General features: G+C 64.3%; 104 protein-coding genes and 2 pseudogenes (2 of these 106 running past the window's edge). 37 read left to right on the top strand and 69 right to left on the bottom strand.

What is annotated here, in order from left to right; all coding sequences use genetic code 11:
* From ACZ50Q_RS01615 to ACZ50Q_RS01585, 7 genes are all read left to right on the top strand, one after another.
* A protein-coding gene (locus ACZ50Q_RS01615) for a putative Ig domain-containing protein (RefSeq protein WP_464080330.1) crosses the window boundary here: on the top strand, positions 1-3,576 show its 3' portion. 6,579 nt of this gene lie to the left of the window's left edge; only the last 3,576 of its 10,155 coding nucleotides appear in the window; its start codon lies off the left edge, out of view; its stop codon occupies positions 3,574-3,576.
* A gap of 37 nt (positions 3,577-3,613) precedes the next feature.
* Positions 3,614-5,317 (top strand): TolC family protein, encoded by a 1,704-nt coding sequence (locus ACZ50Q_RS01610; protein WP_464080329.1) that lies wholly within the window; start codon positions 3,614-3,616, stop codon positions 5,315-5,317.
* A 10-nt stretch (positions 5,318-5,327) separates the two neighbouring features.
* Entirely contained in the window at positions 5,328-6,167 is an 840-nt protein-coding gene (locus tag ACZ50Q_RS01605; RefSeq protein ID WP_464080328.1) for an efflux RND transporter periplasmic adaptor subunit, read from the top strand.
* On the top strand, positions 6,164-7,531 hold the full coding sequence (locus ACZ50Q_RS01600; RefSeq protein WP_464080327.1) for an efflux RND transporter periplasmic adaptor subunit: 1,368 nt from the start codon (positions 6,164-6,166) through the stop codon (positions 7,529-7,531). Before ACZ50Q_RS01605 ends, ACZ50Q_RS01600 begins: the two co-directional genes overlap by 4 nt.
* A complete protein-coding gene (locus ACZ50Q_RS01595; protein ID WP_464080326.1) occupies positions 7,516-9,690 on the top strand; it encodes an efflux RND transporter periplasmic adaptor subunit in 2,175 nt (724 codons plus the stop codon). The genes ACZ50Q_RS01600 and ACZ50Q_RS01595 overlap by 16 nt, the downstream gene beginning before the upstream one ends.
* A gap of 128 nt (positions 9,691-9,818) precedes the next feature.
* Complete coding sequence (locus ACZ50Q_RS01590) at positions 9,819-10,412, top strand: biliverdin-producing heme oxygenase (protein WP_076517734.1); 594 nt, start codon at positions 9,819-9,821, stop codon at positions 10,410-10,412.
* A complete protein-coding gene (locus ACZ50Q_RS01585; RefSeq protein ID WP_464080325.1) occupies positions 10,409-10,843 on the top strand; it encodes a YbaN family protein in 435 nt (144 codons plus the stop codon). Before ACZ50Q_RS01590 ends, ACZ50Q_RS01585 begins: the two co-directional genes overlap by 4 nt.
* Before the next feature lie 136 nt (positions 10,844-10,979).
* Here ACZ50Q_RS01585 and ACZ50Q_RS01580 read toward each other — a convergent pair whose 3' ends face one another.
* Positions 10,980-11,435 (bottom strand): fasciclin domain-containing protein, encoded by a 456-nt coding sequence (locus ACZ50Q_RS01580; RefSeq protein WP_076517738.1) that lies wholly within the window; start codon positions 11,433-11,435, stop codon positions 10,980-10,982.
* Positions 11,436-11,626: 191 nt separating this feature from the next.
* On the opposite strand from ACZ50Q_RS01580, the gene ACZ50Q_RS01575 reads away from it, so the two are divergent.
* The gene (locus ACZ50Q_RS01575) at positions 11,627-12,616 is read left to right on the top strand and encodes a MerR family transcriptional regulator (protein WP_464080324.1); all 990 of its coding nucleotides are present in this window, start codon (positions 11,627-11,629) and stop codon (positions 12,614-12,616) included.
* A 117-nt stretch (positions 12,617-12,733) separates the two neighbouring features.
* Here ACZ50Q_RS01575 and ACZ50Q_RS01570 read toward each other — a convergent pair whose 3' ends face one another.
* From ACZ50Q_RS01570 to pdxR, 5 genes are all read right to left on the bottom strand, one after another.
* Positions 12,734-15,673, bottom strand: coding sequence for an autotransporter outer membrane beta-barrel domain-containing protein (locus ACZ50Q_RS01570; RefSeq protein ID WP_464080323.1), 2,940 nt, complete (start codon positions 15,671-15,673; stop codon positions 12,734-12,736).
* 468 nt (positions 15,674-16,141) lie between these two features.
* The gene (locus tag ACZ50Q_RS01565; protein WP_464080322.1) at positions 16,142-17,488 is read right to left on the bottom strand and encodes a sensor histidine kinase; all 1,347 of its coding nucleotides are present in this window, start codon (positions 17,486-17,488) and stop codon (positions 16,142-16,144) included.
* Positions 17,489-17,526: 38 nt separating this feature from the next.
* Positions 17,527-18,192 (bottom strand): response regulator transcription factor, encoded by a 666-nt coding sequence (locus ACZ50Q_RS01560; RefSeq protein WP_464080321.1) that lies wholly within the window; start codon positions 18,190-18,192, stop codon positions 17,527-17,529.
* 84 nt (positions 18,193-18,276) lie between these two features.
* The gene (locus ACZ50Q_RS01555) at positions 18,277-19,917 is read right to left on the bottom strand and encodes a methyl-accepting chemotaxis protein (protein WP_464080320.1); all 1,641 of its coding nucleotides are present in this window, start codon (positions 19,915-19,917) and stop codon (positions 18,277-18,279) included.
* Between the two features lie 121 nt (positions 19,918-20,038).
* Positions 20,039-21,544: a MocR-like pyridoxine biosynthesis transcription factor PdxR gene (gene pdxR / locus ACZ50Q_RS01550; protein ID WP_464080319.1), complete on the bottom strand. Its 1,506-nt coding sequence runs from the start codon at positions 21,542-21,544 to the stop codon at positions 20,039-20,041.
* Between the two features lie 157 nt (positions 21,545-21,701).
* Between pdxR and ACZ50Q_RS01545 the strand changes: the two genes are divergently transcribed.
* Positions 21,702-22,955 (top strand): benzoate/H(+) symporter BenE family transporter, encoded by a 1,254-nt coding sequence (locus ACZ50Q_RS01545; protein WP_464080318.1) that lies wholly within the window; start codon positions 21,702-21,704, stop codon positions 22,953-22,955.
* 3 nt (positions 22,956-22,958) lie between these two features.
* Here ACZ50Q_RS01545 and ACZ50Q_RS01540 read toward each other — a convergent pair whose 3' ends face one another.
* The 11 genes from ACZ50Q_RS01540 to ACZ50Q_RS01490 all read right to left on the bottom strand — a co-directional run bounded on the left by ACZ50Q_RS01540 (position 22,959) and on the right by ACZ50Q_RS01490 (position 35,397).
* Positions 22,959-23,783, bottom strand: coding sequence for an IclR family transcriptional regulator (locus ACZ50Q_RS01540; RefSeq protein ID WP_464080317.1), 825 nt, complete (start codon positions 23,781-23,783; stop codon positions 22,959-22,961).
* Entirely contained in the window at positions 23,764-25,425 is a 1,662-nt protein-coding gene (locus ACZ50Q_RS01535; RefSeq protein ID WP_464080316.1) for a fatty acid--CoA ligase, read from the bottom strand. Before ACZ50Q_RS01535 ends, ACZ50Q_RS01540 begins: the two co-directional genes overlap by 20 nt.
* A gap of 44 nt (positions 25,426-25,469) precedes the next feature.
* Positions 25,470-26,249: an alpha/beta fold hydrolase gene (locus ACZ50Q_RS01530; protein WP_464080315.1), complete on the bottom strand. Its 780-nt coding sequence runs from the start codon at positions 26,247-26,249 to the stop codon at positions 25,470-25,472.
* Positions 26,246-27,157: an alpha/beta hydrolase gene (locus tag ACZ50Q_RS01525; protein WP_464080314.1), complete on the bottom strand. Its 912-nt coding sequence runs from the start codon at positions 27,155-27,157 to the stop codon at positions 26,246-26,248. The genes ACZ50Q_RS01530 and ACZ50Q_RS01525 overlap by 4 nt, the downstream gene beginning before the upstream one ends.
* Before the next feature lie 30 nt (positions 27,158-27,187).
* Entirely contained in the window at positions 27,188-27,988 is an 801-nt protein-coding gene (locus ACZ50Q_RS01520) for an enoyl-CoA hydratase/isomerase family protein (protein ID WP_464080313.1), read from the bottom strand.
* A 16-nt stretch (positions 27,989-28,004) separates the two neighbouring features.
* Positions 28,005-28,427 carry a DUF6841 family protein gene (locus ACZ50Q_RS01515; RefSeq protein WP_231952229.1) on the bottom strand — a complete coding sequence of 141 codons (423 nt, stop codon included), beginning with the start codon at positions 28,425-28,427 and terminating at the stop codon, positions 28,005-28,007.
* Between the two features lie 77 nt (positions 28,428-28,504).
* Complete coding sequence (locus ACZ50Q_RS01510) at positions 28,505-29,494, bottom strand: Bug family tripartite tricarboxylate transporter substrate binding protein (RefSeq protein ID WP_464080312.1); 990 nt, start codon at positions 29,492-29,494, stop codon at positions 28,505-28,507.
* 47 nt (positions 29,495-29,541) lie between these two features.
* Positions 29,542-30,312 (bottom strand): SDR family NAD(P)-dependent oxidoreductase, encoded by a 771-nt coding sequence (locus ACZ50Q_RS01505; protein ID WP_464081939.1) that lies wholly within the window; start codon positions 30,310-30,312, stop codon positions 29,542-29,544.
* Positions 30,313-30,314: 2 nt separating this feature from the next.
* A complete protein-coding gene (locus ACZ50Q_RS01500; RefSeq protein ID WP_464080311.1) occupies positions 30,315-31,502 on the bottom strand; it encodes a thiolase family protein in 1,188 nt (395 codons plus the stop codon).
* Entirely contained in the window at positions 31,499-33,601 is a 2,103-nt protein-coding gene (locus tag ACZ50Q_RS01495) for a 3-hydroxyacyl-CoA dehydrogenase NAD-binding domain-containing protein (protein WP_464080310.1), read from the bottom strand. Before ACZ50Q_RS01495 ends, ACZ50Q_RS01500 begins: the two co-directional genes overlap by 4 nt.
* A complete protein-coding gene (locus ACZ50Q_RS01490) occupies positions 33,598-35,397 on the bottom strand; it encodes an acyl-CoA dehydrogenase (RefSeq protein WP_464080309.1) in 1,800 nt (599 codons plus the stop codon). Before ACZ50Q_RS01490 ends, ACZ50Q_RS01495 begins: the two co-directional genes overlap by 4 nt.
* Before the next feature lie 99 nt (positions 35,398-35,496).
* Between ACZ50Q_RS01490 and ACZ50Q_RS01485 the strand changes: the two genes are divergently transcribed.
* Entirely contained in the window at positions 35,497-36,213 is a 717-nt protein-coding gene (locus ACZ50Q_RS01485) for a TetR/AcrR family transcriptional regulator (protein ID WP_464080308.1), read from the top strand.
* 62 nt (positions 36,214-36,275) lie between these two features.
* Here the strand turns inward: ACZ50Q_RS01485 and ACZ50Q_RS01480 are convergent, their stop codons facing one another.
* Positions 36,276-37,262, bottom strand: coding sequence for a zinc-dependent alcohol dehydrogenase family protein (locus ACZ50Q_RS01480; RefSeq protein ID WP_464080307.1), 987 nt, complete (start codon positions 37,260-37,262; stop codon positions 36,276-36,278).
* Between the two features lie 111 nt (positions 37,263-37,373).
* On the opposite strand from ACZ50Q_RS01480, the gene ACZ50Q_RS01475 reads away from it, so the two are divergent.
* Entirely contained in the window at positions 37,374-38,243 is an 870-nt protein-coding gene (locus ACZ50Q_RS01475; protein ID WP_464080306.1) for a LysR family transcriptional regulator, read from the top strand.
* Between the two features lie 115 nt (positions 38,244-38,358).
* On the opposite strand, the gene ACZ50Q_RS01470 is transcribed toward ACZ50Q_RS01475, so the two are convergent.
* From ACZ50Q_RS01470 to urtA, 7 genes are all read right to left on the bottom strand, one after another.
* Positions 38,359-38,643: a zinc ribbon domain-containing protein gene (locus ACZ50Q_RS01470; RefSeq protein ID WP_464081938.1), complete on the bottom strand. Its 285-nt coding sequence runs from the start codon at positions 38,641-38,643 to the stop codon at positions 38,359-38,361.
* 63 nt (positions 38,644-38,706) lie between these two features.
* Complete coding sequence (gene fmdA, locus ACZ50Q_RS01465; protein ID WP_092576736.1) at positions 38,707-39,936, bottom strand: formamidase; 1,230 nt, start codon at positions 39,934-39,936, stop codon at positions 38,707-38,709.
* Positions 39,937-39,965: 29 nt separating this feature from the next.
* Entirely contained in the window at positions 39,966-40,658 is a 693-nt protein-coding gene (gene urtE, locus ACZ50Q_RS01460; protein ID WP_076517789.1) for an urea ABC transporter ATP-binding subunit UrtE, read from the bottom strand.
* Positions 40,659-40,672: 14 nt separating this feature from the next.
* Positions 40,673-41,416, bottom strand: coding sequence for an urea ABC transporter ATP-binding protein UrtD (urtD, locus tag ACZ50Q_RS01455; protein WP_076517791.1), 744 nt, complete (start codon positions 41,414-41,416; stop codon positions 40,673-40,675).
* Positions 41,413-42,534, bottom strand: a complete 1,122-nt coding sequence (gene urtC, locus ACZ50Q_RS01450) for an urea ABC transporter permease subunit UrtC (RefSeq protein ID WP_464080305.1) — start codon at positions 42,532-42,534, stop codon at positions 41,413-41,415. Before urtC ends, urtD begins: the two co-directional genes overlap by 4 nt.
* A 10-nt stretch (positions 42,535-42,544) precedes the next feature.
* Entirely contained in the window at positions 42,545-43,462 is a 918-nt protein-coding gene (gene urtB, locus ACZ50Q_RS01445; RefSeq protein ID WP_464080304.1) for an urea ABC transporter permease subunit UrtB, read from the bottom strand.
* 54 nt (positions 43,463-43,516) lie between these two features.
* Positions 43,517-44,779, bottom strand: a complete 1,263-nt coding sequence (gene urtA, locus ACZ50Q_RS01440; protein ID WP_092576746.1) for an urea ABC transporter substrate-binding protein — start codon at positions 44,777-44,779, stop codon at positions 43,517-43,519.
* A 196-nt stretch (positions 44,780-44,975) separates the two neighbouring features.
* On the opposite strand from urtA, the gene ACZ50Q_RS01435 reads away from it, so the two are divergent.
* On the top strand, positions 44,976-48,368 hold the full coding sequence (locus ACZ50Q_RS01435) for a hybrid sensor histidine kinase/response regulator (RefSeq protein WP_464080303.1): 3,393 nt from the start codon (positions 44,976-44,978) through the stop codon (positions 48,366-48,368).
* A complete protein-coding gene (locus ACZ50Q_RS01430) occupies positions 48,352-49,245 on the top strand; it encodes a response regulator (RefSeq protein WP_464080302.1) in 894 nt (297 codons plus the stop codon). The genes ACZ50Q_RS01435 and ACZ50Q_RS01430 overlap by 17 nt, the downstream gene beginning before the upstream one ends.
* Before the next feature lie 57 nt (positions 49,246-49,302).
* Here ACZ50Q_RS01430 and ACZ50Q_RS01425 read toward each other — a convergent pair whose 3' ends face one another.
* From ACZ50Q_RS01425 to ACZ50Q_RS01395, 7 genes are all read right to left on the bottom strand, one after another.
* Complete coding sequence (locus tag ACZ50Q_RS01425) at positions 49,303-50,712, bottom strand: aminotransferase-like domain-containing protein (protein WP_464080301.1); 1,410 nt, start codon at positions 50,710-50,712, stop codon at positions 49,303-49,305.
* A 626-nt stretch (positions 50,713-51,338) separates the two neighbouring features.
* On the bottom strand, positions 51,339-51,809 hold the full coding sequence (locus ACZ50Q_RS01420) for a hypothetical protein (RefSeq protein WP_175493086.1): 471 nt from the start codon (positions 51,807-51,809) through the stop codon (positions 51,339-51,341).
* A 279-nt stretch (positions 51,810-52,088) separates the two neighbouring features.
* Positions 52,089-53,045: a helix-turn-helix domain-containing protein gene (locus ACZ50Q_RS01415; protein WP_464080300.1), complete on the bottom strand. Its 957-nt coding sequence runs from the start codon at positions 53,043-53,045 to the stop codon at positions 52,089-52,091.
* A 75-nt stretch (positions 53,046-53,120) separates the two neighbouring features.
* Positions 53,121-53,540, bottom strand: a complete 420-nt coding sequence (locus ACZ50Q_RS01410; protein WP_092576762.1) for a putative quinol monooxygenase — start codon at positions 53,538-53,540, stop codon at positions 53,121-53,123.
* A gap of 37 nt (positions 53,541-53,577) precedes the next feature.
* Positions 53,578-54,165 carry a VOC family protein gene (locus tag ACZ50Q_RS01405; protein ID WP_464080299.1) on the bottom strand — a complete coding sequence of 196 codons (588 nt, stop codon included), beginning with the start codon at positions 54,163-54,165 and terminating at the stop codon, positions 53,578-53,580.
* A gap of 14 nt (positions 54,166-54,179) precedes the next feature.
* Complete coding sequence (locus tag ACZ50Q_RS01400; RefSeq protein WP_464080298.1) at positions 54,180-54,554, bottom strand: nuclear transport factor 2 family protein; 375 nt, start codon at positions 54,552-54,554, stop codon at positions 54,180-54,182.
* A 126-nt stretch (positions 54,555-54,680) separates the two neighbouring features.
* Positions 54,681-55,430: an SDR family NAD(P)-dependent oxidoreductase gene (locus ACZ50Q_RS01395; protein WP_092576770.1), complete on the bottom strand. Its 750-nt coding sequence runs from the start codon at positions 55,428-55,430 to the stop codon at positions 54,681-54,683.
* Between the two features lie 186 nt (positions 55,431-55,616).
* Here ACZ50Q_RS01395 and ACZ50Q_RS01390 point away from each other — a divergent pair, with 186 nt between their 5' ends.
* Complete coding sequence (locus ACZ50Q_RS01390; RefSeq protein ID WP_464080297.1) at positions 55,617-56,519, top strand: LysR family transcriptional regulator; 903 nt, start codon at positions 55,617-55,619, stop codon at positions 56,517-56,519.
* 182 nt (positions 56,520-56,701) lie between these two features.
* Here the strand turns inward: ACZ50Q_RS01390 and ACZ50Q_RS01385 are convergent, their stop codons facing one another.
* A complete protein-coding gene (locus tag ACZ50Q_RS01385) occupies positions 56,702-57,271 on the bottom strand; it encodes a TetR/AcrR family transcriptional regulator (protein WP_464080296.1) in 570 nt (189 codons plus the stop codon).
* Positions 57,272-57,388: 117 nt separating this feature from the next.
* Between ACZ50Q_RS01385 and ACZ50Q_RS01380 the strand changes: the two genes are divergently transcribed.
* Positions 57,389-57,856, top strand: a complete 468-nt coding sequence (locus ACZ50Q_RS01380) for a nuclear transport factor 2 family protein (RefSeq protein WP_092576776.1) — start codon at positions 57,389-57,391, stop codon at positions 57,854-57,856.
* A 301-nt stretch (positions 57,857-58,157) separates the two neighbouring features.
* Here the strand turns inward: ACZ50Q_RS01380 and ACZ50Q_RS01375 are convergent.
* The 8 genes and pseudogenes from ACZ50Q_RS01375 to ACZ50Q_RS01340 form a co-directional block, all read right to left on the bottom strand.
* Positions 58,158-58,286 (bottom strand): annotated as a pseudogene (locus ACZ50Q_RS01375) (helix-turn-helix domain-containing protein); the annotation flags it as partial.
* A 157-nt stretch (positions 58,287-58,443) separates the two neighbouring features.
* Entirely contained in the window at positions 58,444-59,277 is an 834-nt protein-coding gene (locus ACZ50Q_RS01370) for an amino acid ABC transporter ATP-binding protein (RefSeq protein ID WP_464080295.1), read from the bottom strand.
* Positions 59,270-59,917 (bottom strand): amino acid ABC transporter permease, encoded by a 648-nt coding sequence (locus tag ACZ50Q_RS01365; protein ID WP_464080294.1) that lies wholly within the window; start codon positions 59,915-59,917, stop codon positions 59,270-59,272. Before ACZ50Q_RS01365 ends, ACZ50Q_RS01370 begins: the two co-directional genes overlap by 8 nt.
* Positions 59,914-60,639, bottom strand: a complete 726-nt coding sequence (locus tag ACZ50Q_RS01360) for an amino acid ABC transporter permease (protein ID WP_464080293.1) — start codon at positions 60,637-60,639, stop codon at positions 59,914-59,916. Before ACZ50Q_RS01360 ends, ACZ50Q_RS01365 begins: the two co-directional genes overlap by 4 nt.
* Positions 60,640-60,651: 12 nt before the next feature.
* The gene (locus tag ACZ50Q_RS01355) at positions 60,652-61,503 is read right to left on the bottom strand and encodes a transporter substrate-binding domain-containing protein (RefSeq protein ID WP_464080292.1); all 852 of its coding nucleotides are present in this window, start codon (positions 61,501-61,503) and stop codon (positions 60,652-60,654) included.
* Positions 61,504-61,562: 59 nt separating this feature from the next.
* Positions 61,563-62,411 (bottom strand): enoyl-CoA hydratase/isomerase family protein, encoded by an 849-nt coding sequence (locus tag ACZ50Q_RS01350; RefSeq protein ID WP_464080291.1) that lies wholly within the window; start codon positions 62,409-62,411, stop codon positions 61,563-61,565.
* Positions 62,408-64,048, bottom strand: a complete 1,641-nt coding sequence (locus ACZ50Q_RS01345; protein ID WP_464080290.1) for a class I adenylate-forming enzyme family protein — start codon at positions 64,046-64,048, stop codon at positions 62,408-62,410. The genes ACZ50Q_RS01350 and ACZ50Q_RS01345 overlap by 4 nt, the downstream gene beginning before the upstream one ends.
* Positions 64,032-64,904, bottom strand: coding sequence for an enoyl-CoA hydratase/isomerase family protein (locus ACZ50Q_RS01340; RefSeq protein WP_464080289.1), 873 nt, complete (start codon positions 64,902-64,904; stop codon positions 64,032-64,034). The genes ACZ50Q_RS01345 and ACZ50Q_RS01340 overlap by 17 nt, the downstream gene beginning before the upstream one ends.
* Between ACZ50Q_RS01340 and ACZ50Q_RS01335 the strand changes: the two genes are divergently transcribed.
* Positions 64,876-65,871 (top strand): LysR substrate-binding domain-containing protein, encoded by a 996-nt coding sequence (locus ACZ50Q_RS01335; protein WP_464080288.1) that lies wholly within the window; start codon positions 64,876-64,878, stop codon positions 65,869-65,871. The genes ACZ50Q_RS01340 and ACZ50Q_RS01335 overlap by 29 nt on opposite strands.
* A gap of 112 nt (positions 65,872-65,983) precedes the next feature.
* Here the strand turns inward: ACZ50Q_RS01335 and ACZ50Q_RS01330 are convergent.
* From ACZ50Q_RS01330 to ACZ50Q_RS01315, 4 genes and pseudogenes are all read right to left on the bottom strand, one after another.
* Positions 65,984-66,435 (bottom strand): annotated as a pseudogene (locus tag ACZ50Q_RS01330) (MaoC family dehydratase).
* A 14-nt stretch (positions 66,436-66,449) separates the two neighbouring features.
* On the bottom strand, positions 66,450-67,454 hold the full coding sequence (locus ACZ50Q_RS01325; protein WP_464080287.1) for a Bug family tripartite tricarboxylate transporter substrate binding protein: 1,005 nt from the start codon (positions 67,452-67,454) through the stop codon (positions 66,450-66,452).
* Between the two features lie 121 nt (positions 67,455-67,575).
* Positions 67,576-67,977 carry a tautomerase family protein gene (locus ACZ50Q_RS01320; protein WP_464080286.1) on the bottom strand — a complete coding sequence of 134 codons (402 nt, stop codon included), beginning with the start codon at positions 67,975-67,977 and terminating at the stop codon, positions 67,576-67,578.
* Complete coding sequence (locus tag ACZ50Q_RS01315; protein ID WP_464080285.1) at positions 67,978-68,940, bottom strand: alpha/beta hydrolase; 963 nt, start codon at positions 68,938-68,940, stop codon at positions 67,978-67,980.
* 104 nt (positions 68,941-69,044) lie between these two features.
* Here ACZ50Q_RS01315 and ACZ50Q_RS01310 point away from each other — a divergent pair, with 104 nt between their 5' ends.
* The 3 genes from ACZ50Q_RS01310 to ACZ50Q_RS01300 all read left to right on the top strand — a co-directional run bounded on the left by ACZ50Q_RS01310 (position 69,045) and on the right by ACZ50Q_RS01300 (position 70,884).
* The gene (locus ACZ50Q_RS01310; RefSeq protein ID WP_464080284.1) at positions 69,045-69,794 is read left to right on the top strand and encodes an alpha/beta fold hydrolase; all 750 of its coding nucleotides are present in this window, start codon (positions 69,045-69,047) and stop codon (positions 69,792-69,794) included.
* 54 nt (positions 69,795-69,848) lie between these two features.
* Positions 69,849-70,325, top strand: coding sequence for a MarR family winged helix-turn-helix transcriptional regulator (locus ACZ50Q_RS01305; protein WP_464080283.1), 477 nt, complete (start codon positions 69,849-69,851; stop codon positions 70,323-70,325).
* Between the two features lie 130 nt (positions 70,326-70,455).
* Positions 70,456-70,884, top strand: a complete 429-nt coding sequence (locus ACZ50Q_RS01300) for a nuclear transport factor 2 family protein (RefSeq protein ID WP_464080282.1) — start codon at positions 70,456-70,458, stop codon at positions 70,882-70,884.
* 141 nt (positions 70,885-71,025) lie between these two features.
* Here the strand turns inward: ACZ50Q_RS01300 and ACZ50Q_RS01295 are convergent, their stop codons facing one another.
* Positions 71,026-71,934 (bottom strand): LysR family transcriptional regulator, encoded by a 909-nt coding sequence (locus tag ACZ50Q_RS01295; RefSeq protein ID WP_464080281.1) that lies wholly within the window; start codon positions 71,932-71,934, stop codon positions 71,026-71,028.
* Positions 71,935-72,062: 128 nt separating this feature from the next.
* On the opposite strand from ACZ50Q_RS01295, the gene ACZ50Q_RS01290 reads away from it, so the two are divergent.
* From ACZ50Q_RS01290 to ACZ50Q_RS01250, 9 genes are all read left to right on the top strand, one after another.
* Entirely contained in the window at positions 72,063-72,815 is a 753-nt protein-coding gene (locus ACZ50Q_RS01290) for an SDR family oxidoreductase (protein WP_464080280.1), read from the top strand.
* An 88-nt stretch (positions 72,816-72,903) separates the two neighbouring features.
* Entirely contained in the window at positions 72,904-73,566 is a 663-nt protein-coding gene (locus ACZ50Q_RS01285; RefSeq protein WP_464080279.1) for a glutathione S-transferase family protein, read from the top strand.
* Positions 73,567-73,783: 217 nt separating this feature from the next.
* Positions 73,784-74,716, top strand: a complete 933-nt coding sequence (locus ACZ50Q_RS01280; protein WP_464080278.1) for a LysR family transcriptional regulator — start codon at positions 73,784-73,786, stop codon at positions 74,714-74,716.
* Between the two features lie 243 nt (positions 74,717-74,959).
* The gene (locus ACZ50Q_RS01275; RefSeq protein WP_464081937.1) at positions 74,960-76,972 is read left to right on the top strand and encodes an FUSC family protein; all 2,013 of its coding nucleotides are present in this window, start codon (positions 74,960-74,962) and stop codon (positions 76,970-76,972) included.
* Complete coding sequence (locus tag ACZ50Q_RS01270; protein ID WP_464080277.1) at positions 76,962-77,156, top strand: DUF1656 domain-containing protein; 195 nt, start codon at positions 76,962-76,964, stop codon at positions 77,154-77,156. Before ACZ50Q_RS01275 ends, ACZ50Q_RS01270 begins: the two co-directional genes overlap by 11 nt.
* The gene (locus ACZ50Q_RS01265) at positions 77,149-78,078 is read left to right on the top strand and encodes an efflux RND transporter periplasmic adaptor subunit (protein ID WP_464080276.1); all 930 of its coding nucleotides are present in this window, start codon (positions 77,149-77,151) and stop codon (positions 78,076-78,078) included. The genes ACZ50Q_RS01270 and ACZ50Q_RS01265 overlap by 8 nt, the downstream gene beginning before the upstream one ends.
* 10 nt (positions 78,079-78,088) lie before the next feature.
* Complete coding sequence (locus ACZ50Q_RS01260; RefSeq protein WP_464080275.1) at positions 78,089-79,573, top strand: efflux transporter outer membrane subunit; 1,485 nt, start codon at positions 78,089-78,091, stop codon at positions 79,571-79,573.
* A 164-nt stretch (positions 79,574-79,737) separates the two neighbouring features.
* The gene (locus ACZ50Q_RS01255) at positions 79,738-79,872 is read left to right on the top strand and encodes a hypothetical protein (protein WP_464080274.1); all 135 of its coding nucleotides are present in this window, start codon (positions 79,738-79,740) and stop codon (positions 79,870-79,872) included.
* Positions 79,873-79,974: 102 nt separating this feature from the next.
* A complete protein-coding gene (locus tag ACZ50Q_RS01250; protein WP_464080273.1) occupies positions 79,975-80,310 on the top strand; it encodes a Rap1a/Tai family immunity protein in 336 nt (111 codons plus the stop codon).
* 101 nt (positions 80,311-80,411) lie between these two features.
* Here the strand turns inward: ACZ50Q_RS01250 and ACZ50Q_RS01245 are convergent, their stop codons facing one another.
* Positions 80,412-81,275 carry a class I SAM-dependent methyltransferase gene (locus tag ACZ50Q_RS01245; protein ID WP_464080272.1) on the bottom strand — a complete coding sequence of 288 codons (864 nt, stop codon included), beginning with the start codon at positions 81,273-81,275 and terminating at the stop codon, positions 80,412-80,414.
* Positions 81,276-81,370: 95 nt separating this feature from the next.
* Positions 81,371-82,264, bottom strand: a complete 894-nt coding sequence (locus tag ACZ50Q_RS01240) for an NAD(P)/FAD-dependent oxidoreductase (protein ID WP_464080271.1) — start codon at positions 82,262-82,264, stop codon at positions 81,371-81,373.
* Positions 82,265-82,465: 201 nt separating this feature from the next.
* On the opposite strand from ACZ50Q_RS01240, the gene ACZ50Q_RS01235 reads away from it, so the two are divergent.
* On the top strand, positions 82,466-83,131 hold the full coding sequence (locus ACZ50Q_RS01235) for a TetR/AcrR family transcriptional regulator (RefSeq protein WP_464081936.1): 666 nt from the start codon (positions 82,466-82,468) through the stop codon (positions 83,129-83,131).
* A gap of 1,102 nt (positions 83,132-84,233) precedes the next feature.
* Here ACZ50Q_RS01235 and glmS read toward each other — a convergent pair.
* On the bottom strand, positions 84,234-86,066 hold the full coding sequence (glmS, locus tag ACZ50Q_RS01230; RefSeq protein WP_464080270.1) for a glutamine--fructose-6-phosphate transaminase (isomerizing): 1,833 nt from the start codon (positions 86,064-86,066) through the stop codon (positions 84,234-84,236).
* A 150-nt stretch (positions 86,067-86,216) separates the two neighbouring features.
* Between glmS and ACZ50Q_RS01225 the strand changes: the two genes are divergently transcribed.
* Positions 86,217-86,705 (top strand): Lrp/AsnC family transcriptional regulator, encoded by a 489-nt coding sequence (locus ACZ50Q_RS01225; protein WP_076517851.1) that lies wholly within the window; start codon positions 86,217-86,219, stop codon positions 86,703-86,705.
* A gap of 104 nt (positions 86,706-86,809) precedes the next feature.
* Positions 86,810-87,124 carry a hypothetical protein gene (locus tag ACZ50Q_RS01220; protein ID WP_092576822.1) on the top strand — a complete coding sequence of 105 codons (315 nt, stop codon included), beginning with the start codon at positions 86,810-86,812 and terminating at the stop codon, positions 87,122-87,124.
* Positions 87,125-87,413: 289 nt separating this feature from the next.
* Here ACZ50Q_RS01220 and ACZ50Q_RS01215 read toward each other — a convergent pair whose 3' ends face one another.
* From ACZ50Q_RS01215 to ACZ50Q_RS01190, 6 genes are all read right to left on the bottom strand, one after another.
* Complete coding sequence (locus ACZ50Q_RS01215; RefSeq protein WP_464080269.1) at positions 87,414-88,478, bottom strand: glycosyltransferase family 4 protein; 1,065 nt, start codon at positions 88,476-88,478, stop codon at positions 87,414-87,416.
* Entirely contained in the window at positions 88,475-89,797 is a 1,323-nt protein-coding gene (locus ACZ50Q_RS01210) for a UDP-glucose dehydrogenase family protein (protein WP_464080268.1), read from the bottom strand. The genes ACZ50Q_RS01215 and ACZ50Q_RS01210 overlap by 4 nt, the downstream gene beginning before the upstream one ends.
* 101 nt (positions 89,798-89,898) lie before the next feature.
* Positions 89,899-91,311 carry an MFS transporter gene (locus ACZ50Q_RS01205; protein ID WP_464080267.1) on the bottom strand — a complete coding sequence of 471 codons (1,413 nt, stop codon included), beginning with the start codon at positions 91,309-91,311 and terminating at the stop codon, positions 89,899-89,901.
* Positions 91,284-92,657 (bottom strand): bifunctional UDP-N-acetylglucosamine diphosphorylase/glucosamine-1-phosphate N-acetyltransferase GlmU, encoded by a 1,374-nt coding sequence (gene glmU, locus ACZ50Q_RS01200; RefSeq protein ID WP_464080266.1) that lies wholly within the window; start codon positions 92,655-92,657, stop codon positions 91,284-91,286. The genes ACZ50Q_RS01205 and glmU overlap by 28 nt, the downstream gene beginning before the upstream one ends.
* 69 nt (positions 92,658-92,726) lie before the next feature.
* Positions 92,727-93,551 carry a PhaM family polyhydroxyalkanoate granule multifunctional regulatory protein gene (locus tag ACZ50Q_RS01195; RefSeq protein ID WP_464080265.1) on the bottom strand — a complete coding sequence of 275 codons (825 nt, stop codon included), beginning with the start codon at positions 93,549-93,551 and terminating at the stop codon, positions 92,727-92,729.
* Between the two features lie 43 nt (positions 93,552-93,594).
* Positions 93,595-94,266 (bottom strand): outer membrane lipoprotein, encoded by a 672-nt coding sequence (locus tag ACZ50Q_RS01190; RefSeq protein ID WP_092576842.1) that lies wholly within the window; start codon positions 94,264-94,266, stop codon positions 93,595-93,597.
* 132 nt (positions 94,267-94,398) lie between these two features.
* Between ACZ50Q_RS01190 and ACZ50Q_RS01185 the strand changes: the two genes are divergently transcribed.
* Positions 94,399-94,617, top strand: coding sequence for a DUF3717 domain-containing protein (locus tag ACZ50Q_RS01185; RefSeq protein WP_464080264.1), 219 nt, complete (start codon positions 94,399-94,401; stop codon positions 94,615-94,617).
* Positions 94,618-94,653: 36 nt separating this feature from the next.
* Here ACZ50Q_RS01185 and ACZ50Q_RS01180 read toward each other — a convergent pair whose 3' ends face one another.
* The 5 genes from ACZ50Q_RS01180 to ACZ50Q_RS01160 all read right to left on the bottom strand — a co-directional run bounded on the left by ACZ50Q_RS01180 (position 94,654) and on the right by ACZ50Q_RS01160 (position 98,754).
* Positions 94,654-95,259, bottom strand: coding sequence for an SCO family protein (locus ACZ50Q_RS01180; protein ID WP_464080263.1), 606 nt, complete (start codon positions 95,257-95,259; stop codon positions 94,654-94,656).
* 17 nt (positions 95,260-95,276) lie between these two features.
* Positions 95,277-96,170, bottom strand: a complete 894-nt coding sequence (gene cyoE, locus ACZ50Q_RS01175; protein WP_076517877.1) for a heme o synthase — start codon at positions 96,168-96,170, stop codon at positions 95,277-95,279.
* Positions 96,171-96,183: 13 nt separating this feature from the next.
* On the bottom strand, positions 96,184-97,221 hold the full coding sequence (locus tag ACZ50Q_RS01170; protein WP_092577325.1) for a COX15/CtaA family protein: 1,038 nt from the start codon (positions 97,219-97,221) through the stop codon (positions 96,184-96,186).
* Positions 97,222-97,288: 67 nt separating this feature from the next.
* Complete coding sequence (locus ACZ50Q_RS01165) at positions 97,289-97,870, bottom strand: SCO family protein (protein WP_464081935.1); 582 nt, start codon at positions 97,868-97,870, stop codon at positions 97,289-97,291.
* Between the two features lie 71 nt (positions 97,871-97,941).
* Positions 97,942-98,754, bottom strand: coding sequence for an SURF1 family protein (locus ACZ50Q_RS01160; protein WP_464080262.1), 813 nt, complete (start codon positions 98,752-98,754; stop codon positions 97,942-97,944).
* A 36-nt stretch (positions 98,755-98,790) separates the two neighbouring features.
* Here ACZ50Q_RS01160 and ACZ50Q_RS01155 point away from each other — a divergent pair, with 36 nt between their 5' ends.
* Positions 98,791-98,991, top strand: coding sequence for a twin transmembrane helix small protein (locus ACZ50Q_RS01155; protein WP_076517882.1), 201 nt, complete (start codon positions 98,791-98,793; stop codon positions 98,989-98,991).
* Positions 98,992-99,168: 177 nt separating this feature from the next.
* Here the strand turns inward: ACZ50Q_RS01155 and ACZ50Q_RS01150 are convergent, their stop codons facing one another.
* The 5 genes from ACZ50Q_RS01150 to coxB form a co-directional block, all read right to left on the bottom strand.
* Complete coding sequence (locus ACZ50Q_RS01150; RefSeq protein ID WP_464080261.1) at positions 99,169-100,044, bottom strand: cytochrome c oxidase subunit 3; 876 nt, start codon at positions 100,042-100,044, stop codon at positions 99,169-99,171.
* 36 nt (positions 100,045-100,080) lie between these two features.
* Positions 100,081-100,305: a DUF2970 domain-containing protein gene (locus tag ACZ50Q_RS01145; protein WP_092576853.1), complete on the bottom strand. Its 225-nt coding sequence runs from the start codon at positions 100,303-100,305 to the stop codon at positions 100,081-100,083.
* Positions 100,306-100,314: 9 nt separating this feature from the next.
* The gene (locus ACZ50Q_RS01140) at positions 100,315-100,440 is read right to left on the bottom strand and encodes a cytochrome oxidase small assembly protein (RefSeq protein WP_235515301.1); all 126 of its coding nucleotides are present in this window, start codon (positions 100,438-100,440) and stop codon (positions 100,315-100,317) included.
* A 31-nt stretch (positions 100,441-100,471) separates the two neighbouring features.
* Positions 100,472-102,079 carry a cytochrome c oxidase subunit I gene (gene ctaD / locus ACZ50Q_RS01135; protein ID WP_076517891.1) on the bottom strand — a complete coding sequence of 536 codons (1,608 nt, stop codon included), beginning with the start codon at positions 102,077-102,079 and terminating at the stop codon, positions 100,472-100,474.
* 103 nt (positions 102,080-102,182) lie between these two features.
* Entirely contained in the window at positions 102,183-103,340 is a 1,158-nt protein-coding gene (gene coxB / locus ACZ50Q_RS01130) for a cytochrome c oxidase subunit II (protein WP_092576855.1), read from the bottom strand.
* Between the two features lie 301 nt (positions 103,341-103,641).
* Here coxB and ACZ50Q_RS01125 point away from each other — a divergent pair, with 301 nt between their 5' ends.
* On the top strand, positions 103,642-104,454 hold the full coding sequence (locus tag ACZ50Q_RS01125; RefSeq protein ID WP_464080260.1) for an NUDIX hydrolase: 813 nt from the start codon (positions 103,642-103,644) through the stop codon (positions 104,452-104,454).
* A gap of 109 nt (positions 104,455-104,563) precedes the next feature.
* Here the strand turns inward: ACZ50Q_RS01125 and ACZ50Q_RS01120 are convergent, their stop codons facing one another.
* Positions 104,564-107,260 (bottom strand): cation:proton antiporter, encoded by a 2,697-nt coding sequence (locus tag ACZ50Q_RS01120; RefSeq protein ID WP_464080259.1) that lies wholly within the window; start codon positions 107,258-107,260, stop codon positions 104,564-104,566.
* Between the two features lie 196 nt (positions 107,261-107,456).
* Here ACZ50Q_RS01120 and ACZ50Q_RS01115 point away from each other — a divergent pair, with 196 nt between their 5' ends.
* Positions 107,457-108,296, top strand: coding sequence for a phosphodiesterase (locus tag ACZ50Q_RS01115; protein WP_092576865.1), 840 nt, complete (start codon positions 107,457-107,459; stop codon positions 108,294-108,296).
* Between the two features lie 359 nt (positions 108,297-108,655).
* Here ACZ50Q_RS01115 and rpoH read toward each other — a convergent pair whose 3' ends face one another.
* The 3 genes from rpoH to fghA form a co-directional block, all read right to left on the bottom strand.
* Complete coding sequence (gene rpoH, locus ACZ50Q_RS01110; RefSeq protein ID WP_076517903.1) at positions 108,656-109,540, bottom strand: RNA polymerase sigma factor RpoH; 885 nt, start codon at positions 109,538-109,540, stop codon at positions 108,656-108,658.
* A 141-nt stretch (positions 109,541-109,681) separates the two neighbouring features.
* The gene (locus ACZ50Q_RS01105; protein ID WP_076517905.1) at positions 109,682-110,371 is read right to left on the bottom strand and encodes a hypothetical protein; all 690 of its coding nucleotides are present in this window, start codon (positions 110,369-110,371) and stop codon (positions 109,682-109,684) included.
* Positions 110,372-110,467: 96 nt separating this feature from the next.
* Positions 110,468-111,334: an S-formylglutathione hydrolase gene (gene fghA, locus ACZ50Q_RS01100; RefSeq protein ID WP_464080258.1), complete on the bottom strand. Its 867-nt coding sequence runs from the start codon at positions 111,332-111,334 to the stop codon at positions 110,468-110,470.
* A 231-nt stretch (positions 111,335-111,565) separates the two neighbouring features.
* Here fghA and ACZ50Q_RS01095 point away from each other — a divergent pair, with 231 nt between their 5' ends.
* Both ACZ50Q_RS01095 and ACZ50Q_RS01090 read left to right on the top strand, forming a co-directional pair.
* On the top strand, positions 111,566-112,327 hold the full coding sequence (locus tag ACZ50Q_RS01095) for a hypothetical protein (protein ID WP_092576871.1): 762 nt from the start codon (positions 111,566-111,568) through the stop codon (positions 112,325-112,327).
* Positions 112,328-112,707: 380 nt separating this feature from the next.
* Positions 112,708-113,498, top strand: the start of a protein-coding gene (locus ACZ50Q_RS01090) for a glutamate synthase-related protein (protein ID WP_076517912.1). It continues 3,949 nt past the right edge of the window; only the first 791 of its 4,740 coding nucleotides appear in the window; the start codon lies at positions 112,708-112,710; its stop codon lies beyond the right edge, outside the window.

Raw genomic sequence — 113,498 nt, 5'->3', positions numbered from 1 at the left:
GGCTCGACGGATGCGGACAAGGTCGCCACCGTCACGCTGACCGGACCGGCCAGCCCCAACACCCCGCCCACGCTCACGGGCGGCGAAGACGTGCCCTACACCGAACGCGCCGACGCCGTCCTGATCGCGCCGGGCGGGGTGGTGGCGGACGCGCAGATGGACGCCTTCAACGGCGGCGCGGGCAACTACGACGGCAGCGTCCTGACCCTAACACTGGGCGCGGGCAAGAGCGCGGCCGACACATTGGGCTTTCAGCCGGACAACGGCCTGACGCTGGAAAACGGCGTCCTGAAAAAGGACGGCGTGGCGATCGGCGCCGTGTCGCAGGCCGACGGCGTGCTGACGATCCGTTTCAGCAGCGCGGCCGGGTCCATCCCCACGACGGCCGACGTGCAGAACACGCTGCGCCAGATCACCTACGCCAACGACAGTCACGCACCCGCGGCCAGCGTGGCCATCAGCGTGACGCTGGCGGACCAGCGCGGACTGCCATCGACGACGATGGACTTCTCCATCGACATCACGGCCATCAACGATGCGCCGGTGGTGGACGCCGATCCGGTGCTGTCGCTGGGCGACCTGACGCATGTGCAGGATCTGACGACGATCCCCGGGCTGGAGACGCCCACCGCCAGCGTCGTGTCCGCCGATGGAACGCGCGTCTACGTGGCCGACGGCAAGGGCGCCATTGCCGTGTTTGACCGGGACGGCGACACCGGCTCGCTGACCTATCTGCGCACGTTCGCCGCCGCGGACGATCTTGCGGGCGTCAAGGAACTGGTGACCTCCGCAGACGGCAAGAGCCTGTACGCCCTGCGCGCCGACGGCAATGCCATCGGCGTCTTTGGCGTGGCCGCCGACGGCACCCTGACGCACCAGGCCACCATCACCAGCAACTACGAGCTGGATGGCGGCAGCCTTTACGACTTGAAGAGCATTGCGCTGTCCGAGGACGGCCAGAACCTGTACCTGCTCAACAACTACGGGATCGTCTATTTCAACCGCGACGCGCAGACCGGCGCGCTGGCCTACGTGGGCGCCGTCAGCGGCGACATGTACGCGGAGCCGTTCCTGTGGCAGCCCACCGACATGGCGGTGCGCGGCGACCTGCTGTTCGTCGTGACCAACACCAGCGCAGGATCGACGCTGATCGTCTACCGCCGCGACGACAGCGGCGCCCTGTCCGTCCTGACGCATATCCAGGGCGGCGGCACGGACGCCGCCGGCCAGACGGTCTCGTTCTCCAACCTGCAGCACATCGCCGTCAGCGCCGATGGCAGCACCCTCTTCGTGTCCAACAGCCGCACCAGTTCCTACGACGGCTGGACGGGGCAGACCGTCGTGCAGGAAAACCCGCAAGCCATCTACGCCTTCCGCCTGAACGCGGCCACCGGCGCGCTCACCCACCTGGGCACCCTGAGCGGCGACCAGACGGTGGAAGGCATTGCGCTGTCCGACGACGGCAAGGCGCTCTTCGTCACGCTGGCCGATGGCACGCTCAACTACTACGCCACGGCCAGCCTCGGGCTGATCGCCTCGCACAGCCTGGACGGCGCGACCGGGATCGCCCTGTCGGCGGACGGCGCGGTGATCGTGGTGGGCAACGGACTGGACGTCCTGAACGCGCCGCCGGCGCCCCCGCCCGTCTATGTGACCGATGGCGAGCCGGTCCCGCTGGCGCCCACGTTGGCGCTGAGCGATGCCGAAATGGACGCGGCGGACAACTACCAGGACGCCAGCGTCACCTTCACCGGCCTGCCGGGCGACGTTTACGGCATCCTGGCGGGCGAGGGCTACACCCGCGACGGCGATGTCATCCTTTTCAACGGCCAGCCCATCGCCACGCTGACGCAGGCCGACGGCGTCGCCACGCTGCGCTTTACGGCGCAGATCAGCCGCGCGGACGCCAACGCGCTGCTGCACCGCGTGACCTACGCTGGCGCGGACGGCGCGCCGGGCACGCGCACCATCACGGTGGTCCTGAACGACGGCGAGGCCGCCAGCGCCGCCTATTCGGTGGACGTGACGCTCGCGCTGCCCAATCAGGCGCCCGAGCCGGGCAGCGACGCCTACACGCCCGACCCGGCGATGGCTGGCCGAGACTATTCGGTGACGTTGCCGGAAACCCTGTTCAACGATCCCGACGGCGACGCGCTGCAGTGGCGCGTCAGCGGCTTGCCGGCCGGACTGGTGTTCGATCCCGCCACCCGGACAATCTCCGGCACGATCGCGGACACCGGACGGTTCACCATCGTGATCACCGTGACGGATCCGCAGGGCGCCACGGCGTCGCGCGAGCTGGTCCTGGAAGCCGTCGAGCCGCCCAACACCGCGCCGGTGGACAGCGGCATCCCGCTGGCGCCCGACGCCGCGCGCATCGGCGAGCCCTACGCGTACACCTTGCCCGCCGGCCTCTTCACCGACGCTGACGGCGATGCGCTCGCCTGGCAGGTCACGGGCCTGCCGGACGGGCTGGTCTTTGACCCCGCGACCCTGACGATACGCGGCACGGCCACGTCCGCCGGCAGCGTCGCCGTGGTGGTCAGCGCAACCGACGCCTCGGGCGCCCGCGTGTCGCGCATCGTCACGCTGACGGTGACGGCGGCCGAAACGGCGCCGAATCCGGGCACGGATCCTGGAACGACCCCTGGCACGAATCCTGGCACCAGCCCCGGCACGGATCCTGGAACCAGCCCTGGAACCAACCCGGACCCCAACGCCAATCCCAACCCCGGCACGCCGGCCGATCCGCCGCCACCCGACCTCAGCACGCAACGCTTTTCCGTGTTTGCGCGCGATCCGTTGAACGACGGCGAAGACGCGTTGCAGCTATTGCGCCAGCGTCTCGGGCAACCGGCGCCCGCGCCCTCCGAGCCATTCGACGTTCCCGGCCACGACGGCTTGTCCAAGCCGGCGCCATGGACGTCGTCGGCGCTGCTCGACGCGCTGCTCGCGGACTCGCTGGACCGGCGCGACGCCGACGCGGCGCGCCCGTTCACGCTGGATGCGCCTGCCGGCATCAAATCCCCGCTGGTGGTGCTGGCCAGCCCCGACGCGCCCGGCCTGTCCATCGCGGCCGCGGCGCTCACCGGCCACTGGCGCGCCGACGCGGCGGGCAACCGCCACGTCTACGCGCTGCCCGCCGGCCTCGTGCGCAGCAGCACGCCCATCGCCTCGATGACCCTGCGCATGGCCGATGGCGCCGCGCTGCCGCCGGGCGTGCGGCTGGACGCCGCGCGCGGCCTCATCGTCGCGCCGGGCCTGGCGCAGGTCCAGACGCTGTCGCTGCAACTGGTGGTGCGCGCCGCCAGCGGCGAGTCCCGCGCCATCGCCATCACTGTCTCCGGCGACCGCCTGGGCCTGGGACGCGACGACAGCGCCGCGCTCGCCACGCGCGACGACGCCCCCGCCGCCGACAAGCCCGCGCTGACCCAGCAACTGCGCCACAGCGCCGCGCAGGACGTGCTGGCGCAGGCGCGGCAGTTCCTCGCGTCCCTGGACGATGACGCCGCGCCCGCCGCCTCCGATCCGGCCGCCGCCGCCCGTCAGGCCGCCCCTCTCCATGCAGCAAGCTGATTCAGACATGACTCCTTTCTTTGATTCCGAAACGCCCATGACACACCGCGCCCGCCGCTTCGCCCTGACGGTGCTCGCCACCGCCGTTCTCGCCGGCTGCGCCGTGACGCCGCCCGACACGCTGAGCACGCAGGACCTGCTCCAGCTCGACCAGGCCGACCGCGGCGCCATGTTTGCCCGCCAGGAGCCGGTGACGGGTCCCATCACGCTGGATGAGGCCATCGCCCGCGCCGTCAAGTACAACCTGGAGCAGCGGCTGGCCCTGATGGAGCGCGCGCTGGAAGACGACCTGGTGGACGTGCAGAAGCAGGGCATGCTGCCCAAGCTGACCGCCCGCGCGGGCATGCGCGCGCGCAACAACGATTACGGTTCGTCCAGCGAATCGCTGGCCACCGGCCAGCAGTCGCTCGTGCCCTCGACCAGCCAGGAGCGCGACACGCACACGGCCGACCTGCAACTGACGTGGAACGTGCTGGATTTCGGCCTGAGCTACTTCGGCGCCAAGGCGCAAGGCAACAAGGCGCTGGCCGCGGAAGAGCGGCGCCGCCGCGTGGTGGCCGACATCATCCGCCAGACGCGCACCGCCTACTGGAACGCCGTCACCGCCGAACGTCTGAAGGACCGCGTGGCCTCGACCCTGGCCGAAGCCCGCCAGACGCTGGAATACGCGCGCCAGACCGAGCAGAAACGGCTGGTGGCGCCCATCCTGGCGCTGCGCTATCAGCGCGACCTCCTGAACATGGTGCGCCAGACCGAAGCGCTGGACATCGAACTGGCGCAGGCCAAGGCCCGGCTCGCCACGCTGATGAACCTGCCGCCCTCGGCCGACTTCCAGCTGGCCGCGCCCGACGCGGCCACGCTCGCGCCGCCCGCCCTGGCCTACGAACTGCAGGACCTGGAGGCCCTGGCCATGGTCCGCCGTCCGGAACTGCGCGAAGAAAGCTACCTCGCGCGCAACGCCGTGCTGGAAACGCGCATGTCGCTGCTGCGCCTGTTGCCCAACGCCTCGCTTTTCGGCGGGCTGAACTACGACAGCAACAAATACCTCGTCAACAACAACTGGGCCGACGCCGGCATGCAGGTCAGCTGGAACCTCCTGAACGTGCTGTCGTGGTCGTCCATCAGCCGCGCCGGCGAGTCGCGCGAAAAGGTGGCCGAACTGCGGCGCCAGGCGCTGCGCATGACGGTGCTCAGCCAGGTCCACATCGCATGGCTGGAACGCCAGCGTGCCGAGACTGCCTTTCGCCGCGCCAGCGAGCTGAGCCGCCTGCAGGATGCGATCCAGGTGCAGACCGAAAACGCCGCGCGCAGCAGCGCGGAAACGCACCTGGAAGTCGTGCGCGCCAAGGTCGAAACGCTGCTCGCCACGCGGGCGCGCGACCTGAGCTACGCGGAGCTGGTCAATGCGCAGAACACGATCTACCAGGCGGCCGGCATCGACCCCTTGCCCGATCGCATCGCCGACGAGAGCCTGGCCAGCCTGGCGCGCGACATCGCCGACACCAACCGGCAGATCGAGAGCGGCCACGTCGACATCCCGCGCCTGGTCCCGCCGCCGCAGGCTGGCGCGCCGGAAGGGCTGGCCGTCGCCACCCCCGTGGCCGACGCGGCCGCGCCCGTCATCGAGCCGGCCATCCCGGCCGCGCTGCGCACGGTCACCGGCAATCTGTGGAGCAGCCTGGGCTCGGTCGCCGCCGCCGGCCCGGCGGACGCCTCGGCACTGCCAGCGGGCGCGCGCTGATATGCGGAACGTGATCCGATCCGCCACGCGCGCGGGCCTGCTGCTGAGCGTCTGCCTGGCCCTGCCGCCCGCGGCCCTCGCCCAGGCGCCGGGACCGACCCCGCTGGCCGCGCCGCTGCCCGCGGCGGGAACGCCTGCCATGCCCGCCGCGGCCGCCACTCCCGCCCCCGACAGCGCCCGCGCGCAACTGGTGGCCGCGCGCCGTGCCGTCATCTCAAGCAGCCTGTCCGGCAAGATCGACGCGCTGCCGTTTCGCGAGGGCGACCGCTTCAAGCAGGGCGATGTGCTGGTCGCCTACGACTGCGCCTTGAACCGCGCCCGCCTGGAACGCGCCGTGCTGGCCGAATCGGCCGCGCGCAAAAAGCAGGCGGTCGCCGAACAGCTCGAAGCGCTGCGCTCCATCAGCCGTTCCGACGTCGAACAGGCGCGCGCGGCCGTGGCCGTCGCGCGCGCGGAAAGCAGCGCCGAACGCGTCCTCGTGGACCGCTGCGCCATCAACGCGCCGTTCGCGGGCCGGGTCGGCGAAACCTACGCGCGCGCCGCCGAAAGCGTGGCCGAAGGCGAGAAGCTCCTCAGCATCTACGACGACTCGGCCTTCGAGCTGGAAGCGATCGTGCCGTCGCGCTGGCTCGCCTGGCTCAAGCCCGGCTCGGCGCTGCGCATCACGGTCGACGAGACGGGACGCACCTACGAGGCCGCGGTGTCGCACATCGCGGGCGCGGTGGACCCGGTCAGCCAGTCGGTCAAGATCATCGGACGCCTCGCGGATGCGCAGGACACCGCCGCGCAACTGCTGCCGGGCATGAGCGGCAGCGTCCGCGTGGACCTTCCCGCCACGGGCGCGCCGTGACAGACGCCGTTTCTAAAGAACAGCGGCTGGCCGCGCTGCTCCAGCTGGAAAAGCGCGCGCGGGCGTGCGCGGACACGGAGGGGCTGGGCTTCCTGATGGTCAACGACACGCATGCGCTGGCGCCGTACCGGCAGGCGGCGCTGTGGCTGCCGCGCGCCGGCGCGGACGGCCGGATCGCCGCGCTGTCGGGCCTGGCCGTGCCGGATGCGAACGCGCCCTACACGGCGTGGCTGGCCGGCCTGCTGTCGCGTCGCGCGGACGATGGCACGAGCGGGAGCTTTTCCGCCAGTCCCGATGAACAGGCGATGTGGGCAGAGCATCTGCCGGGCCATGGCCTGCTGCTGCGCTTGCCGCTGAATGCGGCGGACGGCGCGCGCCCCCGCGACGCCCTGCTGGCCTTGTGGCGCGACGCCCCGTGGACGGGCGCGGAGACCGCGATGCTGGGCCTGCTGGCCGACGCCTACGCCCACGCCTGGCGCGCCCTCGCGCCCGCGCGGACGCCGCGCGGCGCGGCCGCCTGGTGGTCCCGCCTGCGCCATGGCAGACGCCGCACGCGCATCTGGCTGGCGCTGGGCCTGGCCGCCGTCGCGCTCCTGTTCGTGCCGGTCCGCCAATCGGTGCTGGCGCCCGCCGAAATCGTGGCGCGCGCGCCGATGGCCGTGCGCGCGCCGCTGCAGGGCGTGGTCGACCAGATCGCCGTCACGCCGAACCAGGCCGTGGAGAAAGGCCAGTTGCTGGCCGCGCTGGACGTGCGCGACCTCGAAGGGCGGCTGGAAAGCGCCCGCCAGGCGCTTGCCGTCGCCGAAGCCGAACTGCGGCAGAACCAGCAGCAGGCGCTGGTCGACGACCGCAGCAAGGCCACGCTGGCGCTGGCGCAGGGCAAGCGCGCACAGGCCGCGAGCGACATGGACTTCTATGCCCGGGCCGTGGCGCGCGCCCAGTTGCGCGCCGAACGCGCCGGCATCGTGCTGTTCGACGACCCGGCCGACTGGATCGGCAAGCCCGTCGCGCTGGGCGAGCGCATCATGATGGTCGCCGACCCGGCGGACGTCGAACTGGACATCCACTTGCCGGTCGGCGACGCCATCGCGCTGCCGGACCAGGCCCCGGTCCGCCTCTTTCTGAACACCGCGCCGGCCGATCCCTTGCCCGCCACGCTGCTGCGCGTGGGCTATCGCGCCGCCCCCACCGCCGACGGCACCATGGCCTATCGCGTCCGGGCGCGCCTGGACGACGACGCGCTGGCCGCGCAGCCGCGCGTAGGTCTCAAGGGCACCGCAAAGCTGTACGGCGAGCGCACGCCGCTGGCCGGCTACCTGCTGCGCAAACCGCTGTCAACGCTGCGCGTATGGCTGGGCATGTGAGCGGCGCGCTGCCCGCGCTGCGCGAAGAGCTGCTGCTGCATCGCGCACCGCCCAACCACGACGGCTCGCCGGCCTGGACGCTGGAAGACCCGGGCCGGGGCCTGTTCTTCCAGATCGGCTGGGCGGAAGCGGAAATGCTGGCGCGCTGGGGCCTGGGCAGCGCCGATGCGGTGGCCAGCGCGGCGGCCCGCGACACCACGCTGGCGGTCAGCGAGGAAGACGTCGAGGACTTTGCCCAGTTCCTGCAGGCCAACAGCCTGGCGCAACTGCGCGGCCCCGACGCCATCGCGCGCTACGCCAAGGAAGCGCAGGCGCGGCGCAGCAGCCATTGGCTCAAGAGCCTGGTCCACCAGTACCTGTTCTTCCGCATCCCGCTGGTCCGTCCCGACGCGTTTCTCGAACGCACGCTGCCCGCGGTGCGGCGTGCGCTGCTGTCGGGCGTCTTCTTCCGGCTGACGCTGGCGGCCGGCGTACTGGGGCTGTTTCTCGCCGCGCGCCAGTGGGACCAGTTCCTGCACACCTTCCTGCACTTTTTCACGCTGGAAGGCGCGCTGGCCGCCGCCGTCACGCTGGGCGCGGCCAAGGTGCTGCACGAGCTGGGCCACGCGTACGCGGCCAAGCACCATGGCTGCCGCGTCGCCACCATGGGCGTGGCGTTCATGGTCATGTGGCCGGTGCTGTACACCGACACGTCGGGGGCCTGGCGCCTGGCCAGCCGGCGCCAGCGCATGTCGATCGGCGCTGCCGGCATGCTGGCCGAGACCGCACTGGCCGCCTGGGCCACGCTCGCGTGGAGCTTCCTGCCCGACGGCATGTTGCGCAGCGCCGCGTTCACCCTGGCGACGACGACCTGGCTGCTGACCCTGGCCGTCAACCTCAATCCGCTGATGCGCTTTGACGGCTACTTCCTGCTGACCGATGCGCTCAATGTCCCCAACCTGCAGAACCGGTCGTTCGCGCTGGCGCGGTGGCGGCTGCGCGAATGGCTCTTCGGACTGGGCGAGGACCGGCCCGAGGTGTTCGCGCCGTGGCGCGAGCGCACGCTGATCGCCTACGCGTTCTGCGTGTGGATCTACCGATTCTTCCTGTTCCTGGGCATTGCCCTGCTGGTCTATCACATGGCATTCAAACTGCTGGGCATCGTCCTGTTCGCCATCGAGATCGTGGCGTTCGTCCTGCGCCCCATCTACAACGAACTGCGCGCCTGGCGCGAACGCCTGACCCGCCATCGCGGCGGCGGCTGGAACCGCCGCAGCCGGATCACGGCCTGCGTCGCGCTGATCGCGGTGCTGGCCGTCATCGTGCCGTGGCGCACGCGCGTCGAGGCGCCCGCGCTGATGCGCGCGGCGCAGCAGGCCCGCATCGTCGCGCCCGCGGGCGCGCAGATCCAGCAGATCGCCATCGGCCCGGGCCAGCCGGTCCGCGCCGGCGAGACGCTGTTCGTGCTGGACGCGCCCGACATCGCGCACGAGATCGAATCGCTGGCGCGCCGCATCCGGCTGCTGCAATGGCAGCAATCCTTTCAGGCCATGACCCGCGACACCGCGGCCTCGGTGCCGGTCGCCGCCGGCGAACTGCAGGCGGCGCGCGAACGCCTCGATGTGCTGTCGCGCCAACGCCAGCAGCTCACCATCCGCGCGCCCTTCGACGGCGTCGCCGCGGAGCTGGCCGATCCGCTCGCGCCGGGCGAATGGGTCGGCGAAGGCGAATGGCTGGCCTCGCTGGCCGATCCGGCGCACATGATCGTCGAAGCCTACGCGTCCGAAGGCGACCTGCATCGCCTGCGCGCCGGGGCCCGCGCGCGGTTCTTGCCCGAGGACCCCGGACAGGACGCCATCGCCCTGATCGTGGCCGACATCGGCGCCACCGCCACCCGGCGCCTGAACGCCGCGCCCGAACTGAGCTCCACCCATGGCGGCGCGGTCGCCGCCGTGCAGGCGCCGCAGGGCGCGGGTCGTCCCGACCCCGAATCGCAAGGGCTCTTGCCCGAGAGCGCCGTCTATCGCGTGATGCTGCGCCCCGCCGACGCCTCGGGCGCCGCCATGCCGCGCCTGCAGGCCCTGCGCGGCACCGTGGTCATCGACGGACAGGCCGAAAGCCTGCTGCGGCGCGCGTGGCGGCGCGGCGCGGCGGTGCTGGTGCGCGAAGCCGGCTTCTGAAACCGGGGCATTGCATTGTTAAGCATCTTTAACGTGTCATCGGGCAGACGCTGCGAAATAATAAGACTCATCATCATCCATCTCCCCGATGGATCGTCTTTCCCCATGACCCTCATCCCTCATTGACGATGACCACCGACACCCTCGAACGTCCCTCGCTGTCGCACCGCCTCAAGCATGAAACCGCGGACCAGCACGAGCGCATGCATCGCCTCATGGAACGCGGCGCACCCTTCTCGAGCCGCATCGCCTACGCCCGCTTCGTCGCCGCGCAATATCTCTTCCAGCGCGACGTGGAATATCTGTTCCAGGACGACGCCGTCAAACGCGCCGTGCCGGACCTGCAGGCGCGCGGCCGCGAAGACGCCTCGCTGGCCGACCTGCGCGACCTGGACGCCGCGGTGCCCGAGGATGGCATCGCCAGCGTGGGGGTGACCATGCCCGAAGCCCTGGGTTGGCTGTACGTGTCGGAAGGCTCGACGCTGGGTGCCGCCTTCCTCTTCAAGCAGGCGCAGGCCGACCTGGGCCTGTCGGCCGACTTCGGCGCGCGCAACCTGGCCGCCTATCCGGAAGGCCGCGCCCTCGTCTGGCGCCGCTTCGTCGCCTCGCTGGACAGCGACACGCTCGACCCGGCCACGCACGACGCCGTGATCGCCGGCGCCAACGCGGCCTATGACCGCTTCGGCGAATTGCTTGAACGGCACTTCGAACTCGGCGCATGACGCCACGCAAGCCGTGGGTCCGCGCGCTGTACCTCGCGCTGGCCTTCATCAGCATCGCGCTCGCCGTCGCCGGCGTATTCCTGCCCGGCCTGCCCAGCACCGAATTCGTGCTGCTGGCCTCCTGGGCCGCGGCGCGCAGTTCGCCCCGGCTGCACCGCTGGCTGCACGAACATCGCTGGTTCGGACCCATGCTGCACAACTGGCACAACGGCCGCATGGTCGCGCGCCGCGCCAAATACATGGCCACGGTGTCGATGACGCTTTGCATGATCGTGATGACGCGCACCATTCCCCATCCCTGGGTCGTCTGGCCGCTGTGCCTGACGATGGCGGCGGTGCTGGTGTGGATCTGGCTGCGCCCTGAACCTGCGGGAGCGCCCGACCGTTCGACGGCGCCGCTGCCGGCGGGCCGGCACGTGCATCGAACCTAGGGAACCTCACGACGTCCAGGGCGACAGCGCCGCCGTGGACGCGCCCGACGCGTCGCAGAAACGCGCGGCGCAGGGCAAAAAGGATAGGCCACGCTCCTGCCGTGGCCTATCAAGGCCGGACATCTTTCCCGCCTGCTTACTTCGGCATGAGCACGGTATCGATGACGTGAATGACGCCGTTGTCGGCCACGACATCCGTCTTCACCACTTTCGCGTTATCCACCATGACCGTCCCGCCCTTGACGGTCACCGTCAGCGAGCTGCCCTCCACCGTTTTCACGGGGCCGGCCTTCACGTCCTTGGCCATGACCTTGCCGGGCACGACGTGATACGTCAGGACCTTGGTCAGGGCCGCCTTGTCCTTGAGCAGCGCGTCGAGCTTGTCCTTGGGCACCTTGGCGAAGGCCTCGTCGGTCGGCGCGAACACGGTGAACGGGCCCGGCCCCTTCAAGGTATCGACCAGCCCGGCCGCCTGCACGGCCGTGACCAGGGTATTGAAAGACCCCGCCGACTTGGCGGTGTCGACGATGTCGGCGGCATAGGCGCTGCCCAGCGCCAGGGAGAGCGAAATACCTGCCAGAAGACGTTTCATGGTTGACTCCTTTGTCCAATTGATCCGCACCGCAGCGGCGGGGGGTTTACAAGCGGCGAAAGCGGGAATCTGAACCGCTTAGGAAATGAATTTACGCGGCGAAAAGCTGTTCGTCCATGATTTGAACCGCTACAATTCAACATTATCGGTTCAATAACGGGTCAACACAGAGGAAAGCAATGGGGAACACCATGGAACCCGCGCATCCGGCTTCAGAGGACAGCCACATCACCTATCGCAGCGGCGTGGCGGCCCGCCTGGCGGGGTTGTCACCGGAAACCCTGCGCGTCTGGGAACGCCGCTACAACCTCACGCAGGTCGAGCGCTCGGCGCGCGGACAACGGCTGTACTCGGCCGAACAGGTCCGCCGGCTCAGTCTGCTCAAGCAGCTGGTCGATCAGGGGCATGCCATCGGCGTGCTGGCGCCCATGTCCATGGACCAGTTGCAGGAACTCGCCGGCGCGGCCGCCCGGCAACCCAAGCCGCAGGGACCGCTCAGGCTGGGCGTCATCGGCGCCAACCTGGCCCGGCGCATTGCCGGCAGCGGCCGCGACGGATTGGATCTGGTGGTGCAACAACACTGGCCGGCGCTGGATCAGGTCGCGCTCGCGCCGCCGGATGGCGACATCGAAGTGCTGGTGATCGAACTGTCCGAACTGCACGACAGCGCAATGCCGCTGATCGTCGCCGCCGCGCAAGCCTGCGGCGGGGCCGCCGTGGTCGTGCTGTACCGCTTCTGCGCCAGCGCGACGATCCGCGCCTTGCGCGCGCACGGCTGCCTGGCCGCGCGCGTGCCGGCGGACATCGGCGAACTGCTGTTGCTGTGCCGCTCGGCGCTGGCGGGCGAGCGGCTGCCCCCGGTCCAGGCGCCGAGCGCGCCGCCGGAATTGCGATTCGACGAGCACGCGCTCTTCACCATCATGGCGTCTGGCAGCGGACTCAAATGCGAGTGCCCGAGGCACCTGGCGGACCTGCTGCTGATGGTGGGAAGCTTCGAGCGCTACAGCGCCCAGTGCGCCTCGCGCAACGACGAAGACGCGCAGTTGCACAACGAACTGGGCCGCGCCGCAGGCCAGGCGCGCGCAATCCTCGAAGTCGCGATGGAAAGACTGGCAAGGACCGAAGGGCTGCCCTTGCCGGCAGGAATCGCCAAAGAGGACGCGGGCAAAAAAACGCGCTGAAGGCCAGGTCCCTGGACCCAGCCCGCAGCGCGTCGCGACGATGCGGATTCATGATCGGCATCGTGCCCGGATTCGTGCCCTGGCCCGGGCATTCCTCCGGTCACGTCCCATGCCGGCTTAGAAGCGCGTCATCAGCTTGAACATGCCCGCCTGCTGGCGGTTGCCGCCGCCGAACTGCGCGTCGTATGCCACGCCGGCCGTCGTGTTGCGCGTGAGCGCCACTTCGGCGCCCAGCCCCAGCACCGCGGCGTCGCGCGCGATGGGCACGCCCGACACCGTGAAGGTGCTGCCGCCCTCGAAGGCCAGCTTCTGCGTCGGCTTCACATCGCCCATCGCATGGCGCCAGCCCAGCGTGGCCGTCAGGCGGCCCGGCGCGCTGTCGGAGCCGATCAGCATGGCGCCGCGCAGGCCCAGCGTGGTGCTCGTCACATCGTCCGTGCTGCCCTCGCCGCGCAGCGCGGCGGTGCCGCCCGATTCCTGGAAACCGCGCGTGCGTACCTGGTTCCAGGCCACGCCGGCAAAGGGCTCGATCGCGTAGGCGTCGCCCAGCGGCAGCTTGTAGCCAAGCTCCGTGAACACTTGCGTCGACGAGGCGTCATACGACGATTCGAGCCGCTGGTTCAGGCCGCCGACCGCCACGTTGCGCTTGGCGTCGATCTCGTGCCACGTGTAGGCCGCGCCCGCCATGAACCGGAAATGTCCCGGTCCGGCCTCGATGTTCTTGCCGCCGAAGACCGTTGCCGTGTAGCTGTCGACGCTCATGCGCGACGACACATCGGCGACCGAGTTGTGGCTGCCGGTGTAGCCCACCGCGCCGCCCAGGCGCCAGCCGCCTCCCACCGCGCCGTCGCCGCCGACAAAGAGCCCGCCCGCCGACTGGTGCACGCTCGACGCGTTGCCGTCGCCCCCGAAGGTGCTCCAGTTGCCGAAGGCCTGCGCCCAGATGGGCGATGCGCCGCTTTGCGGCAGGGCATCGGAAGACGCCATGCCCAATTGGGCCGTGGGACGTCCCGCGACCATGGGAGCATCGAGGTTGCCGCGCAGGTGCGCCAGCGGCAGCGTCTGCACCGCGTCGCCCTGGCCTTGCAGCACGCTGCCGGTGCTGGCGTACGCCTCGCCGGAAAGCTGCTTCAGGGCCGCGCGCGCCTGGTCGGGCGTCATGGCAAGCACGGCCTGCGTCACCTGGCTGGCGCCCGTGGCCTGGCCTGCGCCATTGCCGCTGGCGACCAGCGACGAGCCGGCGCCCGGCGCGACGGGATTCGTGCCCGCGGGCGTGGATTCCGTACCGGTGGCGGCCGAACCGCTGCCGCTCGGGGCCGTCGTGCCGTTGCCCGTGGACGCCGAGCCATTGCCGCTCGGGGCCGAACCATTGCCCGTGGTCGTCGAGCCATTGCCGCTCGGGGCCGATCCGTTGCCCGTGGATGCCGAGCCATTGCCGCTCGACGGCGGCGCTTCCTGGTCCAGCGCATCGCCGACACTGGTCTGGTTGTCCGTGTCGCCCACGCTGCCGATCGGCACGTCATTGCGCGACAGCGTCATGAACGCATTCTTCGCGTCATAGCTGAGCGTCGGCGTCAGGAACGCATACGCGCTGGACACGCCGGTGAACTGGCCCTGGATGCCGCCGTCCGCCGTCAGGATGTTGTACGTCGTGCGCGGCGCATAGTTGCCGTTCGGACCGACGTGCGCCACCGTGCCATCGAGATACGCAACGCCCGTCACATGGATGCGGTCGCTGGTGCTGCTGGTGGGATCGGCATGCACGCGATAGATCGTGTCCTGGCCGAAGTTGAGATTGCCGTTGACCGTCAGCGTCCCCATCGGCGTGCCATCGTTACCCGGCGAAATGACGGCCGTGGGATACAGCGTCGTGCTGCCCACTTGCCCCACGCCCGCCAGCACCACCTCGCGGCCGATGTCCATCGGCCCATTCAGCTTGCCGTTGATCTCCAGCGCGCCGTCGGCAATGAAGATGGGACCGGTCAGGTTGCTGCTGTCGCCATTCAGGATGACGGAGCCGACGCCGGTCTTCACAAAGCCTTCCGAGCCTTGCAGCGGGTTGTCGATGATGTCGACGAACCTGCCCGCCGCATACGTGCCATCGCCCACGACGATCACGGGCGGGTTGCCGCCGGTGCCCACCAGCGTGATGGGCGCGCCTTGCAGGCGATACCGGTCCGTGGCGAACTGCAGGCCCGACACGCGCACGGGACCGGCGCCGCCATCGACCGTCACCGTTCCCGCCGCGCCCGTGAAGATCGCATAGCCGCCATCGGGCAGCGCGCCGGTGGCGTTGGTCGGGCTGCTCCAGTTGCCGCTCGCCGCGCTCCAGGTGCCGTCGCCGCCGCCCGCATTGGCCGCGGACGCGACGCCATTGCCGTTCCACAGGTTGGTCGTGCTGGGGCCCAGGACCAGGTTGATGTGCTTGTCGCCCGTCAGCGTCTGGATCGTCGCCGCCGGCGCCGAATCGCCAGACACCGTGCCCAGCGTCAGGCCCGAGCCGCTCAAGGTGCCGCCGTACGACAGGATGCGGTAGAACCCGGCGTTGACGCCGTGCGTGCTCACCTTCACATTCAACGTCGTGTTGTTCAGCGCAACATTGCCGCCCACGGTGATGTTGTCGCCCGTGCCCGGCTGCGTGATCGGCAGGCCCGCATAACCGGTCTCGAAATCGAACACGGCGTTATTCATCGACAGATTGCCGTTCACGACCAGATTGCCGTTGGACACGCCGGTCGGCGTGTCGACCCAATAGCCCGGCGCGACTCGCGCGTTGCCCGTCACATTCAGATCGCCATTGATCGAACCGAAACCCGCGACCGTGCCATTGGACATGGCGTTGACGTTGCCGCCGATCGCCACACCCGACCCGCCGCCATTCCCGCCGATCACCACCGTGCCGCCGTTGACGTCGATTCCGCCCGGAAAGTTGGCTGACCCGTCAAACACCTGCGTATTGCCCGACCCGATCGTCAGGTCCGCCGCGATGACGCTACCCCCATAGGACGCGCTCAAGGCGAGCGTCGCCGTCAGCCACTTCTTTGTGCCGTTTGCCAAAACTTCATTCCTCCGGATTAATCGAGCTTCCTTTCACACATTACCGATATGTTTAAAAAGTATCGGCAAGTAATAATGCAGCCGGCGTGAATTTAGGGTCAGCTCTCGAAAAAAGGAGGCAATGTATAACGATTTTTTTTGCGTCCCCAATAATAAAAGTGGATATATCTCATTAATTATTCAATTAGGTCTACGGGATATATCCCATATATGTACCTACGCCGGAAACATCTCTACAAGAACTAGATAACCTGCGGAAACAGATACCATCCTCGCTTCTGATATATGCGGTTCAGATACCATCCCGGCGTAACTCCGCGTTATTTAGTGTCACGCCAAATACGCGCAAAACAGACACAAAAAGACACGCTTAGGCCGCGGCGTGCTCCTCGTTTATTTAAAGGGGTTTCAATATGCCGCCCATTGAAAAGCGCAGCCGTGAAAGGCGTGCGCCTGAAACGCGCCCGATTATTCCCGCTTCCCGGCGGCGGCGCCGTCCAAGAGCGGTCGCGGAAACGTGACGTAAAAGCACACGCCGCGCCCGCCGGCACCTTCCTCCACCCTGACGCGCGCCTGGTGCGAACGGGCGATCCTGGCCACCAGGGCCAACCCCAGTCCGCTGCCATGGCTGGGCGCGCCCGGGCCACGGTAGAACGGGTCGAAGATCCGCTCGCGCAGCGATCGGGCAATGCCCGGACCGTCGTCCGCCACCGCCAGCGTGACGTGTGCGGCGCTCCACTGCAGCCCGACCGTGATCGAACTGTGCTCGCCGCTGTATCGCCCGGCGTTATCCAGCAGATTGCGCACCAGGATGCCCAGCGCATCGACCTGCCCCAGGATCTGGCCCGGCGCGGCGTCCACCGCGACCTGCTGGCCCCGGGGAACGAACGAGGCCTGCATATCCCGCAGGACAACCGCCACCACGGACGCAAGGTTCACCGGCTCGAGCCGGATATCGTTGCGATCCGTGCGCGCCAGGTCCAGCAACTGCTCGACGATGCGCGAACTGCGGCGCGTGGTTTGCGCAATCTTCTTCATCAGCATCTTTGCCTTCACGGGATCGTTGACCCGATACGCCGTGTCCGCATACACCGCCAGCACCGCCAGCGGCGTGCGCAGCTCATGCGCCGCATCGCCGATGAATCGCCGTTCGTTTTCGATCAGCGTCGCCACCCGCCGCTGCCGCTCGTTGATCGCTCGGATCAAGGGCTCCACCTCGGCGGGCACGGCCCGCTCATCGACCGTCACGCCGTCGGACACACTGGCCGCGGCAATGTCCTTGCCCACCAGGCCAAGCTGGCGCGTGGAGCGGCTGACGACCAGCATCGTGATGCCGCCGATGCCGACGAACATCAGCAGCGTGACGATCGATCCAAACTCGAAGCGGTCCGCAAGCCCTGCGTAGAACGCCCGCGTGGGCGTGCCGGCGACGATCTCGAACCGGGCCGACGGGTCCAGCCCGGCATACACGCGCCAGGTATCCCCGTCCATGCTGACGCACGAGAACCCCACCGTGTTCGCCTGCACCATCCGCGTCCTGGGCGCACCGGACGACGCCAGCACGAGGCGATCCTTGACGCGGTCCCAGACCTGGACCTCGGTCTTGCCGATGCCCTCGCGCAGCAGAAAGTCCGGCAGCGGCAGATCCCAGGCAATGTCATGCGTGACCGGCACCATCCCTAGAAAAAACGCCATGCTGTCGACGACCGCACTGAGCTCGTGATCGCGCACGCCTGACTCGGCCCGCGTCAGGCTGTTCCAGTACAGCCCGAACTGCACCAGCCACGACACCAGCAGCGCACTGAAGATTCCCAACAGGACCTGCGCCCGCAACGAGTTCGTGACCCGCCGCATCAGGCAAGATGTCGGGCCAGGCGATAGCCCTGGCCATGCACGTTTTCGATGGCGTCCCTGCCCAGCTTCTTCCGGAGGGCATGGATGAACACGGCGATGGTATTGCTCTCGCCGGGCCGTTCCGCGCCGTACAGATGCGCGCGCAGTTCCTCCGTCGAAACCAGCCGGTCGGGATTGCGCAACAGCATCTCCAACGTGCGGAACTCCTGCTCCGACAAGCGGGTGGGGACATCGCTGACGAACGCTTCGCGCCGGCCCAGGTCCAGCCTCACGTGGCGCCAGGCAAGCACCTTGTCGCCCGACACGCCGCTGCGCCTGAGCAAGGCGCGCATGCGGGCAAAGAGCTCGGCGGGCTCGAAGGGCTTGATGACGTAATCGTCCGCGCCAAGGTCCAGACCCTTGATGCGGTCGCTCAGCGCATCGCGCGCAGTGACCAGGATCACCGGCACCTCGTCGCCGCGCCTGCGCAGGAATCGCAGCACGTCCAGGCCCGATCCGCGATGCAGCCCGATGTCGAGCAACACGATCGAAAAGCCATGCTGCAGCAGCAGCACCTTGGCGGCCTCCACGTCCTGCACGAGCGTCACCGAGAAATCCAGTTCCTCGAGGGCCAGCGTCAACGCGTCGGCGAACATCGCATCGTCCTCGACCAACAGAACCTGCATGTCAGCTATTCCCCCGTGTGCTTGGCATACCCAAGAGCGGCACCCTCGCCGCTCCTGGCCGCATCATAAAGTCTGCGCCCCGGCTCAGGAATGCGCCGGCGCCGCCAGCACCAGGCGTTCGTAACGCGCTTCGGGCATAGGCGCAGCCACCCGCCGCTCCGTCTTGAACCGCGCCACCGCTTGCAGCAGCTCTTTCGCCTGTGTGGCCATCGCGCTCGCGGCGGCGGCCGATTCCTCGACAAGTGCTGCATTCTGTTGCGTCATCGTATCCATCTGCGACACCGCCACGTTCACCTGCTCGATGCCGCTGGTCTGCTCCGCCGACGCCGACGCGATCTCCACCGTCACCTCCTTGAGCCGTGCCACCGCGTCCAGCACCTTCTGCATCTGCTCGCCCGCCTGCGCCGCCATCGACTCTCCGCCCTGCACGGCGCGCTGGGAGTTCTCGATCAGCCCCTTGATCTCCTTGGCCGCCGTCGCGCTGCGCTGCGCCAGCGCGCGCACTTCCGTCGCCACCACCGCGAAACCACGGCCCTGCTCGCCGGCGCGCGCGGCCTCCACGGCGGCGTTGAGCGCAAGAATGTTCGTCTGGAACGCGATACTGTCGATCACCGACACGATCTCGCCCACGCGCTGCGCATCGGTCGAGATCGCGCCGATGGCGTCGACCACCTGGCCCACCACGCGGCCCGCCTCAGCCGTGAGCTGGCTGCAATCCACGGCCAGCGTGCTGCCGCTCGCCGCATTGTCCTGGTTCATCCGCACCGTCGAGGTCATCTCCTCGATGCTGGCGGCCGTCTGCTCCAGCGACGCGGCCTGTTCCTCGGTGCGTTGGGACAGGTCGGCATTGCCTTCGGCAATCTGCGCGGAGGCCGTCGAAATGGACTCGGCGGCGCTGACGATCGTGCCAACCGTCGCAGCTAGCTGCATGCGCATCGTCTCCAGCGAATACATCAGGCTGGACCGGTCCCGGCCATCGAGCTTGAGCGAGGTCGTGAGATCGCCGCTCGCGATCGCGCCGGCCAGCTTCTGCGCGTCGGCCGGCTCGCCCCCAAGCTGCCGGAGGATGCTGCGCGTAATGAGCCATGCCGACAGCACACCGGCCAGCACCGCAATGGTCATGATCACGATGATCGCGTTCTGCAGCCGCGCCGACGCCAGCGCCGCCTCCTGCGCCGATTCATCGCTGAGCCGGGTCTCCAGATTGGCCAGCGACATCAACTGCTCCAGCCAGGCATCCTGCTTGGGACGCAGCTCATTCCTGATGATCCTGGCGGCTTCCTCGGCATCGTTCTGCCGGCCGGCTTCCAGCGCACGCAGGTAGATCGGGCTGGCTTCCTGCTGCGCCCGCTGCGCGGCGGCCAGCAGATCGGTCTCCGCAGGCAGCGTGCCCGCGTCCGCGGCGAACATCTTCGCAAGCCGGTCGCTGGCCTCCCGATACCGGTTTTCCAGGTCCTGCGCGCGGGCCATCTCGCTGGCCACGGCCTGCGAGTCCGTCTGCAGCGCAATGTTGCGCACCACGATGGCACGGCTCTGGACCAGATCCCGCATGTGCAGCGCCAGCTTCAACTGCTGGTTGTTCACGGACACGATGTCGTACATGGCCTTGTCCATGGTCTTGACCGCGTACAGGGAGACGGCGCCCAGCGTCGCCAGGGCCACGATAAGCAGGAGAAAACCGATTGCGAGGCGCGACCTCACTTTCATCGATGCAAGATTCATCATTCGCCTTTGTTGTTATCGGCAACCGGCTCATGACGATTCGCACCATTGCAGCGCCTCGATCCCGAACGGATCCACGCCGGCTGACGAGCGCGACTATAAAAGGGCAAGGATTAATGAATCGTTAATCCCCGCGGGGGGAAGGGCCTCCACGCGACACGGCGCGCAGCACGCCGGCGAGCTTCCTGACACCGATCTCCATCTCCCGCGGCGAGTATGCCGCGAAGCCCATCAGGAACCCGGCCCTGTGCGCGTTCGACGCGTGCAGCGCCGACAGGCCCAGCAGATCCACGCCCGCGCGGCGCGCCATCTCGACCGTCTGGCTCTCCGGCAGATCCCGCACGAAGAGACAGGGCAACTGCATGCCGCCTGCCGGCATCCTGGGCTCGACGTATTCGCCAAGGTGCTCGCGCACCAGGCGCACCAGCGCGTCTCGACGGCTGGCATAGACTTCCCGCATGGCGCGGACATGGGCGCCGAAGTGCCCGCCTTCCATGAAGCGCGCCAGGGTCAACTGCGAGATCGTCGCCGTCTGGCCGTCCAGCAGCGTGCGGGCCACTGTCATGGGCTCCACGAGTTGCGCAGGCAACACCATGTAGGCGATGCGCAGGCCGGGAAAGAGCGATTTGGTGAAGGTGCCTATGTAGAGGGTGCGGCCATGGCGATCCAGGCCCTGCACGCAGGCGGTGGGCTTGCCGGCATAGTGGAACTCGCTGTCATAGTCGTCCTCGAGAATCCAGGCCTGCTTGCGCTGCGCCCACTCGATCGCCGCCAGCCGTCTGTCCAGGGCCAGCGTGGCGCCGGTCGGGAATTGGTGCGACGGGGTCATGAACACGGCCTTCGCTCCGCGTCCCAGCGTGTCGAGGCGTTCAACGACCATGCCTTGATCGTCCAGCGGCACGGGCACGCAGCACAGCCCCGCCGCATCGAAGGCTTTGCGCGCGCCGTGGTAGACCGGGTCCTCGATGCAGATGGCGTCACCGGCATCCATCAGGACATTCGCGCAGAGCGTCAGCGCCTGTTGCGAGCTTGTCAGGACCAGCACGCGCTCGGCCGTCGCCTGCGCGCCGCGCTCCAGATTCACGTAGTCCGCGATGGCGCGGCGCAGCCGCTCCATTCCGTTCGGCGCGCTGTGGGCCAAAGCCTGGCTGTCGTACTCCTTCAGCACTTGCCGTTGCAGGCGTTCCCAGGTCTGCAGGGGAAACCGGCGCGTCTCGGGCATGCCGGGCGCAAAGGGACGGGGCACGGAAAACTCCCGCAGCCCGCCACTTTGAAAGATCAGGGTTCCACGCCGGCTCAGCGGCGTGGCATGGCGGTCGCCTGCCGCAACGGCGGGACGCCGCCGTGCCGACGAGGTCGCGCTTTCGGACACGAAACTACCGCTGCCCACGCGGCGTTCGATGAAGCCTTCCGCATGCAGTTGCGCATAGGCGGCTTCGACGGTGTCGCGCGAGACCTCTAGCGACTTTGCCAAAGCCCGAGACGCGGGCAGCGGCTTGCCGGCGTCGAGCGCGCCATTGAGGATCAGCTCACGGACCGCGCGCTGAATGCGGGAACGCAAGGGCAAGGCCCGATGCGCCGGGTCGCCCATCCAGGCCTTCACGGATTCGAGCTGCGCGTGTTTGAACATGGAAAGTCGTCTCCGGCGCGCCACGCCCCCGCGACCCGCCTTCAGGAATTGGTCTGCCTATATCCGCCAAAGTGGCGGGGCGCATCAGGCCATTCTAGTTCTATAAACAGGGCCTGCAACACCGTGCCAGAACCCTTCCCGGAGGTCCCGTCAAACCATGCCGTCCAACATCCCTTCCCGTTCGATACGATTGCGCGACATCGCCCACCCCGTTGTCGCCGGACTGATCTCCGTCATCGTCAATTACGGCGGCACGTTCATCCTGGTCTTCCAGGCCGCGAAAGTGGCGGGCCTGAGTCCGGCGCTCACGGCGTCGTGGGTCTGGTCGATCTCCATCGGCGTGGGCATCACCGGCATCGTGCTCAGCTGGGCCAGCCGGGAGCCCATCATCACGGCCTGGTCCACGCCGGCGGCGGCCTTCCTCGTCACGGCCCTGGCGAGCACACCCTACGCCGAGGCGGTAGGGGCGTATCTGGTTTCCGCTGCCGCCTTCGTGGTGCTGGGTCTTTCCGGCTGCTTCGAGCGCGTCATCCGGCTGGTCCCGCCCGGCGTGGCGGCCGGGCTGCTGGCGGGCATCCTGCTTCAGTTCGGCATCGGCGCCTTTGGGGGTCTGAGCGTCGATCCGGTGCTGGCCGGCCTGCTGATCATCGCCTATGTGATACTCAAGCGATTCACGGCGCGCTATGCCGTGGTCGGCATCCTGTTGCTGGGGCTGTCCTTCCTGCTGCTTCAGGAACGCGTGGATCTCGCGGGCCTGCAACTGCAGCTCGCCAAACCCGTCTTCACGATGCCCGCCTTCTCGTTGAACGCACTGCTGAGCGTCGCGCTGCCGCTTTTTCTCATCACGCTCACCGGCCAGTACATGCCCGGCATGCTCGTGCTGCGCAATGACGGCTTCAAGACCAGCGCCAATCCCATCATCGCCCTCACGGGCCTGGGTTCGCTGCTCATGGCGCCCTTCGGATCGCACGCCTTCAACGTGGCGGCAATCACCGCCGCCATCTGCACCGGCCGCGAAGCCCACGAAGACCCGTCCAAGCGCTGGATCGCCGGCATCGCCGCAGGCATTTTCTACATTCTGGTGGGCGCATTCGGCGTCACGCTGGCCGCCGTGTTCATGGCCTTTCCCACGACCTTCATCACCACCTTGGCGGGTCTGGCCCTGCTGGGCACGATAGGCGGCAGCCTGGCCCTGGCCATGACGGACGCGAAAACGCGCGAGGCCTCCCTGATCACGTTCCTGGCCGCCGCGGCCAACGTGAAGCTATTGGGCATCGGCGGCGCGTTCTGGGGTTTGCTGATCGGATTGGCGGCCTATGCTGTGCTGCATGGGGGCTTTTCGCGGCAATCGGGGCGGGGCGAGCCCCGCATCATGGGTTCGACCGCGATCAAGAAGGAAGGGGCTGGCTGACTCCTAGACGGCTCGATACTGCGCTTCAATTTTTAGCTTCGTTTCGATGAGAAGCGGCCGAATATCCGAAAGAAACAGCTCGGAATTAATGGTGCTGACCGGCGCCGCCACATTAATCACGGCTGGCGGCAGGCTGCCTCCCAGATTGAGCGGTACGGCTATTCCGTTGATTTCTATTTTCCACTGCCCGAAGGACGTGACACACCCCCATTGCTGCATCTCCGCTGCGGCAAGCTCAAGTGCCCGGTCGATGTGGGAACCGCTCGCAGGATCAAGACGCTGCATGCGTGCCAGTAACGACGACCTCTCTGTCTTCTCCATGATCAGCAAATGTGCCAGGCCCATGGCTGTTGTCGCGAGCGGCAGGCGAGAGCCGATTCCCAGGTTGAGGGTGACCGCTGTCGACTGGCTGCGCCGGGTGTCGACATACAGCACGGAAAACTCCTCCCGGATACCCACGGCGACCATGGCCCTGGCTTCATTGGCCAACTGCTGCAAGAGCTCTCCGCTCGCATCCCGGAAATCGAGCCGGCCCAGCATCGTACGGCCCAGAGTGAGCGTCGCCAGGCCGAGCCGATATCGACCGTACTCCTCGACCTGATGGAGAAATCCGACGCGCGTGAGCGTATGCGTCAGCCGGACAACTGTGGAACGGGGCAAATCACAGCGCTGCGCGAGGTCAGCGTTGCTCAGCCGCTCTTCGCCAGATCGAAATGCCTGCAATACCTTGAGCCCTCGGGCCAGGGCGGTGACAAAGTCTCTGTCGCTAGCGTCGCCCGACCCAGCCTGATCGAACAGCGCCCCCCCCTCAAGCTCCTGTTTCCCCATGACGTGCCTCGACCACCGTGAGATATTGGTCGCGCATCAGTTTCTTGTTGTACTTGCCGACACTGGTGCGCGCCAGAGATTCAACAAAGTATATCTTCTCCGGCACCGCGTATTTCGGGATCTCTCCCGCGTCAACGAAAGCGTGAAGATGACCTCGAATCGCCCGCTCATCGAGGGCGGGAGAGACCGTGGGATCGGCAACGACCAAGGCGGCCGGCCGTTCTCCCCACCTTGGGTCCGGGAGCCCAATCACGGCGGCTTCTTTGACATGAGGATGCCGGCAAATCAGCTCTTCGAGCTTATAGGAAGACAGCCACTCGCCACCGGTCTTGATCACGTCCTTGAGGCGATCGGTGATGCGCAGATAGCCGCTGTGGTCTAGCGTTCCAATATCTCCGGTATGTAGATAGCCGCCGCGCCAAAGCTCGGCCGAAGCTGACTCGTTGCGAAAGTACCCCGGCGTCAGCCACGGCGCCCGCAGGACGACTTCACCGGGACGGCCGCTTCCCTGCGCGATGGGGGTCATCTGGTCATCGACAATCTGCACATCCACCAGGGGCACGGCCCGGCCGGCCGCAACGCGGGCGGAGAGGACGGGTTCAGCGTCGCACAGCGCTTGGTCGGTCTCGACCTGGGCGCTGACGATGAATGGGCAGGTCTCCGACATGCCATATCCTGCAAACACGTCCATGCCCTTTCCCAACGCCGACCTGGCCAGGCTGGACGGAAACGAGGCGCCTCCCACGACGACCTTCCAGCCGCTCAAGTCGGTGTGGCTGGCGTCTGCCTGGTCAAGCAGCATGCGCAGGATGGTCGGTACGCAGTGGGAAAACGTGACGCCCTCGCGTGTGCGCAGCGCGAGGAGTCCATCGGGTGTGTAGCGGCCAGGATAGACCTGCTTCACCCCCATCATGGTCGCGACATAGGGCATGCCCCACGCATGGACGTGAAACATAGGCGTGATCGGCATGTAAACATCGCCGCGATGAAAGCGGCCTTGGTCACGCGGCATAGCGAAGGCCGCGGCCACCGCCAGCGTGTGCAGCACGAGTTGCCGATGCGAGTAGTAGACGCCTTTTGGCATGCCAGTAGTGCCGCTGGTGTAGAACAAGGTGGCACGTGTGTTCTCATCGAAATCGGCGAACGGATAGTGAGCATCGGCGCTGGCGAGCAAGGACTCGTAGTCAGTCCCAGACGGCTCCGCGTCGTCACTCAGCCGAACGACATGCCGCACCGACGGCAGTTGCGCCAGCATGTCCTCGATGACCGGCCGGAAATCTTCATGGACCAACAAGACCTTCGGTTCGGCTTGCGCCAGCGTAAACAGGATCTGCTGCGCACTGAGCCGCACATTCACGGTCTGGAGTGTCGAGCCCATCATCGGCACACCAAAGAAACACTCCAAGTAGCGGTGGCTGTCCCAGTCCAAGATGGCGACCGTGTCGCCGTGCTGGACTCCGAGCCGGGCCAGCGCGCTCGCCAGCCGGCCTATCCGTTCGCGCAGGGTTCGGTAGCTGTAGCGGATCACGTCCCGGTAGACAATTTCCTGGTCCGGTGCCTGAGCCAGCGGGGTCAACAAAAGTTGCTTGATAAGCAGCGGGTACTCGCCCGCAGGCAAGGCATGAGATTGATGAGCGGGCATGCACCTGTCTCCATTATCGTTATCGGTCGGTCTCGTCAGCCAGCCTATGGCTGCGAACTCACAAAGCGTTCCAGCACTCTGGCCAAGACGGAAGGTTGCTCCAATTGCGGCCAGTGACCCGCACCTGGGACATGTTCGAACGTGCGACGGACAAACCGCTTTGCTCCGTCTTCGAGCATGTCTGCCGTGAAAAAGGCGTCGTCTGTCGCCACTGTCAGGACTGGCGCATCAATGATGGACCGCTGCTCTCCGGCGGGGTGGCCGCCCGTCCAGGCATGAAGCTGCTCGAGTGCGGTCGCCGGGCCTGTTGCGAGCGTGGCCCGCACGAGGATGTCGGCGGATCTGTCGTCCAACGCTTTAGCCATCGCATGCTTGCCTGCGCCGATCGCGCAAGGATCGGTCAATACCGCACGCGACTCAAACCGCGCCAACACCTCCGTAGGCAACGGGTAGCCACCCAGCGGCGCGGGCGTGACACGCACCAGTCCGGTCAGGCGCCGGCCTACCTTCATGGCGGCTAGCTCCGCAACCTGCGCACCCATGCTGTGGCCGACAAAAATCAGTCGCTCCGCTTGCGCATCATCGTGGCCCGGGCCGGACAGGCCGGCTTGTCCCAACACCTGCTGAGCATAGTTCTCCAACGTCACAGCGGACGTCCCACGCTGCACCGAGGCAGCATGCAGCCGGCAATTCACTATCTTCCAGTCAGGCAAGGCCAGTTGATCGAGCAATGGCTTCCAGACTTCGGGGCCGTCTAGGTACCCATGCACGAGGACGAGAATTCGCTCAGGATGGGAGAGATTCGTAGGCGTTGCGATGGTCATTCGCGCAGGCCCTCGATCAGATGCTCAACGAACCAGTCGCGAGCCGCGGCGCTCGACTCCTCGAATTCACTGCGATAGGCATCGAAGTGTCCCCGATCGATCAGTTTGAGGCGCTTGGGCTCGACCGCGCGCTCGAAGGCTGCAAGCGCCAGATCGGTCGGCGTAATGACATCATTCCTGGCGACCACCATCAGCAAGGGCTTGGGGCCGATCCGGGAAATCCAGAGTCCCGGCTCATACATTTGCGCAAGACGCGTGGAGCGCACCGTTATCGTGTCACCATGCTCAACGCCATCAGGAATCTCATAGGCATCGTGAAAATCAATCATGTCCTGCGACCGGTACGCGGCGCGCTGGGTCATGTCCAGACTGACCACCAACTGCCTCTTTGGCGGCTCTCCGCGCAGCTGTCCGCGCTCATCCTCGTTGAAGAACTCTTGCAGGGCCGCGCGTGCATCAGGAGAGACGCGCCTCAGGCTCTGCTCGTAGCCGCTGATAATCGGAACTTGAACCGACACGGCGCGAACACGGGCGTCCGTGGCACCGAGCACGATGGCATGCCCGCCCGCGTAGCTCGTTCCCCATATCCCCAACCGGTTGCGGTCCACCCCCGGCAAGCTCTCGAGATAGGAAATGACCCGGCGCCAATCCGATATCTGCTGCCAAGGATCAATGTCGCCGCGGATCTCCCCCCCGCTCAGTCCGAAGTTGCGATGGTCATGGACAATGACCACGAACCCCGCATCGCAAAAGCGTTCTGCGTAGGCCTGCAGGCCGCGATACTTCAGGCCAGAGAACCCGTGCGCCATGGTGATAGCCGGCGCCGGACCCTCATGCCTGGGGCGAAACACCCAGGCATGCAGCTTGATGCCCCCGTCGGCGGGAATATAGTGTTCTTCAGGTTGCATGGAATTCCTCGAATCGTGAAGGCTGGACGACTACTTCCCGTTGAACACCATGGCCGGCCGCTCTTTGCCGGCTTCGATAGCTTCGATCGCGGACGCGACGCCGCGCTGCACGTCATCGGTGGCCAACAGGACGGACACGTGTTCGATCATGGCTTCATCCGCCGCGCGCACGCCGCCGGCGGACCAGGCGCTCAGAATGGCCTTGGTCACGCAATGAGCACGAGTCGGCCCTGAGGCCAGTTTGACAGCCAGATCAAATGCCGTGGAATGCAGGTCGGAGTCCGGCACGACCTTGGTGGCGATATGCAAGGCCAGAGCTTCGCGAGCGGAGATCTCCTCGGAGAGCATCACCAGGCGCGCCGCAACACTGCGGCCGGCACGTTCCGCCACCCGCTGTACGCCTCCTGCAAGGGGCGCCACCCCCAGCGTGGCCTCGGAAAAGCGGAATCGCGCCGATTCGGCCGCCACAATGAAGTCCGTGTGCAGGGCGAGTTCAAAGCCACCACCGAATGCGCGTCCGTGGACTTCCGTGACGGTGGGAATGGACGCGGACTCGATGGCATTAAGCACGCCATTAGAAAAGCCAAAGCGCTCGCGCCGTGCGGAGTGGTCGGTCAGGTGGGGCCATTCGCGGAAGTCACCACCCAGGCAGAAATCGCTACCCATACCGCGAAAAAGAAGGCAGCGCGCCCCTTCTCGGATACCACGCCGCATCGCTGCGTCCAACTGCGCGAATAGAGGACGATTCAGTCGATTTTGCGGTGGGCGCTGGAGCGTAACGATCGCAACGCCCTGCTTGAGTTCGTAGCCTACAGTCTCTTCAGTGCTCATGACGAAGCTCCTTGATTCAAACGGTTTCCCATATTTCATTGAGCGAATTCCGGTCGCTCAATACGCTGGCGATGGCAACGACCCGCCAGCCGCCGGAAGTTCGGTGTATCTCGAAATGGACCGCGCGACGTTCGATTTCTGTCTCGTCGGCACGACGGCGGGACCAGATAACATCGATCGAGCCGGCGTTCTGGTTGTAGCCCTTCACATGACGATCCAGGACCACCGTATGGGTGTAGCTCTCGGCTTGCAGCGGAATCTGGTTGGCGCGCAGCAGGGCAATGACATCTTCGCCCGTCATCAGGCAACGGGTCATATTCACCGATGCGGCATGCAACGGAGCACCCCAGAAGTTGAGGATTTCCTGCACGCCTGAGCCTGAATCGGCGCCCAACTTGATCCACATCGGGAGATAGGTATCGAAGAACCAGGCATTCATTTCCGCCACGGCGGTTCGCACAGGTTCGACTGACTGACATCTGGTAGACATGTGTCGCCCTTGAGAAATTTCAGGTATCAGTCCAGCTTCGCGCCGGACTGTTCAACGACCTTCTTCCAAAGCGGCGCTTCGCGTTGATAGGTGGCCGCAACGTCGGCCGGTCCCTGGAAGCTGGGCTCCCATCCCAGACCGCGGATGCGCTCTTGCACATCTTTTCGCTTGAGGGCCTCGTCCACGACGCCGGCCAGCTTGTCGACGATAGGCGCGGGCGTGCCAGCGGGCGCGGCCATTCCCACCCAACCCACCGCACGCAGCAAGGGATCGTCGAATCCGGCTTCGCTGAGCGTGGGAACCTCCGGCATGACACGGCTGCGACCGGGGCCGCTCACACCAATCGCCTTGAGCCGGCCGTCCGCGACAAACTGCGCCGCCTGGGCTCCCGTGGCAAACGAGATTTGGATATTGCCGGCAATCAGATCGTTGATCATGAGCGACTCGCCGCGATAAGCAATGTGCACCATGCCTCCGTCAAGGATGTCGTTGATGCGGCTGGCGCTCATGTGGGCGATTGTCCCCACGCCCCAGGACCCATAAGAGAGCTTGCCCTTATGGGCGCTGACGTACTTGCGTAGGTCTTCGGCGTTGTTGATATTCAGCTTCGCATCGACCACCAGGAACAGAGGCGCATCGGCTACCTTGGCGACCAGCTTCAGGTCCTTTCCCGGGCTGTAAGGCAGCTTGGTGTAGAGAAACTGGTTGATCATCAGGTTTGAACTCAATGCCACCGACAAGGTGTAGCCATCCGCCGGCGACTTGGCCACCGCGTCCACGCCGATGTTGCCAGCCGCGCCCGTTCGGTTGTCAACGATGACGGGCTGTCCCAGAGATCTGCTCATCTGGTCACCTAGCGTACGTGCCACGATATCCACGGCACCCCCTGCCGCATATGGGGCGATGATCTTGACGGGCTCAGTGGGATAGGCCTGCGCGTGCGCTGCCGCGCCTGTGCCCAGCAGCAGCGGCAGGGTGATCGAGAAAAGCGCCTTGCTTTGGCGAGTAATGTTCATTTTTTGTCTCCGTTTTGGTCTGATAGTTAATTTGTTTTGGTCTTTCGCTACATCCAGCTAAGCGTCTGCCCGCCATCTACTGCGAGTACGGCGCCAGTGATGTAGCGTCCTGCGTCCGAGGCCAGCAGCAACGTGGCGCCGTCAAGATCGGATGGTTGGCCGAATCGGCGCATGGGAATGCGCTTTCTGATGGATTCATCGAAGCCGTGATCCGCGAAATGCGCATGCATGTCGGTTTCAATGTTTCCTGGGGCCAGCGCGTTCACGCGTACCCCCTTGCCGGCAAGCTCGAGCGCCATGATCTGGGTCAGGTGGATCAAGCCGGCCTTCGAAGCGCCGTAGCTCGACATGTGGCCTGCGGCACGCAGGCCAGAGGAGGACGCGACATTGATAATGCTTCCGCTGCCGCGAACCGCCATTCGACGCGCCGCCTCTTGGGCGACCAGGAAGTTGCCCTTGAGATTCGTATCGAAAACGCGGGTGACTTCCTCCAATGTCTGGTCGATGAAGCGGTCGACGTAGATGACGCCTGCGTTGTTGAAGAGGATGTCCACGGGCTGTCCGGCCTGGTCCTCGGCTGCGGCCCAAGCCGGGGCGATGCTGGATGGGTCCGTCAGGTCCAGGCTGACGGCGGCGGCGCCATACCCCTCGGCCCGGAGCGATGCAACGCCTTCCGCCAGCCGGTCGGCACGCCGGGCCGCAAGAATCACGAAGGCCCCGGCCTGGGCGAACAGTTTCGCGCTATGCAAGCCTATTCCACTGGAAGCGCCGGACACAAAGGCCACCTTGCCGCGCAGACTGAAAAGCGTATCGAGCATATTCATGGGAGCACCTCGAAAAGGCCGGCCGCGCCCATTCCGCCGCCCACGCACATGGTCACCACGACGAACTTGACGCCCCGGCGACGACCCTCGATCAGGGCATGCCCGACAAGCCGCGAGCCGGTCATTCCGTAGGGATGCCCTATCGAGATGCCGCCCCCGTTGACATTGAACTTGTCAGGATCGATCCCGAGGGCATCACGGCAGTAGAGCGCCTGGCAGGCGAAGGCTTCGTTAAGTTCCCACAGCCCGATGTCGTCCACCGTCAGACCATGATGCTTGAGCAGGCGTGGCACGGCATGAATGGGGCCGATGCCCATTTCTTCGGGCGCCACGCCAGCCATGGCGATGCCGCGGTACAGCCCCAATGGCTGGAGCCCCCGACGTGCGGCGAGGGCGCCCTCCATGAGCACGCAGGCGCTGGCGCCGTCGGAGAGTTGGCTGGCGTTGCCGGCCGTGATGGTGCCGCCTTCGATCACCGGTTTGAGCTGGCCCAGGCTTTCGATCGTAGTGCCCGACCGATTGCCTTCGTCCTGCGTCAGGCGATCCACCACGAAGCTGTCGGCTTCGCCGTTCTTGCCTGGCACGCGCCGGGTCGACTCAAGAGGAACGATCTCCTGGTCGAATCGGCCCAGCGACTGAGCCAGCGCCGTGCGCTGCTGCGAGGTCAGGGCGTAGGCATCCTGTGCTTCACGGCTGATACGGTACTGACGAGCCACATGTTCGGCGGTCAGCAGCATCGGCATGTATGCGTGAGGTGCCCGGGCGATAACCGCCGCGTCCTGAGACTGGCTAACACCATCGAAATACCTAATCTGCTCGGCCGAGATGTTCTCCTGGCCGCCCGCGATGACGACCCGCATACCGTCGACGATGATCTGCTTGGCCGCGATGGCAACGGCCATCAAGCCCGAGGCGCACTGCCGATCAACCGTCTGGCCTGGCACCTGGTGCCCGAAGCCCGCTGCCAGCGCGGCATTGCGCGCCACGTTCATGCCTGCCGTACCCGAACTGAGGACCGTACCGGCTATCACATCGTCGATCTCCTGCGGATCCAGATCGGCGCGTTCGGCCGCATGGAACAGCGCGTGGCCCAGTAGCGAGGGCGACTTGGTGTGATTGAAGGCCCCTTTGTAGGCGCGCCCGATCGGGGTTCGCGCCGTGGAAACGATGACTGCGTCTTTCATGCTGGCTCCTTCGTATCCAGGTCGGCCACCGCACCAATCGTGGTCGCCAGGCCCCAATAACCGTGCGCGTCACCAAACTCGGCTGCGTAGTGCCGAAGCCGCTGGCCGATAACCCGCAGTCCCAGGCGACGCGCGTAGAACAGCGGCCCGCCGCGCTCCGCGGGAAAGCCGTAGCCGGCCAGCCAAACGACGTCGACATCCGATTCGCGATAAGCAATTCCCTCTTCGACGATGGAAAAGCCTTCATTGATGAGCGGAAAAAGGCAGCGCTCGACGATCTCGTTCGCGTCGATCCCAGCCCGAGGCGCAATGCCATGGCGCGCCGCCAGCGCCGCGATGGAACCGATAGCGGCGGCATCATTTACGATCCGTCTACCGTCGTAGGTGTAGAAACCCTGGCCGCTCTTTTGGCCGAAATGCCCCAGGCCGGCCAAGTGGCGGCAGACAATGCGGTAGTGCGGATCGTCTGGCAGGCTACTTTGCTTGCCGCGTTCCTCGACCACCTTGGCCACCACGTCCACGCCCGCCAGGTCCATCATTCGGCAGGGCCCCATGGCCATGCCGAACGATTCAAGCGCCGCGTCGATGCGCGCAGGCGTGCAGCCTTGCAGCAGAAGCGCCTCGACTTCGCGCAGATAGGGTTCGAGCATGCGATTGCCGATGAAGCCGTAACACACGCCGGTGATGACGGGACTCTTGGCAATCCGACGGACGAAGTCCATGGCGGTGGCCATCACAGCGTCGTCGGTGGCCTGGCCTCGGACCACTTCCACCAACCGCATCACGTTGGCCGGGCTGAAGAAATGCAAGCCTAGAAAGTCGCTGGCCCGGCCGCTTTCTTTTGCCAGCAGGTCGATGTTCAGGGTGGAGGTGTTGCTGGCGATGATCGCCCCAGGCCTGCAGGCCTGGCCCAGACGCCGTGCGATCTCGCGCTTGATGTCCAGGTTCTCGTAGACGGCTTCGATGATCAGATCCGCATCGCGCACCGCTTCGAACACTGCGCAGGCCTGAATGCGCGACGAGAGCTGCTGGGCGCGCTGGGCGTCAATGCGGTTGGACGTGACCTGCCGCTGGTATTCGCCACGAATCGTATCCAACGCCGCAGCGGCACGCTCCGGGTCGGTCTCGATCACCGTCGCATCGAAGCCTCCCTGGGCCACCGCCATGGCGATGCCGCGGCCCATCGTTCCGCCCCCGATGATGGCCACCCGGGAAATGTCGCGAATTTTCGCCCCCGCATAAGAGGCGGGCAGTTTGGCTGCCGCGCGGGTGGCGAAGAAGGCATGCTGCAGCCCCTGGGCCGTTTCTGAAGCGTTGCATTGCTCGAAGCGCTGCCGTTCCTGCCTAACCGCCTCATCAAAGGGCAGGCGGATCGCGTCATGCACGCAAGCCAGGATCTGCGAGGCTGCATAGGCCGGTGCCTTGACCCTCTTGATGAACGGATGCCAGCTGTCGAGCTGCAGATCGGCGGTGTCGGCCCCGCGTACTGCGAGCTCGCTGGTGCGTCTTGTTGAGCCGGTCTGGGCCAGCCTCTCGGCAAAATCGAGCGCAGCCTCGACCACATCACCCGTCGCCACGGCATCAACCAGGCCGATCGCCTTAGCCTGTGCGGCGTCAATCGCTTCACCGCCGATCATCATGCGCAAGGCCGCATCCACGCCCACGAGGCGCGGCAGGCGCTGCGTGCCCGTGCCACCAGGGATGACTCCCAACCGGATCTCTGGCAAGCCGAGCGTTGCGTCTTGGGCTGCCACCCGCGCATGGCAACCCAACGCCAGTTCCAGGCCACCGCCAAGCGCGGAGCCTTCAATCGCTGCCACGATCGGCTTATCCAGCGCATCGAGCAGTCCAATCACCTGCGTCAGGTCGCGTCCCGCAAACATGGACCCCGAGCGGAATTCCGAGATGTCGGCGCCAGCACTGAAGATGCGGCCATTGCCCGTCAACACGACCGCTCGGACACCGGGATCGTCTGCCGCGCGCATGATCGCATCGTAGAGCGCGATGCGCACGCCCCGGGAAAGGGCGTTGACCGGCGGCGACGAGAGCCGGATCACCGCCGTCGCGCCGGTCTGGTCGTATGAGAGGAATTGCGTCATTGGAACCACTCCTCGTTCATGTCGAACGCGGTGCGGTCGAACGCCGCGAGCCGCTCCAGGATCGGGAATGCGGCGCGCAAATCCCAGTCGAAGAAATAGCGTTGCGCAGCCAACTTCCCTTGGTAGTAAGCGGCATCGCGCGCCGGGTCAGCAGCTAGCGCGCGCGTGGCGACCAGGGCCTGCTGGAGCCAGATCCACCCCACGGCTACCTTACCGAAGACGTCCAGGTAGACCGTGGCGTTGGCCAGGGCCAGGTCGATGTCCTGCCCCTGCATGCGCAGCAACGCTGCCGACACGCCCTCGAGTTTGGTCAGGACGCTCTCGAGCAGCGCGGCAGCGCCAGCGAGTGCGGCTTCCTGGCTGGCCGCCTCGACCGTGTCTCGAACAGCCGAACAAAACAGCGCCAGTCCGGCGCCATCGTGCAAGCGGATCTTGCGCGCAAGCAGGTCCAGGCCGTGGATCGCCTCGGCCCCCTCGTGAATGGGGTTGAGCCGCTGGTCGCGATAGAGCTGCTCGACGGTGTACTCGTTGGTGTAACCCGAACCGCCCAGCACCTGGATGGCCATGTCGTTGGCGACGCAGCCGTAACGCGCAGGCCAGGATTTCACGACCGGGGTGAGCACGTCGAGCAACATCGCAGCGTGTTGGCGGCGCTGGGCATCCTGATGGGTGTGCTGGTCCTCAAAGAGCGAGCTGGCATAAAGACACAGCCCCAGCGCGCCCTCGGCGTAGGCCTTCTGGGCGAGCAGCAGACGGCGCACGTCGGCGTGCTCGACCAGGCGTACCTGGGGCGACCCGGGCGTCTTGGAAGAAGGCAGACGCCCTTGGTGGCGGACGCGGGCATAGGCCAGCGACTCGGCGTACCCCCGATAGGCCAGCGACGCCGCAATGAGTCCGACGCCGATGCGCGCCTCGTTCATCATGTGGAACATGTGAGCGAGGCCCTGCCCAGGTGCGCCGATCAGGTAGCCGCGCGCGCCGCCTTGCTCGCCAAACGACAGCACCGTGGAGGTCGTGTTGCGCCAGCCCATCTTGTGCAGCAGGCCGGCCAGCGCGACGTCATTGCGCTCGCACGGCGAGCCCGTATCGTCCACCAGCCACTTCGGCACCAGGAAAAGCGAGATGCCGCCAGCACCGGCTGGCGCTCCCTGAATGCGGGCGAGCACCATGTGCACGATGTTCCGCGTGAAGTTCTGGTCGCCCCCGGAGATGAACATCTTCTGGCCGACCACACGATAGCTGCCGTCGTCCTGCGGCACGGCGTAGGCCTTGATGTCCCCGAGGGCCGATCCCTGATCCGGCTCTGTCAGGCACATCGTGCCGGCACAACGTCCGTCACCCATGGCCTCCAGGTACCGCGACTTGAGTTCCGGCGTACCGAAAGCCCTCAACAAGTTGGCGGCACCGATCGTGAGGAAGGGATAGCCCATTGTCGCGACGTTGCTGCCAAAAAAGAGCGCCATCGCCGCCCTAAAGACCGTTTCCGGCAGCTGCGTACCGCCTTCGTCCTCATCCCAGTGGGCATTGAGAAACCCCGCTTCTGCGAATGCGCTCCAGGCACGGGCGGCTTCCGGGATGACACGGGCTGTGCCATCCACGAACTCCGGTTGATGCTGGTCGCCCTTGGCGTAATGCGGGGCAAACACTTCGGAAGCGAGTCGCCTGGCCGCGTCCAGCGTGGCATCCAGCACGTCATCAGCAAGGGCCTGATAACGAGGCCGCTGAATAAGTTCGCGGGTGTTCAGCAACTCATAAAGCAGGAATTGCAGTTCCCGATCGGTGATTAATCCGGTCATGGCGGCCTATTGTCTCCATCCTTGAATATTGCGAGCGCTCGCTCGGTTTTGAGGTAGTCTAAGTTCGACGCCAGAGGCTCAACAAGGGACCATTCCGCTATGCGGTCAGAACTTTCGCCCGACTTCTCTTTCGCGGATTTCCGCCGCGCTTCGCCCATTGATGCGGACAATGTCTACGAGTTGGTGCTGCAGCGGCAGAGCCACCGAATGACGGTGCGCCGTTCTGGCACCGTCATCGAGAATCTCAAGCGCGTCGTGGGCGCCACCTTCCGCATCGCCAATCGATCCGGCTTCGCCGCGATGTCGCTACGAGACCTGTGCAAGGAATCAGGTCTGTCCATGGGCGGGCTGTACGGCTACATCAGTACCAAGGACGACTTGGCTGCCATGATCGAGGACGTCGTGCGCCACGCCAGCGAAGCGATTCCCGCCTGGTTCGAGGGCTTGGAAGACGGACAGGCCAGCCTCGAAGCCACACTGCGCGGGCACATCTACCTGTCGGAGATCCTTCACCCTTGGTTCTACTTCGTCTTCATGGACTCGCGAGTGCTGCCCGCCCGGCAGAAATCAGTCGCGAAGTCCGCCGAGCTGCATTTCCAGAATCGCCTCGCCGAGCGGGCTTTGGCATCAGGCAACTACGACGCGGAGACAACCACGCTTTACGCATCGCATGCCCTTGCCCTGGCGCAAGACTGGTACGTCAAGCGGTGGAAGTACGCCAAGCTTGGGATAGGCATTGACGAGTTTGCCGACAGCGTCATCCAGATCCTCCGTGCTCAGTCATCAAGACCGCTCGCGCCAGCGAGTGATCTTTAAGACAGTGGATTAGCGGACCCACAAGAATGGCGCGAGCGTCGACTTCCCCGCCGCCCCAAGGCTCATGCCACGTCCACCACGATCTTCCCCCGCGCGGTTGCGTTCGAGATAGCGTCGTAGGCGACCTCTGCCGAGCGCAGGTCGAAACGGCGGGGATCAAGATTCGGCATGAGCTTGCCGGCTTCAACCAGCCGAGTGGCTTCGCGCAACATGGCGCCGTGATGGGCGCGGTGCTGCCCCGTGAGAAGCGGATACAGAGTGAAAATGCCTGAGTACGTGGCCTCGCGGAACGACAGCGGCGCCAACGCATGCGTACCCCATCCCAGGGCGCTGACGACATGCCCAAAGTGTTTCACCGCGGCGAACGCAGCATCAAGCGACGGCCCGCCCACCGTGTCCACGACAAGATCGAAGCCAACGCCCTGCGTGAGCGAGGCCACATACGTCTCGACCGGCTGTGACTGGTAGTCGATGGGCGTTGCGCCCAGGCGCGCAACAAGATCATGGTCACGCAAACTGGCCGTGGCAAAAACCTGCGCGCCCAACGCACGCGCCAGTTGCACCGACACGTGGCCGACACCGCCCGCGCCGCCTTGCACCAGCACGGTTTGACCGGCCTGCAGGCGTGCGCGGTCGACGATGCCCGAATATGACGTGATAAACGCGAGGGGCAGTGCCGCGGCTTCACGCATCGACAGGTTTACCGGCTTGATGGCGAGCAGGTCCGCATCCACCACCGCATACTCGGCCAGCGATCCCTGGATGCCACCCACGCCGCCTGTCATGCCATAGACCTCATCGCCGACCCGGAAAGTGGTCACGCCGGGCCCGACCGCATCGACCACGCCCGCCATATCGATGCCCAGCACCAAGGGCAGCGGATGCTTTGCGTGCGCCGCGCTGCCAGCACGAATCTTGGTATCCAGCGGATTGAGGCCGCTGGCGGCGATGCGCACTCGCACTTGGCCGTAGGCCGGCTGGGGCATCGCGATTTCGGTCAATTCAAGCGGGCCGTTATAACGGTTGAGAATGAGCGCTTGCATGGTCATGATCAATTCCTTTCTGGTGGCTGGCTCGTCGAATGAACGAGTCGATGCCTGCATCATTGATCATGCTATAACGCATGTAAATCAACGTTATTGCACAGTTGTCAAACAAAAATGAATGACATGCGCCTGGAGTGGAGCGACGTTCGCGTCTTTCTGGCGATTGCCCGCTGCGGCACCCTGGGCGGCGCGGCAAAGCAGCTAGGCCAGACCCAGCCCACCATGGGTCGCCGGTTGCGCGCGCTTGAAGAATCGCTTGGGCACACGCTGTTTCAGCGCACGAGCGATGGCTTTGTCCTGACCGATGACGGCGCGGCGGTGCTGGCCTACGCGGAACGAATGGAGGAAGAAGCGCTGGGCTTCACCCGCGCACTGACCGGAAAAGAGACCCAACTGAGCGGAATGCTGCGGGTCTCGTCATCGGACTGGTTCGGCATACACGTGCTTACGCCCGTGTTCGCGCGCTTTCTGGCGCAGCATCCGGGCATCACGCTGGAGCTGCTCACGGATTCGCGTCTTTACAACCTGGCTCGGCACGAGGCGGATCTCTTGTTCCGCATTACGCCGTTCGAGGAATCTGACGTCATCCAACGCAAGCTGATGCGCATCGACTATGCGCTTTATGGGCACGTCGATCTGGCCCCACCGTCACGCGGGAAAGGTGACGGCCAAACGCTGATCAGCATGGACAGCGCATTCGGCTCGTTGCCCGACGTCGAATGGGCCAAGCGGATACTGCCGGGAGCAAGGATTGTGTTCGGCAGCAATAACCGTAGTGTTCAAGCACGCATGTGCGCCGAGAAATCGGGCTTTGCGGTGTTGCCCTGCCCACTGGGCGACGTCACGCCGGGCATTCGACGAATCGATTTGGGCGAAGCGCCTCCGGGCCGCGATGTCTGGCTAGGCTATCACCGCGATCTACGTCGCGTTGCGCGACTGCGTGCACTTCTGGACGTCACGATCGAGGCATTGGCGAAGTCGTAAGTCAGGTCGAGAAAGCGGATGTCGGCGCAAATGGCCGCCATGGCATTCGTGGCCGGCCGCATGGGGCTGAGCCAACGGATGCAACGGCGGCCAGACTGATCCGCCTTTCCCCCTGTCAGTGACTAATCATCCACGGCCGCGCGCCTGCAAAGGTCTTCCCCCCATCCGCAGTCTGCCGTGTCTTTCCGGTCGCCTTCCCCCCCGAGCAACACCCGCACCCCATGCCGTGCCCGCTGCGTGTGCTGCGGGGTTCATGGGCGGCGCGCTCATTGACGGCGCGCGCCCGGTTCATGGCCGAGGACAGCGCCGAGACCGCGGGCGCGCCGCTGACGAAGCGCTCGCAGGCGCAGCCGCAATCGGGGCAAGGCGCGGGGTCGCGCCATTGCGACAGGGGCCTCATCACGGAGAACTCGCCGCAGTCCTGGCAGCGATAGTCATAGAGCGGCATGGCGGCTCCTCAATGTCAAAGGTCTTTGGCGATGGGCATATCCATGCCACGCACTATCTGCGGCACGTCGCCCAGCGCATTGGGTTGGATATCGATTTCAAAGATCTCGGTCGGCAGCCACAACGTCGCGCAGGCATTGGGAATGTCCACCACGCCGCTGATGTGGCCCTGCACCGGCGCCGTGCCCAATATCGAATACGCCTGTGCGCCCGAATAGCCAAACTTCTTCAGGTACTCGATGGCGTTCAGGCAGGCCTGGCGATAGGCGATGTGCACGTCCAGATAGTGCTGCTTGCCGCCTTCATCGACCGAAATGCCTTCGAAGATCAGATAGTCCTTGTAGTTGGGCGTGATGGGGCTGGGCTTGAAGATGGGATTGCGAATGCCGTACTTGGCCATGCCGCCCTTGATGAGCGACACCCGCATATGCACCCAACCCGCCATTTCGATGGCGCCGCAGAAGGTGATCTCGCCATCGCCCTGCGAGAAGTGCAGGTCGCCGACCGACAGGCCGCCGCCTTGGACGTACACCGGAAAGAACACCCGCGAACCGCGCGACAGATCCTTGATGTCGCAGTTGCCGCCGTGTTCGCGCGGCGGCACGGTACGTGCGCCGGTGGCGGCGGCGCGATCCCGCTCGGCGCCCTTGAGCTTGCCCATATGCGCCGTCTTGGGCGCCGGCGGATTGGCCAGGGGCGGAACGCGCTCCGGATCGCTGTCGATCAGCTTCTGTTCACGCTCATTCCACTTGTCCAGCAGCGCCTGGTCCGGCAGGCAGCCGATCAGGCCCGGATGGATCAGGCCCGCGAAGCGCACGCCCGGGATATGGCGCGAGGTCGTGAACATGCCTTCGAAATCCCAGATCGATTTCTGCGCGGAAGGGAAGTGTTCGGTCAGGAAGCCGCCGCCATTGTTCTTGCTGAAAAAGCCATTGAAGCCCCACAGGCTTTCGTCTTTGGCGCCGATGTCCAGCAAGTCCACCACCAGCAAGTCGCCGGGCTCCGCGCCTTCGACGCCGACCGGGCCGGACAGGAAGTGCACCGTGGACAGGTCCACGTCGCGCACGTCGGAGGCATCGTCATCGTTCTTGATCGCGCCGCCGGTCCAGTCGTAGGTTTCAAGCACGAAGTCATCGCCCGGCTTGACCCACGTCGCCATGGGGATATCGGGATGCCAGCGATTGTGCACGCCTTCGTTTTCGTAGGGGGATTGGGCCAGGTCGACCTTGATCAGGGTTTCAGGCATGTCATGCTCCTTTGAGATGGACAACGGCTTCAGACAGACAGGTATTTGCTGATCGTCTTCTCGTCAACGCGCTCGCGCGGGTCTTCGTGCACGAAGCGGCCCTTGTCGATCACGATGAGCCGGTCGGCGATCTGCATGGTGAAACTCAGGACTTGCTCGGACACCACGATGGCCAGATTGCGCAGCTTGCGGATTTCCAGCAGGCTGCGGGCGATGTCCTTGATGATGGACGGCTGTATGCCCTCGGTGGGCTCGTCCAGCAGCAGCACGCGCGGGTTGGTGACCAAAGCGCGGGCGATGGCAAGCTGCTGTTGCTGCCCGCCCGAAAGATCACCGCCACGCCGTCCGCGCATCTCGTGCAACACCGGGAACAGGGCGTAGATGTCTTCCGGAATGGTGTTGCGCAGTGCCCGCCCGCGCATGCCGGTGCGGATGTTCTCTTCGACGGTCAGCGTCGGGAAGATCATGCGGCCCTGCGGCACGTAAGCCACTCCGCTGCGCACGCGCTGATGGCTCTCCAGGCGTTCGAGCGCCTTGCCGTCCAGCGAGATCGAGCCCTGCATGGTGGGCAGCATGCCCATCATGGTCTTGAACAGCGTGGTCTTGCCCATGCCGTTTCGGCCCATCACGGCGACGATCTCACCGGCAGCCACGGCCATGTCGACACCGTGGATGACTTTGCTTTGGCCATAGCCTGACACCAGGCCAGCGATATTGAACATATTGCCTCCTGGCCTCAGTGGCCGAGATAGACTTCAACCACGCGCGGATCGGACTGCACCTTGTCCATGCTGCCCTCGGCCAGCACACGGCCCTGGTGCAGCACCGTGACCTTGTGCGCGATGTTCTTGACGAACTCCATATCATGCTCGATCACGATGAGCGATCGATTGCGGCTGATGCGATTGAGCAGTTCGGCGGTGCGCTCGCGCTCGGACACGCTCATGCCGGCCACCGGTTCGTCCAGCATCATCAGCTCGGGCTCCTGCATCAGCAGCATGCCGATCTCCAGCCACTGCTTCTGGCCGTGCGAAAGCAACTCTGCCGAGCGGTCGAGGTGATCGGCAAGGAAGATCTCTTCGGCCACCTGTTCGACCCGTTCGATTACGGCCGCACTGCGCCGGAAGGTCAGCGCGCCCAGCACGCTGCGCCCGGCCGGGAACGACACTTCCAGGTTCTCGCGAACGGACAGGGTTTCATAGATGGAAGGGGTCTGGAACTTGCGGCCCACGCCCGCGCGCACGATTTCGTACTCGGCCAGGCCCGTCAGCTCCGTGTCCTTGAAGCGGATGGAGCCGGCGGTGGCTTTGGTGCGGCCGCAGATCAGATCCAGCAGCGTGGTCTTGCCGGCGCCATTGGGGCCGATGACCACGCGCAGCTCTCCCTGGTCGACATACAGGTTCAGGTCATTGACGGCGACAAAGCCGTTGAACGAGACGGTCAGGCCTTCGATGTACAACGCGAACTCTGATGGGTTCATGCTGCCTCCGTGGCGCCATCCGCCTGCCGGCGCGACGCTTTGCGCGCCAGGCGCTTGTGGGTGTATTGGTGGTACAGGCCGGCCAGCCCGTTGGGGAACGCCATGACGACGGCAATGAACAGGCCGCCCATCAGGAACAGCCAGAGCTGCGGGAAACTCTCGGAGAAATAGCTTTTGCCAAAGTTGACCAGCAGCGTGCCGTAGACCGCGCCCAGCAGCGACAGGCGCCCGCCCACCGCGGCGAAGATGACCATTTCAATGGACGGCACGATGCCCACGAAGGAGGGCGACATGAAGCCGACCTGCAAGGTGAACATGGCGCCTCCTATCGTGGAGAACACGGCGGCCACGCAGAAGACAAACACCTTGAAGCTGGCGACGTCATACCCCGAAAAGCGCACGCGTTCCTCTTTGTCGCGCATGGCCATCAAGAGCTTGCCCAGTTTGGACGAGAGCAGGTAGCGGCCGAACAGGATGCAGGCAAACAGCAGCACGCCGCAGACGAAATACAGCGTCAGCCGGGCGCTGTCCGTGCGGATATCCCAGCCCAGCAACGTCTTCAGGTCGGTGATGCCATTGACCCCGCCGGTCCAACCTTGCTGGCCGATGATGAGCACCGACAGAATCAGGGCCACGGCCTGCGTCACGATGGCGAAATAGGTGTCGCCCACGCGGCGCTTGAACATGGCCACGCCCAGGATCAGCGCCAGCAGGCAGGGCAGCACCGGCACCGCCATCAACGTGAACCAGAAGCTTTTGAAGGGCACCCAGAACCAGGGAAGCGAGGTCAGCTGGTTCCAGTCCATGAAGTCCGGGATGCCGGGCGTGGACTGGATCTTGGTGGCCTCTGGCGTCGAGGCTTCCAGCTTCAGGAACATGGCCATGCAATAGCCGCCCAAGCCGAAGAACACCCCCTGGCCCAGGCTCAGAATGCCGCCATAGCCCCAGCACAGCACCAGGCCCAGCGCCACAAACGCATAGGAAAGATACTTGCCGATGAGGTTGAGCCGGAAGACGTCCAGGCTGAGCGGAAACACCACAAAGAGCAGCAGCGCCAGAATCGCCAGCCCGGCCAGCCCTTCGCGCCCCCCCACGACATTGCGAAAGAATTTCTGCATGATGCGCCCCCTACTTGCGTACCTTGATGCTGAACAGGCCTTGCGGGCGCAGCATCAGAATGATCACGATGGCCGACAGGGTCAACACCTTTGCCATCGACCCCGTCATGAAGAACTCCGAGATCGATTGCGTCTGCGCGATGACGAAGGCCGACGCGATGGTGCCGAACAGGCTGGCCGCGCCGCCAAACACCACGGTCAGGAAGGTGTCGACGATGTAGAGCGAGCCGCTGGTCGGGCCGGTGGAGCCGATGGTCGTGAAGGCCGCGCCGGCAATGCCGGCAATGCCGCAACCCAGCGAGAACGTCACGCGGTCCACGCGCTTCGTATCGATGCCGACCGCGCCGCTCATGGCGCGGTTCTGCACCGTGGCGCGCACGTGCAGGCCCCAGGTCGACCGGTACAACGCCAAGAGCAGCCCGCCGGTCAGCAGGATGCTGATGGACATGACGAACAGGCCGTTGATCGGGATGTCCACGCCGTCCAGCGGTTGCCAGGAACCCATCAGCCAGTCGGGCAGCGTAGGGCTGACTTCACGCGGGCCGAACAGCGTGCGCAGCGTTTGCTGCAGCACCAGCGACAAGCCCCAGGTCGCCAGCAGCGTGTCCAGCGGCCGGCGATAGAGATGACGGATCATCAGCCACTCGACCAGCCACCCCAGGCTGAAGGTCACGGCAAAGGCAAACGCGATGGCGACGAAGAAGTAGGCCGGCATCAGACCGGGCGCGTACTGCTGGACCAGTTCGGAACAGAGATAGGTGCAATAGGCGCCCACCGCCAGGAACTCGCCATGGGCCATGTTGATGACGCCCATCTGGCCAAAGATGATCGCCAGGCCCAGGGCCATCAGCAAAAGCACGCTGAAGACCGATAGACCGTTGAAGCCCTGCATCAGCAGGATGGCCCCGAGATCGGAAAAGGATTCCATGGATGGCTCCCGGCAGTGGAAAGGGCGCCGCGCGCGGCGCCCGGATCGAGGTGATTACTGATAGCCCTTGGGGAAGGGATCGGGCTTGATCAGCTCCGGGGTTTCGAAGATCACGTCGAACTGGCCGTCCTTGCGGATCTGGGCGATGCGCGTCTTGCTCCACAGGTGGTGGTTGGGGTCGATCTTGACGTAGCCTTCGGGCGCTTCCTTGAATTCCAGGCCGGCCGAGGCGGCGACCACTTTGTCGACATCGAAGCTGCCGGCCTTTTCCACCGCCATCTTCCACAGCCAGGGGCCCAGATAGGCCGCCTGCGTCACGTCGCCGACCACCGCATTGGCGCCGTACTTGGCCTTGAAGGCTTCGACGAATTTCTTGTTGTTGGCGTTGTCCAGGCTCTGGAAGTACTTCATGCACGACCAGAAGCCCTCGGCGTTTTCACCGCCGATGCCCAGCAATTCGTCTTCGGTCACCGAGATGGTCAGGAGCTTCTGCTTGCCGCTGGTGACGCCAGCCGCCTTGAGCTGCTTGTAGAAGGACACATTGCTGCCGCCCACCACCACGGCGAACACGACATCGGGCTTTTTCAGTTTGATCTTGTTGATCAGCGAGCCGAATTGCGTGTGGCCCAGCGGGTAGTATTCCTCGCCGACCACTTCGCCCTTGAGGACGTTCTCGATGTGCTTCCTGGCGATCTTGTTCGACGTGCGCGGCCAGATGTAGTCGGAGCCGATCAGGTAGAACGAGCGCGCCTTCTGCTCGCGCGACAGCCAGTCCAGGCTGGACAGGATCTGCTGCGTGGCCTCCTGGCCGGTATAGAAGACGTTCTTGGATTGCTCCAGGCCTTCATAGAAGGTCGGGTAGTACAGCAGGCCGTTTTCTTTCTCGAACACCGGCAGGACCGCCTTGCGCGAGGCCGACGTCCAGCATCCGAACACCGTGGCGACCTTGTCGCTGACCAGCAGTTTGCGGGCCTTTTCGGCAAAGGTCGGCCAATCCGAGGCGCCGTCTTCCTGGACGATCTTGATCTTGCGGCCCAGAATGCCGCCCATGGCATTGATCTGCTCGATGGCCAGGCGCTCCGATTGGATCGACCCCGTTTCGCTGATGGCCATGGTGCCGGTCGCCGAGTGCAACTGGCCTACCGTGACTTCCGTGTCGGTAATGGCCAGGCCGGTGGTGTTGATGGCCGAGGTGGCCGGGGCGGCCGCGCGCGACAGCGCCGGTATGCCCAACAACGGCAGGGAGGCAAAAGCCAGGGCCAGGCGCCGGCGCGAAGGCAGTTCCGGAGCATTATCAAAAGGGGTTTTGCCAGACATCGATGACTCCTCAATGGATCACGACCAGGGAAACCGAGCATGCGCGGCACATGCCGCAGCCCGGACGGTGAGGGCATACTAGGAGCCTATGCCGCAGTGCAACATACGTTGATTGACGTACAGGCAGCCCTGCCTCCCGGGCGTTACAACGGCAACTACGTTCAATGACGTATCCCCCACTCCCTCGGAGCCCGACTTGTCTGCCAGCGCGCCCCAACGCATCGTCAAGATCCGCCGCGACTACAACACCTGGGTCGCCAATGAGACGCTGGAAGACTATGCGCTGCGTTTCACGCCCGTGTCGTTTCGCAAATGGTCGGAGTTCCGCGTCGCCAATACCGCCCTGGGCGCCGTCTCCTTCCTGGCGCTGGAAGCCATCGGCGGCGCGCTGGCGCTGAACTATGGCTTCATCAATGCGTTCTGGGCCATCGTTGCCGTGGCCCTGGTCACCTTCCTGACCGGCTTGCCGATCGCCTATTACGCGGCGCGCCACGGCCTGGACATGGATCTGTTGACGCGAGGCGCCGGCTTTGGCTATATCGGCTCGACCATCACCTCGCTGATCTACGCCTCCTTCACCTTCATCTTTTTTGCGCTGGAAGCGGCCATCATGGCGCTGGCCATCGAACTGGCCACCGGCTTGCCGCTGTCCATCGGCTATCTCCTGTGCGCCGTGGTCATCCTGCCCATGGTGGCGTATGGCATCACCTTCATCAGCCGGCTGCAGTCATGGACGCAGCCGATATGGCTGGTGCTGCTGCTCTTGCCCTATGCCTTCATCGCCTTTCGCGATCCCGGGGCGTTGCGGGAGTTCCTGCAGTTTCCGGGCTATGACGGCCGGGGCGGCAGTTTCAATCTGCTGATGTTCGGTTCAGCGGTGGCGGTGGCCGCCTCGCTGGTGACGCAGATCGGCGAACAGGTCGACTTCCTGCGCTTTCTGCCCGAACGCACGGCGGCCAACCGCCGACGCTGGTGGCTCGCGCTGATCTGCGCGGGTCCGGGCTGGATCCTGCCCGGCGCGGCCAAGATCCTGGGCGGCGCCTTTCTGGCCTGGCTGGCCCTGTCCCTGGGCGCGCCCGCCGACAAGGCGGGGGATCCCACCCACATGTATCTGGCGGCGTATACCTATGTCGTCAGCGATCCCGGGCTGGCACTGGTGCTGGTGACAGCCTTTGTGGTGGTCTCGCAGGTCAAGATCAACGTGACCAATGCGTATGCCGGCTCACTGGCCTGGTCCAACTTCTTTGCCCGCATCACGCACAGCCATCCGGGGCGGGTGGTGTGGCTGGTGTTCAACGTGCTGATCGCCGTGGTCCTGATGGAGATGGGCGTGTTTGGCGCGCTGGAGCATGTGCTGGCGGTGTTCTCGCACGTGGCGCTGGCCTGGATCGGGGCGCTGGTGGCGGATCTGGTGATCAACAAGCCGCTGGGCCTGTCGCCGAAACGCATCGAGTTTCGCCGCGCCTATTTGTACGACATCAACCCGGTCGGCGTGGGCAGCATGCTGATCGCCATGACGCTGGGCCTGCTGGCCTTTGCCGGCGTGTTTCCGGGCACGGCGGGCGCGCTGGCGCAGGCCTTGTCGCCCTTCGTGGCCTTGCTGGCGGCCTTTGTCTGCGCGCCCGTCATCGCCTGGCGCACGCGGGGCCGCTACAACCTGGCGCGCACGCCGGTCGACGTCGCCGGATCCGACCATGTCTGCGTGATCTGCGCCAACCGCTTCGAACAGCCCGACATGGCCCATTGCCCGGCCTATAACGGCGCCATCTGTTCCTTGTGCTGCACGCTGGATGCCCGCTGCCAGGATCGCTGCAAACAGCAGGGACGCCTGAAGGATCAGGTGCAGGCCGTGTTGAGCAGGCTGCTGCCGGCGCGGGTCACCCCGCTCTTGCATAGCCGCCTGGGCCACTACCTCCTGATCGTGGCGGGCATGGGCGCGCTGCTGGCTGGCATTCTGGGCCTGATCTACTACCAGGAGGTCGCCAGCCACACGCGGGCCGGCCTGGACCCCTCGGGTCTGCGGCCGACCTTCCTGAAGCTGTACGCCGCCCTGTTGCTGATCGGCGGCGTGGCGGCGTGGTGGCTGGTCCTGGCCCATGAAAGCCGGCGCGTGGCGCAAGAGGAATCGGATCGCCAGACCCATTTGCTGCTGCGCGAAATCGAGGCGCACAAACAGACCGACGCGCAACTGCAGCAGGCCAAGGAAGCCGCCGAGAGCGCCAATCTGGCCAAGAGCCGCTTCATGGGCGGCATGAGCCACGAATTGCGCGCGCCCTTGAACAGCATTCTGGGCTATGCGCAGATCCTGCTGCGCGACCCGGGCCTGCCGCTGGCGCGGCGCGAGGCCATCGACGTGATTCATCGCAGCGGCAAGCACCTGATCGGCCTGATCGATGGCTTGCTGGACATCGCGCGCATCGAGGCGGGCAGGCTCAGGCTGGAGAACAGCGAACTGCGCCTGCCGGAGTTCCTGGAGCAGATCGTGCAGATGTTCCGGCCGCAGAGCACGCTCAAAGGGCTGACCTTCTGCTATGAAGCGGCGGAACTGCCGTCCATCGTGCATATCGACGAAAAGCGGCTGCGGCAGATTCTGATCAACCTGTTGAGCAATGCGCTGAAATTCACCACGGAAGGTCAGGTGTCGATGCGCGTGAAGTCCGCGGCGGACATGGTGTTGTTCGAAGTGGAGGACAGCGGCCGGGGCATACCGGCCGAGGATCTGGAACGCATCTTCCTGCCTTTTGAGCGCAGCTGGGCGGCGATCGAGCAGGCCGATTCCGGCACGGGCCTGGGCCTGACCATCTGCCGCATGCTGACCGGCATCATGGGCGGCGAATTGACGGTGCGCAGCGCCGTCGGCCGCGGCAGCGTGTTCACGCTCAAGCTGTTCCTGCCGGAGGTGCGCTCGCCGCGCAGCGATGCCCGGCCGTCGGGGCTGGTGGTGGGCTATCGCGGCGAGCGGCTGCGGATCCTGACGGTGGATGACCAGCCTTCGCAGCGGCGACTGGTGCGCGACCTGCTGGAGCCGCTGGGCTTTGAGGTGCACGAGGCGCCGCATGGCGCCGCGTGCCTGGCCTGCGTGCATACGCTGCGGCCGGCCCTGATCTTGATGGACGTCTCGATGCCGGACATGACCGGATGGGAAGTCTTGCGGCGCCTGCGCGATGCAGGCGTGGCCGTGCCCATTGTGATGCTGTCGGCCAACATCCTGGGGCTGGATCCGAAAGACCCGGCGCAGCGCGGGCATGACGCATTCATTGCCAAGCCGGTGCTGTATGAGGATCTGCTAAGTCATCTCGGCCGTCTGCTCAAGCTGTACTGGCAGGTGGCGCAGGTGGAAGCGGCGCAGCCGGCGGGCGACCTGCATCGGGTGGCGCTGGAGCGCGAGGATGCCGAGGCGCTGCTGGAACTGGGGGCCATGGGCTACATCAAGGGCATCCAGGCCAAGCTGGAAGAAATACAAGGCCGCCGGGCCGAAGCGCGCGAATTGACGACGCATCTGCGGGCGCTGGCTGGCGAGTTTCAACTGAGCGAATTCAATCAGCTGCTTAAACATCATGTACAGCGTCACCATGCCCACGCCCGATAAAAACCTCGTCATGCTGGTCGATGATGCGCCAGACAATCTGAAAATGCTCTCCACCGCATTGGATGCGGCGGGCTATCAGGTGCTGGTGGCAATCGATGGCCAGTCGGCGATAGAACGGGTGGATTTCGTGGTGCCGGACATCGTGCTGCTCGATGCGGTCATGCCGGGGATGGACGGGTTCGAGACCTGCGCGCGCCTCAAAGCGCATCCGGCGGCGGCCGATGTGCCGGTGGTGTTCATGACGGGCCTGACCGATCCCGAGCACGTGCTGAAAGGGTTTCAAGTGGGCGGCGTGGATTACGTGACCAAGCCGCTGGACCCGGATGTGGTGGTGGCCAGGCTGCGCACGCATTTGCGCAATGCGCGCAGCCTGTCGGCAGCCTTCGATGCGATCGATGCGGCGGCGCGCGCCGTGGTGGCGCTGGATGCGCGCGGGCTGCCGATCTGGAAGACAGGCAAGGCCCGTATCTGGCTGGCGGCGTATTTTGGCTGCGCCGAGGACGCGGCGGATCTGCCGGCGCCCTTGGCGGATTGGGTCGCGCGCAATCTGGCGGCCGGCCCCGCGGCCGACCCCTTGGTGATCGTCAGCGCGCGCGGACGCCTGACCCTGAGCCTGTCGGCATCACGGCGCAGCGGCGAGACCTTGCTGCTATTGCAGGAGACCGCGCCGCTGGCGCCGGCCTACGGCCTGACGCCGCGCGAAGCCGATGTACTGCGCTGGTTGGCCAAGGGAAAAACCAATCGGGACATCGCCGAGATCCTGGGCATGGCGCCACGCACGGTGAACAAGCACCTGGAACACATCTACGTCAAACTGGGCGTGGAAACCCGCGCGGCGGCGGCGGCACTGGCGGTGCGGCAGGGGGAAGCGTTTTGACGCGCAATCCTGGGACTCGTCGTGACGACTGATCGTGACACAGGGCGTCCGGGCAACTCAGACCACGTGTGAAACCCGCCTGGCAAGATCGCCCTTGAGCAACTCCGCCAACCGGGTCAGACCCTGCGTCAGCCGATCTCGATCTATGGCGCCCCCCAATGACACTCGCAGCGCCAAGGGGCTGAACGACCCCGTGGAAAATGACGCCGAGTCCGTGACGCTCAACCCTTGTTGCAGCGCCGTCTGGGTAAGCCGGTAGAAGTCGATATGACGCGGCAACTGCAGCCAGAGGTGCAGCCCATTCGGGTCGGCCTGAATATCGCCCGGGAGGATCGACGCCGCAATGGCTTGTCGATGCCGCAGCTCACTCCTGACCTGTGCCAGCCATTGAACGGCAGCGCCCGACGCTATCCACGTCGTCGCCATTTCGGTCATCCAGGGCGTGGGCATCTGCGCCAGCGAACGCAGGGCATCGAGCACGGGACTTAAGGGCTCATCGGCAGGCACGACCAGGTAGGCGGTTCGAAGGCCCGGCGCGATGCATTTGGATAGCGTCGACACGTAGTAGACCGGCGTCGACGACATATTGGCAGCCAAAGAGAACATCGTGCTTGGCGCACGCTCGGCCAACAGCCAGTAAGGATCGTCTTCAATGACGGGCAGCGCGTACTTCTCCGCCACACGCAGCAGCGCCATTCGTCGCTCGGTGGAGAGCGTCAGCGCAGTCGGGTTTTGAATCGTCGGATTCAAATACAGCAGCGCGGGACGATGTTGTTCGCACACGCGGTCAAGGTCGACAGGATCCATGCCGAATTCATCCGACTTCACCCCTACGGCCGAGCGCTGGAGCAAGCGGGCCGCGGCCAAAAAACCTGGGTAAGTCAACGCATCGCAAGCAATGGCATCGCCGGACTGGCTTTTGGCCAGAAGCAGTGCCGCAATAGCGGTTTGCGCGCCAGGGCACACCACGATCCGCTCAGTGTCCAGGCTGCCCGTCATCGGCTGCAGCCATTTCGCCGCGGCGGCGCGATGCCGATGGGCCCCTGCGCCCACGTGATAGCTCATCAGATCCATCGAGCTGGCCGCTGCCTGCGTTGCGCTGCTGCCTTGCGCAAGCATGTGCGCAAACGCCGCACTGCCGAGCAAGGGCGGGATGTTCATTCCGAGATCAATCGTCCCGCCTGTTTCCAAGCCCGAATAGGCAACATAGGTCCCCCCCGCCCCCTGCGCTTCCAGAATCCCTTTCTGGCGCACTTCCGTGTACGCACGCGTGACCGTCGTCAGATCAACGCCCAATGTCTGAGCCAGTTCACGCTGCGGGGGCAGGCGGTCGCCCGGCCGAAGCACACCGTCCTCCACCGCGGTAACGATCTGCGTGGCGATCTGCTGGTAACGCGCGCCTGCGCCTGCGGCAAGAGGTCGCACCCAAGACATGTTTGCTTTTTTCAGGCGAGGGGAGAGAGACATGTCTTAACGAGAGGTAGGGGGGTTGAGCCGCTTCCGGAGGGATGAAAATCCATACAAGGCTAACTATTCAACTGTTTGTATGGATTTTATCGGTAAAATTCGGAAATCTTGTATGGAGTATAACGCTCGCCCTGGCCGCTCCAGCCCTCCCGGCTACCGCTCGATTGTCTTTGCCTGGCCCACGCGTCGTACACGAAGCTGCCGAAGCAGCGTTTTGAGGAAATGATGAATTTTTGGATCCCTGTAGTCCTCGGTACGTTCAAGGTCCTCGTCCTGGGCACGTTCATGTTTCTCGCCATCAAGTCCCATTACGATGGGGCAAAAAAAGAGAAAGAGAAAAAGAAGGAAATAGAAGGACCGTAAGGGACATCTCGATGCGCCAGATGCAGGCAATGCGTGGCCGGCTGTGCAACAGCTACACGGCCGGCATATCGGCAGTCCTCATGCGCAGGCTTGGACCGACTCGCCACGCACGCGTTGGTGTGTCCCCGCCTCCAGCGCTGCCGACAGGGCGTCGGAAGACGTAATCGCAACAGGAACGCCTTCTGGCGTTGGCTCGGGCCTGGTGCCGCCACGGTTTCTTCAGAAGGGCGACGTGATGACGGCCCGCAGTCGCAATTCCCAGATCAGGGAGATTGGCTGCTACTGGCCTGAGACGCCGCCAGGGCAACGGCGCTCTCGAAATTCTTCCCGTTTTCGTTGGCAATGGCCTCTGCCAGCTTCATCATCATAGACATCAAAGAAGCGTTCAGCACCGCCACTTTCACTTGAAGCGCGCCCGTCATTGCTGCCTTTTGCTCTTCATCCATCGTGGCGGTCTGAACATCGCGCAGCTCCTCCAACGCTTGCGCAAGCTGCTTCTCCAGTTGCGCTATTTGCTCCCTGAGGGACTCGAGCGATTCACCACCATTCTTGGCGGGCTCAGAATCCTGGCTCTGCTTCGCAGCCGACGTGTCGGTCGCCGACGAATCAGCACTTGTTCCCGGCTCCGATTCCGGGACGCCGGCTTCATTTATTGGGGGATTGGAAGGGGTAGAGGGTGCTTCGTACCTCGAAACGGCTGGCGTCAAGCCGACACTGCTGATCTCTAACGTCACTGTGATGTCTCTAAAGAAGTGGCTTGGAATGCTGTTGTCGCCTCGGAATCGGCGGCCACCGACCTGGCGCGGACACGGTTGTCCTGGCGAAAGCTCCCGCGCTCCTCCGCGCCGCAGTCAAGTCGAATGCCTCCTGCAACACGCCAAAATTCTAGTAGGTGACCTACGGCTCCGATGGCCGTTCCGCGCCACTGCGATTGCCTGGTTGCGCCATATCCGGCCCCAGCAGGACGGACAATAAGAAGAGGCGCCGCTCTCTAAGCCATGCCGCTGGCGAATCTAGGCCTGCCTACGAAATTCTCCGGGCGTGAGCCCGCAGAAAAGACGAAACTGCCTGACAAAATGTGATGCATCGCTGTAGCCGCACCTGCGACCGATCTCCGAAACGCTCAAGGAGCGAAACATGCGATTTGCGAGCATTCGCTTCGCCGTCTCAAGCCGCATCTCGGCGATCGCCCGCGGAATCGACATCCTCAATCCGGCAGTATGCCGGTACAGGGTACGCACGGAGATGCCTAGCTCTACCGCCACATCTGCAGCCGTAAGGTTGAACTCAGAATGGCGGTCGAGCAGAACCTTCCTGATTTGTTCAACCATGCTTCTGGCGACAGTTCGCGTCGTCTTGGGAGCATCCTCCACGGCAAGGCCGACGAGGGCGCCGAGTTGATCGACGAGCGTGCCCTGCCGCTCCGCCGCTGCGTTCGTAAACTCCGAACATAGCTGCCGAACAAACGCACACAACACACGCGACCAACCCATTGAGGCGTCCAACCGCATTCCTACGTGATCGTCAGGATTCGCTATCCATACGTTTGTCCAACGACTTGGAAGACTGAGCGAAAAGACCTCTGATTCATCCGGTAGGCGCAGCGTGAACTCCCGACGCGAACTCAACAAAACAAGGTCTTCGGGTTGCAGGCTTTCAGCACGTCCACGGGTACCCAACGACCACACCGAGCGGTATGAGCCAATAAGGAAATAGCATTCTCGACTATCTTCGGCGATGTGGGCCTCGGTACGCCGGACCGTCACGCCGATACTGGCCTCGGTCTTGCTGATGCGCAAAACCCCCATCTGACGCGACCGAAGCTCTGCCCGAAAGCGCTCATCGTCGGGGATGGTGATCTCGACCTTGGCGATCGACTGGCCGACCGCGTCTATCCAGTAATTCCTTTTTCGCGTCGTTGGAACAGTATCGGTGGACCAAAGCTGGACCAAGGCATCCGGATCATTCATGAGAAGTTTTGCCAGCAATCATAGGCATGCGGATCGCGCGGAGCTTCCCACGCGCCGCATGCCCCGCTGCGCGCCTTAGCTTGTAGCCACCTTGCTCCTGGGGTCGTCGATGATCTGCCGCTCGATTTCGTACCGGACGCCTTGCCGGTCCAGGATTCGAACATGCTTGACGACGTGCGCCAGCGCAGCAAGGAACGAAGGAGCTTGTTCGTGACGCTCGTAAGCATCCTCATCCGCCCAGCCCTCCACCAGATGAAACAGATTGGAGTCCGTCAAATCCGCGGCAAAGGCGTAGTAAATGCAGCCAGGCATCTTTCTGGCGGCCAATACGTCGGGAATGACAGCATCGACAAATGACTGCCGGTCCTGAGGATGCACGCGGTAATAGGCTGCCACCACCAACGCTGTCGGGAGGTCTTTGTCATGGTCGGCGGGAGACGCGCCGTGGTCGGGGAATTGCGCGCCATAGGCGCCGGGTCGATGGGGAAGGTTCATATCATTCCTTTCGTTTGGTCTGGCTTGGTGTGGCTGCTCACTGCCCGGGATGCTTGGGATTCCACAGCCTGAGGCTGCTGCGGCGCTCATAACCCTTTCCATTCGGGTAGCTGACCAGTTCCATGTCTGAACCCCAGGGTGAGCGGAAATGCACCCATGTCTCACCTTCGGTATCGCCGGAAGTCATCTTGACGAGTTCCCCCAGGACCGTGATGCCGTTGGCCTTGAGGTAAGACACCGCGCCCCCGATATCGTCGGTGTAGAACGCGATATGCGAGGCACCGATATCCTCGGCGCGCGGCATATCCTTGTTGCCATGCGGATTCCTGTACTCGAACAACTCGATGTTCGAACCCTCTGCACAACGCAGCATCGCAATCGTCACGCTATCGGCGCGGGGCGCGAAACCCGCGGCATCGGCCGATGCCGCCGGATCCAACTGAAATGGTCCGATCCGCGTCACGGGTTCGCATCCGAAAGCACTGTCGAAGAAGGCTTCCGCTTGCTTCAGATCGGGCACGTTGATGCCCACATGATCCACACCCGCGACACGGATGCCAGACGCCTGCGAAGCGCCACCTGCCAGAACGCCAATTGCCATGAGGCAAGAAGCCAGTCGTTTCATGATGCATATCTCACTTATGGGCGATCGAGAAAGACATGGGCGCTTGCAAGCTTTCCGTCCCTGATGGTGAAGATATCCTCCCCATGCACCTGAGCCGGGTTACTCCGCGGACCATAGCTCCAGACCACGCGGCCGACACCATGATTCCAAGTGACCGGAGCGGGCGTAAACAGAAATCCCGCATGGCCTGCCTGCACCTGCTCGATCAGGCGGTTTACATCCGCATAACCCGCAGAGACGCCACTCTGATCGGCCACGAAGAAATCAGCCGTGTACACCTGCTCGAACTTCAATTCTCGGGATTGGGAATTGGCGTCATTCCATATCGAAAAATGCATGTCGATCAGGCGTTGAGCCAGATCGACGGCGTCGTGGGTATCGTGTTTCATTCGTGGAGTTTCCTGTGCGTGCGTCCCAGGCGCGCTGCACATCGCAAGCAGCGCCAGTACGCAATGAATCAAGGATTTCATGCCGGACGTCGAGGTATCGGAAGCGCAACGCATCCAGACAATCGCTCAGACCTGCGCCATGCCGCCGTCGACAAACAGTTCGATGCCGTTGACGAAGCTCGCGGCATCGGAAGCAAGAAACGCCACCGCCTTGCCCACCTCTTGCGGCTCGCCCAGGCGACCCAGCGGCACCTGCGCGGCCAGGTAGTCGAAGAGCCCCTGGCGCGCGTCATCCGGGACCAGGCCGCCCAGCCCTGGCGTGCGGATCGGTCCGGGGCTCACGACATTCACGCGGATGCCGCGCGGCTTCAGATCCAGTGCCCATGAGCGCGCGAAGTTGCGAACCGCCGCCTTGCTGGCGCTGTACACGCTGAAGTTTTCCGTCCCCTGGATCGATACGGTCGACGCAGTCAGGATCACCGAGGCGCCATCGACCAGCAGCGGCAAGGCCTTTTGGACGGTGAACAGAACGCCACGCACGTTGGTGCCGAAAATGCGGTCGAAGTGCTCTTCGGTGATCGCGCCCAGCGGCATCATATCGCCGCCGCCCGCGTTGGCGAACAGGATGTCGAGCTTGCCGGCGGTCTTGGCGATTTGGGCGTAAACGGCGTCCAGATCGCTCAGCACCGAAGCGTCGGCCCGGATGCCGGTCGCCGTGCCGCCGATGCTGGCTACAGCGGCGTCAAGTTCGGCCTGGCGGCGTCCGGTGATGAAGACGCGCGCACCCTGCGCGGCCAATTCCTGAGCGGTCGCCAAACCGATACCGGTGGTGCCGCCCGTGACGAGTGCGATCTTGCCGTTGAGTTGCTGATTCATGATGAGCTCCGTTTACTTGATTAGGAAGTTGTCAGTCAGCCGGCTATGTAGGGAAAGTCCTTTAAAGCGCCGTGTTGACTGGGCATGGAGGTACTGTAGGCACGCCGTGATAATGAATAAACCCTGTAAAATTGAAATAACTATCCATGCTTATGGATAATTGGCGCAAATTGAGGGATTTCAGGCATGGACCAATTGACGGCCATTCGCGGCTTTGCACGCGTGGTGGAAGCAGGCAGTTTCACGCGGGCGGCGGATTCCCTGGACATGCCCAACGCCACGCTCAGCAAGATGGTCCAGGACCTGGAGGCGCACCTTGGCGTGCGCTTGTTGCAGCGAACGACTCGGCGCGTGACGGTCACGCCCGAGGGCCGCGAGTACTACGAGAAGACGCTGCGTATCGTGCGCGACCTGGAGGACATCGACGGCTCATTCAATGCCGTACAAGGAAAACCCAAAGGCCATCTGCGCATCGATGTCGGGGGATCTACCGCACGCGACGTGTTGATTCCCGCCATCCCCCACTTTCTGACGCGCTATCCCGACATCCGGATCGACCTGGGTGTGTCTGACCGCCCAGTCAATCTGATCAGCGACAACGTCGACTGCGTGATTCGTGGTGGTCCGCTTGACGATTCATCGCTGGTGGCGCGGCACATCGGTACCGCGGACCTCATTACGTGCGCGACTCCGGGGTACCTTAAACAGTTCGGCACGCCGGCCTATCCGGACGAGCTCAAGAACGGCCACAAGCTGGTGAGCTACCTTTCGCCGCAGAATGGGCGGGCATTTCCATTCCGCTTCGAACGCGATGGGGAGAAAGTGGAGATCAAGGTTGACCACCGCGTCGGCGTGAATGAAAGCAACGCGCACCTCGCCGCTGCCCTGGCGGGACTGGGGATCGTCCAGACCTTCACCTATGCGGCTGGCGCCGCGCTGCGAAGCGGCGCACTGGTAGAAATCCTGAAACCGTGGCGGCCACAGCCCTATCCCTTCCATGTGGTGTACCCGCACAACCGCCATGTCACGCATCGGCTGCGCGTATTCATCGACTGGCTCATGGAGAATCTTCCTCAACGGCTCCGTTAAGACGTGCGGGAGCCAGCACCCAGTCCTCATGATTGGGGCTTGTGGAGCAAAGAAGTCTCCTTTCGCCCAAGACTGCGAATCCGGCTGACAAAAAAAGACCGCGCATAGCGGTCCTTTTCACGATGGGTGTCGACGACACAAAGAAGATCAATAGCGGGAAGCACATACCGCTGGCGCCGCCATCACGCCTCAAGAACACAGCGCGAGAGACTGCGCATCGCATCGATGGCGTGATCGGTGGATTCGCCCATTTGCGCGTGCACGATGGCGCCGTCAATGGCGACCGTAAGAGGGCCGCCCAAGGTATGGCCAGTGCTCTCGAAAATCTCGTCCAGGCATCGCGCAACGTCGTTCTTGTGGTCGCGCACGATCTTCAATATCTCGGGATGCGTGGAGCCGAACTCGGCCGCGGCATTCAAGAACGCGCACCCGCGGAATTCCTCGCTGTCGAACCATTCGCGCAGCGTGAGCGCCAGCGAGTCGATCTGCGACGCGCCAGCGGCCAGCTTGGACGCAAGACTCTCTCGAAACCACCGCATCCATCGTTCGTGGCGGAACTCGAGATACGCCATCACCAGCACTTCCTTGCTGGGATAGTGCCGATAGAACGTCACCTTGGTGACAGCGGCGGCTTCGATGATCTTGTCGACCCCGGTGGCGCGGATGCCCTGACCGTAAAACAAGGCATGGGCCGCATGCAGGATGCGTTCACGGGGCGAGAGCGTGTCGACGGGGGGAGTGTTGCGTGTCATGGCGCATTGTAGACAGATCGGTCCACTGCCCGCAATTTGAAGTAGACAGGTCGTTCCACTTGCATTACTCTGCGCAGGTAGACAGATCGTTCTACTCTCTTTTGCCCAGGAGCAATCATGGAAACTCGCCCCCCGCTGCCGCCGTTCACCAAGGAAACCGCCGTCCAGAAGGTACGGCTCGCCGAAGATGGTTGGAACACGCGCGACGCCGCGAAAGTCGCGCTGGCCTATACGCTGGATACCAAGTGGCGCAATCGCGCCGAGTTCGCCAACAACCGTGCAGAAGCCCAGGCCTTCCTGGATCGGAAGTGGAAGAAGGAACTGGACTACCGGCTTATCAAGGAACTCTGGGCGCACGATGGCAACCGGATCGCCGTGCGTTACGCCTACGAATGGCACGACGACGCGGGCAACTGGTTCCGTTCTTATGGCAACGAGAACTGGGAATTCCTGCCCGATGGACTGATGCATCGCCGCTACGCGTGCATCAATGACATGCCGATCAAGGAATCGGAGCGCAAATTTCATTGGCCGCTGGGCCGCCGGCCCGACGATCATCCGGGCTTGTCGGAACTTGGGCTCTGAAAGATCGCAAGAATGGGGATGCGGAAGGTCAGGCCTGTGTGGGCTTGGCCTTTGCTTATAAACCGGCTTCTCGATGAACAATGAGCACTGCTTCGTGTTTCGCGTCAAAGACGGCCAAATCGTCTATGGGCGCATCTACGCTGACACGGCGAGCAGGCGCGTCACCTTTAGCGCGCACGGCGGGTGCATGCCTCAGGGTGTCGATGTTGAAGCCGTGTCGTTCAATGCGGGAATCCGGGAAAATACTTCCGCAATGAAATGAATGTCGACGTCGCGCAAGCGCCACGTCGCACCGGACGACAAGAGACAGCTTGCGTGTGGAGCGGTGAAGCAGCCGCGTCTGCAGATGATCTTCCAACGCTGCCACGTATCGGCTCACATTGGGTTGGCCCAGGCCGAGATCGCGCGGCGACAAAGAAGCGAAGAACATTCGCCGCTCAGCTCGGGAATTTTGCAGCCACGGGCCCGAGGGTTCTTCTCGAAGGGTCGCGCCCTAGCGAGGGGCGGCCCCCCCTTGAAAAGGGCCATCAACGACAGGATGCGTCCGCCTCACACGGAGGAGTGCTGACGAAACTGAATGCGGTCCTTCAGTGATTCAACACGTTATGAAGGAACGACCGTGTACGTTCGCGCTCCGGGTGCACAAAAATCTTTTCGGGTACACCTTCCTCGATGATTCGCCCCTGGTCGAACACGCAGATGCGGTCGGACACTTCGCGTGCAAATCGCATTTCGTGCGTCACGATCAACAGCGTGACGTTCGTCTCGCTGGCGACCCGGCGAACGACATCCAGAACCTCCCCGGCCAGTTCTGGATCGAGCGCCGATGTGATCTCGTCGAGCAGGAGAATTTCCGGCTTCAGCACCAGAGCTCGGGCGATGGCGATACGCTGCTGCTGTCCTCCGGATAACTGTGCCGGATAGGCGTTCACCTTGCTTTCCAAGCCCACCATTCGCAGATACTCAAGCGAAGCTTGTTCTGCCTGTTCGCGCGCTTGACCCAACACCGTGGTGGGCGCCAACACCAAGTTCTGCAGGACCGTCAGATGCGGGAAAAGGTTGAACTGCTGGAAGACCATTCCGCATCGCCTGCGGATCCGCGATTCTTGGGCGCTAGAGAGCGGCTTACCAAGCGCATCGAATAGGATGCTCTCGCCATGAATGCGAATGTCACCGGCAGAGGGCTTTTCCAAGGTCATTGCCAGTCGAAGAACAGTCGTCTTCCCCGAGCCGCTGGGTCCGATCAACGTCACCTTTTCGCCGGCTTTCACCTGCAAGTCGAGGTCGACCAGCACACGATGGCTGCCAAACGATTTCGACACCTTGTCGAACTCGATGCCCCAGGCGCCTGAAAGATCTTGAGAAGTCTTAGAAGCCGCATCGAACCGCTCGACGCCGCTGAATTGAGTGGTGCTAGCCATGTTTGACCTTGAGGCGATGCAGAAGGTAGACAAAAGGAATGTTGATGGCAAGGTAGAACACGCCAGCCACGGTGTACGCTTCAAGAAAATGATAAGTCTGGCTTGCCACCTGCTGAGCCTCTCCAAGGAGCACGGGCACGCCCAATGCGAACAGGAAAGACGAACTGCGAAACAGCATCAGCACATAGTTGGCCAGCGCAGGCATCGCGCGTCGCACCATGATCGGCACGAGAACCTTGCTCCATGTGGTGTATGGGCTCAAGTTGAGGGCCACGCAGGCATCGCGCAATCCGTTAGGTATCGTGATCAACGCTCCCCGGTAGACTTCCGAGCAAAACGCCGAGTACACGAATCCCAGGACAAGCACGCCGATTGCCAACCCTGACCATGTGATCCCCAGCTCCGGTAGCACATAGAAGCCGAAATACAGCAGCACCAACACCGGAATACCGCGAAAGAGTTCAAGCCAAAAGCGTACGAACATTCGGCCGATTCTGGTGCTCACGCTTTCCAGGATTGCCAGCAGCAGCCCACCGAAAAGTGTGATTACGGAGCTAAGCACTGTGACCACGATTGTGTACCAGACACCGAGAAGCAACTGCGGCATCATGTCCCACACGAACTTCCATTCCCAGCTCATGATCTGGCCCCTCCTTGCAGTTCTCCTTGGTTGTCCAACGACGGCGCACGTGCGGCGTTCACTGCGGCCATCGCGCGATTGAGCGGCAAAGCGCGCTCCAGCAGGCGAAAGGCGGTAGACGTAATCAGGCAGACAAGCCAGTAGATCGCGGCCAGCAGCGTGTAGATCGTCACTGTTTGGTAGGTCTCGCCACGGATCGTGTTCGCCACCCACATGATGTCCTGCACGCCCACGAAGCTGACGATGGCCGTCCACTTCACGATATCGGCCGCCAGACTTCCGAATCCGGGAACGATCTGGGTAAGCGCCTGCGGAATGATCACTTTCAGCTGGGCTTGCCTCGGGTTGAGTCCCAGTGCGTGGCATGCGTCTGCTTGCCCGCGATGGACAGACTCGATCCCCGATCTCACGATCTCCGACGCATAGGCGGCGCCGATAGCAGACATGACGATGACTGCGGAAATTGCCGGACCGAAGCGCGGCATGCCTGGCACGAGCGGCAACGCGTAGAACACCCAAAAGAGCCAGACCAGGCCGGAGGGGCCTCGAACGAGCTCCACTAACAACATCGAGCAGGTTCGGACCGCCTCACTACTCGAAAGACGCAGCGGCCCGAGTAGCAGGGCACCAATCGCAGCCAAGACAATGGTCAAGGCAGCAACCCATACGGTTGTCCAGAGGCCCGACACGACCATTGGCCAGTATTCAATAAGTTTGTCCATGGCGGAACCCGCTTACTCGCAGGAGGGCACCAAGTCGCTAGGCTTGGCGAACTTTGCGAGAACGTCCCAGTTCGGCACCTTATATTTGACGGCGTACAACTCCTTCATTTTGCCGTTGGCACGCAAGGCTTCGAGCTGTCTGTTGAACGCGTCGCGGGTTTGAATATCCTCCTTCCTGAACATGACGCCGTAGGCATTAATTGGCGACTGCGCGTCGACCACCACTTCTACGCCCCTCTCGCTCGCGTTCGCGACGCTGAATTGTCCGGCGGCAAAAGCGTTGGCCCGCCCGCCGCGCACGGTGGACACGGCTCCCTGCATGTCCGTCACCCGCACAAGCTGTTCAGGCTTGATGCCCTGCTTAAGCGCATAGGCTTCCTGCGCAGAGCCACTGAGCACTGCAAGTTTGATATCCGGGCTGCCTGCGATTGTGGCGTAGCCGGTGATTTTCTTCGGGTTGTTGGGCAGCACATACATCGCATCCTGCTGAACCCAAACGGGGGAAGAGAACGCCACGACCTTGCAGCGCGCTTCATTCATCGCGGCCCCGGGAGCGACCAGATCGAACTGCCGCGCCTGCAACCCGGGGATCATTCCCTCCCATGCCGTGAGAGTTGCCGTCATGGGTGGCAGATCCAATCCTTTGAGGGCCAAGTTAAGGATCTCCACGAGATACCCTACCGGCTCGCCCGAGGGCGACACCGACATCCAGGGCGGGAGTGAACCGACTGCTACTTTCACCTGGCCAGCTTTGCGCATCGAGGCAAGAAGACTTGGGTCCCCTTGCGCCGCTGCGGAGAACGAAGGGCTGGCGGCGACAAGACAGGCGACCAGCAGAGAACGCGTGGAAGGTACGAAACGCATGATGTCTCCTCGGGTTGTATTGGTATGCGCGAACTGTACTAGCGGCGCACATGCCGCTTTCAGGCGGGCGGTTCGGGATCGGTTGGGCCAGCCCCGTTGCTCGGGGTGAAGAAGCGGTCGCGCCACGCGATACCTGCTTTGGTCCCTTGCTCGAGGACGCGATTCTTGAACTCCTTGCCGACCTCTCCGTTGACGAGGGAAAGGTACAAGGTCGACTCGGCCCACGAATTCAGGTGAGGAGCCATTCCCATCGTTTCATAGGTGCGGTTGATGCCGGACTTGAGCAGCCACAGCGCCGTGGGTGGAAGCTTGCGGATCGTGTCCAGAAGCAGTCCCAATTCGGAGTCCAGTGAGTCATCAGCAACCACTCGCGTGAGAAAACCCATTTCCATGGCTTCCTGAGCGCTGAATTGGCGGCCTGTCAGCAGTATGTCCTTGGCCCGTTTGTGGTTCGTCATCCAAGGCACCATCAAGAACGCGGGTCCTGCACCGAATAGGATCTCGGGTTCCCCAAGACGGCAGCTTTCTGTAGCGATGGTGAAATCTGTAGGCAAGACCAACTCGAAAGCGCCTGCGAGGCAGTAGCCGTGAATTGCAGCAATCACCGGCTTGCGGCAGTTCCAGATTGCCCATCGCGTGGCGTTCGCAACGTCATGAACCGCAGTAAGCTTTTGCTCCAGCGACTCGGTTTCCATTTCAAGCTTCAGGTCAAAACCGGCCGAAAAAGCCCTCCCGGCGCCTCGCAGAACCACCGCCTTGCAGTTTTCGTCACGATCCGCTTCTTGAACCAGCCTGCCAATCTCGGTGTAAACATCGAACGTCAGTGCGTTGAGCTTCTTGGGGCGGTTGAGGGTGATCGTCAGAACTCCATTCACCATCTCGTGCAGTGGCAAATCGGTCGGATTCATTTTGCGGCTCCTGCAAGCCAGTTCCCTGTGCTCACGTCGAACGTTTCGGACACCGTTACGCCCTCGCCGTCCACCAAACGCTTCTTGGCGATCTTGCTGGATCCGGTCTTGGGGAAGGCGGAATAGAACTGGACATAGCGTGGCACCTTGAACCGAGCCAAATGTTGCCGGCAGTGCGCGATGATCGTTTCCGGCGACATGGTCTGTGGGCTCTGGCCCTCGCGAAGGATGACGCAGGCCTTAACCTCTTCTCCCCTCATTTCATCCTTCACGCCGTGAACCGCCACTTCCATGATCGACGGAAGGGTAGACAGCACCGACTCTACCTCCGTGACGGAGATGTTTTCCCCGCTTCGGCGAACCATGTCCTTGATGCGGCCAACGATATAAAAGTATCCGCGCTCATCCTGGTAAGCAAGGTCGCCGCTGCGGAACCAATTCTGGTGAAACGCGGCAGCCGTGACCTCCGGCTTTTTGTAATAGCCCTTGAAGATGCCGTGTCCGCGAATGCAGAGTTCACCCGTTTGACCGTAAGGCAGCGGTTCGCCCTCCGGAGTAGCCACCATCATTTCGCGGAAGGGAGCAACGATGCCGCACGAGCCACTGCCCACCATGTCCGACGCGTCCAGCGGGACGTATGCGGTAAACCCAACTTCGGTCATGCCGAACGTGTCGCGGGCCGGCACACCGAACCGCTCCTCTACTGAACGATGTAGCGTCTTGCTGAGCCCGAACGTAGCGATCATCTTCAGGCAATTGTCTTTTTCAATCGGGTCCGGTGGCTGCATGGCCACGGGGTCCGTCATCCAGGCCATGTCGTACTTGTAATCCCTAACGCGTTGGCGAAAGCGCGAAAGGGAATAATTTGGCGGTACACACAACGCCCCACCTTGGAACGCTGCTACGCAGAACCGCCAAAACGGGCCCAGGTAGTAGAACGGCAGGTCGCACTGGATCCGATCAAATTTAGGCCAAACCTCAGAGAGCATCTTGCCGCATTGCAACCAATACCGATGCGATAAAAGGCAGCCCTTTGGCATACCGGTGGACCCGGACGTGTACTGGATGTTGACGATGTCGTCCAGACCAACAGGCTCGTTCGGCGTGAACACGGGGGCTACAGCAGCAAGCATTTCCGACCACCGAGACAGTCCATCAACTGACCTATCGCCATACGTGACCAACCTGCTCCTATCGATGACCGGACCAGACTCATGCATCTCGTCGAAAGTCGCCACACATTCGCCGTCCAGCAGTAGCCACTCTGCGTCGCCATCCGTCAGCCCATAGCGCAATTCGGCGGGGGTGAACCCCGGGTTGATCGGTATAAGACACGCACCCAAACGGGCTAGTGCGAGCCAGGCAGCCAGAGACTCCGGTACGTTTGGGAGCATTACACCAACGTGCGTCCCTTTGCGAACGCCCAGTGCGGCGAACGCATTGGCAGAGCGTGCAACCAATTCGTTCAGTTGCTGGTATGTCAACGCGGCCCCTTCGGGGTCCACATCTATCCAGGCAGGCCTTTTGGCGTAACGCTCGACAGCGAAATCGAGCAGGGCTCCAAGGTTGTCGGGCAGCGGTTCGGCTTCGATCCGCGCTTGAATCTCTGCCGGTGTTTCCTTAGATCCGATGCTCATCGCTGCCTCCCCTGCGAGTGAAAAATCCTTCTTTGGACCCGGGACCTTCATAGCTCAGTCGATGGAGCCGATAGAGGTTCTGTCCGTAGTGAACAGCGTCGTGGCGAGACATCTCCTCGCCGATGGCTAAAGCTTCCATCTCCACCCGAACCGCGGTAGGGGGGTTTCGCATGATCAGGCGCGCGACCGCCTCGGCCCTATCAAGAAGCGCCGCCGGCTCCACAACCTCATTGACCAGAGACATGCGATGTGCCTGCTCAGCACCGATGAACTCCCCAGTCAACGCGATGTAGGCAGCCAACGCGGGCGGAATCTGGCGGGCAAGCCGCAAGGTCGCGCTCATGCCTGCGGCACCAAAATTCACCTCAGGCAAACCGAACTTGGCGCTGGCATCGGCAACACGGATGTCACTGTGAAGAAGCATGTAGGCAAACCCAGCTCCCAAGCAGTATCCGCTGACGGCCGCCACGATAGGCTTGAAGCGACGGTGGCGATAAACGTCTTCTTCCCAGCCAGGGCGAGCGGGGCTATCCCCTTCTTTTTGGTGGAGGAACAGCACGGCCTCTAGCTCTTGTTGCCTGGTCCTAGCCGGGGTGTAGCGATTCTTAATGTCGTCTCCGGCCGAGAATGAGCGACCACCCGCACCGTAGATCAATCCAACGCGAGCCTCTGGGTCTATCTCAAACTCTTTCAGGCGATGAAAGAATTCCTTATGGATCTGCGGCGTGATGACATTCATCGTGCCGTTATCGATCACGAAATGAGCGATGCCGTCGCGAATCTGGTAGTTGATTCCCATAGAGATCCATTCAGTTCGGGTTAACAAAATGCCGAAGCTCATGGCAATGATGTGCACGTCCACTCATGCGGTCAAATTCGATTTTTCGGATAGTCGATACAATTCAGGCATGGACCTTCGCGAACTTCAGTTCTTCCGTGTCGTCATGCAGACGAAATCGATGACGATGGCCGCTACGCAATTGCATACGTCACAACCAAACGTCAGTCGTGCAATCGCACGGCTGCAGAGGGAGACGGGACTGCATTTGTTCAAGCGCGTCGGCCTGCGCCTGGTTCCCACCCCAGAGGCGGAAGCGCTTCTGCGCGAGGTCGAACGCTGTTTCGTGGGTGTGAATGAAATCAGGGAAGCGGCCGAGACGATCAGGACCTCCGGCGCTGGCGGCCTTCGTGTCGCCGCGAATCCCGCAATGACCATCGGACTGATCCCTGATGCATTGCGTCTCTTCAGGAAGTCGCATCCTTCGATATTCGTCAGCGTTCAGACCGCTGACGCTGGCACGCTGACGAAGTGGACAGCTGCAGGCCTTTGCGACTTTGCGCTTGCCACGTACTTTCCGGACCCCCATTCAGTGGAGGGGCGCCTGCTGCACCGAAGCCCTGCAGTGTGCCTGCTTCCGCAAGGCCATCGCCTGGCGCGTAAACGCAAGATCCGGCCCGCGGACCTCGCAGGAGAGTCATTCATCTCCATACCGGTGAGCGAGCCGGCACGTCAGTTCATCGACGAAGTCTTCAGGCCGGACCATCGCCACGTCGACACCGAGACAACTCAGGCCGTCACGATATGCCTGATGGTCGCGCGCGGGCTTGGAGTGACACTCATGAGTCCGGTTGTCTATCGAGCGTTAGCGCCTGTCGGGGTGGTGGCGCTCCCTTTCGAACCGGCAGTGAATATGGAGATCTATTCACTTCACGCGCGAGATCGGGTCGAGCAAGCGGCGGCGCAAGCATTCCTGGCATCGGTGAGGTTAGTACTAGCCGACGTGCGAGGCTCCGAATCGGCTACGTCCCGCTCGACGCCGTGAAGCGCGCCGAAGTACAACTCGACCGCGAACTGGTTGGGTAGGAATGCGGCGCACGCGGTCGATCCTGGACCCTTCCTGGAACAGCTAAGCGGCTGCGCTTCCGCAGCGCGCATTACCCACTTTCAAGGCGCGGAACCACGACATTTGCCACCGATATCTGGACGGCTTCGCCGTGTTGATTGAGCGTGATGATCCGAAGCTTGACCAGGCCTTGGTGCGGCCTGGTCTTTGACGATCGCATGTCTAGCACTTCGCTCTCAACGACCAGATCATCGCCCGGCCGCAAGGGGCGCGGCCAGCGTAGCTCATCAACCCCTGCACCGACTATGCCACCATGTGGTTTGAAGTCGCTGTCTACCAGCAGTCGCATTGTCACCGAAGCGGTATGCCAGCCGCTCGCGGCTAAACCGAGAAAAATTGAAGCTTCAGCAGCCGCGTTGTCGAGGTGAAAGGGTTGGGGATCGAATTCAGCGGCGAACGCTTTAATTCGTTCTTCCTCGATACTATCCGCGATGAACCATAAAATCGCTGGCCCGGCATGAGGCCTTCCAGATAGAGTGGCATAACCGTGTGGGTTTCTATTGAGCTTTCAGGTCAAGGGCCTCTGCGATCCGGCGCACGCGCTCGATCTCTTGCCGATAGAACTCATCTGCCTCCTGCAGAGTCATCGGCGTCATCGGCCTATTTCCGGTGGACGTTGACCATTTTTGGTAGGCATCGCCATTGATCACAGTGGCGACCGCTTCGTGCAGCGTTTTCACGACGTCTTCCGGCGTATCCCGGTGCACAAAGACGGCAGGCCAGACCCGATAATCGAAGTTCTTAAGGTACTTACTCTCGCCCGCGGCGGGAACGTCAGGTAGAAGGGGGTTTCTGGTCTTCGTCGCCATGGATACCGCTTTAAGACGGCCGGATTGGACAAGATCAAGCACAGCAGAGATCAACGGCAGGAATGCGTAGTCGACCTGACCGCCAAGTAGGTCTTGAATGATCGGAGACACCCCCTTGTACTGCACGTCGAGGTGCGGCGTTTTGGTCTGAAGTTTCAGATCCGAGGCGGCTAGATGGGGAGTAGAGCCTATACCCCAGTTTCCGAAAGAGAACTCGTTGCCCTTGGCGTTCCGCATTTCGTCAATCAATGCATCGATATCAACAGGGGCGTCCTTTCGGCTTGTGACCAGTATCATGTCCGAGAAGATCATCGGATGAATGAGCCGCAGGCTGCTCGGATCGTATTTCGCCGAAGCGACTACGAGGGGATTGGTGGTAGCGTCATTGCCCGTCAATGCAAGAAGGCGGTAGCCGTCATGCTTCTGCAAGAAGTACCCTTGAGTGGCGATCGCTCCCGCCACCCCTGCACGGTTTTCGACAACTACGCTCTGTCCCAGTGCTTTCTGGAGCGGCCCGGCGAGCGCTCTGGAAGCAACATCTGCGCCTCCTCCGGCAGGATAGGCGACCGTTAGCGTGATCGGTTTTGAAGGGAACGGCTCAGCAGCGCTAGCCGTCTGCGGATTCTGGACAGCCGCCGCTGACATGAGAGCCATGCAGGCCAGCGCCCGGATGAAAGAAGTCTTGGGTCGCATTTTTTGTCTCCACCAATTCCTGTGAGTAGCTTCAGCTACTTTTCCTCATGTCCCGCGTCCGAGCCCCCGAGGGAGGGGGGCAGGCGACGCGGACAAGATCATTTTTAATAGGTTGCTCGGATCACCACTTAGGCGCGGAGTTCGCAAGTTGCGCAACGCCTCTGCCGAACGAAAAGTTTTCGTTCGGTACCGGGATAAAGGCGAGGAACACGTCATCGGGGGAGACCCCAGCGTCCTTCTGCAGCAACTCGGTGATCGTTGCCATCAACTTCTGCTTATCGGAAGCAGGGCGATGGGCGCCTAACAGCACGGTAATAATCATTGCTTCGCTGGTTCGCTCCATCTCCATAAACGTTGGATGTATGAAGAGCTCGTCGTCGCCATGCTCGGAGATCATCACGAAGCGATCACCTTCCGGGATTCCCAATGCCTGGACCAATGACTGGTTCAATGCGTTGCCGATAGCGATCTTCCGCTCGCGGGAAAACTTACCTTTGGGAATGTGTGCGTTAAAAACTGGCATTCATTTGCTCCTTGAAAAGTTTGAAATCAGCTGAGACTCGCGCTGAGGCTGGGGCTGGGGCTGGGGCTGGGGCTGCAGATGCTTGGCGAACCAGTCGGTTGCGGCCGAACTGGCAGAGGTGAAGGCGGCCTCGTACGGTTGAAAGTGCCCCCCGCTGATCAGTTCGAGTTGCTTCGGCTGCAAAGCAGCCTCATACGCCAGCAGCTCCAGATCCGTCATGGTGATGCGGTCGTCCGTGGCGACAATCATGAGTAGTGGCGTGGGCGAAACTCGAGGCGCCCACACGCCCGGTTCGTACATGCGAGCCGCCAACGTGGAGCGCAGCGTCACCCTGTTGTCCCAGTTGGCTTTACCGACATCCTGGGTATAGAACGCCACGGCGTCAGGAGAGCGGTATGCCGCCAACTCGTCGGCGTTTTGGCTTGCGACCGTCTGATACCGGGGCTCAGCGCCGCGATGTTGGCTACGCATGTCTTCAGTGAGCATGGCCAGGAATGCTGGCGCAGCATCTGGCGACACCCGTCGCCGACTTTGCTCAAAGCCGCTTATGGTCGGAACCTGCGACACCACGCAACGGACACGTCGATCGGTGGCCGCCAGGACCAGCGCATGCCCACCGCTGAAGCTCGTACCCCAGATGCCGATTCGCTCGCTGTCCACTTCACGCTGAGACTCGACAAATGAAATCGCACGCCGCCAATCCATGATCTGCATCCAAGGATCAATGTCGCCTCTCGGCTGGCCGTCGCTTTCCCCGAAGTTGCGATGATCGTGAACCAGAACGACGAACCCCGCTTCGCAGAAGACCTCCGCGAATCGCTCAAGCCCATGCTCTTTGACTGCGGCGAAACCGTGGCACATCGAAATTGCGGGATGCGGCCCCTCAGATCCCTCCGGAATGAAAAGCCAACCTCGAAGAGTCACTCCCGACTCCCCTTCAAACTCAACCTGTCGCTTAGCCATGTACGATGCGCCTTGTGAATATGAGCATATGCGCATAATATGCCACGAGGTCTGTCTCTGCAAGCATCAACAGGATGGACTGCCCACACTAAGAGGAAACCCCTATGCATGTATCCAAAGATGGTCAAACGTCCCTGACCTTGGTGCTGATCCATGGATTCTTGGACTGCGGCGCCACATGGCGAGCCCTGGAGCGCGAGTTGGCGGACCTGGATATCAGGCTTGTCAGTCCGGACCTTCGTGGTGCGGGGAGCCTGTCGAATTCGGCCGGCCCTTACTCGCTGGAACAGGCCACCGAAGACGTGCTGAAAGCGACTGGCTCGATGCGCAACCTGGTGTTCATTGGCCACAGCATGGGCGCTCAAATCGCAGAGCTCGCTGCCGCGCAGGCGGCGGAACGCACGCATGCCCTCGTGCTGATCACTCCAACTCCGTTGGAAGGCAATGCGCTGCCCGAAGATGCGCGTAACCTGCTGCGCAACGCCGGCGCTGATCTGGGCGCGCAGCAGAAGATTCGCCAGATGTTCTCGCTCAATATGCCGGCGCATATGCTCTCCCCCCGGCCCGATGACATCATGGGAGTTGACGCGGTTCAGGGCTATTACGATGCCTTCACGACCGGCACGGCGGCGGGGCGTCGACCTGCCCTCTTTCACGGCCGTACCCTCCTCATCGGTGCGATGCAGGATCCGGTTATTCCACCGGACATGGTCAATTCCATCCACTTATCGCGTTTTGAAGGGGCAGAACTTTCCTTCGTTGAGGGCAGCGGACATTGGCCACAGGTAGAGCAGCCGGCGATCGTCGCAAGTCGATTGCGTGCGTTTCTGGAACTACCGGCCAGGGGCAATTGAGAATAGGCGCAGTTCAGCGTATATTCCTGGCTTAGACCAGGCGATCGCATTCACATGTCCCTAGCCAACAGCTCAATCCCCAATATCGACGGACTCTGCAACTTTACGGCTCTACGCCGGGCGTCAAGGTACATGACGGCCGCGTACGACCAGGCCCTTGCACCCGCCAATTTGCGCATCACCCAGTTCTCGATTTTGTACCAGCTATCGAAGGCAGGAGAGATGTCGATAGGCGACCTGGCGGCTGCCCTAGCGATGGACCGAACGACGCTCGCGACGAATCTCAAGCCGCTGGAACGAGAAGGTTTGATCTCTGTTGAACCTGGCGAAGACCGCCGTTCGAAAGTCTCAAAGTTGACCAGAGCCGGGGTTGCCAAATTTAAACGTGCTTACCCCCTCTGGTCTGAAGTGCAGGCGCAATTTGAGTCGGCCTATGGAAAAGAACGCGCTGCCGCTCTGCGAGCCGATCTGCGCGGGGTGTTGAGCAGCGGCTTCGATCCCTGGGCAGAGCACACCGAAGCCCTGGGGTGACGCCCTGGAAATTTTTAGATGTGGCAGGACGGCGTACCAAATGCGGGGTTTACCCGCATTTTTTTAACGGAATTATGAGCATATGCTCATTTAAAGCCGCACGTAGCTAATAACCATTGAGGAGACTAAATTGCGTCAAGAAGAACTGGCACAGGCGTGCCGCAAGGCATTCACTGGATTTGAAAAGAACGACCGTTCGGAACTGGTCGCGGCACTAGCCGAAGACGTTGTCTTTGAATTTTCTGATTCCTTGCCATACGGCGGAAGCTACAAAGGCAAGAAACAGTTCCTCCAGTTTTGGGCGAATGTGTATAGCAAGTATGAATACTTCAACTACGATGCACACGCAGTCTTGGTGGCTGAAGACTACATCATCGTTCCTGTCGAAGCGCGCGCCAAGACGAAAACCGGCTTCTCGATGAACAATGAGCATTGCTTTTTGTTTCGCGTCAAAGACGGCCAAATCGTCTATGGGCGCATCTACGCTGACACGGCGCGCGGGCGCGATGTTCTAGAAGGTCGCGAGCCTCGACGTTACCCGCCGATGGATCTTGGTTAAGCCGCCATCGCCGTACCTCGCCAGGATCGTCTCGCTGGCGCTGCGCGAGGATGCGCAGCGCCGAAGGGCCGCCTGCATCAGGCCGAAATTAACGCCTGAGCGCAGGCGCGTCGCCTTTAGAGGGCACGGCGGGTGCATGCCTCAGGACGTCGATGTTGAAGCCGTGTCGTTCAATGCGGGAATCCGGGAAAATACTTCCGCAATGAAATCCATGAACACGATCGCGCGAGTCGGTAGCAACCTGCTCGCCACATAGACGATCTGTACAGGAACAGACGGTGGAACGTGCGCGGTAAGAATGCGTCGCAGGCGGCCGCTCTTTAGCCCCCCCTCGAACAGCCAGGCCGGACCATGCGCAATCCCCAGCCCTCCAACGGCCGCCGCGCTGGCCGCGGACGGAGAATTCACTTTTATCCTGCCGGATACCGGAATGTCGACGTCGCGCAAGCGCCACGTCGCACCGGACGACAGCAGCGTGTAGATCACGCAGTCGTGATCCCGCAGGTCGTCTGGCGTTTGCGGAACGCCGCGCCTGGCCAGATAGTCCTCGCTGGCCACGAAGACCCGTTCGTACGAGCCTATGGGCCGGGCGCGCAACGAACTGTCTTGCAGGTGTCCGATTCGGATGGCCAGTTCGCTCCCTTCATCCACCAGGTCCACATAACGATCGTTGAGCTGGAGATCCAACGTCAGCCCCGGATACCGCTGAAGGAATGCCGGCACGTGGGGCATGACGAAAGCATGACCGAGCGCGGTCGGGCAAGCGACGCGTAAAAGCCCTGAAGGCTCGGTGCCACTCCGGAACGAGGATTCGGATTCGTCCACCGCATCCAGAATTCGCCGAATGTCGGCGTAATAGCGTTCTCCTTCCGGGGTAAGAGACAGCTTGCGTGTGGAGCGGTGAAGCAGCCGCGTCTGCAGATGATCTTCCAACGCTGCCACATATCGGCTCACATTGGGTTGGCCCAGGCCGAGATCGCGACCGGCAGCAGAGAAGCTCCCCGTCTCCACCGCGCGCGCAAAGCAGGTCATCAAGAGAAACCGATCCATACGTCCATCCTGAGATTCATGCTTATATTGCATGAAACGTATTCAAAATAGCCATCTTATCGAAATTTACGCATGAACATACATTTCTTCTGGTGGACCGATTGCGGTCAATATTCAAGGAGAAAGATATGTCGCGCTTGCAAGGTAAACGTACGCTCATCACGGGCGGCACCAGTGGTATCGGCCTGGAAACGGCCAAGCAGTTCCTGGCCGAAGGCGCTCGCGTCATCGTCACCGGCGTCAACCCCGATTCGATCGCCAGAGCGCAGGCCGAACTCGGGTCGGAGGTGCCGGTGCTGCGCGCGGACTCGGCCAGCGTCGCCGCCCAGAAGGAACTGGCCCAGGCCGTCAAGGATCGCTATGGCCAACTCGACGTGGCCTTTCTCAATGCGGGCGTTTCCGTGTGGTTGCCGATCGAGGAATGGACGGAAGAGATGTTCGATCGTTCCTTCGACGTCAACGTCAAGGGCCCGTATTTCTTGATGCAGGCCTTGCTGCCCGTGTTTGCGAACCCGGCATCGGTCGTCCTCACGACGTCGGTCAGCGCCCATGCGGGGGCCGACCGCTCGTCCGTGTACGCCGCCACAAAAGCCGCGTTCCTGAACATGTCCAAAACGCTCTCCACCGAGCTGTTGGCACGCGGCATCCGAGTTAACGCGGTGAGCCCCGGGCCGGTGGAGACGCCGCTCTACGACAAGCTCGGCATTCCCGCTGCATACCGCGAGCAGGTCAACAAAGAAATCGCCGCGACCATTCCGCTCGGCCGCTTCGGCACCGCCGAGGAAGTCGCCAAGGCCGTCCTTTATCTCGCTTCCGATGAGTCGCAGTGGACCGTCGGGTCGGAGATCGTTCTGGACGGCGGGCGTTTGCTGAACCGCTGAACCCGCCTCTGACGCGGCCCCTTTTCGAGGTCAACCATTGCGAACGGGACGCGACGTCTGCGCCCGCTTCGCAAACCAGACAAACGTGATGAATTCGCTCACATTAATCAGTCACCCTCTCTGCCCATTTGTTCAGCGTGCCGCCATCGTGCTGCTGGAAAAGCAGGTGCCGTTTGAACGCATCAACGTGAATCTGCGTGACAAGCCCGCCTGGTTCCTTGCCCTATCCCCCAGTGGCAAGGTGCCGGTCCTTCAGGTGCGCCGCCCCGATGGAACGACAGGCGTCCTGTTCGAAAGCATGGCGATCTGCGAGTACCTGCTCGAGACGCAACCTGGTCCCAGCCTTTATCCGGATGACCCGATACTGCGGGCCATGCATCGCGCATGGATCGAGCTGAGCACCGCAACGCTCGGAGATACGTGGGCGTACTTGAATGCAAAGGACGCGCCGGCCGCCGGCTCGTGGGCCGTCTCCCTGGACAAAAAATTGGCACAGTTTGAACAGGTTCTGGAGCACGGTCCGTACTTCAACGGTGACCGCTTTGGCATGGTGGATGTGGTCATGGCCCCCGTGTTCCGCTACTTTGATGTCTTGCGGCCGGCGAGCTGGGCATCATTATTGGCCAGGTATCCACGCGTCGACGCTTGGCGCCATGCCGTCCTTGGCCGATCCAGTGTCGCCGCCGCCGTCACGCCGGATTATCCGGAGCTCCTGCGCGCGCACTTTGGACGGGAAGTTCAAGCGCCCTGACTTCGCCTGCCAGCCCTGCCGCCATGCGTCCGCAACGTAACAGCCGGGGCGTAGGCAGCAGGCGTTCAGGGACGCCATCACCGTTCATGACTTAGGCAGCCACGCTCTCTGCCCAATTGAATTGTTCAGCATGCCGCCATTGTGCTGCTGGGGTGCTTCATTCGCTATTTGAAAGAACTTATGATTGCGCCAAGGTAAACCCACAGAGCGCGCACCCATGCCCCGTCCCGATCTCAATCTCCTGCTGGCGCTGGATGCGCTGCTCGACGAAGGCAGCGTCATCGGCGCTGCGCGCCGCATGCACCTGAGCGCGCCGGCGATGAGCCGCACCTTGAGCCGCATCCGGGAGGCATTGGGCGATCCGGTGTTCGTCCAGGTCGGCCGCAAGCTCATGCCTACGCCCAAGGCGTTGGCACTGCGCGAACAGGTGCGGGTGGCGGTGGAACAGGCCTCGCAGGTGTTCGCTTCCGATGCCCAGATCGACCTGAAATCGCTGGATCGGCGCTTCAACGTCCGCGCCACCGATGAATTCGTGAGCATCCATCTGGGCCATCTCCTGGATGCGATGGCGCGGGAGATGCCGCGGGCGATGCTGCGCTTTTCGCCTGAGGAAGACGACGTCGACGAAGAGGCGCTGCGCAGTGGCCGCATCGACCTGTTCATCAGCGCCTCGCGCAAGCTGGGGCCGGAGATTCGCGTGCAGTCGCTGTTCACCACGACGTTCGTGGGGGTCGCGCGCGCCAACCATCCGATCTTCGCCGAAGAAATCACGCCCGAACGCCTCACGCGCTGGGAGCACATCAATGTGTCGCGGCGCGGCAAGGCCGCCGGGCCCGTCGATGCCGCGCTGGAGGCGCAGGGGCTGCGCCGGCACGTCGCCCTGGTGCTACCCAATCCGTACACCGCGTTGTTCGCATTGCAGGATTCGGATCTGCTGTTGCCCTTGCCCCGGCATCTGGCCAGCACCGCGCTGTCCGCGGGCCTGCGTATTCGCGTGTTCGACCTGCCCACACCGCTGGAAACGGTGCTGCTGACACAGGCCTGGCACCCGCGCATGGAGGGAGACCCGGCCCATCAATGGCTGCGGCAGACCATCCATACGCTCTGCAGCGAGAGCCAGGCGCAGGCGGCCAAGCGCGCCAAGCCGTAACGGCGCGCGCACGCCAATGCGTGCGTAGCACGCAATCATCCGAGTTCAATAAATGCACTTTCCGGAATGATTGCGCCTGCCTACAGTGATGCCTGTTGATCACTGCAGAAGGGCTGCATCGTGCATTCCGCGAACGTGCCTGACGCGCATCCAGGCGTCTCTCCACGGCCTTCCCGGTTTTGGGAAGGGTTGGCGCGTGGACTTCCTTATCTCGATCTGACGACGCCCCGCGCGACCTATGTGATGCGTTCGATCCTGGCCGCTTGCCTGGCCTTGGCGGTGGCCTATCTGCTGGACCTGCACGCGCCCTACGCGGCGGCTTCCAGCGTGCTGCTCGTCATCAACCCTGTTCAGGGCGGCGTGATCGGCAAGGGGGTGTGGCGGGTGCTGGGCACGCTGGTCGGCATGCTGGCGGCCTGCGTGCTGATGAGCGCCTTTGGCCAGATGCCCTGGCTGTTCTTGCTTGGCTTTGGCGCGTGGCTGGGGGTGTGCGTGGTGGGCATGACCCTGCTGCGTCATTTCCGGGCGTATGGCGCCGCGCTGGCGGGCTATACCGTGGGCCTGGCTGCCTACGGCGCCATGCAGCATCCGGAACGCACCTTCGACCAAGTGATGGGCCGCGGCGCGTCCGTACTGCTCGGCGTGGTCTGCCTGGCGTTGGTATCGGCCCTGTTCAGCAGCCGCAGCGTGCACAGCCGCCTGGCCTCGCTGCTCGACCGCTTGGCGACAGCCACGGCAGGCGTGCTGGCGACGCATCACCAGGCCATTCAAGGCAGCGCCGAACCGGGCGCCAAGCCCCTGGATGCCGGAAGGCGCTCGCTCATCGCCGAGGTGTATGGCGTGGACGATCTGCTGGCGCTGGGCAAGGCCGAGTCCGCCGACCTGGCCCATCGTGCCGGCACGGTACGGCACACGATGGTGTCGCTGTTTTCCGCCCTGGTAGGCGGCACGCCGCCCTTGCGCGAACACAGCGCCGGCGTGGCTGCGCTGCGCGCGTTGCAGCCGGACTGGGAACAGGCATGGCGGGAAGTCGGGCAGACGCTTGAGCAGGAACCCGGCCCGGCCGGAAGGGCGCGCGCCATCCGGCTTCTGACCGACCTGCGCGCCCGGCTGGTGGCCGCGCTCACCGCAACCTCGCTGGACGACGCCTCCGAGCAGGCCGCGCTGATGATCGCAGGCGATCGCTTGATCGAGCAGCTTGACGATTACCTGCAAGCGCTCGAAGGCATCGAACGTTTCCACCAACCCAGGCCGACGGCGGAACGCGTGTCCGTGCCGTTCCACCGCGACACGATGGCGGCCCTGCAGAATGGCGTGCGCGCCCTGTTGACCGTGGTGATGGGCGGCGCCTTCTGGATCGCCACCGGCTGGACGGAAGGCAACATGATGCTGGCGGGGCTGGCGGCCGCATGCGCGCTGCTGTCCACGGCGCCCAATCCCACGATGGGTGCCGTCGAATTCATCAAGGGCACGGCGGCCGCCGTTGCGATGGCCTTCGTGTGCACCTTCATCGTGCTGCCGCACATCTCGGGCCTGCCGCTGCTGCTGGTGACCTTGAGCCTGTTCTGGCTGCCCGGTGTGTATGCCACCACGCTGCCGCGTCATGCGCTGGCCGGCGTGGCCTATCTGGTGGCGTTCACGTCACTGGCGGCGGCGGACAACCCCATGCGCTACGACTTTGCCCTGTTCCTCAATGGCGCCGTGGCCTGGATCCTGGCGACGTGTTTCACGCTGCTGGGCTTCAGGATCGTGCTGCCGCGCAACGGGGCGCGTGACGTTACGCGCTTGCGCCAGCGCATCCGCGACGAGGCGCTGGGCACCTTGCGCGGCGAGCCGGCCGATGCGCCGGCCTGGCAATGGCGCCAGCAACACCGCATCGCGCAACTGGGCGCCTTGCTCAGGACGCAGCCGCACGTGATGGATCGCGCCATCGCGCAGGCGCTGACCAGCCTGCATCTGGGCCGGGAAGTCCTGCGCTTGCGACGCTGGCTGCGCCAGGCGCCCCAGGACGTCGCGTGGCCGCGCGTGGTGGCGCGCCCGTTGCGCTTTATGGGCCAGCGGGCCGGTGACCCCGCGCGGGCCGCACGCCATGCCCGCCGCGCGGCGGCGTCATTGGCGCGCTTGCCGGCGCGGTCCAGCGCCGCGACGGATGACGTGCGGCGCGTGACGATCGTGCTGCTCGACATCGCCACGCTGCTGGAACGCCATGCGAACGACGTTCCGCACCCCTTTGGAGGCCATGCCCATGCTCAGTGAGCTCTCATTGGCCGGCATCTACCTGCCGCCATTCTTTGTCTACGCCTGCGTGACCCTGCCGATCTATCTGGGCCTTCGCTTCGTGCTGGTGCGCAGCGGCGTGCTGCGCTGGGTATGGCATCCGGGCCTGTTCGAGTTCGCCATTTCTCTTTGCCTTGTTTCCCTGTTGGTGCTTTATGTCTGAACGTTCATTCTCCGCCAAGCGCCTGCTGCGGGCAGGACTCACCCTCGCGGTGGTCATCGCCGCCGGGTTTCTGGTCAGCGCGTTGTGGCGCGCCTATGTCATCGCACCCTGGACCCGCGACGGACGGGTCAGCGCGCAGATCGTGCGCATCGCGCCCGAGGTGTCAGGCACCGTCGCGGAGGTATCGGTGGCGGACGATCAATACGTCAAACAGGGCGACGTGCTCTATCGCATCGACAACGCCAGCTTTGCGCTGGCATTGGACCAGGCCGAGGCGCAGTTGGCGGCGGCCGAGGTCTCCTTGCGTCAGAAGACTGAGGAGGCGCGGCGGCGCCGCGGCATGGAAAGCCTGGTGCCCGCCGAGGACATCCAGCGGGCGACTCAGGCCGAGGCCATCGCGCGGGCCGAACTGCGCGGCGCGCGGGTCGCCGTGGACAGGGCGAAGCTGGATCTGGCGCGTACCGAACTTCGTGCGCCGACCGATGGCTACGTCACGCGCCTGCGGTTGAACAAGGGCGACTACGCCGTGGCGGGCCAGCCCAACCTCGCCCTGATCGATGCCCACAGTTTTTGGATCACCGGGTATTTCGAGGAAACCAAACTGCGCGGCATCCAGCCCGGCGCCGCGGCGCGGATCCGCCTGATGGGATTCGACCAGATCCTGCCGGGGCGAGTGGCCAGCATCGGGCGGGGCATCACCGACAGCAACCAGCAGGCCGATGCGCAGGGCCTGCCAAGCGTGGAACCCAGCTTCAGTTGGGTCCGGCTGGCGCAGCGCATTCCCGTGCGCGTGGAGTTCGAGCATGTCCCGCATGATGTCGTGCTGGCCGCCGGCATGACGGGCAGCATCGAGGTCACGCCCTCGGCGGGCACGCCGGCGCCCCAGGGCCGGCTGATCTCCCTGCTGCACCGCTGGATGTGAGGACAAGGCCATGCACGCACCCATCCCCCGCACGCAGCCACGCCTCCGCCGGGCACTGCTGGCCTCGCTGCTGGCCGTCCTGACCGGCTGCACCACCGTGGGCCCGGACTACCGCACGCCGACGCTGGACGTGCCCACGCACTGGATCGAGGCCGACGCCGCCCTATCCGATGGCGACCACGATGGCCTGCGCACCTGGTGGCGCGCCTTCCAGGATCCCTTGCTCGACCGCCTGGTCGATCAGACCCTGGCGCACAACCTGGACCTGGCCATCGCGTTGGCGCGACTGCGCCAGGCACGCGCCGAGCGCGTGCAGATCGCCTCGGCCGCCATGCCCGAGGTCTCGGTCGGCGCAGCCGGCGAGGCCGCACGTGGCAGCAAGGCACTCAGCTCCCAGCCCGGCGGACAGGCGCGAACCTGGCATCTTGGGTTCGATGCCAGTTGGGAGCTGGACCTGTTCGGCGGCACGCGCCGCGCGGTCGAGGCTGCCGACGCCGGCATCCAGGCGCTGGCCGAGGACCATCGCGCGCTGCAAGTGAGTCTGGTGGCCGAACTGGTATCCGATTACGCCGGGCTGCGCGCCGCGCAACTGCGCCTGGCCATCACGCAGGACAACATTCGCTCGCTGACCGAAGCCGAGCGCCTGGCGGAACAGGCGCACCGCAGCGGCCTGGGCACGCTGGCCGACGTCACCCAGGCCCGCGCCGAGCGCCAAATGGCCCAGGCGCAACCGCCCTTGCTGGAAGCGGACATCGCCCGGTTCAGCCATGCCATCGGCGTGCTGGCGGGCGGGTTTCCGGGCGACTGGCACACCGCCCTCGCAACGCCCGCACCGGCTTTGCCCATGCCGGTCGACTTGCCGCTGTCACTGCCTTCGGACGTCATTCGCCAACGCCCCGACCTGCGCGCCGACGAACGACGCCTGGCCGCCGCCACCGCGCAGATCGGCGTCGCCCAGGCCGAACGCTTCCCGACGTTCCGCATTCCCTTGGGGCTCGGCACCACCGCCAGCATCATCCACGACCTGTTCTCGGGCGCCAGCCTGGCGTGGTCGGCGGCCGTGCAGGGCAGCCAGTCCCTCTACGACGGCGGCCGCGCGCAAGCGGGCGTGACCGCGGCCCAGGCCAACGCCAACGCCGTGCGGCGCATCTACGAACGGGACGTGCGATTGGCACTGCGCGACGTGGAAGACGCCTTGACGGCATGGACCAGCGAACGCCAACGGCAAGCCGCGCTACAGAACGCCGTGGCCGACAGCCAACAGGCCCTGCAACAGGCCACCCAACTCTACGCGCGAGGGTTGAGCGCCTACCTCCCGGTGCTGGTGGCGCAGCGCAGCCTGAACCAGGCACGCGATGCGCTGGCCCTCAGCCAACTGGCGCAGCTGCAAGGAGGCATTGCCTTGTACAAGGCGCTAGGGGCGGGGTGGTCGGACACGGGATTGGTAACAGAATCAGATCAATGGGCCGCCAGAGAAACAGCGGCGACGCAGTGATGCTTTGAGGCAGCGCATCAGATGAACAGGGGAACGGCTTGCGCCCAAGGAAACGACACGTCGTTGCGCCAGAGAACTAACGCTTCGCATCCCTGGAGAGTTGGCCTGACGTCCCTCATTTGGTACAAGCAAAGTTGGTCAGAATCCGAGACTCGATAGTTGCCATGTCCGAACCCTATCCGGCCTTACTCAAACTCCAGACCTCCCGCGAGAATCTTGCCAGATGGCGCGCCACCGACGGGCAGTGGTATCTCTCCGAAGGCGTATTCCTGGCGTCCGATAAGCTCGACCATTGTTGAGACCACGCAGTCATCCTGCAGGGACAACAGAACGCACACGACAAGGCCGCCAGGCGGACCAAAGGGATAACGTTGCCAATGAGACGACTAGCACTGATCAGCATGCTGTCCGCCTGCGCGGTGTGCCAGGCGCAGGCAGAAAGGACCTGGCACTTTACCGGCGCCGAGCTTGCCACGGCCCTTGAAGGCCGGATGCCATCGGAACTTCGCGATGCATCGCTTCGCCAGCAATTCTCTTCCTCCTACGCGCAGGCCTACATCGTCGGCATCGCCGACCAGACACAAGGCACGGTCTGGTGCACCTCGACCGGCGTCCTTCCCCACGAATTGAAAGACAGGGTGTACAGCTACTTGTCCTCGCTGCCAGCCAACCGTCTCGAGGAAAATGCCGGCCCGCTGGTCAGCGAGGCACTCCATCAGTCTTTCGCTTGCCGATAGGATCATCTTGGCCAACGCAGCACAGACCCGGCGCCACTCAAGGTGAGCCCGCCCCGAGGCACGGGAATTACCGGTTCTGGCGCACCAGTCCACGTCAACTGTCAACTTACTGGATTGCGTGCCGTGACGATCCACGCCGCCCCGCTAATCGTCACCGACCGCTCGCCGGCGAGCTCAGCAAAGGCGGCACGAACTGCGGCCGAGGCGCGCGCGCGGATGTCGTCGGGCTGGTCAGCGAGTGCGCTCGACAACGGGCCGACCTCGAGTGTCATTTTCACCGCGTCATCGATCGCAGCGTCCCGCGTCCCGCCCTCACCGAACGGGACGGCAGCGTCGAAGGGGACAATAGCAATATCTGTAAAGCCGGCCGATGACAGAATTTGCGCCACGCGCGCCGGGTCGCCGAACGAAAATGGGCCGGGCGCTTCAGAATCGGGCAGCGAGTTCGGCGGGACGATACCCTTGAGCGCGCCCATTGGGAGGCGCACCCAATCGTTCTCCGCCGCGGCGCGCCAGCAGACGAAAGCGACTCTTCCACCGGGCCGGAGCGCGCGTCGCATGTGGGTGAACGCCGCTATTGGATCGTCGAAAAACATTACGCCGAAACGCGAGAAAAGGATGTCGAACGCGCCCTCGGGCAGCTCTGCGCGGCTGGCGTCTGCCACCTGAAACAGGACCCGCGTTTCCTGGTGCGCAAGCGAGCGCGCTTGGCCGATCAGCGGTTCGGATATGTCCACGCCCAGCACTTGGCCCCCTGCGCCGACACGGGCTGCGAGAGCCAGGCTAGACGCGCCCGCGCCGCAGCCGATGTCCAGCGCGCGCTCACCCGTCGCGGGCGCGGCGGCTTCTATCGCGGCCTGGCCGAACACCGCCACCATCGCGTCGAGCCGGGCCTGGTTGGCGACCCAGCGCTCCCCGCTTTTACCACTCCAGTCACCGATCTGATCGGCACGTTGCTCGGCCATGTCGTCTCCTTGACGCGTCGCTAAGTCCTTCTTCGCGCCGATCCACGCCCACCTTTCGAAGGCGACGACGCAACGGAAGAAGGGAATCCCTAAACTCAAACCACCATTGACTGCTGTGCGAAGATTCCGGCCATCGCGCCTTGCCATGATGCCGTGCTCACTGAATGCATGGCAGGGTTGGCAAGGTCGCCCGCGGCGTAGATGCCAGGCGTGCTGGTCTGGCGGCGCTCGTCGACCATGAGGGCGACGCCTTGGGGCGTATCGACCGTGGCGAGGCCCAGCGACTCATGCAAGCGTGCAGAAGGCTTGTTGCGCGGATGGGCGAACAGGATGTCGACTGCGACAGGAGGGCCTGCATCGAGCTTGACGGTGACGTTATGGCTGTCGTGATGGTTGAGCTCGGTGATCAGACCATCAACGACCTGGACGCCGCGGCGCGCGAGATCGGCCCGGGCGTCGGGCGGGATGTCGTGACCATGCGCGAAGACCGTCAGCGAGTCGGTCCAGTCGTGGTACAGCCTGACGTAGTTGTGCGACGGCGGGCCGGACCAGACGAGACCCCAATGCCGCCCTGCGACTTCGAAGCCGTCGCAATATGGGCAGGGAACGATGGACGTGCCCCAGCCCTCGGCAAACCCCGGGATGCCAAGCATCTGGTCCGCCACGCCATAGCTCAGGATCAGGCGGCGCGCTCCAAGGCTTTCGCCATCGCCAGTCAAGACAGAGAAATCGTCCAAGGCGCCGGAAATGCGATCAGCCCTTGCATTGACCAGCCTGACTGAGGGATAGCGCGCAAGCTGCTCTCGCGCCTCGGTCAGGATGTCCAGCGGTGCCTTGTGATCGTGACCGAGCAGGCCATGTGAATGGTCGGCGAAGCGATTGCGCGGCAGGCCAGTGTCGAGAACGGTGACCTTTCGGCGGGCGCGGCCGAGTTGCAGTGCCGCGGCGAGGCCGGCAAAGCTGCCGCCGATGATGATGACGTCATTCATGGTATTGGGATCCGTGTTCTCTATGGCAGGGATTGGGGGCTGCGCTTGGCGGTGAGCCGTGAGTGCGCGAGGCGGTGCCGGAAAGCGCAGCTACCGTGTTGAAGCCTATTCACCGGCGTGCAAATTTCAGATACCATGAAGTATCCTAAATTGTCATTTACGATACTGTCAAGTACTGGAATACCTGTGGCGGAAAAAAAAATGCTGGGCCGGCGCGGCCGGCCCGCCAACGAGGCGCTGGGCCAAACGATAGTGGACGCGGCCACGCAACTGTTTGTGGAACTGGGTTTTCAAGCAACGACCATGGACAAGGTCGCCCAGCGAGCGAAGATATCCAAGCTCAGCATCTATCGTCATTTCGAGAATAAGGAGGCGCTATTCAGCGCGGCCATCGCGGCGCACTGCAACCAGTTTGCTCCTCAAGCGCTTATTGAAGGCGTCGCGGGTTCAGCGCAGGATCAGCTCGTCGCGGTGGGTTCATTCCTGCTTCGCACGCTTTTGAGCCCGGAAGTCCGCAATGTCGAAGCCATGATAGTGGCCGACAAGACGAATCAAAGATCGTTGAGCAAGCTGCATTACGAGGCCGGCCCCGCCTACGTCATAGCTCAGATCGAGGACCTGTTGCGTCAGTTGCACGCGAGCGCGGCTCTGAGCGTGCCGGATCCTCGTGGATCCGCGCGCTTGTTTGCCGCGCTCATCAAAGGTTCCGACCTGCTGACAATTGCTCGCTTCGATGAGGCCAAGGCAGAAGACGACCACGAAATCGAATCCTATTGCCGGTCGGCTGTGGCAATGTTCATCGCAGCGCATGGCGGAAACCGCGATGTAAGCGCTGCGTCGCACATTAAGTCCGGCTCAACGCGTTGATGGCGGCTTTCGACCCAGCCGCGCCACCAGCATAGAAAAGGGCCGCTTTTTGTGCGGCCCTTTTTACGACGGTGAAAGCTAGGACAAATGGCGCAGATCTTGGGATATAGAGGCCCTTCGCGCTCGACCGACTTTATGTCGAGCGACCGACTTTATTTCCTGTTTTCAATACTGAAAACTGGAAATAAAGTCGGTCGCAAACGACCCGCGTAACCGATTGATTTTGAAAGACATCCAGGATTAGAAAACATGGGGCAAAGTCGGTCGCACCCTGGACCTCGGGCCTTCAACCCAAAAAAATTGAACAAAAGTCGGTCGCAACGTCCCTGCCTCCCGGGTTCAATCTGACCGAGTTGCGAATGGAAATGTCGTACCGCTTCTTGGCGCATGCAGGCCGGCGATACCTAGCGCCGTCATGGTGGCCGCTTTCGGCCAGTAATGGTCGCTCGACAAGCCCAACCTACTCAGGGAAAATCGCTGCACTGGCCTTGAGTTCCTCGTCACTGCCAATCAATGATCTATCTATGTGAAATCGAAGACGTGTTTGATTTGCATGGCCGAGGATGTATCGTCGTGCCAGGAATTCCACACTCTTTGCCGCCCGGTGCGCGGGTCTACCCGGGCACGGCCCTTCTGATCGTAACGCCGACTGGCGAAGAACTGCGCACCACCATCTCTGCCGTTGAAATGATCAACCGGGGCAAGCCGCTAGACCACGCTCCCTTCTGCGTACCCAGAGGGATCAAGAAGCAGCAATTGGCTATTGGGTCTAAGGTTTACGCGCTTTAATTGCCGATATGGAAAGACCGGGATACCGTGTCCGGTTCTCCCCATAATGACTGCTTCGGGTCGAAAGCGGCCAGTCGTCGACGACCGCTATCCCCAAGTGCACTCAGACGCGCAGGTCCGAACTCCGGCCGTACAGAGCCTCGTGCGCCCCGAGCTAATCGGTGCACCAAAAAGAGGGCCGCTCTGCGGCCCCCTCCCACGCCTTAACAACCGATGAATCCACCTTCGCCACACAATCGGTGACGATATGGCGCGTTCGACTCGCGACCGACTTTATTCCTCGTTTTCAAAGCGGGCCGAAGCCCGCCCCGCCTCACTCCACCGTCACACTCTTCGCCAGATTCCGCGGCTTATCCACATCCGTTCCGCGCGCGCACGCCGTGTGATACGACAGCAACTGCAGCGGCACCGTATGCAGAATCGGCGACAGCTTTCCGTAGTGTTCCGGCATGCGGATCACATGCATCCCTTCAGCGCTCTGGATCTTGCTGTCCGCATCGGCAAACACATACAGCTCACCACCCCGCGCGCGCACTTCCTGCATGTTGGACTTCAGCTTTTCCAGCAGCTCGTCCTTGGGCGCGATGGTGACGACCGGCATGTGCTCGGTGACCAGCGCCAGCGGGCCGTGCTTGAGTTCGCCGGCCGGGTAGGCTTCGGCGTGGATGTAGCTGATTTCCTTGAGCTTGAGCGCGCCTTCCAGCGCGATCGGGTAGTGCATGCCGCGGCCCAGGAACAGGGCGTTTTCCTTGGACGCGAAGCGGTCGGCCCAGGCCATGATCTGGGGTTCCAGCGCCAGCACGGAGCCGATGGCCGAGGGCAGGTGACGCAGGGCCTTCAGGTGCTCGGCTTCCTGCTCTTCCGTGAGCTTGCCGCGGGTCTGAGCCAGCGTCAGCGTCAAGAGGAACAGGGCGGTGAGCTGGGTGGTGAAGGCCTTGGTGGACGCCACGCCGATTTCGACGCCGGCGCGCGTGATGTAGGACAGCTTGCACTCGCGGACCATGGCGCTGGTGGACACGTTGCAGATGGTCAGCGTGTGTTCCATGCCCAGCGAACGCGCGTGCTTGAGCGCGGCCAGCGTGTCGGCGGTTTCGCCGGACTGCGAGATGGTGACGACCAGCGAGCGCGGGTTGGGCACGCTGTCGCGGTAGCGGTATTCGCTGGCGATTTCGACGTTGACGGGGATCTTGGCGATGGATTCGATCCAGTACTTGGCGGTGAGGCCCGCGTAGTAGCTGGTGCCGCAGGCGAGGATCAGCAGGGAGTCGACTTCCTTGAAGACCTTGTAGGCCTGGTCGCCGAAGAGTTCGGGCGTGATGGACTCGATGTCCTGCAAGGTGTCGCCGACCGCGCGCGGCTGCTCGAAGATTTCCTTCTGCATGTAGTGGCGGTAGGGGCCCAGCTCGGCGGCGCCGGTGTGCACGTGCACGGTGTGCACCTCGCGGTCGACGTTCTTGCCGGCGGCGTCGACGATCCAGACGCGCGAGAGCTGCAGGTCGACGACGTCGCCGTCTTCCAGGTAGATGATCTGGTCGGTGGTGCCGGCCAGGGCCAGCGCGTCCGAGGCCAGGAAGTTCTCGTTCTGGCCCACGCCCACCACCAGGGGCGAGCCCTGGCGCGCACCGACGACGCGATGCGGTTCGTCGCGGCAGAACACGGCGATGGCGTAGGCGCCATGCAGGCGGCGCACGGCGTTCTGCACGGCTTCGAAGAGGTCGCCGGCATACAGGTGGTTCACCAGGTGCGCGATGACTTCGGTGTCGGTCTGGCTTTCAAAGACGTAGCCGACGGCTTGCAGCTCGGCGCGCAGTTCGTCGTGGTTTTCGATGATGCCGTTGTGGACGAGCGCGATGCGCGGCTCGTCGTTGCCCAGGTGCGAGAAGTGCGGGTGGGCGTTATGAGTGGCGGGAACGCCGTGCGTAGCCCAGCGGGTGTGGGCGATGCCGGTGAAGCCCTGGATCTTGTCCTGCGCGACCTGGTCGGCCAGCTCGGCCACGCGCTGCGTGCTGCGCGTGCGGCGCAGGTGGCCATCGGCGTAGACGGCGACGCCGCAGGAGTCATAGCCGCGATATTCCAGACGCTTGAGGCCTTCGACGAGGATCGGGGTGATGTCGCGCTGGGCGACGGCGCCAACAATGCCGCACATAGGAGTGACTCCGGTAGGTTCGTGTACCGACGCATTGTGCGCGACCCCTAAAGAAATTTGATTTCTTTATATTGATGAATTTGGCAGTTAATTCCCTTACACAAATGTGATTAAATAATCTTTCATTGAATTCACATCGTTGAATTAATCATGCAAAACATGCCGATTTCGCTACCCGAACTGGATGATCTGGACCGGCGCATTCTTGAACAGTTACAAGAAGACAGTTCGCTGACCAACCAGGATCTCGCCGCAAAGGTGCATGCGTCGCCGCCGACCTGCCTGCGGCGAGTGCGGCGACTGGTGGAGGAAGGGGTGATCGACAGGCAGGTGGCGATCCTGGCGGCCGAGAAACTGGGCAGCACGCTGACGGCGATCGTGGAGATCACGCTGGATGTGCAGGCGGCGGAAAGCCTGGATGCGTTCGAGCAAAGCATGCTGACGGAGCACGCCGTGCTGCAGTGCTATCGGGTGTCGCCGGGTCCGGACTTCGTGGTGATCGCGCAGGTGAAGGACATGCCGGCTTATCACGCGCTGGTGCATCGGGCCTTCACGGCGCAGGCCAATGTGCGCAACGTGCGCACGTTTTTCTCGGTGCATCGCGCCAAGTTCGAGACGCGGATCGATGTGCGGGGGTGAGGCGAGCGCACAATTTCAGCATGCGCCAAGCCTGCCGCCCCCAGACGGGGGATAATGCACCAAAGACGCGCGAAAGGCCCTCACCGTCCCGACAGGAGTTGCCCTTGCCACCGCCATCGACCCCGTACCTCGAGATGATTGCAACACACCTCAATGCTCCGTATGGACAGGTGGTGAGTGCAGTTGATGTCGCCACTGCGTTGCGCGCTGGCAATCTCTCCTTGGCTGCAAGCGATCCGCTCGCACAAGAGCTGCTAGCGCACATGTTCCTTGAACTGGAACCTGAATTCATTGGTAGAGCCAGCTTTGAAGCGGGCGTGCGACTAGAAGAAGCTGAGGCGCTCTATCAAAACGCCCGAAAGCACTTTGACCTGCCAAGGGCAGTCCGGTGGGAGGAAGCGCTTAAGGGGGTACTTTGATGCGCACTTCCAGGGAAGACATCCTGCTCCACCGGTCATCCGGCCCATGGAGGCGTTTGGAATCGCACGCGCGGCTTCTGGTGGAGAACGCCCGCCTTCACGGCGGCAATTCCTTCCAGCCAGTGTTAGGGGGTGGTACGCGCTTGATGCTCGCCCTCAATCACCGGATCAGCGACGATGTTGGCGTGGGGCACGGCCAAGATTGCGGAATGGGCGGATACCTAGACGCCCCATAGTTAGACGCCCAACAGCCAGAGCGCGGCGCTTCCAACGCTCAGTGCGCGCCGACTCAGCGCGGCTTCCGCCCCACCAGCCGCTCAAACTGCGCCAGATACCGATTCCCCATCTTCTGCACGTCGTGCTCGTTGCGCACGTACTCATAGGCGCGTTCGGTGACTTCCTGGCGAAAGGCCGCGTCGTCCAGGCAGCGCGCCATGCCGGCCGCCATGGCCTGATGATCGCCCACGGCGCACAGCACGCCGCGGCCGTCGGCCAGGCTTTCCTTCAGACCGCCGGCGTCGGTAGAGACGACGGGCACGCGCTGCAGGAAGGCGTCGAGCACGCTGCTGCCCAGCGCCTCTTCCTCGGAGCTCATGACGAACACGTCGAGGATGCTGTAGAAGTCCTCGACGCCCTTGCGAAAGCCCGCAAAGCGGTAGACATCTTCGATGCCGAGCCTGCGGGCTTCGTCCTTGGCCTGCTGCTCGCGGTCGCCGCCGGCGCCGAAGTGCAGGAAGACGAAGTCGCGGCGCGTCTTGGCCAGTTCGCCGACGGCGCGCACCAGGGTGACGGGGTCCTTGTCGCGGATGAGCGCGGCGGACGTCGCCATGACCTTTTTGCCTTCCAGGTCGAATTCGCGCACCAGATTGGCGACGTTGTCGGCGTTGATCTGGTGAGGCTCGACCGCGCTGCGGATGATGACGGGTTCGATGCCGAGGCGGCGCGGTTCGCCCGCGGCCATCTCGCTGATGGCCACGAAGAGGTCCGCGTGGCGCCATTTGAAGCCGGTCTTCCATTCGTCGCCCGGCTTGACCACGAACGAGGTGCGGCGCGAGAACGCGACCGGGCGGCGATGCAGCCACTTGGTCAGCACGGCCCAGGTGATGGTGTTGGCCGTCTGCGCGTGGATGATGTCGTAGCGGCCGGCGCCCGCCAGGAAGGCGAGCTGGGCGGGCACGTTGCGCACGGCGTGGGCGACGAAGCCTTCCTGGCGCGCGCGCTCGGCCAGCGGGGCGCCTTCGCGGCACATCACTTCGACGTCATGGCCGGCCTTGCGGAAGGCGCGCATGCAGTACAGCGTCTGGCGTTCGCCGCCGCGCCAGCCTTTCTCGAAGTTCAGTTGCAGGATTTTCATGCGCGGCCGATGCCCGAGTACTCGAAGCCCAGGCTGCGCACGTCGGCCGGCGTGTAGAGGTTGCGGCCGTCGATGATGAGGGGCGTTTTGAGCAACGCCTTGACGCGATCGAAGTCGGGCGCGCGGAAGACCTTCCATTCGGTGGCGATGAGCAGCGCGTCCGCACCGTCCAGCGCGTCGTACATGTCGGTGGCGAAGCTGATGCCCTGATGGCCCGCCAGCACGCGGCCGGCCTCGTGCATGGCCACCGGGTCGTAGGCGCGGACTTCGGCGCCGCGGCGCGTGAGTTCGGCAATCGCCGTGAGGCTGGGGGCTTCGCGCATGTCGTCGGTATTGGGCTTGAACGACAGGCCCCACAAGGCGATCTTGCGGCCGCTCAGGTCTTCGCCAAAGCGCGCGACCAGTTTTTCGGCCAGGCGGAATTTCTGTGCGTGGTTGGCGGCTTCGGCCGCTTCGATGACGCGCATCGGCAAACCGTGTTCGGACGCCGTGTTGACCAGCGCCTGCACGTCCTTGGGAAAGCAGGAACCGCCGTAGCCCGCGCCGGGATACAGGAAGTGGTAGCCGATGCGCGGATCGGCGCCGATGCCGCGGCGCACCTGTTCGACGTCCGCGCCCAGGACTTCGGCCAGGTTCGCCATTTCGTTCATGAACGAGATGCGCGTGGCCAGCATGGCGTTGGCGGCGTACTTGGTCAGCTCGGCGGAGCGCACGTCCATCACCATCAGGCGGTCGTGCGTGCGCTGGAAGGGCTCGTAGATGCGGCGCATCACGCCGATGGTGTAGTCGTCGTCCGCGCCGACGATGACGCGGTCCGGGCTCATGAAGTCGTTGATGGCCGCGCCTTCCTTCAGGAATTCGGGGTTGGACGCCACCGTGAAGGGAAGGTCGACGCCGCGCTCGGCCAGTTCCTTGGCGACCACCGCGCGCACCTTGTCGGCCGTGCCGACGGGGACGGTGGACTTGTCCACGATCAGCTTGCGCGAGGTCATGTGGCGCGCGATGTTCTGCGCGGCCGCCAGGACGTATTTGAGGTCGGCGGAACCGTCTTCGCCGGGCGGGGTGCCCACGGCGATGAACTGGACGTCGCCGAACGCCACGCTTTGCGCGATGTCATCGGTGAAGTGCAGGCGTCCGGCCTGCACGTTGCGGCGCACCAGGTCTTCGAGGCCCGGCTCGTAGATGGGGATGCCGCCCTGGCGCAGCAGGGCGATCTTGGCCGCATCCACGTCCAGGCACATGACATCGTTGCCCATGTCGGCCAGGCACGCTCCCGACACCAAACCCACGTAACCGGTACCCACGACCGTGATCTTCATGCCTGAACGCCTTCAAAATAGGGAATCTTCGCGCCCGGCCAAGGAAACCGGGCGCCGGCCGCCATTATAGAAGCGGCCCGCGCCCGAGGTCCTGCGGCGCGCTAGGTCCGAAGCTTGTTGAACCGGACCGTGTTGACCACCACGGCCAGGGCCGCGCACACCGTGCCCAGCACCAGCGCCAGGCCAGGCCCGTGCGCCGCGCTGACGCTGAAGGCGATCGCCACAAGCGCCGTGCCGAAGCTCTGGCCGAACACCCGAGTGGTGGCCTGCAGCCCGCCCGCCGCCCCGCTGCGCAGCCGGGGCGCGGCGGACAGCAGGGCGCGGTTGTTCGGCGTCTGAAAAAAGCCGAAGCCGACGCCGGCCACGAACATGCCGGCGATGATCGGCCCGTTCGACACGGTGGAAGGCAGCAGCGCCAGCGAAAGCATGCCGACGACCATGGTGGCCGCCCCCACGCCGCTCAGGGTGGCGGCCGAATAGCGGTCCGACAGGCGGCCCGCCAGCGGCGCAATGATGGCCGTACCCACGGGCCAGGCGCCCATCAGCATGCCCACTTCCAGGTAAGGCCGACCCAGCACCTGCTGAAAATAGAACGGCAACGACACGTACGAGGCCATCTGCGCGGCGAAGGTGCAGGCCGACGCGCCTACCGCGAAGGCCAGCGGCCGGATGCGCAGCAGGTCCACCGGCACCAGCGGCGCGGTCTGCTGGCTGGCCCGGCGTACCAGCACCATGCCCGCGACCGCCGAGATGGCGACCAGGCCGATGCCGCGCAGCAGGTCTTCGCCCATCATGTCCACGCCGGAAATGAACACGCCCAGCGTCGCCATGCAGAGCAGGGCGCTGATCCAGTCCAGTTTCACGTCGTTGCGCGGGACTTCGGGCAGATGGCGCAGGCCCATCATGGCGAGCGCGCAGATGGGCAGGTTGACGGCGAAGATCCACGGCCACGGCGCCACCGACAGGATGGCCGAACCGATCGTGGGCCCCAGCACCGACATCACCGCCACCGTGGTGGCGTTGATGCTGATGCCTCGCCCCAGCATCTTGAGCGGATAGATGTTGCGCACCAGGCCGCCGAACATGCACATCAGCGTGGCCGCCCCCAGGCCCTGGAACACGCGCGCCGCCGTCAACTGCCACAGCGTGCCCGCCAGGGCGCAGCCCAGCGAAGCCAGCGTGAACAGGACCAGGCCGAAGGTGAACATGCGCCGAAAGCCGATGCGCTCGGCCAGCGCCGACAACGGCAGCAGCGCCATTACGACCGCGAGGTTGTAGGCGTTGACGATCCAGACCGCCTGCGCCGGCAAGGCATTGAGATCCTTGGCGATCGTCGGCAGCGCCACGTTGGCGATGGTGGTGTCCAGCACCGACAGGCTGATGCCCGTCATCACGGTGGCCGCCGCCCAGTACCGGCGCGGCGCCGGCAGGCCGTCGGGCGGAGCGGACTTGGCGGCGCCTTCCGGCGCCGCGTCGTGCCCCGGCGTCACGACTTCTTTACCGGGCGCTGCCATCCCTCGACGGTGACCTGCTTGGGGCGCGACACCGTCAGCTTGTCAGCCGGCGCATCGCGCGTGAGGGTGGTGCCGGCGCCCAGCGTCGCGCCGCGGCCCACGCGCACGGGCGCGACGAGCTGCGTGTCCGAGCCGATGAAGGCGTCGTCCTCGATCACGGTGCGATGCTTGTTCACGCCGTCGTAGTTGCAGGTGATGGTGCCCGCGCCCACGTTTACGCGCGCGCCGATGTCGGCGTCGCCGATGTAGGCCAGGTGGTTGGCCTTGCTGTCCGCGCCCAGCACGCTCTTCTTGATCTCGACGAAGTTGCCGACGTGGCTGCGGTCGCCCAGCTCGGCGCCGGGACGCAGGCGGGCGTAGGGGCCCACGCGCGCATCGCGACCCACCTCGGCCTGCTGCAGGTGGCTGAAGGCTTCGATGTGCGTGCCCGCGCCGACGCTGACGTCGCGCAGCACGCAATGCGGGCCCACGCGCACGCCGTCGGCCAGCGAGACCTGGCCTTCGAACACGCACCCCACGTCGATGAAGACGTCGCGGCCGCAGGTGAGCGTGCCGCGCACGTCAAAGCGCGCCGGGTCGGCCAGGGTGACGCCGGCTTCGAGCTGGCGGCGGGCCTGCTCGGCCTGCCAGCGGCGCTCGAGTTCGGCCTGCTGCACGCGGCTGTTCACGCCCAGCGTTTCCCAGCCGGCGCCGGGCTGGGCCGCGCCCACGGGCACCTCGTCGACCACGGCCAGGCCGACGACGTCGGTCAGGTAGTACTCGCCCTGGGCGTTGTTGTTGTCGATGCGGGTCAACCAGTTCTTCAGCTTCGCGGTCGGCGCGCTGAGGATGCCGGTGTTCACTTCCTTGATCTCGCGCTCGGCGTCCGAGGCGTCCTTGTGCTCGACGATGCGGCACACGTTGCCCTTGGCATCGCGCACGATGCGGCCGTAACCCGTGGAATCGGCCAGCACTTCGGTCAGCACGGCGGCGCCCTGGCCACGCGCATCCAGCAGGCGCTGCAGGGTCTCGGGCTGGACCAGCGGCACGTCGCCGTACAGCACCAGCGTCACGTCGTCCTTGCCGTCGCCTTCCAGCAGCAGCGGCACGGCTTGCTGCACGGCATGGCCCGTGCCGTGCTGAGGCTGCTGCAGCACGAAGTGCAGGTCTTGCTGACCGTCGAAAGCCTGCTTGACGCGATCCGCGCCGTGGCCGACCACCACGATGATGCGCGCCGGCTGCAATTGGCGCGCGCTGTCCAGCACATGGGCCAGCATGGGTTTGCCGGCCAGCGTGTGCAGCACTTTGGGAAGGTCGGACTGCATGCGTTTACCCAGTCCGGCGGCAAGAATCACTACATTAAGCATAAGTTCCAGTAGGTGTGGAGACGGTCGGGCGGCCTTGCGGCCGGTCCGCGTGTCGATTGAAGGATAGGGTCAGGGCTTGCCGTCGGCAGGCCCGGTTTTCTTGGCGGGCTTTGCCGCCCGCTTGGTGGCGGCGGGCTTGCGCGCGGCAGCCGGCTTGGCGGCCTTGCCTTGCGGCTTGGCCGACGCCTTGGGCGTGGCGGGGTCGGGCTTGGCGCCCGTGTCCGCGGCCGGCGCGCTTGCCGGCATCGAGGCCGCCGTGGCGGCGGCGATCTGGTTGAACTGCTGTTGCAGCAGATCCCACCAGGCCTTGGACGCCGACTGCGCGGCGGCGCCCATCTGTTCGCTCATGGCGGCGGCCGATTCGGCGCCGCCGGTGGCGGACGCGCCTGCCTCGCTGCCCGATGCGGCATCGGACTGTGCGCTGGCGTCTTCCTTGGCCTGGGCGGACGCGGCGTTGTCCGGCTGCGCGGAACTTCCGTGGCCAGCGCCCGCCGACTTCGGCGCGGGCTTCAGGCCCAGCGCAACCTCGAGCGGCGAAGGCGCGCCGCCCTCCGGCGCCGTGCCCAGGTCCATGCGCGAGGCGCTGTCCACGAAGGCGCGCAGGGTGCTGATCGTGGACCGCTGCACCTCCATGCCCTGGATGGTGCTGGAGAGCATGCTCAGGTTCATGCGCAGCCAGTTTTCCACCGACCGCAGTTCGGCGATGCGGCGGTCCAGGTCTTCGAGGTTCATGGGCGGGGCCATGGGCAGGCTGCTCGCCAGACCGCCCGGGCCCGTCAGGCCGGCCCAGGCCTGGCGCATCATTTCCATGCTGGCCAGTAGCGGATTGCCCGACAGGTCGGAGTTCTGGCCCATGCCGGGCAGGACGAACGGGTTGGTGTATTGATCGCTCATTCCAGGTCTCTCCAAGGTCGGATGCTTGCCGCCGGCGGTCGGGTCAACCCGGCAGAAGCTGATTGTTCTCCACGCGCACATGGTCGCCGGAGGCAAACGAGAACGGCTGCGCGCTGCGGAACTGGCGCGTGCTGCCGTCGCTCATGCGCACCGTGAGCTCATAGTGCGTCACTGTTTGTTGCTGTCTGATATTACGCTCAACTTCACGGCCTGCCAAAGCACCGCCGACCGCGCCCAGCACCGTCAGGGCCGTCTTTCCGCTGCCTCCGCCAAACTGATTACCCACGACGCCGCCGGCCACGCCGCCCGCGATGGTGCCGACCAGATGGTCGCTGTTGTCCTTGGCGGGAACCTGCACCTGGCGGATGGTCTCGACCACGCCGCACGAGGCGCAGGCTTGCGGCGCCGGCGCGGGACGCGCGGCGGGCGCGGCCGGCCGCGAGGGCGATGCGGGCTGCGACGCCTGGGCCTGGTGCATCTGGCCCGCGGGCCGGCCCGCGCCGGGCGGTGCGGCGTCGGGTGCGGGCGCCAGGTTGGCGTCTTCAGGGCCGGCTTCGGCGACTGCCTCGTCCGCGTGCGGGTTGGCCGACGGGGTGGGCAGCCAGCCGAGCACCGCGGCCACGCCCACCGAACACATGACGATGACGGCGATCGCGGCGGCGGCCAGCAGCGGATGCAGGCCGCGGCGCGGCGCAGGTTGGGTCGAAGTATTCATGACGATGCTCCATCGTAACTAACCGGCAGTGGTATAGCACCCGGGCGCGGTTTCGGCATGTTGCGATGGTGACCCTTCTTTGCAGGGCGGATGGAGGGTGGACAGGCAGGGACATTCGTGGACAATAGGCGCATGGATCCCATCACCCTGCCCCAGCTTGAACAGGCAATCAACTACTGGCGCAACACGTCGCCATCGGTTGGCGAAGAGTCGCGCCTGTGCCCCGAGGCAGCCGCGCTGGCCACCCCCTATGCGTTGATGATCATTGCCCATCGGCGCGAGATTCCCGCCGCCGAACTCAGCGACAAGGCGCGCGCCGCGCTGGCCGCGTGGGCGGCGGCGAAAGCGTGATCCGCCGTCTGGCCGGGCCTTGCGGCCCCACCCGCCTCAGCCCTTGAGCAGTGCCTGGATGTCGTGCGTCAGGCCGTCGGCCCCGACGTTGTTGTTGGCCAGCACGCGCGATTCGCCCTTGCCGTCGAACAGGTAGAACGCCGCCGTGTGGTCCATCGTGTAGCTGCCGTCCTTGGTGGGCGCCTTGGCGTAATAGGCCTTGAACGAGGCGGCCGCCTTCTTGATCTGGTCGGGCGTGCCGGTCAGCCCCAAAAAGCGCGGGTCGAAAGCCGTGACGTACTGCTTGAGCACCTCGGGCGTGTCGCGTTCGGGATCCACCGTGATCAGCAGGACCTGGACACGGTCGGCGTCCGGGCCCAGCTTTTTCATCACTTCGGTCAGTTCGGCCAGCGCCGTGGGGCACACGTCTGGACACTGCGTGAAACCGAAGAACACGACCACGACCTTGCCCGAAAAGTCCGAGAGCTGGCGCATCTTGCCGTTGTGGTCGGACAGTTCCATCGCCCGGCCCAACTGCGTGCCGCTGATGTCGCTGCCTTTGAAAACGGGCTTGCTGTCGCCGCAGGCAGCCAGGGCGGCAGCGACGGCGGCGGCGGCGCCCAGTCGCAGGGCCAGCCGGCGGCTGGCGGAAAACACGGACATCGACAACCTCCGGGGGGTCAGCGCAAGAGGCCGACCCAGTGGTCGACCAGCAGGGCGCCAAAGAGCAGCGCCAGGTAAAGAATGGAAAAGCGGAACATGCTGCGCGCCAGTTCGTCGCTGTACTGGCGGTACAGGCGCCAGGCGTACGACACGAACATGCCGCCCAGCACAAGCGCCGACAGCAGATACAGTTCGCCGCTCATGCGGATGGCGTAGGGCAACAGCGTGGTCGCCATCAGCGCCAGGCTGTACAGCAGGATGTGCAGGCGCGTGAACTGGTTGCCGTGCGTCACCGGCAGCATGGGCAGGCCGGCCTTGGCGTAGTCGTGGTTGCGATACAGCGCCAGCGCCCAGAAGTGCGGCGGCGTCCAGATGAAGATGATGAGGACCAGCACCCAGGCCTCGGCCGGCACGGAATCCGCGACCGCCGCCCAGCCCAGCGCCGGCGGCATCGCGCCAGACAGGCCGCCAATGACGATGTTCTGCGGCGTGCGCGGCTTGAGGATGATGGTGTAGATGATGGCGTAGCCCACGAACGTGGCGAACGTCAGCCACATGGTGAGCGGGTTGACCATGTTGTAGAGCACGAACATGCCCGCGCCGCCCAGCAGCCCGGACAGGCTGAGCACCTGGAAGGCCGAGATCGTGCCACGCGCCGTGGCCCGGCGCGCGGTGCGCAGCATGCGGGCGTCCACTTCCTGTTCGATCAGGCAATTGATGGCGAAGGCGGCGGCGGCCAGCAGCCAGATGCCGATGGTGCCGAACAGCACGCGGCGCATGTCCGGGATGCCCGGCGCGGCCAGGAACATGCCGATCACGGCGCAAAACACGGCCAACTGCGTCACGCGCGGCTTGGTGAGGACGAGGTACTGGCGGAGCAATCCGGATTGAGGAGCGGCAAGACTGGTCATAGTGGACCTCATTTTAAACGCGCACCAAATTGGGGTCGTACCGCCTCGCCGGCTCATGGCCCGCAGACGCCAGACGCACCATCAAGACCACGGCCGACAAGGTCAGGCCTGCCGCGCCCCCATTGTGCAGCACGGCGATCAACAGCGGCCACTGGAAGAAGATCGTCGTCAGGCCCGTGAGCAGTTGCGCGCCCAGCAGCGCCAGCATCAGCGTGGCCGGGCCGCGCAGGCCGGGCTCGGCGGCGCGCAGCCGCCATGCCAGGATGCCCAGGTAGACGAACACCACGAAGGCGAAATTGCGGTGGACCCAGTGGATGGCCGTGAGCGCGGGCTGCGAGATCATTTCGCCGGAAGGCAGTTCGCCCAGCCCGCGGATGATCGAATACCCGCCGTGAAAGTCCATGTCCGGCACCCACTGCCCGTGGCAGGTGGGAAAGTCCATGCAGGCAAGCGCCGCGTAGTTGGTGCTGACCCACCCGCCCAGCGTCACCTGAACCAGCAGCAGCACGAATCCGACCGCCACCCAGGGCTTCCAGCGCACGGCCGCGGCGCTCACCGGCAGGTGCGGACGCTCGCGCGACGACAGCCAGGTCATCAGGGCCAGCACCGACAGGCCGAACACCAGGTGCGCGGTCACGACGGCGGGCATGAGCTTGTGGGTCACGGTCCAGGCGCCGAACGCGCCCTGCACGCACACGGCCACCAGGGTCGTGATGGCCAGCGCGGGCGAGCGTCCCAGTTCGCGGCGGTAGCGCCAGGCCATGTAGACGATGCCGATGATGAGCATGCCCAGGATGGCGCCGACATAGCGGTGGATCATCTCGATCCAGGCCTTGGACAGGGTCACCGGTCCGAAGGGCATGGCCTGCGAGGCCTCGTGGATGTCGCCCATCGCGCCGATCGGCGTGACGCTGCCGTAGCAGCCGGGCCAGTCCGGACAGCCCAGGCCCGAATCCGTGAGGCGCACGAAGGCGCCGAACATGATCAGGTCCAGCGTCAGGAACCAGGTAAAGAATACGAGCTTGCGGTAGCGCGCCTTGATGCGTTCCATATCAACCAAAATAAATGCCCTCACGCCGAGCGGGCGTCTTTCATTGCGGCGCCCCGGCGGTAAAAATTCAACCAATGCGCGAGTTATAGACCAGCTTGCTGATGTCCTTGCGCACCCGCACGCCATCCGCCTCGGCGGGATACTGCATCATGAGGTTGCCCAGCGGGTCGATCACCCAGATCGGATCCTGCAGGCCGGGCTGGCCCGCGGCGGTGCGGCGCGCCAGCAGGAACCGGGCCAACTGGTCGGGGTCCACGCGCACCATCACCGTGCCCTTGTAGGCCTCCAGCACCTTGTCCGGCACCACCGCGTCGTCGGTGATGAACCAGACGCGCGCCAGGCGATCCACGTTCTTGCCCTGGCTGGCGTGGCTGTTGCGCGTGATGAAGAGCTTGCGCGCGCAGCTTTCGGGGCAGGCCGCCCCGTCGGCGGCCACCAGCAGCCACTTGCCCTTCAGGCTTTGCAGATCGAAGGGCTTGCCGTCCAGCGTGGTCAGGCGCAGTTCGGATGCCTGGGGCATCGGGCGCTGCGGCGTCACGAGGGTGCCGTAGTTGCTGGATTCGCTGGGCCACCATTGCGGATTCATGTAGACCACGAACGCCGCGACGATGGGCGCCAGCGAGCACAGGAACACCAGCACCATGGGCATCAGCGAACGCTTGCCTGCGGGCTTGTTGGAGGAGTTGTCGCGAGCCACTTTGTATCCTGGAATAGCGTTGTTCATCGACGCGCGCGGATCCGGGCCTGGGCCCGCGTGTCCCCGCGCTGGCGCATGCGGCGGATGGCGCCTCCCAGCACCACCAGCCACGCAATGGCGGCAATCGCCCCGAAAGCGAACCACTGTACCGCGTACGACGTGTTCTGCTGGAAATCCACCGACGGCTGGGGCCAGTCGCGCACCAGACCATCGTCGCCCGGCCCGCCCTGGCTGAGCACCGTGGGCAGCAGATCCAGCCCGGTCGCGCGGGCGTAGGCGTCCAGCGGCAGGTTCTGCACTTGCGGCACCTTCCCGTCCGCCGCGGGCAGCGTCGCGGGCAAGGTCGAGGTTTGCGATCCGCCCAGCGACCAGAGTTCGAACAGGCGCGGCACGCGCTCGGAAAGCTCGCCTTGCACGGTCTGCACGCCCTCGGGCGCGGCCGGCAGCTCGGGCTCGCCCTGGCCCTGGATGACGCGCGGCAACCACCCGCGCAGCACCAGCACCGCGCGCCGCGCGGACGCGTCCAGCAGCAGCGGCGTGGCCAGCCAGTAGCCGGGCCTGCCGTCCTGGTTGCGATTGTCCAGCAGTACACTGAATTCGGGCAGCCACGTGCCGCTGGCCTGCGCCACGCGCCAGGCCGTCATGTCCGCGGGCGGCGTGGCGGGCGTCAGCACGAGTGGCGCTTGCTTGCGGCCCGCTTCGATCGCGGCCAGAATGGCGCGTCGCTCATCGCTGCGACGCAACTGCCATTGCCCCAGCGACACCAGGATCACCACGGCGATGCCAAGCAGCAGTAAGGCGGCTACCGTGTAGCGGGTGGAATGCGGTCGGGACATCTGTCGTTGCTAAATCTGATTTGTCGGGAGACCACAATGCGCGTTTTCGTCGTTCTGGCCTTCATCGGGATACTGGCCAGTCTGGCATCCGCCCTGGTCTACCTGATGCGGGACAAAGGTACCACCAACCGCACGGTCAACGCACTGACGGTCCGTATCGGCCTGTCGGTCGCCCTGTTCGTGTTCGTGCTGTTCGCCCATCACATGGGCTGGATCGAGAGCACGGGCTTTAGATAGGCTGCGCGGCGTCCGGTTCCCCGGATTTGGCGCCGCAACCGCCGGGCGCGTCCCCGCAAATGGCCTGAAAGCGCGGCGGAAGCCGGCTTGCCGCCCGCCCCCTTCGCGCTTTCCCGTGCCGCAACGGCCGCCGGCTGCGCCGGCCGCCGTCAGAACCCCGCGATCAGCACCGCGCGGTCAGAACCAATAGACAAACAGGTACAGGCCCAGCCACACCACGTCCACGAAGTGCCAGTACCAGGCCGCGCCCTCGAAACCGAAGTGATGGTCCGCCGTGAAGTGGCCGCGCATCAGGCGGATCAGGATGACCGTGAGCATGGTCGCGCCCAGAATCACGTGGAATCCGTGGAAGCCGGTCAGCATGTAGAACAGCGAGCCATAGGCGCCCGAGTTGAACTTGAGGTTCAGGTCGCGGTAGGCATGAATGTATTCAAAGGCCTGACAGCCCACGAAGACAAAGCCCAGGATGACGGTGGCCGCCAGCCAGAACTTCGTCTTGCCGCGATGGTTTTCACGCAGCGCATGGTGCGCGATGGTGAGCGTGACGCCGGAACTGAGCAACAGCGCCGTGTTGATCGTGGGCAGCCAGAAGGGACCCACGGTCTGGAAGGATTCCACCACGCCGGCCGGGCCGAAGTTGGGCCAGGTCGCCTGGAAGTCCGGCCACAGCATCAGGCGGTGGTCGATGTCGCCCAGCCATGGCGTCGTGACGGTGCGCGTGTACCAGAGCGCGCCGAAGAACGCGGCAAAGAACATGACCTCCGAGAAGATGAACCAGCTCATGCTCCAGCGGTAGGAATCGTCGATGCGCTTGCTGTTCAGGCCGGTTTCCGATTCATGGATGGCATCGCCGAACCAGTAGTACAGCACGATGACCACGCCGATGAATCCCACCAGCACGGACCACTTGCCCCAATCCGCGCCGTTGACCCAGGCCGCGGCGCCCAGGCCCATGAAGAGCAGCGCAACGGCCATGCGCACGGGATGGCCCGAGTCGGCGGGGACAAAGTAGTACGGTGCCTCTTTACCTTGAACCGAGTGGCTTGCACTCATGGCTTTCTCCCTGGTACAGATTTAGATTTAGGTAATTCAAGTCAGGCTGGAAACGGCCCAACGAACAATTAAAACCAGCACAGTCACAAAGATTGCCGCTGCCAGCAGTCCGGCCACGATGACGTGGACCGGATTGAGCCTGGCGATGTCCTCACGGTAGCCCGCGCCCTTGCGCACCCCGAAAAATCCCCACGCCACCGCCTTCATCGTCTGAAGAAAGCTCAGCTTGCGCTGGGAGGTTTCGCGAAGGTCGTCGCTCATGGTTGTGGCCTAGCCGACGGCCTTGCCGGTCAGCAACGCCGAACCGCGGATCACGGTCCAGGCGAACACGGCAAGGACGAAAACCAGCAGGACCAGTCCTGCGATCTTGTTGCGGCGGCGCTGCTCGGGTGTCATTGCTGTGCGACCTGGAACATGGATTGGGCGTTTACTTCACTTCGGGCGGCGTTTCGAAGGTGTGGAACGGGGCGGGCGACGGCACCGTCCATTCCAGACCTTCGGCGCCTTCCCACGGCTTGGCGGCTGCGGGTTCGCCCTTGCCCCGGTAGCAACGCACGATGGCCCACAGGAAAATGAGCTGTGACAGGCCAAACCAGAACGCGCCGATGGTGGCGAGCTGGTGGAAGGTCGTGAACTGCGCGGCGTAGTCGGCGTAGCGGCGCGGCATGCCGGCCAGACCCAGGAAGTGCATCGGGAAGAAGGTCACGTTGAACGAGATCAGCGTGGACCAGAAGTGCAGCTTGCCCAGCTTTTCGCTGTACATGCGGCCCGTCCACTTGGGCACCCAGTAGTACGCGCCGGCAAACAGCGCAAAGAGGGAACCGGCCACCAGCACGTAGTGGAAGTGCGCCACCACGTAATAGGTGTCGTGGACCTGGATGTCGATGGGCGCCACCGACAGGATCAGGCCGGTGAAGCCGCCCATCGTGAACACGAAGATGAAGCCGATGGAGAACAGCATCGGGGTTTCGAACGTCATGGACCCGCGCCACATCGTGGCGACCCAGTTGAACACCTTCACCCCGGTGGGGATGGAGATGAGCATGGTGGCGTACATGAAGTAGAGCTGGCCGGTCACCGGCATGCCGGTCGTGAACATGTGGTGCGCCCACACGATGAACGACAGCACGGCGATGGAGGCGGTGGCGTACACCATGGAGGCGTAGCCGAACAGCTTCTTGCGGGCGAACGCGGGCACGATGGCCGACACGATGCCGAACGCCGGCAGGATCATGATGTAGACCTCGGGGTGCCCGAAGAACCAGAACACGTGCTGGTACAGGACCGGGTCACCGCCCGCAGCGGCATTGAAGAAGCCCGTGCCGAAGTGGCGGTCGGTCAGCACCATGGTGATGGCGGCGGCCAGCACCGGCATCACGGCCAGCAGCAGGAACGCGGTGATCAGCCAGGTCCAGCAGAACAGCGGCATCTTCATCAGCGTCAGGCCGGGCGCGCGCATGTTCAGGATGGTGACGATGATGTTGATGGCGCCCATGATGGACGAGGCGCCCATGATGTGGATGGCGAAGATCGCCAGGTCCATGCCCGGGCCCATCTGCAGCGACAGCGGCGCGTACAGCGTCCAGCCGGCGGCGGTGGCGCCGCCCGGCACGAAGAACGACGCGGTCAGCATGATCGCGGCCACCGGCAGCAGCCAGAAGCTGAAGTTGTTCATGCGGGCGAACGCCATGTCGGACGCGCCGATCTGCATCGGGATCATCCAGTTCGCAAAGCCCACGAACGCCGGCATGATGGCGCCGAACACCATGATCAGGCCGTGCATCGTGGTGAACTGGTTGAAGAGCTCGGGGCGGAAGAACTGCAGGCCCGGCTCGAAGAGCTCGGTGCGCAGCAGCAGCGCCAGCGTGCCGCCCTCCAGAAGCATGACGAACGAGAAGATGAGATACATCGTCCCGATGTCTTTGTGGTTCGTTGCAAAAAGCCACCGGCGCCAGCCCGTGGGGACACCGTGGTGGTGGTCATCGTGACCGTGGCCGTGGCCCGGCGACACGTGGTCTACAGTGACGCTGCTCATGATGGACTCCTTCCTGCTGAGTGCCGGCCCCGTTCGACGGGGCGGCAGGGTATCTCTGACTAAAGGGAACCGGTTCTACGGTGGAGGAAATGGGCGCGCGCGATCAGCGCGCAGCCGCCACGTCCTTCGGTGGAACCGTCGGGTCCTGCCCCTTGCCGGCATTGCTCCAGGCATGGCGCGTATAGCTGATGACCGCTGCGATCTCGACGTCGTTGAGCTGCCCGCCGAACGCCGCCATGGCGGTGCCGGGCTTGCCCTTCAGCACGGTGTCGATCTGCGGCCCCTTGGGACCCAGAACGACCTTGTCTCCGTCAAGCGGCGGGAAGGAACCGGGAATGCCCTTGCCGTTGGCCTGGTGACAGGCCACGCAATTCGCCGCGAAAACCTTTTCGCCGCGGGCAACCAGTTCGGCTTCCGTCCACTCTTTGTTGGGATCGTCGGCGTTTGCCGCCATCTTCTTCTTTTGGTCTTCAACCCACTTATCGTAGTCCGGTTGCGCCAGGACTTCCACGACGATGGGCATGAATGCGTGGTCCTTGCCGCAGAGTTCCGCGCACTGGCCGCGATAGATGCCAGGCTTTTCGGCGTTGAACCAGGTGTCGCGCAGGAAGCCGGGGATGGCGTCCTGCTTCACGCCGAAGTCCGGAATCATCCAGGAGTGGATGACGTCGGAGGCGGTGAGGACGATGCGGATCTTCTTGTTCGCGGGGACGACCAGGTGGTTGTCCACTTCCATCAGGTAGAACTCGCCCTTGGGCTCGCGGTTCTCGATCTGGGCGCGCGGTGTGGACAGCGTGGAGAGGAACTTGATGCCGGCGGCCGAGCCGTCGAGGTACTCGTAGCCCCATTTCCATTGATAGCCGGTGACCTTGACGGTGAGGTCGGCGCTGGAAGTGTCCTTCATGGCGACGACCGTCTTGGTGGCCGGCAGCGCCATGGCGATGACGATGATGAAGGGGATGACGGTCCAGGCGACTTCGACGCCGAGATGTTCGTGGAAGGTCGCCGCCTTGTGGCCGCGGGACTTCCGGTGCGCCCAGATGGAGTAGAACATCACTCCGAAGACGCCGATGAAGATCACGATACAGATGGTGAGCAGCAACCAATGCAGCCACATGATGTCGCGCGAGATCGCGGTGACGCCTTCATGCAGATTGAGCTGATTGACCTTCGGACCGCCGGGCATGTTTTGCACCTGGGCACCGGCCACGCTGCCAACCAGCATCGCACAAGCCCCCAGTATCCCTCTCCACTTCTTCATGCTTACCTCGAAATACGGCGCGAAGGCCCATTTGCTGGTGGCGGAAGTCACCGGAATACGGGCAACGCGCAATTATTAGATGGCAGGGCGATGCAGGGAGATAGAGCGGCCCTGTCGTTCCCTCTCGAAATCACAAAGAAACTGGCGGATTATAGCGGACGCGCAAACAGATGTAAGTTTGTGCTCTTGAATTCATGGAGCCCGCCCCCATGTGGCCGCGCCCCTTGACTGCGGCCCTTGACTGCGGCCCGTAAACCGGGTGGCTTAAAATCGCCTGCATCCTCATCACCATGACGCCACGATGCCAAAGCCGTTGTCCGATTTGTATGCCGCCCTGTGCGCCCGCGCGCAGGAGCCAGCCCCGGAAGGCGCGCGCGCTTTATATATAGCGGGGCGCCGCTGCGGCTGGGCCACGCATGCGGCGTGCGACGCGCTGCGCGAAGCGCCGCAAACGCATGCGGACGACACGGCGCTGCGCATCGGCGACGGCCTCGTTCCGGGCAATGCGCTGGATGCGGTGCTGGAACAGGCCGCGCAACTGTTGCGCCAAGCCAACTGCCTGCGCGGCTGGCGCGACGAATTGCTGGACGTATTGGATGGCGAGCAGCCGCTCGGCGTGATCGAACGCGCAGCCGTGCGGCCGTTGGGCCTGCTGACCAAGGCCGTGCACCTGAACGCCTGGACGCCCGACGGCAGGCTGTGGGTGGCGCGGCGTTCGCTCAGCAAGTCGACGGATCCCGGTATGTGGGACACGCTGGTGGGCGGACTGGCCGGCAGCCGCGAAGACCTGGAACTGGCGCTGGTGCGCGAATGCGGCGAAGAAGCCGGGCTGGACGAACCGGACCTGGCGCACCGCACGCCGCTGCGCACGATCCTGCGCATCCATCGCCGGCTGCCCGAGGGCTATCAGGTCGAAGACGTGCTGACCAGCACCTGCCTCCTGGCGCCGGACGCGCGCCCCGCCAACCGCGACGGCGAGGTCATGGAGATCGCCACCATCGCTGTGGCCACGGCGCTGGACCGCATCCGCGAGGGCGAGTTCACGCTGGAAGCCGCCCTGGTGCTGGTCGAGGACATCATGCGGCGCCAGGCCGCGGGCGAGATCACGGTCTAGCCGGGCGCCGGGTGGGGCGCGGGGTGGTCTCTCCTGAGCGGCGGTCCTGACTTGGGCGCCTGACTTGGACGCCTGCCCCGGACGACTTTCAGGACAACTTTCGGGACGACTAGCGCGGCGACGGTTCCGGCGTCGCCATCACCGATCCGCCCAACCCATCGTCGTCGCGCGCGGATTCGCCGCGCAGTTCGCGGGCCGCCTGGACATCCTCGCCTTCGGGCGCAATGGCGGCGCCGGCCGCTTCCGCGGCTTCGGCCGCCTGCGCCGGACTGGGGGCCGGCATCGGCGCGGCCGCGGGAGCCGCCGCCGCGGATGCCTGCGAAAACTGCTTCCAGACCTCGATGGCGCGCAACCGCTGCTTGGCCACGACCTGGATGCGTTCACGCAGGTTTTCGTCGCGGGCGAGCAGCGCGTGGAAGTCGCGCGAAGACAGCATCAGCAGCTTGCTGTAGCCCAGTGACGTCACGTCTGGCGTGAGCTGCGCTTCGCCCAGCAGGCCCAGTTCGCCGAAGAACTCCCCGCTGCCCAGCTCGATCATGGTGTTGTCGGGCAGGTGGACCGCCACGGCGCCCGACGCCACGAAACACATTTCCTCGCCGTGCCGGCCCTTGGTCAGCACCCGCTGGTCGGGCAGGGCAAGGCGCGGCTTGAGCAGCTTGCTGATGGCGCGCAGGGAATCGGGCGACAGCCCTTCGAAGAGCGGCACGCGCTTGATGAGTTCGGCCGCGCTCATTTCGATGTCCAGCGGCGGATGCTTGTCGATGTGCGCCCAGCGGCTCTTCAATTGCTCGGTCAGGTCCGCATAGACTTCGCCGCTGATCAGAAACTGCTCAAGCATGTCGCGATAGCGGATGCGCTCGAGTTCTCGGGCCACGCGGCCCAGGTAGCTTTCCTGCAGCCACTGGGCGTACGACGGATATTGCAGGTTCAGGGCCTGCATGGCGTTCTCGATCAGGTCCAGGCGGCGCTGGTGCAACGACACGATGCGCTGCGTGGCCGCTTCGCCCAGCAATGGCGTGATCTGCTCGCGGGCAAAGCCGATCAGGCGCTGCGCGACCGACCGCTTGCTCATCAGGTTGGCAAAGCGCTGGCCGAGTTCGCGCGCCAGCCAGCCCTGGAAGCCGAAGACATAGTGCAGCCGCAGCGCCAGCCGGAAGCCCGTCGAATAGCGCACGTCGGCCACGATGGCGCGCTCGAAGCCCTCCACGCCCCCCAGCCGGATGGCGTCTTCCAGGCGCTCCGCGCGGGCCAGCAATGTTTCGGCCATGCGCCAGTCCACGATCTGGGCCTTGAGAATGTCGAAGAACATTTCCTCTTCGCGCTGGGCGACGATGGTCAGGCCCACCGCCACGCGCTGCTCGTCGGTCATCTGGCTGACCCGGCCATCATGCACGCTGGCCAGGCTGGCGTCGAACACGGCGCGGATGCGGTCGCGGACCTCGGTGCCGATGTGCTCGGCCTTGGCGACTTCCTCGGTCTTGTCCTGCAGGTCCTCCAGCGCCACGGCCATCACCTGGTTGCGGATGGTGCGCTCTACGGGCGATAGCTGGTTCAGCCCCAGCATGCGGATGAGCGGCCGCAGGCTGATGCCGTTGACGAACAGGGTCATCAGCACGAACCCGGTGGTGGCGACGGCGATGAACTGGCGCGCCTCTTCGGGCACGCCCGTCTGCTCGGTCACCGCCAGCGCCAGCGCCAGCGACACGGCGCCGCGCAGGCCGCCCCACAGCATCACGACCTTGTAGGGGTTGCTGACCTTGGTGCCCAGCCGGGTCAGGCCCAGCAGCGGCAGCAAGCCGAACACCACGATGCCGCGCGCGACCAGGGTCACGACGAACACCACGCCGACCAGCACCAGTTCCTGCCAATCGGCGGCCGCCATCAGCTTGGGAATCAGCATGGCGGCAAACAGGAAAATGAGGGAATTGGCCCAGAAGCCGAACTGCTCCCAGGCGCTGGCCAGATGTTCGAAGGTCGTGGGCGACATGCGCGTGCGGCCGGTCGAGCCCACCACCAGCCCCGCGATCACCGTGGCGACCACGCCCGAGACGTTCAGGTAATGCTCGGAGATGAAGAAGGACAGGTAGGCCAGCGTCAGGGTCAGCGTGATCTCGGCCGTGGGAAAACCGCGCAACCAGGCGAACAGGAAGCAGGCCAGCCGCCCCATGGCAAACCCCGCCAGGCCGCCGCCGATGAAGTGCACGAGGAAGTCGTTGAAGATGCCGCTGACGGACAACTCGCCCCTGCCGCTCAGCACGGCCAGCAGCACGGAGTACAGCGCGATGGAGGCCGCGTCGTTGAAGAGGCTTTCGCCCTCGACCAGGGTGGTCAGCCGCTTGGGCGCGCCCACTTCGCGGAAAATGCCGACCACGGCCACCGGGTCCGTCGTCGCCACGATGGCGCCCAGCAGCAGGCACACCACCAGACCGTAGGGCGAGACCGCATCGAGCGTCACGCCGACCACCACCGTGCAGACCACCACGGCCACGATGGCCATCATCAGGATGGGCCCGATGTCGTCCATCAATCGCCGCACGTTCATCGCCAGCGCGGTCTCAAAGAGCAGCACGGGCAGAAACACCATCAGGAAGGTCTCGGACGAGATCTCGAAGCTTTCCAGCGAATCGAGGAAGTCGCCGATCCAGGCGGGCGCCCAGCCATGCACGTGAATGATGATGCCAAGCAGACAGCCGACAATCGCGAGCAGCACGGAATAGGGCAGCTTCACGCGGCCGGCCAGGGGCGGCATGAAGCAGACCAGCGTGAGCAGGCCCGCAAGACCAAATACGAGAAAACCAACATCCATGGGTGACGCCGCGTCCCATTCTTAAAGCGTGTGGAAGGTTCCGCAAGAATAGCGGCTTTTTTCCCAGGCCTGCCGCCCGGGCGCAGCGGGAATCCTGAAGAATGCACGTTTCGTTACCCCAAGGGACGCTTGCGAAACGCGCCACGTCATGTTTTTTGGGTAATGTGGCACCACGCGAACTTTGCAGGAGCCGCACGTGGCTCGCATCCATACCTTGTCCCGGCGCCACGATGCGCCCGCGATGCTCGTCCAATTGACCGATAGCCATCTGTTCGGCGAGCCCGACACCTCGATGCTGGGCGTCGATACCGACGCCAGCCTGCGCGCGGTCCTGCGCCAGATCGAGGCCGACGGCAAGCATCCCGACCTGTTGCTTGCCACGGGCGACCTGTCGCAGGACGGCGAAGCCGCGAGCTACCGGCGCTTTGCGCGCATCCTGTCCGAATCCGGCGCGCTGGAGCGCGCCACCATCCGCTGCCTGCCCGGCAATCACGATCAGCCGTCAGTGCTGCGCCAGGAGCTGTCCGACTGGTCGATGCCCGTGACCGACGTGGGCGCGTGGCGCGTCATTGCGCTGGACACCACGGTGCCCGGCTCGAACGCGGGGCACCTGCCGCCCAGCGAACTCGACATGCTGGAGGCCGCGCTGGCCCAGGCGCCCGATCGCCACACGCTGGTGGCCATGCACCACAACCCGATGCAGATCGACAGCCATTGGCACGACTCGATGATGATCGACAACCCGCAGGCGCTCTTCAAGCTGCTGGCCCGCTGGCCGCAGGTGCGGGTGCTGCTGTGGGGGCATGTGCATCATGAGTTCGACCGCCGCCGGCACAACCTGCGCATGCTGGCCACGCCGTCGACCTGCTTCCAGTTCAGCATCCGCGACGGCAAGCACATCGTGGACAACATGGCGCCGGGCTACCGGTGGATCAAGCTCTATCAGGACGGTTCGATGGCCACGGGCGTGCGCCGCGTGCAGGACGCGCTATGGCACACGGCGCTGGCCGCGCCGGAGAACGCCCGCGCGGCGTGATCCCTGCGCCAGGCAATTCCCATGAAGCGATGCGTGTGAAGCGTGGCGTGTGAAGCGCTTCGCATGAAGCGATGCGCGCCGAGCGCGCATAAAAAACGGGGCACCGATATGCTAGGTGCCCCGCAAGCATCCGTCTCATAGGGGAGGGGAAAGAGGAGAAGCCGAGACGGATGACAAGACTGCCAACCTAAGTTCGCGGTCTACATGAAGTTAGGCGGCGCCATCCCCATTAAGTTTCGAAGAAGTCCGAAAATTCGCCGCGAATTTGTATCAATTTATTGGCCCACCAGCGCGCGTCCGCAAAAGAAAAGGCCGCGAACTTCGCGGCCTTCCGAGGCGATAGCGGACGTGATGCGCAATCAGGCGGCGAGGTTGCCGCGCATCTTCTTGAGCGCGGCGGCTTCGATCTGGCGGATGCGTTCCGCCGAGACGCCGAATTCCTGCGCAAGCTCGTGCAGCGTCGCGCCGCCATCATCCTGCAGCCAGCGGGCTTCGACGATCCGGCGCGACCGGGCATCCAGCGCATCGAGCGCGCCGGTCAGGCCCGCGCTTTGCAGGCGGTCGCGCGCGGCGCGTTCCAGCACACGCGTCGGTTCCTGGCGGCCTTCATCGGACAGATAGGCGATGGGCGCGTAGCTGTCATCGTCATCGTCCTGGTTTTCCAGCGACATATCGCGGCCGGACATGCGGACTTCCATCTCGCTCACGTCTTCGTGGCGCACGTTCAACTCGCGGGCGATATGGTCGACCTGTTCTGGATCCAGGGTCTGGCCGTCGGGACGCATGCTGCGCAGGTTGAAGAACAGCTTGCGCTGGGCCTTGGTGGTCGCCACCTTGACCAACCGCCAGTTGCGGATGATGTACTCATGGATCTCGGCCTTGATCCAGTGGACGGCGAAGGACACCAGGCGCACGCCGCGCTCGGGGTCGAAGCGCTTGACGGCCTTCATCAGGCCGACGTTGCCTTCCTGGATGAGGTCGGCGTGGGGCAGGCCATAACCCAGGTACTGCCGGGCCACCGAGACGACGAGGCGCAGGTGCGACAGGATCAGCTCGCGGGCGGCGCCCAGGTCCTCTTGGTCGCGCAGGCGGCGGCCAAGCTCCGTTTCGCGCTCCGCGGACAGCACCGGCAGGCGGTTGACCGCGGAAATGTACGCGTCGATCGTGCCCAGAGCGCCCGGATTGGCAATGGCCAACGCCAGAGCGTTGCCGGAAGCGGTCAACGAGGTACTGGGTTGCTTCATAGCGGGGGTCTCCGGATGGCGAAGAGATAAAGACATGAATTCGATGTTAGCACTCAAGTATTGGGAGTGCTAATTCGACTGTTGCGGCGCGTCAAAGTTTCCTTTGGCAGAACACGTCCCCATTTATTTTACGGCGTGCCGTCACCAGCCCAGTTGCTTGAGACCATCAACGGTGGCCTGGCCATCCGGGCGGATGAAAAGCGCGCCGCGGGGATCCATGAACACCTGGTATCGGGCGCCGTCGAACAACGGCATGTAGGCGCCACTGCCGAATTGGACATCGACGAAGGGGAACCAGTTCGGAAAACTTTTCTTCAGTGAACCGAGATCCGGCGCGGGCCAATCGTCGAGCGGATGCACGGAGCGGGTGGCCGTGGCTTCACGCGCCGCGTCGCTGTAGCGACCCGACAGGCGCTCCAAGCGGTACAGCGGCGGCACGCCCGCCATCAGGGCCGGCAGTTTCCAGCGCACGACGCGGGCGTCGATCTGCCATTGATCGCCGTACAGGACGTATTGCCTGGTGCCGATCGCGGGCGCGCTGGCATTGACCTCGAATTGGCCCTCTGCCTGTTGGCGGACGTCGATTCGCGCCACCGGTTCGTCGGTCGTGAGTCGGACGAACTGCACCAGCGACAGCGCGAGCAGGCCGGACACGCACCCCAGGCACACCAGCAGCAGGCCGCACGCCCGGCGGACGGGCCGGAACTGGAACATGCGGCGGCCGCGCTCGTCGCGTGGCCCCCCGCGTCCCAGCAGCATGACGATGCCGGGCAGCAAGACGATGACGGCGCCCAGCAGGATCCAGGCGAAGGGAGCGATTCCGTTGATCAAATGACGCGTTCCTATTCAAGCCGAGGGGCTTGCGGCGCGGCGGGCGCAGGAAGCCGCCACCCGCCGCGGCAGGCTTCCCAGTATAGAAGCGCGCCCTCAGGCGGCCGGTTTTCCAAGCCGCTCGACGTGAAACCGGATGTGATCCTCGATGAACGTCGAGATGAAGTAATAGCCGTGGTCATAGCCGGGCTGGCGACGCAGCGTCAGCGGCTGGCCGGCGGCGGCGCAGGCTGCCTCGAACACCTCGGGATACAACTGCTCGGCCAGGAATTGATCGGCTTCGCCCTGGTCGATCAGGATGCCGCCGGGGAACGGCTGCTTCGTTCCGCGCATCAGGGCCGACGCGTCATAGGCCGCCCAGTCCTGGACGTCGGCGCCCAGGTATGCGCCGAACGCCTTCTTGCCCCACGGGCACTGGCTGGGCGCCGCGATCGGCGCGAAGGCGGAGACGGACTTGAACTTGTCCGGGTTGCGCAGCGCCAGGACGAGGGCGCCATGGCCGCCCATGGAGTGGCCGAAGATGCCGGTGCGCGACGCGTCGCCCGGCAGCGTGCCGCCCGTCACGATGCCGTGCAGTTCGCGGGTCACGTAGCTGTCCATGCGGTAGTGCTCGCGCCACGCCGGCGTGGTGGCATCCACGTAGAAACCGGCGCCCGTGCCCAGGTCCCAGCTTTCGTCTTCGCCGGGCACCCCCGCGCCGCGCGGGCTGGTGTCGGGCGCGACCAGCATGACGCCAAGCTCGGCCGCCAGGCGCTGGGCGCCCGCCTTGATCATGAAGGTCTCTTCGGTGCAGGTCAGGCCCGCCAGGTAGAACAGCACCGGGACCGGCCCGTTCTCGGCCTGGGGCGGCAGGTAGACGGAAAACCGCATGGGCAGGCCGATTTCCGTGGAATCGTGGCGGTAATAGCGCTGCGTGCCGCCGAAGCACCGATGCTGCGAGATGAGTTCCAGGGACACGGCCATTGGCTTTCTCCGGTGTAGAGGTGGAAAAAACGTCGGCGGGTTAGGGGATATCCATGGTGCGACGTTCCGTCGCCGAATGTTAACCTGCCCCTCAATGAGCGCTTGCGACAAAAAAAATGCCATACCGCGCCCAGATTGTGATCACGGGACTTGACCAGCGCCCACCGTGGCACTATTTATATACCGTGAGCGAAGACAAACCGTTCTTCCTGATACGCAAGCCCTGACACTATGGCCCGTCTGCCCCGCCTGTATGCCCCTGGGCTGCCCCAACTGGTGCAGGCCAACTTTATTCAGCCATTGGCAGCGCCATCGCAACCCGCGCCCGCCGATATCCTGAATCAGCTTGCCATGTGGCTGGGCGAATCGGCCCAGCGCCACCGCGTATCGGTGCACGGCTGGCTTCTTGCCAACGACCGCATCCTGCTGCTGGCCACGCCGGCAGACGAAGAAGGCCTGCCGCGCCTGATGCAGACGCTGGGCCGCAACCTGGCGGCGCGGCTGCGCGGCGGCCGGGTGTTCGCGGGCCGCTACCGATCGGCGCTGCTGGAACCGGGCGCCTGGGTGTTGCCGGCGCTGGTCTGGCTGGAAACCTACCCCGTGCGCAGCGGCGCATCGCAGGACCCCGACTCCTGGCCGTGGTCATCCGCGTCCAGCCATACGGGCAATACTTCGGCGGCCCCGGCGCAGTGGCAGTCCGATCATGCCGATTACTGGGCCTGCGGCAACACGCCGTTCGACCGCCAGGCCAATTACCGCAAGCGGCTGCAGGACGGGCTGTCGCGCGAGGAAACGCAGCGCATCGACCAGGCGGTTTCCGGCCAGTGGGCGCTGGGCGGCCCGAGCTTCATCTCCAGCCTTGCCCATACCGCCAGCCGGCGCGTGGCGCCGGGACAGCGCGGCAGGCCGCGCAAGAAGCCTGCCGCGCCAGCGGCGGACACCGAATCTGGCCCGTCCACGCCGACGACCTCCACGCCGCCCACCCATTCCTGATCCTTCCAACCCGCCGCGATGGCGGGTTTTGTTTTTGGGCTGATTCACGCCTTGGCGCCCCGCGGCCCGCGCCGCATGATGTGCAGTGTTCGCCACAAAGCGGGTTGATCCGACGCTGCAAATTACCGCATTTAAATGGGGACGCATAAACGGGTTTTTGTGCGATTTTGGTGCGCCGGGGTTGGCAACCAAACACCCGATCCCCGCAAGGCCACAATTGGCGCGGATCTTGTTATGTCCCCATATTAATGCACTATGACAGCGCATTGAAATAATTAGGGTCATACCCCGTTTGTTTCTATTGCGCCCTACTCGCCGCGGGGGTATTGTCCGTCTCCTGCACTGCAACATTACGACGCAGGCCCACTGCGGAGCGCGCCATGCCCCAAATTACCCCGACCGAATCCTGTCCCACCCCCAAGGCGACCCCGATCGATGCCACGCGCATCGGCCTGCCTTCGGCCCAGGGCCTGTACAACCCCAAGAACGAACATGACGCCTGCGGCGTCGGCTTTGTGGCCCACATCAAGGGCAAGAAAAGCCACGCGATCATCCAGCAGGGCCTGAAGATCCTGGAAAACCTGGACCACCGCGGCGCGGTCGGCGCGGACAAGCTCATGGGCGACGGCGCAGGCATCCTGATCCAGATCCCCGACACGCTCTACCGCGACGAACTGAGCCAGCAAGGCATCATCCTGCCCCCGCCCGGCGAGTACGGCGTTGCCATGGTGTTCCTGCCCAAGGAAACCGCCTCGCGCCTGGCCTGTGAGCAGGAACTCGAGCGCTCCGTGCGCGCCGAAGGCCAGGTCGTCCTGGGTTGGCGCGACGTGCCGGTGGACGTCGACATGCCCATGTCGCCCACCGTGCGCGACTGCGAACCCGTGATCCGCCAGCTTTTCATCGGCCGCGGCGCCGACGTGATGGTGCCCGACGCGCTGGAACGCAAGCTGTACGTCATCCGCAAGACCGCCAGCCACGCCATCCAGAACATGCACCTGGCGCACGGCAAGGAATACTTCGTGCCCTCGGCCTCGGTGCGCACCGTGGTCTACAAGGGCCTGCTGCTGGCCGACCAGGTCGGCCGCTACTACCGCGACCTGGCCGATACCCGCACGGTGTCCGCGTTGGCGCTGGTCCACCAGCGTTTCTCGACCAACACGTTCCCCGCGTG

The sequence above is a fragment of the Achromobacter sp. T5-5 genome (assembly GCF_055397965.1).
Note: the sequence above shows the minus strand (reverse complement) of the source record. Positions and strands in the feature narration are given on the sequence as shown.

Excerpts from the sequence above, each read along its gene's own strand:
- glmS (WP_464080270.1), bottom strand. The coding sequence starts at position 86,066 with ATGTGCGGCATTGTTGGCGCCGTCGCCCAGCGCGACATCACCCCGATC.
- ACZ50Q_RS01180 (WP_464080263.1), bottom strand. The coding sequence starts at position 95,259 with ATGTCCGTGTTTTCCGCCAGCCGCCGGCTGGCCCTGCGACTGGGCGCC.
- ACZ50Q_RS01355 (WP_464080292.1), bottom strand. The coding sequence starts at position 61,503 with ATGCGTTTCGTACCTTCCACGCGTTCTCTGCTGGTCGCCTGTCTTGTC.
- ACZ50Q_RS01290 (WP_464080280.1), top strand. The coding sequence starts at position 72,063 with ATGTCGCGCTTGCAAGGTAAACGTACGCTCATCACGGGCGGCACCAGT.
- ACZ50Q_RS01385 (WP_464080296.1), bottom strand. The coding sequence starts at position 57,271 with ATGACACGCAACACTCCCCCCGTCGACACGCTCTCGCCCCGTGAACGC.
- ACZ50Q_RS01575 (WP_464080324.1), top strand. The coding sequence starts at position 11,627 with ATGGAACCCGCGCATCCGGCTTCAGAGGACAGCCACATCACCTATCGC.
- ACZ50Q_RS01405 (WP_464080299.1), bottom strand. The coding sequence starts at position 54,165 with ATGAAACGACTGGCTTCTTGCCTCATGGCAATTGGCGTTCTGGCAGGT.
- ACZ50Q_RS01530 (WP_464080315.1), bottom strand. The coding sequence starts at position 26,249 with ATGACCATCGCAACGCCTACGAATCTCTCCCATCCTGAGCGAATTCTC.
- ACZ50Q_RS01390 (WP_464080297.1), top strand. The coding sequence starts at position 55,617 with ATGGACCAATTGACGGCCATTCGCGGCTTTGCACGCGTGGTGGAAGCA.
- ACZ50Q_RS01295 (WP_464080281.1), bottom strand. The coding sequence starts at position 71,934 with ATGGATCGGTTTCTCTTGATGACCTGCTTTGCGCGCGCGGTGGAGACG.
- rpoH (WP_076517903.1), bottom strand. The coding sequence starts at position 109,540 with ATGAAGCAACCCAGTACCTCGTTGACCGCTTCCGGCAACGCTCTGGCG.
- ACZ50Q_RS01580 (WP_076517738.1), bottom strand. The coding sequence starts at position 11,435 with ATGAAACGTCTTCTGGCAGGTATTTCGCTCTCCCTGGCGCTGGGCAGC.
- urtD (WP_076517791.1), bottom strand. The coding sequence starts at position 41,416 with ATGAACCCATCAGAGTTCGCGTTGTACATCGAAGGCCTGACCGTCTCG.
- ACZ50Q_RS01400 (WP_464080298.1), bottom strand. The coding sequence starts at position 54,554 with ATGAAACACGATACCCACGACGCCGTCGATCTGGCTCAACGCCTGATC.
- ACZ50Q_RS01260 (WP_464080275.1), top strand. The coding sequence starts at position 78,089 with ATGCACGCACCCATCCCCCGCACGCAGCCACGCCTCCGCCGGGCACTG.
- ACZ50Q_RS01475 (WP_464080306.1), top strand. The coding sequence starts at position 37,374 with ATGAATGACATGCGCCTGGAGTGGAGCGACGTTCGCGTCTTTCTGGCG.
- ACZ50Q_RS01590 (WP_076517734.1), top strand. The coding sequence starts at position 9,819 with ATGACCACCGACACCCTCGAACGTCCCTCGCTGTCGCACCGCCTCAAG.
- ACZ50Q_RS01350 (WP_464080291.1), bottom strand. The coding sequence starts at position 62,411 with ATGAATCCGACCGATTTGCCACTGCACGAGATGGTGAATGGAGTTCTG.
- urtE (WP_076517789.1), bottom strand. The coding sequence starts at position 40,658 with ATGTTCAATATCGCTGGCCTGGTGTCAGGCTATGGCCAAAGCAAAGTC.
- ACZ50Q_RS01120 (WP_464080259.1), bottom strand. The coding sequence starts at position 107,260 with ATGGATGTTGGTTTTCTCGTATTTGGTCTTGCGGGCCTGCTCACGCTG.
- ACZ50Q_RS01240 (WP_464080271.1), bottom strand. The coding sequence starts at position 82,264 with ATGAATGACGTCATCATCATCGGCGGCAGCTTTGCCGGCCTCGCCGCG.
- cyoE (WP_076517877.1), bottom strand. The coding sequence starts at position 96,170 with ATGACCAGTCTTGCCGCTCCTCAATCCGGATTGCTCCGCCAGTACCTC.
- ACZ50Q_RS01510 (WP_464080312.1), bottom strand. The coding sequence starts at position 29,494 with ATGAACATTACTCGCCAAAGCAAGGCGCTTTTCTCGATCACCCTGCCG.
- ACZ50Q_RS01370 (WP_464080295.1), bottom strand. The coding sequence starts at position 59,277 with ATGGCTAGCACCACTCAATTCAGCGGCGTCGAGCGGTTCGATGCGGCT.
- ACZ50Q_RS01480 (WP_464080307.1), bottom strand. The coding sequence starts at position 37,262 with ATGACCATGCAAGCGCTCATTCTCAACCGTTATAACGGCCCGCTTGAA.
- ACZ50Q_RS01520 (WP_464080313.1), bottom strand. The coding sequence starts at position 27,988 with ATGAGCACTGAAGAGACTGTAGGCTACGAACTCAAGCAGGGCGTTGCG.
- coxB (WP_092576855.1), bottom strand. The coding sequence starts at position 103,340 with ATGAAGAAGTGGAGAGGGATACTGGGGGCTTGTGCGATGCTGGTTGGC.
- ACZ50Q_RS01140 (WP_235515301.1), bottom strand. The coding sequence starts at position 100,440 with ATGACACCCGAGCAGCGCCGCCGCAACAAGATCGCAGGACTGGTCCTG.
- ACZ50Q_RS01335 (WP_464080288.1), top strand. The coding sequence starts at position 64,876 with ATGCCGAAGCTCATGGCAATGATGTGCACGTCCACTCATGCGGTCAAA.
- ACZ50Q_RS01185 (WP_464080264.1), top strand. The coding sequence starts at position 94,399 with ATGGATCCCATCACCCTGCCCCAGCTTGAACAGGCAATCAACTACTGG.
- ACZ50Q_RS01205 (WP_464080267.1), bottom strand. The coding sequence starts at position 91,311 with ATGGCAGCGCCCGGTAAAGAAGTCGTGACGCCGGGGCACGACGCGGCG.
- ACZ50Q_RS01610 (WP_464080329.1), top strand. The coding sequence starts at position 3,614 with ATGACACACCGCGCCCGCCGCTTCGCCCTGACGGTGCTCGCCACCGCC.
- ACZ50Q_RS01585 (WP_464080325.1), top strand. The coding sequence starts at position 10,409 with ATGACGCCACGCAAGCCGTGGGTCCGCGCGCTGTACCTCGCGCTGGCC.
- ACZ50Q_RS01270 (WP_464080277.1), top strand. The coding sequence starts at position 76,962 with ATGCTCAGTGAGCTCTCATTGGCCGGCATCTACCTGCCGCCATTCTTT.
- ACZ50Q_RS01495 (WP_464080310.1), bottom strand. The coding sequence starts at position 33,601 with ATGACGCAATTCCTCTCATACGACCAGACCGGCGCGACGGCGGTGATC.
- ACZ50Q_RS01425 (WP_464080301.1), bottom strand. The coding sequence starts at position 50,712 with ATGTCTCTCTCCCCTCGCCTGAAAAAAGCAAACATGTCTTGGGTGCGA.
- ACZ50Q_RS01170 (WP_092577325.1), bottom strand. The coding sequence starts at position 97,221 with ATGGAACGCATCAAGGCGCGCTACCGCAAGCTCGTATTCTTTACCTGG.
- ACZ50Q_RS01245 (WP_464080272.1), bottom strand. The coding sequence starts at position 81,275 with ATGGCCGAGCAACGTGCCGATCAGATCGGTGACTGGAGTGGTAAAAGC.
- ACZ50Q_RS01540 (WP_464080317.1), bottom strand. The coding sequence starts at position 23,783 with ATGGGGAAACAGGAGCTTGAGGGGGGGGCGCTGTTCGATCAGGCTGGG.
- ACZ50Q_RS01485 (WP_464080308.1), top strand. The coding sequence starts at position 35,497 with ATGCGGTCAGAACTTTCGCCCGACTTCTCTTTCGCGGATTTCCGCCGC.
- ACZ50Q_RS01595 (WP_464080326.1), top strand. The coding sequence starts at position 7,516 with ATGGCTGGGCATGTGAGCGGCGCGCTGCCCGCGCTGCGCGAAGAGCTG.
- fmdA (WP_092576736.1), bottom strand. The coding sequence starts at position 39,936 with ATGCCTGAAACCCTGATCAAGGTCGACCTGGCCCAATCCCCCTACGAA.
- ACZ50Q_RS01430 (WP_464080302.1), top strand. The coding sequence starts at position 48,352 with ATGCCCACGCCCGATAAAAACCTCGTCATGCTGGTCGATGATGCGCCA.
- ACZ50Q_RS01535 (WP_464080316.1), bottom strand. The coding sequence starts at position 25,425 with ATGCCCGCTCATCAATCTCATGCCTTGCCTGCGGGCGAGTACCCGCTG.
- ACZ50Q_RS01500 (WP_464080311.1), bottom strand. The coding sequence starts at position 31,502 with ATGAAAGACGCAGTCATCGTTTCCACGGCGCGAACCCCGATCGGGCGC.
- ACZ50Q_RS01250 (WP_464080273.1), top strand. The coding sequence starts at position 79,975 with ATGCTGTCCGCCTGCGCGGTGTGCCAGGCGCAGGCAGAAAGGACCTGG.
- urtB (WP_464080304.1), bottom strand. The coding sequence starts at position 43,462 with ATGGAATCCTTTTCCGATCTCGGGGCCATCCTGCTGATGCAGGGCTTC.
- ACZ50Q_RS01360 (WP_464080293.1), bottom strand. The coding sequence starts at position 60,639 with ATGGACAAACTTATTGAATACTGGCCAATGGTCGTGTCGGGCCTCTGG.
- ACZ50Q_RS01125 (WP_464080260.1), top strand. The coding sequence starts at position 103,642 with ATGCCAAAGCCGTTGTCCGATTTGTATGCCGCCCTGTGCGCCCGCGCG.
- urtA (WP_092576746.1), bottom strand. The coding sequence starts at position 44,779 with ATGTCTGGCAAAACCCCTTTTGATAATGCTCCGGAACTGCCTTCGCGC.
- ACZ50Q_RS01265 (WP_464080276.1), top strand. The coding sequence starts at position 77,149 with ATGTCTGAACGTTCATTCTCCGCCAAGCGCCTGCTGCGGGCAGGACTC.
- ACZ50Q_RS01545 (WP_464080318.1), top strand. The coding sequence starts at position 21,702 with ATGCCGTCCAACATCCCTTCCCGTTCGATACGATTGCGCGACATCGCC.
- ACZ50Q_RS01215 (WP_464080269.1), bottom strand. The coding sequence starts at position 88,478 with ATGAAAATCCTGCAACTGAACTTCGAGAAAGGCTGGCGCGGCGGCGAA.
- ACZ50Q_RS01285 (WP_464080279.1), top strand. The coding sequence starts at position 72,904 with ATGAATTCGCTCACATTAATCAGTCACCCTCTCTGCCCATTTGTTCAG.
- ACZ50Q_RS01490 (WP_464080309.1), bottom strand. The coding sequence starts at position 35,397 with ATGACCGGATTAATCACCGATCGGGAACTGCAATTCCTGCTTTATGAG.
- ACZ50Q_RS01320 (WP_464080286.1), bottom strand. The coding sequence starts at position 67,977 with ATGCCAGTTTTTAACGCACACATTCCCAAAGGTAAGTTTTCCCGCGAG.
- ACZ50Q_RS01225 (WP_076517851.1), top strand. The coding sequence starts at position 86,217 with ATGCAAAACATGCCGATTTCGCTACCCGAACTGGATGATCTGGACCGG.
- ACZ50Q_RS01515 (WP_231952229.1), bottom strand. The coding sequence starts at position 28,427 with ATGAATGCCTGGTTCTTCGATACCTATCTCCCGATGTGGATCAAGTTG.
- ACZ50Q_RS01275 (WP_464081937.1), top strand. The coding sequence starts at position 74,960 with ATGCGTTCGATCCTGGCCGCTTGCCTGGCCTTGGCGGTGGCCTATCTG.
- ACZ50Q_RS01095 (WP_092576871.1), top strand. The coding sequence starts at position 111,566 with ATGGCCCGTCTGCCCCGCCTGTATGCCCCTGGGCTGCCCCAACTGGTG.
- ACZ50Q_RS01505 (WP_464081939.1), bottom strand. The coding sequence starts at position 30,312 with ATGCTCGATACGCTTTTCAGTCTGCGCGGCAAGGTGGCCTTTGTGTCC.
- glmU (WP_464080266.1), bottom strand. The coding sequence starts at position 92,657 with ATGCTTAATGTAGTGATTCTTGCCGCCGGACTGGGTAAACGCATGCAG.
- ACZ50Q_RS01235 (WP_464081936.1), top strand. The coding sequence starts at position 82,466 with ATGCTGGGCCGGCGCGGCCGGCCCGCCAACGAGGCGCTGGGCCAAACG.
- ACZ50Q_RS01145 (WP_092576853.1), bottom strand. The coding sequence starts at position 100,305 with ATGAGCGACGACCTTCGCGAAACCTCCCAGCGCAAGCTGAGCTTTCTT.
- fghA (WP_464080258.1), bottom strand. The coding sequence starts at position 111,334 with ATGGCCGTGTCCCTGGAACTCATCTCGCAGCATCGGTGCTTCGGCGGC.
- ACZ50Q_RS01155 (WP_076517882.1), top strand. The coding sequence starts at position 98,791 with ATGCGCGTTTTCGTCGTTCTGGCCTTCATCGGGATACTGGCCAGTCTG.
- ACZ50Q_RS01395 (WP_092576770.1), bottom strand. The coding sequence starts at position 55,430 with ATGAATCAGCAACTCAACGGCAAGATCGCACTCGTCACGGGCGGCACC.
- ACZ50Q_RS01365 (WP_464080294.1), bottom strand. The coding sequence starts at position 59,917 with ATGAGCTGGGAATGGAAGTTCGTGTGGGACATGATGCCGCAGTTGCTT.
- ACZ50Q_RS01470 (WP_464081938.1), bottom strand. The coding sequence starts at position 38,643 with ATGAGGCCCCTGTCGCAATGGCGCGACCCCGCGCCTTGCCCCGATTGC.
- ACZ50Q_RS01160 (WP_464080262.1), bottom strand. The coding sequence starts at position 98,754 with ATGTCCCGACCGCATTCCACCCGCTACACGGTAGCCGCCTTACTGCTG.
- pdxR (WP_464080319.1), bottom strand. The coding sequence starts at position 21,544 with ATGTTCAAACACGCGCAGCTCGAATCCGTGAAGGCCTGGATGGGCGAC.
- ACZ50Q_RS01195 (WP_464080265.1), bottom strand. The coding sequence starts at position 93,551 with ATGAGCGATCAATACACCAACCCGTTCGTCCTGCCCGGCATGGGCCAG.
- ACZ50Q_RS01310 (WP_464080284.1), top strand. The coding sequence starts at position 69,045 with ATGCATGTATCCAAAGATGGTCAAACGTCCCTGACCTTGGTGCTGATC.
- ACZ50Q_RS01345 (WP_464080290.1), bottom strand. The coding sequence starts at position 64,048 with ATGAGCATCGGATCTAAGGAAACACCGGCAGAGATTCAAGCGCGGATC.
- ACZ50Q_RS01305 (WP_464080283.1), top strand. The coding sequence starts at position 69,849 with ATGTCCCTAGCCAACAGCTCAATCCCCAATATCGACGGACTCTGCAAC.
- urtC (WP_464080305.1), bottom strand. The coding sequence starts at position 42,534 with ATGCAGAAATTCTTTCGCAATGTCGTGGGGGGGCGCGAAGGGCTGGCC.
- ACZ50Q_RS01150 (WP_464080261.1), bottom strand. The coding sequence starts at position 100,044 with ATGAGTGCAAGCCACTCGGTTCAAGGTAAAGAGGCACCGTACTACTTT.
- ACZ50Q_RS01525 (WP_464080314.1), bottom strand. The coding sequence starts at position 27,157 with ATGCAACCTGAAGAACACTATATTCCCGCCGACGGGGGCATCAAGCTG.
- ACZ50Q_RS01210 (WP_464080268.1), bottom strand. The coding sequence starts at position 89,797 with ATGAAGATCACGGTCGTGGGTACCGGTTACGTGGGTTTGGTGTCGGGA.
- ACZ50Q_RS01190 (WP_092576842.1), bottom strand. The coding sequence starts at position 94,266 with ATGAATACTTCGACCCAACCTGCGCCGCGCCGCGGCCTGCATCCGCTG.
- ACZ50Q_RS01415 (WP_464080300.1), bottom strand. The coding sequence starts at position 53,045 with ATGAATGATCCGGATGCCTTGGTCCAGCTTTGGTCCACCGATACTGTT.
- ACZ50Q_RS01410 (WP_092576762.1), bottom strand. The coding sequence starts at position 53,540 with ATGAACCTTCCCCATCGACCCGGCGCCTATGGCGCGCAATTCCCCGAC.
- ACZ50Q_RS01555 (WP_464080320.1), bottom strand. The coding sequence starts at position 19,917 with ATGATGAATCTTGCATCGATGAAAGTGAGGTCGCGCCTCGCAATCGGT.
- ACZ50Q_RS01255 (WP_464080274.1), top strand. The coding sequence starts at position 79,738 with ATGTCCGAACCCTATCCGGCCTTACTCAAACTCCAGACCTCCCGCGAG.
- ACZ50Q_RS01560 (WP_464080321.1), bottom strand. The coding sequence starts at position 18,192 with ATGCAGGTTCTGTTGGTCGAGGACGATGCGATGTTCGCCGACGCGTTG.
- ACZ50Q_RS01280 (WP_464080278.1), top strand. The coding sequence starts at position 73,784 with ATGCCCCGTCCCGATCTCAATCTCCTGCTGGCGCTGGATGCGCTGCTC.
- ACZ50Q_RS01165 (WP_464081935.1), bottom strand. The coding sequence starts at position 97,870 with ATGCCCATGGTGCTGGTGTTCCTGTGCTCGCTGGCGCCCATCGTCGCG.
- ctaD (WP_076517891.1), bottom strand. The coding sequence starts at position 102,079 with ATGAGCAGCGTCACTGTAGACCACGTGTCGCCGGGCCACGGCCACGGT.
- ACZ50Q_RS01325 (WP_464080287.1), bottom strand. The coding sequence starts at position 67,454 with ATGCGACCCAAGACTTCTTTCATCCGGGCGCTGGCCTGCATGGCTCTC.
- ACZ50Q_RS01315 (WP_464080285.1), bottom strand. The coding sequence starts at position 68,940 with ATGGCTAAGCGACAGGTTGAGTTTGAAGGGGAGTCGGGAGTGACTCTT.
- ACZ50Q_RS01380 (WP_092576776.1), top strand. The coding sequence starts at position 57,389 with ATGGAAACTCGCCCCCCGCTGCCGCCGTTCACCAAGGAAACCGCCGTC.